Origin of the sequence: Bacillus sp. XF8, assembly GCF_017498755.1 — a bacterium.
Taxonomy (GTDB): Bacteria; Bacillota; Bacilli; order Bacillales; family Bacillaceae_G; genus Bacillus_A; species Bacillus_A bingmayongensis.
Genome location: NZ_JAGDQK010000002.1, coordinates 288358 through 403452, shown reverse-complemented (window position 1 = coordinate 403452; position 115095 = coordinate 288358). Strand labels below are relative to the sequence as shown.

Sequence of the window (115095 nt, the reverse complement as noted above, 5' to 3'; positions counted from 1 at the left end):
AAGAAGAAAAACAACGCCAAATGTTTTATTTATTTTTAACAAGATTTCTTCCTTTCTTACTCGATCGAAAAGATCGCATGAGTATGGCCGTTGGTTTTGAAGTCCGCGTCCCATTTTGTGATTATCGACTTGTAGAATATTTATGGAACGTCCCTTTTGATATTAAAAGTATTGATAATATTGAAAAAGGTATTTTACGTAGAGCATTGCAAAGTGCATTACCTGATGATGTCCGAAACAGAAGAAAAAGCGCCTATCCAACTTCACAAGACCCACACTATTTACAATCCATTCGCAATTTGACACTTGATATGTGTAGCAATAAAAACAATCCAATATTCTCACTCATCAACCATTCCGCATTGCTTGCAATCGCTAATAAAACAAACAAAGAAATTGATGATTTTGGGGCGAGAAGTGCAATGGAATATATGTTACAAACTAATGAATGGTTAAAAAACTATCACATTCATGTTAGCTAAAAAGAAAGGGAGTTCAGAACATATATGTTCTGAGCTCCCTTTCTTTTTGTATTAATTTGCACGCTTTTTATCTTCTGTATCAATAGACCACCCAATAATAGTAGCGCAGTCTCTTCCTTTCCATTCAAGCACATTGGCTAATACAGGCTCAATTTTCAGGAAATCTCCATCATGTAATGTCTCAAATAAAGACTGATCATCCTCAAACATTCGCTTATCACACTCTAAAATTCCGTCTGTGGCCATAACAATATGATTCATTCCACGTTCTAACCCGCGAACACCTGAAGTAAAGCAGGGTGTATTCGCCGCAAAAACATTTTTTCTCCCAATACATTCATAGTATTTCTGCTGATTTAGTCTCCCTTTTCCACTCTTTCCTCGTTCAGGATGAAATAAATAAGCAAAACAATCACCAACTGATAACCAATATAAGAACTCACCTTTTCGTAAACAAATTAAACACGCAAGTTCTTCATTCTCTTGTTCACATTTCTCAATAAACAACTCATCTGTAAACAATGCTAATAAATACATATGTGTATGATGAAACGCTAGATGAATGGGATATGAGAATAATTCTTGTAATTTCTCTTTTCTTTCAGAAATTGCTTCTATTATATAATGTATATTTTTCGTTTTATGATGAGCATCAAAGATCATAACAAATTCAAATTCTAATTGTGGGTCCCACCAAGCTAGTACTGCATCTCCTCTTTCATATGCATCACTCTCTTGATTCCCACCATATACGCCAACTGAAAGAGGACCACATTTTTCAACATGTATTTGGTCTAAATACATCTTTTCATGACTAATCCATTTAAATGTATGCACTTCAATCATCCTCTCTCTTGCTATTTGTATGCCTTTACACTAAGAGTACCTTATATTTTAAGAAAAATAAACTTTTTCAATATTTTTATACGAAATAGAAGGGATTTCAATCTAACTAAACGAATATATCGTATTATAAGATATAAATATGAATGGAGGAACTTAACTATGAAGAACATCAATACAAATTGGGAAACAATTTATTATCATTTAAGGTATGAATACGATGACAATCTTTCCCACCAAGCAGTTCGGATTCTACAAATCATTTCTCGAGAAGAGGAAACTACAATTGGAAAGCTTGCTTCTGAATTAACCCTATCTCATAATACAGCATCCGAACATATAAAACGCCTTATTCAAAAAGGGTTCGTTATGAAGGAGCGAAATAAACAAGATGAACGAGTCGTTAATCTAACATTAACTACAGAAGGTAAGAAAGCTTTAGCAAAACATACATTATTAGACGAAGAAAAATTAAAGATATTAGAAGCTCAGCTTTCAGAAGAAGAACTACAATTCATTCAAAAAGCATTTTCCTTATTAGCAAAGGAGGCAAAATATGCATTTCCTCGTTAAGGTTATCGTCTCCGCCCTCATCATCGGCGGTGTAACTGAGTTTGCTAAACATTATAGTACAGTTGGTGGATTTATCGCTGCTCTTCCACTTATCAGTTTGCTTAGCTTGTTTTGGATTTCTGTTGAAGGTGGGAGTAAACAAGACTTAAGTCAATTTGCTTTAGGGGTCTTATATGGATTTCCTGCATCAGCACTGCTATTATTTATCGTCTATATTGGATTAAAGAATTCCTTTTCGCTAAGTACATCTGTACTATTCGGTATAGGCATTTGGTGTATCGCATTCGCTTGTCAAAAAATATTTCAGTTCTAGAGGAGGATTACTATGAGCAATTTTATAGAAATTCTGGGAAGGAAAATGGAAGTTTACATAAAGGGCACTGGTTCTCAGACAATAGTCATTCAAACAGGAATGGGCTGTTCTTTTTATGATTGGATACCAATTACAGAAAAGCTTACTTCGAATTATAAAGTTGTTCTATTTCATCGTCCCGGTTATGGACAAAGTGAGCTCGGCGATGAGGCACGTACAACACTACAAGTGACTAAAGAGCTACACGAATTATTACATGTGTTAGATATTAGACAACCGATTATTTTAGTTGGTCATTCTTATGGAGGATTATGTGCGCAGCAGTTTGCTATGTTGCATTCTAATCAGTTAAAAGCTGTTGTTCTTATCGATTCTACTTCTATGAACTTACATCGATTAGATAATCTTGATTTACCTATCTCAGATAAAACAGATTCAGATGATATATGGCTCCAAAAATATAGGAGTTATTCCAGTATGGATTCAGACTCACTTCATGCAGAACTACAATCTATATTAATAAATCAATATGGTCACTTATCATCACGTAAACAAAAACAATATGTGGATTTCTCTACCTCACCATTATTATATAAAGCTACTGCTTCTGAACTTTCAGAGTGGAAAACTTGTGCAAAAAGAATGAAACGACTTGAAGTAACATTAAAAACTCCATTTGTTATCATCGGGAGGGATCCAAATTACTCCATCAAGCAAATGATTCAAGGTGAAATGCCTTATGAAGAAGCTACAAAGCTTGAAGAAGTTTGGCAAGAACTTATTCAAGAGCAACTTATGCTCTCCCAAAATAGCAGATATATCCTCGCCCAAAATGCTAGCCATGGAATCGAAAGTGATCGCCCTGATATCATAATTGATGCAATTCATTCCTTACAAGATGGTGACGTACATGACGTTAGAAACAATGAAAATTCCAGAGCTAAGTAAACATACAAAAAAAGAAAGCAGCCTTCACTGCTTTCCCTTTTCATCTATTCATAATCTTCCTCGTCTTCATCACCATCATAATACGAGTTTCCATTATTCACATATATAGGTCCGTTGGCAACATCAACACGAAGCACCCATGCCCAAGGTACAGCTAAGCGTTTATGTAACGCACGCCAAAATCTCATTGACTTTCTTTCATACTCCTGGAACTCCTGAAGTATATCTTTGTAGGAGGAACCGTCTAACTGAACATTTGCTTCTAGTAAACGAGAATAGGCATAGTGTTGTAATTCTAGTTCGGCAGCAACTTCCATCTCTTCTGGTGTTGCCATACCAATAATTGTTCCATCAGGTGGTACAATTTCATATACGTTTTGAACTTCAATGAGCCCTTCTGGATGATCTACTAACCCCTTCTCTTTCTCAAACATGTAAACAGCCTCCTTTATCACATTTTTTATGGTACAAAAGCATACTTCTCTAACGAATCTATTCTTTCCTGCTTTCTCGATAAAATTTTACAAATTATTCACAAGATGACTTGTTTCTATCCTTACAGCCGAAATTAATTTTTCTTCATTAAAGGTTAAATTATATATATCAGGCATTTCAAGTTCTTTCCAAAAGTGAAGATCATATTTAGAATCAAAATAATTCATAATGAGCACCATAATATTCCCATGAGTTCCTATTACAATATTTTTTCCTTCATGCTGTTTTAATATACTTTGGATACATGTAACACCACGCTTTTGTGCTACATTATTCGATTCCCCGCCCTCAAAAGAGAATACTGGATTCCCCCACACTTTCATAATTGCTTCCTCAAAATCTTCTACTGGTTCTTTACTTAGTAGTCTTTCACGCAAATCTTCTTCAATTTGCACTGGTAATTCAAATTGATCTGCAACTCCTTGAATCGTTTGGGTCGCCCGCTTATATGGACTAGAAATTACAACATCAATTTTTTCTCCCTTTAATAAATCTGTCACGGTTTGCGCATCATTCCGGCCTTTTTCAGATAATGGACGTTCTCTTTCTTCTGGTGTATATGTAGAATGAGCGTGACGGATAAAATATATGTGAGTCATGAAACCCCTCCTTCTATCCCCTCTACTATTCAATTGGTTCTATTAGAGATTAACTAATTCCTTTTAAGATTTTTCCATATATAATAAACAAAAGGCACTTCATGAAAAAAAGCACCTTTTTGTTTACATAATAAAATTATTTTGTTATAACTTTTTTCTGAATTCTTCGCTCGTTACTACGTTTCGAATGAAATAATCTATATTATTTTCAAGTTTTTTAAACTCTATCGAATTTAAGTCGTTAGACATAAAAACAATTTCAATCTTATTTCCTCCCCTAATGAAATACCAATCATCATTATATCTATTTTATAAAATATAGAAGAAGTTTTTATTTAAAGAAAAAATCCAGTAACCAATTCTATACAAGTAGAGTAGCCCTATTCAAATTGAACAAAGGCTACTCTACTTCACACGAAGTTACCTCTCCATTTAGTATAACCACTATATCGGACCGCTGTTCATCCATAGGACGCTTTAAATTAGGTGGCCCAATCACAACAGATTCTTTAATAGGTGCAAGATCCTTAGCTAAATGTTCAGCATTAACACCGTAAGCGACTTGGAATACTTCTGGTGGCGTCATTCTAAGTACATCTGATCCTTCAGCAGTTTCAAATTGATCATTGTTAAAAAATAGATGTAACTGGACTTCTTCCGTTACAGCGGTAATCCAGTGCCACCAGCCCATTGGAATGAAGACGGTTTGCCCAGCTTTTGCTCGATAATTTTGTAGCTGATTCGTTTCTGGATTTAAAATAGATGTAACTGCTTCACCTGAAACGACTACATCTAATTCCCAAGCATTTGGATGCCAGTGCGGTTCCCTCATATGACCTTTTGTCATATAAAGATCAACAAATGCCCCACCAATCATGGCTGGTAACTGGGTTGAAGTCACTTCATATGCAACGTTTTTATCATCTCTTTTAAAAAATACATTTTCCCGTGAGTCAAAGAAAAGATTTGGTGTCCCAGAACTTTTCTTTAAATTTTTATTATCTGGAACATATCCTGAATTTACCATTCGATCCCTCTTTTCTATTCCCAACATTTCATAATTAACATTGTATCGTATGGAAGAAATGAAACTGATGTGCCTATCTACTATCATTTTTACATAACAAAAAAACATGCTCCAAGACGCTAGCATGTTTTGTGATATTCTTCACATTATTTAGGTAAAAAGAAAACCTTATTACTTACTGTGATGTAACATTAAATCATTAAATTCTTCTTCAATATGATTTAACTTCGCAATCCCTTCTTTCCATTTGTGGATATAACGTGATACTCCAACAACAAATAAAGTGACAATAGTAGAAAGAATAATACCATATACAACAGCTACAGTATTCATAAGTTACACTTCCTTGTAATAAGTTATGATTTTATTATAATCCTTTTTCTTATGAAATGTCGGAAATTCAAGTTTTTGTAACAAAATTAAATTTTCTAATTATATTAAAAAATATTTTCTACACAAGCTTTAGTAGGAGAAGACTTTACTGATAACAAGGTTTCTCCTCTATTTAAATATTATTTTACACCAACAGAAACGGTTTCCGGCAACGTACTTCCTCCATCAATTACAATGTGTGTGCCTGTTATGTAACTTGATTCGTCAGATGCAAGAAAACCAGCTAACTGTCCTACCTCTTCAATTCTTCCTAAACGTCCTAGCGGAACACCTGAAGCGATGCCATCGATAACAGTATTTAGCTCATTTGCAATTTGCTCTGCCATTGGCGTCATAATATAACCTGGGCAAATCGCATTCACAGTAATATGATGCTTGGCTACTTCACGTGCTAGTGCTTTTGTAAATCCCCAAATAGCGGCCTTTGTTGTCGCATAAGCTGTTTCTCCTTCATCTGCAACTAGCGTCCCTGTTACAGATGACATATTCATGATTTTTCCGTAATTTTTCTCAATCATGTATGGCAGAAATTTGTCAAAAAACGTTCAAAAAGAAAAGCCGTCGTAACAAACGACAGCTCATACATCACTTTTCAATTATTATTTTATTGATTTTTCTTCGCTTCTATTTTTTCTTTTGCACTTTCAGCTTTATCCAATACTTCTCCGATTTTTTGCTGTTTTTCCTTTGCTTCATCAATGCTATCTACAGCTTTGATTACTTTATCAATGCCTTCTTCGTCCACTTTTCTCTGTTTCGTAACTCTTTCCTTTTCTTTTTCCTCAATATCTTTCGCCTTCTGAAGCATATTTTCTGCATTTGACTTTACAGCTTTCTCAAGAGAAGCATCCTTTTTCTTTTGTAATACTTGATCTGCATCGTCTTTTGCTTCTAAATATTTACCATCTTTTAACGCCGATGCACCGTGGTCCATCAGCTTGGCAACTTCCTTATAGGATTTTGTTTCTTCCGTAAATTTTTCCTCTTCAGCCTTTTCAAACCACATAACTGCATCACTATATTTTTCATCTTTTAATGCTTGCATACCTGTTTCAACTTGGATATCGTAATTACTGCTACATCCAGCCATTAGAAAAAACAAACAAAGCATAACAAAACTTATTTTTCTCATGATGTTTTTCTCCTCTTTCTTTGTTACACATCTTATCTCATATTATCGAATTTCATTCTCTGCATACTTTATTAAATGTAACACAGCTAAAAAATACTTTCAAAAAGAAAAAATCATCCAGTAAATAAAACTGGATGATATGTGCTTACATATAAATATAGTTAATTCTATAATTCAAGCTGAAACATCTGCTTGTTTTTTCATTCCCGACTGCTTCATTCCTAATAGTACAACTAAAAGTAGCCCAACACCTAACGTTAACATTACGATACTAGTTGGAAGCATATCTAATAAAAATCCATACAAAATCATTCCAAGCGGAGCAATTGCTGTAGCAATAGTTTCGAGAAGACCAAAAACACGCCCTAAATATCCTGGATCTGTTGTTTTTTGAATATGTACTTGCATTGGAATATTTACTGCTATCATTGATATACCGCTAAGAAGCATGAAAACAATATAATAAATAAAACTCGCTACCTTTGGAATCGTAACGATTAGCGGAAAGACGGTACATAAACTTAAACTTGCAAATAAAAACAAGCTAATATAAATAGCTCGAAACGGATTATTTATTTCCTTACGAACAGATAAAACAACCGCACCAATTAACATCCCAACCGCTAACATACCTTCTACAGTGCCAAGTTGCCTAGAAGTTAAATGTAAGTTTTGCACAATAATATAGGGAAGTGCAACAAAAAGTGCGCTAGAAAAAAAGTTTATCCAAAGAGCAACTTTCATAAGTCCATATATTTCATGTTGCCGTTTCACATATAAAAATCCCTCTTTTATACTCGTTAAAAAATGCCCCTTATCTTCTTCCACTTCTTTTTTATACAGATCAAATACGATAAATAATTGTACAATGGCCGCTAAGAAAAATGTAATACCATTTAAAAGAAAAAAAGATGTAATGGAAAATAACCCAAATATTATCCCACCAATTATCGGTGCTAAAATTCTCGATAATGAATCGGCCGTCTGGTTTAAAGCACTCGCTTTTTGAATACGTTCTACGTCTACTAAACTTGGAACAGAAGAAGTAAATGAAACAGAATAGAAACTCGCATAAATTGATAATAATGCTGCCGAAATATAAATAAATAGAAGTGATGCTCCAAATACAGTAGAAAGAATAAACATTGTAATCATTGTCAAACTACTTAATAAGTCCATACCAATAATAAGCCATCGTCGATTCACACGATCCGCTACCGCCCCAGCGATTGGACCACATACTACCCTTGGAATAGAGCCGCAAATAAGTGTAATCGCAAAACCTACTCCTGATCCTGTTGTTTTTAAAACATATAACCCCATTGCAAACGTATAAATGCCTGCTCCTAATAAAGAACTCACTTTTCCAATCATCATCAAAATGATATTTCTTGTTGCAATTTTAAGCCTTGGATCATTTTGACTTATACTTGCGTCAGTCATTATGTCACTCTCCCCTCAAAAGTTAAATTGTGTTAAACTTATTATATAATTACTTTTCAAATTTTGACAACAAAAAGTTTAATTGTATTTAACTTTTTGCAATAAAGGAGCAACTATATGGCTACTCTTGGTGAAAAAATTAAAGCATTGCGAAAAGAAAAGCGTCTTACGCAAACAGAATTAGCTGGCTCAGAGCTAACGAAAAGTATGCTGAGTCAAATTGAAAATGGGAAAGCAACTCCTTCCATGAAGACATTACAATATCTTGCTAGTAAGCTTGAATGTGAAGCAAGCTTTTTACTAGAGGAAGACAACGAAGAGGTGACAAAGCTTATTCCAAAGATGGAGCAAGCTATAAAAAATAATCAATTTGAAGAAGTGTATCGTACACTATTACCTATTGTTCAAAAAGAACTGCCACCTACTTTAAGTACAGCTCGTTTATATAAACAATTTATAAGTGTTGCATTTAACATGAAAGATTACAACATACATTCTTATATCGAAAAAGCCGTAGCGATTTTTCAAAAATATACTTTATATCGTGAAAGTACACAAACCAGTTTAAAGCTTTGCTATGTATTATTTATCGATAAAAAATATGAAGAATGCTTAGAACTTCTTGTATCTATTCGAAAAGAATATGAAGCAAAACAATTAGAAATGGACCTTATTATACAAATAGAACTTTTCTTATGTGAAGCGGTTGTTTTACTCGCATATGGTGATTATGAGGGATGCGAAGAAATTATCTTACAAGCTCTCGACTTCTCAAAAGAAAATCAAGTGTATTATAAAACAGACGAATTTTATCGAATTCTCTCTTACCAAAAGGTAATAGTAGCGGATGAAAATAAATATCTACACTATATAAAAAAATCCGAACAATTTGCCGTTTTCACAGAGAATATTTTATCTCTTGCTATTGTAGACATATTAAAAGCTTATTATTATAACACTATCACAAATGAATATACGTTAGCCTTACAACATCTGGAATTATTTAAGCAAAAACTCCAAGATGAACAACTCTTTCAAGAAGACGGGGCGTATTACGTAGAAAAGGGAAAAGCTTTATACGGCCTCAAACGATACGAAGATGCATTAGAAGCATTAGAACAAGCAACAATCCCAGATTACATGTTCCATCCACTAGATCAAGCATGGATTATAACTGGAGGAGCTTATCGTGCTCTTTGTTATATGGAACTTCAAAATAAACAAAAAGCGCTTCATGAAGCAACAGAAGCCTTTCATGCTATACAAGAATTTCCTGATTCGACATTTACTGTGTTTATTAAAGAAACATTACAAATAATACAAAAATTTTAAATCTATCTCAAAATGGTATATTATTCCTCTTTTTTAGCAAAAATAATAAAGATGGGAGGAATGTAAGAATGAATGTACAACGCGCAAAAGAAATTTCCGAGTCATCAGAACAAGCACATGTCAGTTTTCAAGGTATGCCTGTTATGATCCAACATGTTGATGAAAATAATGGGACCGCACGCATATACGATGCAACGAATCCAGATCGTGAATTAACAGTTCCAGTCAATAGCCTAGAGGAAATATAAGAAATCCCACTTCAGTTTTATTTGAAGTGGGATTTTTCTTATTTTTGTTTCGTTCCATATGAAATGCCACCAGTTTGCTTTTCCAAATATTTTTATCATCACCGATAGAAATAATGTCAACATCATAAAGGCATAAAGCAGTAAACCACATAATATTACAGTTGTTACTTCTAACATCGTTAATAACCTGATGGATATAATGCAGCAAATATTCCGCTTAAAATAATTACCGCTGATACGATAACCGTTCCCATATTTCGCATTGCTGTAATCATCGCTTCACATACCGATAGGATCTCGAAACTCATTAAAACGTGACATTAAGAAAATACGGTAGTCTCCACCGAAAGCAGTAAATGTAACAAATGAGAAAAACAGTACTGCCCAGCTGATTGCAGAATAACCAAGAAGCTTTACAAAAACAAACTCTGTAAATCCTTATTCATTTTTTTAATAATGCTTCAGCATACCGAGCTGAATAATTATCAAGAAATTTCATTTCCCCTTTCTCTCTCACTAAACGATTCATATCAGCAGCTGATACCGTTAGTACTGCTGCAACGAAAATCCAGAAAACAAAAATGAACCATTTTCATTCTTTATTCTCTTTCATCACTTTTGGTGTCACTCTTTTCTCCCCCTGTTTTAAATAAATAAAAAACGAGAGTGTTCTCGTTTTTTATTTAAGGGGTACCACCTCATCGCTATCAAGCTAAGGTTTTGAATTATCCTATAACGAAAACTTTATGCATCGTTGACACAACATGCTTATTGTATTTTCTTCACGATGAATTCTTTTAAACTGTGTTAGTTAATTTAAAGATAATTAAGAAAGCCACTCCATCAATTTTACTCATCCTTTTCTTTACTATGTGTAGAAGGATTTCTCCAAACATAAAAAACATTACACCACAAAAACTAATATAAGAATCATCCCCTAAGTATTATACATTCTATTTCTTCTGCTCTTAAATTACTTGTTTTTACTAATGTTTCAATTAGTACACCCAGTTCATGCATACCCTTAATCATTTGGATTTTCCCCTTAATTCATAGGCTTAAATGAAAGAATTATTTTAACTTATACATTCCTTTTTGTTCACTAGTTTTTAAAATTTATTTATTAAAATTTTATACATTATATGTTATACTTAATAATTAGATAGTCAGTAGTCGGCAATCTAATTAACCTGTAAGCCCTAGCCTTGCACCTAGCTAAGGCTTTTGGCTATTCATCAAGTACTATGTGATATACATCCACTATAATTATTTTTATCTATTCCTCATGATTTTGAATATCTATTATTGTAATATACTGTTTCCATCGTCATCTACCGTAAGGACTACTGGAAGCAACGCTCAGGAAGATGAAAGATTACTTTCATCTTGGAACTGAAAAGCTCCACCTCTAAGCCCTAGTGTAGGTAGCGAGTAGTACACAAATTTAAAATTGAAATATTATTGTTCCGACTATACTAGATGTATCAATATATCCCAGACCATTTCGACTATCTTTACTGTGGTAACGGTTATCCCCCATTACAAATAATTTATTTGGAGGTACTTCTCTTTCTTCAAAGTTAGCAAGATATTTAGATTTATTACTTAAATCTTTATAAATATAGTTTTCTTTTTTTTCCTTTCCATTAATATACAGAATATCATTTTCCATTTTTACTTTATCTTTTGGCAACCCAATTATCCTTTTCACATAATACTTAGGATCATTAGTTTTTTTTATAATAACAATTTCTCCATGACGTAATGGAAAAATTGCTGAACCTGCTCTATTAACTAGGATATATTCTTCGTTTTGTAAAGTAGGATACATAGATTTCCCTTCTATTTTACATAATAAAAAGTTTAAACTTATTATCACAAACATCACTGTAATCAATAAAAACAATGTTATATTACGCCAGTATTTTAGGTTCTTTTGCTTCATGTTTTTCCATTCCTTATTGATTATTTTCATGAAAAACGCCTCTACAAAATATTAATGTAGGGGCGTTTATATGCATTTACTAGTAGCATTCAAATGATTTGTTTATGATGAAACGTTATTTCCTTGATTATTTTTTAAAGCGAAATATGCATCTAAAATATCTTTACCAATCATTGAATTAATTCCGCCTTTATCATCATTTACCCATGGTACAACAACAGAGAATGCGACTTCTGGATTATCATATGGGGCATATCCTGCTAAAGTTAAATTGTAACAAGGAATACGATTCCCTTCTGAATCTCTACCAATTGGATCCTCGCCTCCATAAACTGTTTGTGCTGTTCCTGTTTTACCAGCTGGTTTATACGGCGCATTTTTGAATGTTTTTACACCAGTACCATCACCCTCTTGGAACACTTGCCTAAAGCCTTCTTGTATTCGGTCGATATATTCCTTCTTCATATCTACTCTGTTCAGCACAATTGGATCCATAGCTTGCACAACTTTACCAATATCTTCCTTCTTCATTGTCTGCTCCCGAATTTCGCTTACAATCTGTGGTTTCATTCGATACCCACCATTTGCAATGGTAGAAACATACTGTGCAAGTTGCAAAGGCGTATATGTATCAAACTGACCAATAGCTAGATCTAGTAAGAAACCTGGCTGATAATTTTGTTTTACTTTTTGTCCCAACGCTTCATTTGGTAAATCAATTCCAGTCGAAACTCCTAATCCAAATTGTCCAAAATAATATCTCATCTTATCAAAGGTAGCCGCTTTAATATCCAACGAACTGTTAGGTACATAATTGATGCCTGCAATTTTTAAAGCTGTATTAAACATGTATACGTTAGATGAAACCTGTAATGCCCTTACATCATCAATAGTTCCAAAGTCTTTCCAAGATTTCTTAGCTTTTGCTGTTCCTTTAAATTTCATTGGAGCATCAAAAAAATATGTTCCTGGTGTTATTGCACCTGTCTCATATCCTGTTAAAAGTGTTGCTCCTTTTACAGTGGATCCAAGCTCGTAAGTGCTTGTCATTGTACCTAAAGCATAATCTTCTACTTCTATATTCCCATCTTTTTTGACTAATTTTTTCCCTGCCATAGATAAAAGCTGTCCTGTTTTTGGATCCATCATAACAACAAATGCCCGGTCTAATAACCGTTCTGAACCTTTAAAAGCTTTTAAATGCTTTTCAATAATTTCTTCTACCTGTTTCTGTAATTTCATGTCTATTGTTAACGTTAAATTGTTTCCGCTTTTCCCTTTAGAAACGGTTTCCGTTCGAATAATGTTACCATCTTTATCAGTAATATTTTTAACTTCTGCTTTTGTTCCATGTAATACATCTTCATATCTTTGTTCAATATAACTTTTTCCTACGCGATCATTACGGCTGTAACCACGTACCATATAAAAGTCTAAGTGTTCTTTTGGCAGCCCTTCTTCAGAACTTGTTATATTACCTAATATCGAACGAAATAAATCACCATTTACATAATTACGTTCCCATTCAACTGTTGTATCTACACCTGGGTATCTAGCCAAATTTTCACTGATAATGGTGTATTCTTTCTCAGGCACATTTTTCATTATAATTTGAGGTGTCATTGAGTAGCCCGAACTCATTTTACTTTTAATAGCTAATACGTTTAAATCTTTTGGTGTTAATTCATTTAGTTCTTCACCTGTGATGCGTTCTCGTCTTAATTGCTCTATTTTTTTGTCAAGCTCTTTCCCTTCAATATTTTTGGCACGAAATTTTGCCTCATCTTGCTTCGTAATCTTTTTTTGAGCCTTTCCCTTATTTAACTGTACCCAAAAATCCTTTTTATCTGTTTCGGTTAACTTATTTATGTCTGCTTCTGGCATTACAAGTACATTTGCTAGATCTCTAGCTGTTTTTAGTATTCCTTCTGAATTTACACCCTTCATCCTTGTATATGTAATGGTACGAATAGCATTGTTGTTAACAACTTTTTCCCCTTCTCGATCAAAAATTTGACCACGTGGAACGGGAATGCTGATTGTGGAATCCCCTTGTTTCTCCGCTAGATTCTTATAACTCTCTCCCTCAACGATTTGTACTTTTCCCAGCTGAATAATAATAGCTGAAAATAGTAAAAATACGCAGAAAAACAATATATTCAACCTAAAGGGAATCTTACTTTTCTTAGTATTTTTTTTCTGTTTTTTCTTCATTTCATTCTCCTCTTAAATACAATATATTAAAATAATACATTTATAAATGTAATTAAAAATAATAAGTTTATTAAAGTTCTAATAAAAAATCATCAACTAATTATTATATTTTACGATTACCGATAATACAACTTTAAATACTCAAGTAAACTTATTAATATGTTATTAAAATGAACTTGGGGGACTTTTTGGAAGCGATTAACATTATTATCAATCAAGTAAAATAAAAAATAAAATTGCAATACCTAGATAAAATATTCATATTAATTTCCCTTTAGCGTAAAAAATCCCATCTTTTTTGTATTAAGCTTACAAGATGCCTAGATAAACTCATTTCTTAATTATACAAATGAAAATTTCCCTGTCAAACAAAATTAAAGAACACCTTCTCTAGTTAGAATCTTTAGAGATACCTTTAATGGCAAAAGACACTTATATCCATCATCATTCTGATTATTATTAAATTGGCGCCAACGATCACCAGGTAATGAAAGCATAGTAAGTACAATTTTTATTCCTTGTGATTGCGCTGCATCTAAGTCTGCTTTTAATTTCACAACATCCTCTTTTACTAATCCTTGATAGTTATCTGCATTACCTATAAGAAAATCTTTTCCTGAATTATCAGGTTTATCTTCAAACAAGAAATCTTTATTTTTTGCCCATTTATCAAGTGCTAGTCGAACATATTCAATATTAGCTTCCTTCGCACTTTTATAATTCTCAAGTAAAGAAGTACTATTCATAAAATTATTCTTTATTCTCTTCCATCATAGTCTTTGGAGTTAGTATAGTCATATGGACACAACTTAGTTAAGTCCTTACAATGGATTTTAAGGAGGAAGTGTCCGTATGGCAAACAAGAAATTTAATGAAGAATTTAAAAAGATGGTTGTTGAATTATATCATTCAGGCCGATCTGTGAAAGAACTAAGCAGCGAGTATGGTGTATCAGAAGTAACGATTTATAAATGGATAAAAAAATATTCTCCTATCACAACGATTGATGAGGAAGAAATGACGCTAGAAGACCTGAAACGAATGCAGAAAGAAATGCTTCGTCTGAAGGAGGAAAATGAGATTTTAAAAAAGGCTATGGCTATATTCGCGAAAAAATAAAAGATACAGACTTACATCGATTCATCGATTGTCAAAAAGATATACACTCTATTCATATGATGTGTCAAGCCCTTGGAATAGCGAGAAGTTCGTATTACCAATCTCAGCACAAAACAGAGTCAAAGCCTAGTCATGAAAATAAAGAATTAACCCAAAAAATTATACAAATTCATCAAAATAGTGGAAAGCGTTACGGTGCTCCAAAGATTTTATTATTTATCTTTTATCAATTTTACTTTTTGATAAATTAATTTTTTTGTTGATACATCATTACTACTTATATTAATATGTTTTTATTATTATATTTAAAAAATACGTATTTAATAAAAACAATAAGATTATTCTTGAGTAATAGGAGGTTTTATTATCAAAGGTAAACATCGTAAGATTGCCCTCACAATATTAGGATTCTATTCAATTTTAATTCTATATTTTATGTTTCTTGGTTTTGATAGGTTGGGATTAAAATATATTAATTATGAATACCAATATCAGCTAATTCCGACTAGTATTCCTTTAGGATTACCAAATATGACAGGCGAAGAAGACTTTAACCTATGGGTTTTTAATTTTGGAAATTTAACTGCGTTCATACCTTTTGGAGTACTGATTCCTTTGTCATACCGCTGTAGCTTCATTAGATTCATTACCTCATTTTGTATTTCTATCCTTATACTTGAAGTTTTACAAATGCTAACTTTTCTTGGAGGCTTTGACATTGATGATGTAATTGTGAATGCAATGGGTGCTACAATAGGATTTTTTTCATATAAAATAGGATTTCGTTCAAATACTATTTTAAAAAAACTTATTATTACTTGTGTGACAGCAGCTATCCTTACTTTAGGATTAGTGGTTACTGTAGGTGAAATTAACAAATCATTAGAAAAGCAACAACAATCTCTCAAAAACGGAACAATGATAGGACTAGATCAGCTGACAGAAACTAATGGATATACACCGAATGATAACAATTTCCGTAGCTTTGAAATTGCTCATAAAAAAATTGCACCTAAATTAAACATGTATAGTAGTAACAGAACTACTTTCCAGCAATTTAAATACTTGTTAAAGGGTAAATATGTAAAAATTTCAGGCTATCTTGGTATCCCAGATGATGCTAGCAAGCGTTCCGGAAAGATAATTATTTCTGTGGATGGAAAAGATGTACAAACAGTTCAATTTTCTGAAGAAAACATATCTACATCAAAAATCTCCTTTGAAATAGAGTTGGATAAAGCAAATGAACTTTGTATCAAGTTTATTGATACCGATGTATTACTATGGGATGTTACACTTACAGAATGGGAAAAATAATCCGCTAGTTTAGATATTGGCGGATTATTTTTCATCTGTATATATTTAACAGAAAATACAAGTCTTCTAATTAAGATATATATCGAACTCATAAATAATCTTAGAAGTGGATTGTTCATCCAGCAGTTCACAGCAGCATATATTTATTAATATAATGCTAACCCTAATTATAAGCAAAGGGAGAAGAATACGTATCACTCTTCTCCCTTTGCTTATGTTTAAGAACCTAATATTAATATTATAAAATGCCAAAGCAGGAATCTAATATATGCTTTTATGTTTTTTTGTGACTTTTTATGGTTCATTTGTGAACTACTCGCCACCTACGTTAGTCCTATCTATCAGCGGGATCGAAAGTACACCATAGATGGTTATCGAGTGTGATTCCTGTTTCTTTATAAACAACATTTGTAAAAAAGTTAATAAAAGAACATAGCAAATTTGAACATCAGTTTGTTAAGTGAAAAAACATAGGCTGTAATAGTAACAGCCTCGTTGGTATGGTTTGAATCACTATCTATTCCATGTTTAGCTAGTTTTTCTAATTTATAATGTTGAATATTCACTTTAATTTTGCAACCCCCTCAATATGATACTACTTGATAGATAAATAGGTCGAGAGAAGGGAGAACGTGAATTTATGAAAAAGAACATAAAAATTTTAGCTATGGCAGTTGGTCTAACAGTTATGGGATCAACTGCAGCTACTTACGCAAGCGCTGATACAGGTTGGCAGGAAATTAACGGCGCATGGTACTACTTCAATGGCAGTGGCGCAATGCAAACAGGCTCGATTCAAGATAACGGTAAAAAGTACTACTTCGAAAGTAACGGTGTTCGGAATCCAAATGCTGTAAATACAAATAATATTTCACAACCTGATGCAAAACTATTAGACGCATTTCAAAAAGAAATAAAGTTAGAAAAAAGCAAACTGCACCTTAGATATCATTTTATAATTATTAAAATTTATTCGAGAAGAAATCGAATTAACAAAAAAGAATCTCTTATTCCTGTGGGATTCTTTTTTAGTTTACTCACACAAATGATCTGCACATCAATTCACTTTTCATATACAGGCCATTTATTTGTATGATAATTCTTATAAATAATTGCTAAATAATAAACTTACATAAATGTTTTTAAAAGTTCTTGAACTAACAGAAAGTATTTTTACAAAACAGTATATATATTTTTTTATATTTAAAAAACAACAATTTCTTTTAGAAATACTTCAAAAATAGTATTTCTCACCTTTTGGTAAAGAAAATAATCTCAAAGGAAAAGTTTTCTGGATTAATTTTTAGATTTGAGAAGTTATATTTTTTCTACCTATAACGTCTTCTGGTAATTGGAGTTATGTTTAATACGATTGCTGGTTTCTTCTTTTAAAGAAAGAATATTGTTTCATTCATACTTTTTAAATGTGAAGCAGGTTGATTACATATTAACTATATTGAGAAATTATTCTATTATGTATATAATGTTTTATGAATTTATATCCGTTTTAGGAGTTAAGTGATACACCCTGCAGTGTAAAAAAAGTCTAAATGTGTACATGATAGCCTTTAATCTACTAAACAACTAATGTTAGAGCATTTTTTAAATGGAATATAATAAGGCTACTAGAGGAAGGTATTATGAATCAAAATAATGTATATCCATTTAACCAACAGGTTCGGCATCAACAACTAATACAAAGTAGAAATATAAAAGCAGCTAGAAGGAAAAAAGCATTAATTATATGTGTATCAATAATTTTTATTTTGGTATTATTTTTAAATTACTTTGGAAAAATTTCAATAATATCTGTAACTGGAAATGAAATAATTTCAAAAGCAGAAATTATAAGTCTATCCAATTTAAGCGACAAAGATAATTATTGGAATTTACATGAAGAAGATATAAAAAAAAGAATACAGAAAAATAATCTGATTAAAGAAGTCAATATTTCAAAGAGATTTCCAAGTCGAGTTACTATTAATGTTAAAGAAAATAGTACTGTTGCATATATGATTAAAGATAATGGGTATTATCTTCTACTTGAAAATGGTGCCATATTGGATAAAGTTGCAAATAATGAAATCTCCAAAAGTGTACCTGTAATAAAACAATTTACTAGAAATGATGAAAAACAACTTAGAAAACTTATTTCGGAGTTAAATAAATTACCGAGCGAAATACAAAATACAATATCTGAGATTAATTTTTTGCCAACTAAGAATGATAAGTTCCATATATTTTTATATGCAAAAGATGGGTTTACAGTGAGCACTTCAATCACTGATTTGTCTAAAAAAATGGAACTATATCCAGTCATAACTAAAAATTTAAATTCTAAACAATACCCTGTAATTCACTTAGAAGATTCTATATTTGCAAATGACAAATTATAAGTATTGAAATTACATTCGCTATTATAGGAAAATTGAACTCCTCCCACCTTCACTTTGTTTAGAGGAGGAGTCTTCTTGGTTAAAATGATATCTAAATATTTATTTATGTAGAATTACATTACATATTAATATATTATAATTATTATGTTATACTCCAATAGACGTCTGACTTTTTATACTAAGTTACAGCAGCTACTAAGCCTTTATCGAATAGATAACGGCTTTTATATATTTTATTATAAATAATAAATTTAAAAAGGTAAGTATTATGACACTTTAGAATTGACATGAAATGGAGAGAATAGTTATATGTATCCCAAATTTTTTAACAAAATGGCTTTTTCAAAAGAACATAAAGATTTACTGATTCAATTATATAATAAAGAAATTACACGAAGTGAATACAATAAATTATTGAACTCTTTATATGAACCAACACCTAAAACCATTAGTGATACGACTAAAAATAAAATTTTGTCTGTTTAATCTACACACTATCTTTGATATCATAGAAAAATCAATATTTTATAATTAAAGAAGTAAATTCTATAGTATTCTTAAATGTACAAACAAATTAATATCAAAGTCCGCGTAAATAAAAAAGTAGGGTAATAATCCCTACTTTTTCTTACATCTATCCACCAATTAGGACACCATTATCTTTAAATGTATACCACGTACCATCAATGAAATGTTCGCCTATTGCCATAGCACCGTTAGATTGTAAATAGTATCAATTTCCATTATCTTGTAACTAGTCTGTTTGCATTGCACCATCTGCATTCATGTAGTACCATACACCCTTAACTTCTATCCATCCTGTTGTCATAACATCAAGAAAGTAATACCAATTTCCATTATAACTAAGCCCATTCTCATTCATATAATTAAGTACGTCTAGTTTATACTGCATGGAATAAGATGTATAGAGTTTTCTAAATGCGTGTATGCCATGATATTCAGCTTGTTTAATCCACATTCGAACGACTTCATAATTCGCCCCAAATGCTTTCGCAACATCTTGTATACTTTCATTCCCACTTTGATAACGTATTACCGCATTCATTTTCTGTTCTGAAGTAAATTTAGTCATAAAAATGAACTGCACCCCAATTGTTAGACAAAAAAAGCTAACTATTGGGGTGTTTCTTTATGTCAAAATACACAACTGAGTTCAAATTAATGATAGTTGAACATTATTTACAAACGAATTGTAGTAAAAAAAGCCTCGCTAGGAAATTCAAGGTTTCTCGAAGTGATGTCCAAAAGTGGATTGCTTTATATGAAAATCAAGGTGAGGCAGGCTTGGTTTCTACCTATACAAACTATACTGAAGAGTTTAAACTAGACGTACTAAACTTTATGATTGAAACGGGTACTTCACTTATAGAAACGGCTGCGGTATTTAATATTCCGGTACCTTCAACTATTTTTAGATGGAAGAAACTTCTAGAAAAACAAGGAATACGAGCCCTTCAATCAAAAAAACGGGGGCGTCCAAAGATAAAAAAAGAAACAAAGAAATAACAGCCAGTAGAAGGATCACAAGAAGCATTGTTAGCGGAAATAGAGCGTTTACGTATGGAGAATGCATATTTAAAAAAGTTGAACGCCTTAGTTCAAGAGGAGAGAAAATCTCAGAACGTCAAAAAGCGCAAGTAATTTATGAATTAAGGCATGATTTTAAGGTAAGTAACTTAGTAAAAATAGCTGAGATTGCGCGTAGTACGTATTACTACTGGGTGAAACAATTCACTCGCCCTGACAAATACAAAGAAATAAAAGAAATCATTAAACAGATTTTCAATGAACATAAAGGAAGATATGGCTATCGACGTATCACGTTAGAGTTAAAAAATCGAAGTTACTCAATCAATCATAAAACGTTGCGTCGTTTAATGATTGAGCTAGGTTTAAAATGTCTTGTCCGTATGAAGAAGTATCGTTCTTATCGTGGAAATGTTGGAAGAATTTCTCCAAATGTTCTTCAACGGGATTTTAAGGCTTCTAAGCCTAATGAGAAATGGGTTACGGATGTGACAGAATTTCATTTATTCGGAAAGAAGCTCTATTTATCGCCAGTTTTAGATCTCTTTAACGGTGAAGTCATTGCTTATAATATAGAAACACGACCCATATTTCCACTCGTTACAAAGATGTTAGATCAAGCATTTGAGCGTTTAAACGAAGGTGATGCCCCTATCCTTCATTCGGATCAAGGGTGGCAATATCAAATGACTCGATACCAGCACTTACTTAAAGAACATCAAATTACGCAGAGTATGTCTCGTAAGGGTAACTGTTTAGATAACGCAGTCATTGAAAATTTCTTTGGCTTATTAAAATCCGAATTACTTTATCTACAAGAGTTCGAAAACATGGAACATTTTACTTTGGAATTAGAAAAATATATTTACTATTACAATCACAAACGTATTAAGGCAAAACTAAAAGGATTGAGCCCTGTACAATACAGGATCCAATCCTTATTAGCTGCTTAGAATATTTGTCTAACTTTTTGGGGTCACTTCAATTTTAACTAAAAAGTCACTACGCTCCAGCCAAACAGGAATGAATAGATATAGTGCATACGCAATAACCATCCAAATTGTGAAAGATAAAATTTGCTGTGATGAAAGTGTTGGAAAAATGCTAGAAGAATAATAGAGAAGGAAAGTATCTAAAAACAATCCGATTCCGGTGCCGAAAATTCCTAATTTTATGAGAGCATGTCGCGATGAATCTATTTTTCGATACAACCACATTACGATGTATAAAGATAATGCCGTACCGATTTCTAGAAGAAGGAGCCTATTCATAAATGAAGGTGCGGATATTTCTACTAAAACAGCTGCTCCAAATACGTAAAAAAATGTTGACGCTGCAAACCATATACCTACAGACAACAAAATAGTAATCCACAATTTATTCTTCACTATTTTCTTTCCCTCCCTGCAAGGGTATTACCTTTTCTATAAACAGCTCCAATTCACTGTACATTTCTGCCGCACTAAACGCTGGATTAAATAGTGCTTGCAATGCTAATCCATCAATTAATGCATTACACATAACACTCCAAGTTTTATTTGAGATTCCTTCAATTTGTGATTCTCCCCATATTTGTTGTAGTCCTCTTTGTAATTCTTGATTTTCATAGTTTAACAGTTCACCAATCTTCTCTTTCATCGCTTCATTTTGCAATCCACTTGCTACTAATTGAAAGAACAAATGATGGTACATAGAATCTTGTGTGCATCTACTTTTAGCGGAATGTAACGCGTTTTCTACATGAAACTCCTCTCCTATCTGTTCCCATGATGACTTACAAAACACCTCTGTTACCTCAAGTAACAGTTGTTCTTTCGTTTTAAAATGATAATAAACAGTCCCTTGTGTAACATAAGCTCTTTCAGCAACTGCTTTTAGCGTCAGTTTTGTCATACCTTGTTCGGCAATCAATTCTTTTGCAACGTGTAACAACCTTTGTTTATTTACAACATTAGGTTTTGCCACTTTATATCCTCCTTTTCTAAGTTAGTTAGATAACTAACTTAGATTATACAGAAAAATCAGAAATAAAAAAAGGAAGAAAAGCCTAAAATTAACTTTTCTTCCTTTTATTTTTACCTTTATGGGACTGCATTGTTACGGAGTCGCAAAGTGTGTAATATATTTGTGGGGTTGCTTTGTTGACAAGCATTGTAAAAGTAATCAAACCGATGATAAAGAAAATAAACAATGTAAACAGAATGAAACCTATTGTTAAAAAAATCATAACACCACCCCTATTATATTCATGATATTACACTTTTCGATATAATATGTGAGGAATCCTTGTTATAAAAACAAACGTAAGAAAATAATCACAATCACCCCAGTTAACACTGTTCCTAATAAGCTACGTGTATAGATAGCAACAAAGAATGTCGGAATTGCTGCAATTATATAATCCCATTGCATCGTTTTATTCATAAAGAGCACTTCAGCAAGAAGTGCTGCGAGTATTGCAATTGGTATATAGCTTAACCATTTTAAACCCCAATCTGAAATCTGTATTTTACTAAATACAATGAGCGGTAATAGGCGCGGAATTAAAGTAACTACACCTGCTCCAATTAAGAGTAATAACACATCTATTCTTACTTCCATTTTTCAATCACCACCCCTATTGTTGCTGCTGTAAGTGTTGCAATTATGACCGCTACGCTTGCCGGAACGAAAAAATGTATGCTATATGCGATTACCATTGCTACAATCGCAACACTGAGATGAATTGCTAATTTTGGATGACTACTCATTAACTGCAGCACAAATAATCCAATAAACATAGCTGGTAGTGCATAATCCATACCATACGTATGAGGATTTGGTATCCACTCGCCAAAAATACCACCGATGACATTTGCAATGATCCAGTTTAAATATGCTGTTACATTTAAACCAAGCATCCATCTCTCGCTTAAATATTTCTTTTTTGAAGCTTGCTGAACAGCAAGACCAAATGTTTCATCTGTAATTTGCGAACCGATTATCATATTTTTCAAGAAAGGTACTTTCATTAAATATGGGGCGAGTGCAGCACTCATTAACAGATGACGTAAATTGACAAAAAATACGGTGAAAATAATTGCAGAAGTAGGTGCTCCAGCCGCAAACATACCAGCGAGTATAAATTGTGAAGAACCAGCATAAATCAAAGTAGACATTAACGCTATTTCTGCTAACGAAAACCCTGCTGTTTTTTCAATTACACCAGCTGCGATACCAATACTTAAATACCCTAGTACAGTTGGTAAACAATCTTTCACTCCTTGCTGAAATGTTTCATTCTCGTTCATTGTCATCTGTACTTCAGCCCTTGCCATCACTCTTCCCCCTTCGTTTCTTGCATGAATCGTTTACCCGTTACAACATGAACTAAATCTGCATTCCCCCGCCATAATGCATCTAATTTATCAGAACCAAATTCCTGTGTAATTTCTTCAACCATAATGTCATGACGAACATATTCTGTTGCAACAAGCACTAGTGCTGGATCATATGTTGTAACAGCCCATGAGGTACCTTGGTCTGAGAAGTTAGCAATCAGTACTTCTTTTCCATCACGGGCAATTACCGTTAAGTGACCTCCCATTCGCTCCTTTACAACATCTGGCGTCATATAATTATGGTGAAACGTCGTTCCTATTTTTGTCTCTGGTGCGCCAAAAAGAATAGAAAATATATGTACCCCTTCCTGCTCTTTTCTCTGAATCAATGACTCTATTTCAGTCACTTGCTGTTCCCATACAGAAATCCACAATTCCTCTTCGGCTCGCTCAATAATATTACTAATTTCTTTTATAATGCGTTCATCCGTACGAATATGGGAGATAACATCTACTTGGCGTTCTTGCTCTAAACCATTTAACTTTTGATCAAGAAAATCAAATGACTTTTCAAAATCCTTTCTCATTCGGTCCATTAACTCTGTTGCCGATACGGGAACATACTTAACGGGTTCAGACGGTACTAAATGCACTGCCCCTTTATCCATCAATTTCCCAAGTACCTCATAAATCATAGAACGTGGTACACCCGTTTGTTTACTAATTTCATACCCCGTTGCTGGATAATGCTTTAATAATCCGATATATGCTTTACATTCATATTGAGAAAATCCTAGTTTCTGTAGTTCTTTCATGACTTCGTCCATTGCAATTCCTCACTTCACTATGACTCTATTATTTACGCTTCTTAAACAGCTCTTACTTCAAAACGACGGTTTTGTTTTCCTTTACTTTTTACTTTATCAATAACAAGGGAACCTATTTCATTTGTATGTTGGACATGTGTTCCCCCGCAAGCTTGCTCATCAATATCTTGAATGATTACAATACGAATTTCTTGGATAGTAGGTGGTAGAAGATTGATTGCTGTTTTAATCATTCCTGTGGAGTTCTCTGCTTCTTCACGGCTAATAAACCGAGTAGAAATTTCTTTATTTTGCTGGATCAATCGATTCGTCTCTATCTCAATTTCAGCAATTTGTTCCCTTGTTAACTCTTGTAATTCATTAAAGTCAATGCGCGCTTTGTCAGGATAAATTTGATTCCCTGTACATAATGCTCCGTATTTTTTATATACAACTGCACCAATAAGATGTAGTAAAGAATGATGACGCATTAAGTTATGACGGCGTTCCCAATCAATTTCTAACTGAACTGGCCCAACCTTGAGATGTGCCATATCCTTCACATAGTGAACAATTTCACCTTGCTCTTTCTTTACTTTTACAACTTCAAAAGTATGCTCCCCTTGTGTAAATACACCTGTATCGCATTCTTGGCCTCCGCCAGTTGGATAAAATATCGTTTCTTTTACAAATACCCTGTCTCCATCAACTCTTGTTACTTCTGTTTGACAGCTTTTTTTGTATGCATCATGTAAAAATAATGTCTCTGTCATGTCCCCACCCCTTTAGTAGTTATTGTTATACCTACTAATATAAAAAGAAAAAAATGGATAGTCAACAAAATTCTGAATTTTGTTTTAATTAATTTAAAAATAGGCTAACTTTAAACAAGATAACCTATTTCACTACTATATAAATCCATTTTGATTTTTCAACATAAAGTGAACCTTTAATCAGTGGGGGGCTTACTGCCTACGAATAGCGGGATAAAAATAATAGAGCTACTTCCTATCAGCTTCATAAAAACCAATAGAAAGTAACTCTCATTGTTTCATAGATATTATTTGTTCTTTTGTATCCATTTTGTCATGATAAAGTTTATTTTTCTCTAAATACTGTTTACACATATTCACAAAAGCTGGTAATGTTCGAATTTGATTAATATCAGAGCTCTCAATAAAACGATTCATTTGATTTGTCATTTCGTCCATACTAGAAATAAGCTCTTCTTTTTCATATCTCAATCTCTCATTTTCAGCACGAAGGTTTTGAAGCTCTTTCTGTATATCTTGTGTATTATCTTCTTTTATATGCCCAGCTGCCATGCTCGAAAGTTTATAAATTCCTTCCATAAATTGATATAGTTCTTGTTTCTTTCCCTCTACACCAATTGTTTCAAAATTATCGACAATCCCTGATAATATAGTAACCAGATTCTTCTCTGTCTTTTCACTTTGGACCACTATACTTTTTACTTCATTCTCCTTCTCATCAACATACTGTTCTGGCTCGTGTTTTTTCTTACGCCCCGGCTTACCCTTTTTTATATTTTCAAATGGAAGCTCTTGTTTTTTTAGTTTATAATACGTATTCTGCAGTTGACTTTCAGTTTTCGGAAATAATTGCAGATTCTCTTTACTAATTGCCTTAGAAGTATCTGAAATATTTAAATTGTAATGCTGACAAAATTGGTACGTAGCATATAAAAGTTCTAATTCAGATTTCAACCACATCATTTTGGATTGTTCGTATGCAAATAAACCGCCCACTTTTTCAATATCCCTTTGAAAGGTTACCATTTTATTATATAAGTCCATTAATTCTGTATACGTCACATGGAATTCTCTTTCTATTTTTCTACATTCCTCTTCCACTTTCTGAATATTTTCCATTCCATTCACAATATTTTTCAAAAGATCTAGTACATGAATTGCTGTCTGTTGGTACATTTTATATTCACTCCCACTCAGCATTTTTGCAATTTCAACTTCTTCTTTATCTTTTGTAAAAATAAAAAAATATTATAAAAATATTTTATAATATTTCCGAATTATTAGTCAAACAAGCGTAAAATTGACACATTCTATTTTTATATTAAGATTAGTTTATAGCAATATAAGGGGGATCCATATGGAACATAACATTTTAAAAGTCATTGCACTAGCAGAAAAATTAAAATATGAAATGAGGCATAGCTGGCTTTCAAATGGCCGTCAGGAAAGCGTCGCCGAACATACTTGGCGTATGTCGCTTATGGCTGTTTTGGTTCAGCCTTATTTAGATCAGAAAGTAAACATGGAAAAACTATTAAAAATGGTTATTATCCATGACCTTGTGGAAGCGGAAGCTGGTGATATTCCTGCTTTTGACACAATGAACAGCGAACAATTACAATTACAAAAACAAGAAAATGAACAGAAAGCCATTTTAAATATTAAACATACTTTAGAAGGGCCTCTTGGGGATGAACTGTATGATTTATGGATGGAATTTGAAGCAAAAGAAACGTACGAAGCGAAAGTGGCAAATGCTCTTGATAAACTAGAGGTTAAAATTCAGCATAATGAAGCCGACATCGATACGTGGCTTCCAATCGAACATAAAATGACATTCCAAGTTGCAAAACACACAGATTTTGATTCTTTCTTATCAAAACTACAAAAGATTATTGAACAAGAAGGCGAAAAGAAATTAATTGCTGCCGGCATTGATGTCGAGGCATGCAAACAGTAACAGCTCATCATTGATGAGCTGTTTTTTTTCATACTTTTGTATGAGATACCTCCACTCTTTTTGTCGATTAAACCTAAAAATATATAGATTACAATTTCAGATAAGAACTACATTTTAGTCAAAAGGAGGATTATTTTATGATTAAAGGTTTATATGAAGCACATCTGCCCGTTCGCAATCTAGACATATCCATACCATTCTATGAATTATTAGGTTTAAAACTATATAAAAAAGATGAAACTACCGCCTTCCTTTGGATTGTAGAAGAACAAAGTTGGTTAGGCCTTTGGGAAGGAGAAGAATATACAACTCCGTATCATCCGTCCCTGCGACATATTGCCTTCCAAGTAGATTTTCATCTTCTTCGTACATCTGTACAGTGGCTTCAAGAGAGGAATATTCAACCGGTACCATTTGATGATCGAAATACGTTTGAACCTTTCGTTCGTCCTAACCAAGGAAATGCTTCTGTTTATTTTAAAGACCCAGATCATAATAGTATTGAATTTATTAGTTTCGTTAAAGTTCCTGATGAATTAAAACATATTACAAAAAAAGACCTCAGCTTAAGCCAAAGTCTTTTCACATAATTATTTTTATTTCTAAAACACAGAAACGCTTCTTCTCCTTCTTAAATAAAAAGCAAATCCTCAACCTTCAGATTTGCTTTTCAAACTTTATCTTTTATTAAAACCTTTTTTACTCAAAAACTCCTTCATATGCATTCTTTTCTCTTTTGACATGAAAGCACTCATTGATCCTGTCCATGTTACATCCTTTTGATTTGTAGATCTTCCCTTATAATATTCATTAGTCGTACGATCATATTTCTCTAGTAATTCCTCATATTTATTTTCGTCATATACATTTTCATGTAAGATTGCTTCAACTGGTAAACGCGGTTTCACTGCATGACTCTCATCCGGCACTCCGACTGTCATTCCAAACACTGGATATACTTTATCTGGTAAATGAAGCAGTTCACTCACTTCTTCTGGATTGTTACGAATTCCTCCAATATAACAAATGCCGTATCCTAGTGACTCTGCAGCAAGCGCTAAGTTTTGAGCAAACAGTGATGCATCTACTGTGGCTACAATAAAGTCCTCTGCACCCTCATGTTTAATCTCTGTTCCGTGTTTCTCACATGCCTTTTCTAAGCGTTTTAAATCTGCACAACAAACAAAGAATGCCGCACAATCTTTTACATGGCGATTTCCAGATAGCTCTGCTAATTGTGCCTTTAATTTTTCATCTGTAACGTACATAACTGAATATGCCTGAACAAAATGTGATGATGCTGCATGCTGCGCTGCTTGTACCATTCTTTCTACTATATTCTTTGGAATTGGTTCTTGTTTATATTTTCGAACGGATGTGTGTTGCTCCATTTTATGTATCATTTCATTCATAATAATACCTCCTTTTTTCTTATTACTGAAAAATTAACATATTCTTTTCATTTATCACAACATTTATGCCCATCTAAAAATTTTTATATAATATGCTCTTTTTTCGTCTTAATCAAAGCATAACCCTTCAAACCTATACAAAAAGAGGACGAATTATTAACTATTCGTCCTCTTTCATTCTTAAAACACTCAGCCATTTAAGCTACTCTCAACACTCTAACACCTTTAATAATATTCCAAACGAAATAATAAATTCCTACAACTGCAAAGGTTACATATGTCACAACCATTCCGATTCCAACACTTGCTGATTCTCCAAAACTTAAACCGAATACACCCGAAAGTGCCAGACCACCAAATAAAATTGCATATGGGAATATGTGTGTCCACAATGCCTTTTTCGCATGATATTTCACATCATCTTCTGCAATAAAGTAGACGATAATTGGAAATAAAAATGGTGCGAAGAAAATACTAAAGTAACAAAGAGAAGATAAAATATTATTGCCTTTCATACGATTCACCTCTAAAGTTTCGTTGTTTTTGTTACCTTTATTATGTCATGCAACTACTTTAGAAACTATCGCTTTACCTTTCAACCAGCTTACATTTTTGTAAGATTCATCGCTATATGCGATTCATGAACCAATATTGAGTAATCGCAAAATATTCTCGAACATTAGACTGAATCATAATTGGCTTTGGCGTTTTTGCCGAAAGACCCTCTACCTTTAATCCTTGTTTTTCAGCAATTTTTTTGGACCTGAACATATGAAAGTCATTCGTAACAATAATCCCTTTTTTCTTATTTGCTGGAATAAGAGACTTTGAGAATTCAATATTTTCATTTGTATTTGTAGAACGATCTTCCATTATAATTCTTTGTTCTGCAATATTTTGCTTCATTAATCCTTTTTTCATAGCCAGCGCTTCCGAAATATCTTCACCTTTTCCTTTACCACCGGATACAATGACAATCGTTTGTTCATGTGCTTTTAAATATTCCGCCGCTTTATCAATGCGATATTGTAAAGAATAAGAAGGCTCCGTTCCTTTCACCTTTGCACCTAAAAGAATCATGTAATCTGCATCCTCTGGTGCTTTCATATGACCATGCTTATAAATGTTATATTGTAAAACACTCATATAACCTACTATGATCATAATTAAAATTAAGCTATACTTGATAATTTTTTTCTTCTTTAACATCTACACATACTCCTATTTTTCTCTATGTTCCCATCATAATATCCACTTGTTCATTTGTACATCTCAACTTTCCAATTATCCCTTGTTTATCCTCAAAAGGTAATGTTTATAATAAATATGGGAATATTGGATAACGTACACACAATTTTCAGCATGAATTTTATATAAGAGGTGCAGACATTGATTGCTTTTTTATGTAATGTAACATTCTTTTTTTTATTATTTATTATAGCGATTAAGCTATTAGGAAAATCAGCATTAGCACAGCTTACACCACATGATTTTGGTGCCATTATTTTTTTATCCTACCTAGCTTTTCAAGCTATACCAGTCGATGGCATATGGCAAGGTATTGTCGGTATGATTGTTATTACATGTCTTCACCTTTTCATTACGAAACTTAGTTTACTAAATAAACTCAATCGTTTTATCCTTGGTCAGCCAACGATTCTAATTAAACATGGAAATATCTTATTCGAGAACTTAAAGCAAAGCAGATATCCAATAGCAGAGTTACTTTCTAACCTTAGAGTAGCAGGATATCCTAGCGTAAATGAAATCGAATATGCGATTCTAGAAGCAAATGGCGCAATTAGCATTTTACCTAAAAGAGAGCTTGTTCCTCTTACTCCTAAAGATATACATATGAATGTGAAATATGCGGGTCTACCAATCGCCCTTATTGTTGATGCACATATCCAATATGATAATTTAAAATTAATCCATAAAAATGAGAAATGGCTCCGTAATGAGTTACTAAAAAAAGGAATTGAAGACATCAAAAACATTGCATTTGCTTCTGTTCAAGAAACAGATGGCTCTTTTACAATTAGCTTAAAAAATAAGAAATCCCCTTAGTTTATTAAGGGGATTTCTATCATATTACATGTTCTCTTTCTATATTCCGTACTGATACAGGATGAGAAACGCGATTCACCCCAAATACGATAATTGCTGTTAATAACTCTGCGGCTGGCATTACAAGCCAAATTCCGTTTACACCAAATAACTTTGGCATAATCCATAGTAATGGAATGATAAATAATAAACCACGGCTCAAAATAATAAAAACTGACTTCCTCGTTTGTCTTACTGACTGAAAATATTCTCCATACACGATGTTATAGCCTAAAAATACATATTGAATAAAGAAAAGACTAATTCCTGTTACAGTTAGCGTGAGTAATTCTGTCGACTGAACATCAAACAAACCGATAATATATTTCCCAAAGAATAACCCTATCACAATTGCTACACATCCAAGTGCAACAGCTGTTTTTACGGCAAATTGTAGTCCTTCTTTCAACCGTTCAGGTAAATTTGCTCCATAATGAAAGCTTGCAATTGGTTGCAAAGCTGCCCCAACACCAAAGAACAATAACAATGTCATGGAGTGAATACTATTAACCATTGCGTAAGATGCAACACCTAATTCCCCTGCATATTGAATAAAGGCTATATTAAATCCAATTGTTACAATGGCTACTGTTATTTCTGTTGTAAAGCTTGGAAAACCAATCACCATAATCTGTTTGACTGTCTCCCATTCAAAATGAAATTTAGTCCATTTTAAAATACTGCTCTTTCTAAAGAAATGGCTTAATAAAACTAGGAAACCAATTGCAGCTGATAGGATAGTCGCTGCCGCTGCCCCTGTTACACCCCAGCCAAATATAAAGATAAAAAGATAGTCAAATACGATATTTAATAATGCTGTTACAACGAGACCCGCCATTGCTAAATTTGGATTTCCATCGTTTCGTATAAATGTACTTAAAATATTTTCTAATACGTATATCATTCCAAATGTTAATAATACAGTTAGATAGTCTAATGCATACGGTAGAATTACTTCATTGGCTCCAAATAAATAGGCCAAATCTTCTATTCTCCATAAACAGGCGACCATTAAAGCACCAACAATTGCAACAGCTACTATCATAGACTGTGTAAAAATTGATCTTGCTCGCTCTATTTTATTTTCACCTAATGCAATGGAGTATAGTGTAGCCCCGCCCATTCCAATCCACAATGATATAGAGAAGAAAATGGAAAAAGCCGGGACAGCAACGTTTACTCCCGCTAAACCATCCGCTCCGACACCCCGGCTAATCATAACGGCATCGATTACAATATTCACCGACATTAATACCATTCCAAGAACTGCTGGTATTAAATACGATATAAATAAACTTTTTATTGGTTTCTCTCTTAATTTCTCAGTTGTCTCCATAACAAAATGCTCCTTTACAATTCTCTGTTCACATTTTAAACCTTCAAGTAACTTGAAGGTCAAGTGAGAATTAAAAATACATTTGTTATACAACCGCTTATTTTCTTTTGACTACTGGAATTTGGATCTCCGTTACTTGCTCTTTTGGATTTTCCGTCACTGACCAGTCAATTAAAGCAAGCTCAATTGCATCTCCTGACACTTCGTATCCTTTTTCTTCAATATTCATTAACAGTTTCTTATAAGTTTCATCCGTTTCTTCATACGACCCATGATGATAGGCGCAAGCAAACGTCCCCTCTTTAATGGCATCTGAAGTCTTCACCTGAAACGGCATATAATCAAGCAAAATAAAGACACGATTATATGCTTGGAATTCATTTTGAAACAATCCTTCTTTTGATACTGTTACACCAAGATCTCCTGAAAATAAACTATCATCTATTTGCTTCATATTTTTTTGAAGTGAATGTATATAATACTCAAACATATCGTCCGTTATTGTTGGTGCAATAGCTAGTGCCGTAATCTTTCTCTTTGGCAACTTTTTAAAGATTACATGATTCGCTTTTGAACCGGTAGCTTCTTTCATCATATCAATTTTGTGCTTCATTTTCGCCAATGCATATTCAATTTCTCTTTGTTTTTTCAACATCATTTCTTGTTGTTTTTCAAGCAAATTTAAAGCATAAGCTGGATTTCTTTCATCAATATATTTTTTTATTTCTTTTAGAGAAATATTTAACTGACGTAAAAACTTAATTGTATCTAAAAGTGAAAATTGATCGATTGTGTAGTATCGATAATTTGTTTGTGGATCAACAATTGATGGATGAAAAATCCCTTTTTCATCATAATAACGTAATGTTGATTCTGCAATATTGTGCATTTTTGCCATTTCTCCAATGGTAAAACGTTGATTAAATAACATATTTTCTATTTCCTTTCAATTTCTTTTATTCTTCATTATATAATCCTATATTCAGTATCCCAAATAAAAATGGATTCCCAAGTTTTTTCTTGAGAATCCATTTTTTATTTGGACAAAGTAAGCATAATATTCTTCTAGATACTCTCGCTACTTAACATATACGTAAGAGCATTTATTTTACACTTCAATTATGATAGGAAGAATCATTGGTTTTCTTTTTGTATGTGAGTATATAAATTGACCAAGTGTTTCTCTTATATCTCTTTTAAGAACGTTCCATTGACTAATGTTCTCTTTTTGTAAATTGGTAATGGTTGTTACAACTAATTGATTAATTCTCTTCAAGAAATCTTCCGAATCGCGAACATATACAAATCCACGAGAAATCGTGTCCGGACCAGAAATAATTTTCCCTTCTCGTTTACTAAGAGTGATAACTATAACAAGCATACCATCCTCAGAAAGTTGCTTACGATCACGTAAAAGAGCGTTTCCAACATCGCCAATACCTAGTCCATCTACATATATATTCCCTGCAGGTATTCGTCTAGATTGAAGAGCAATTTGATTGCTAATATCGACAACATCTCCATTACTAATAATATAAATGTTCTCTTTCTTAACACCAACGGACTCTGCTAATAGACTATGATGATGTAACATTCTAAATTCGCCATGAATAGGAATGAAATATTTAGGTTTCATTAAAGTAAGCATTAATTTTAATTCTTCTTGATAAGCATGACCAGAAACATGCATTCCTGTTGAACTTCCCGTTCCATAAATAACTTTTGCTCCTAATAGAAATAAATTATCTATAATTCGTGAAACATTTCGTTCATTTCCAGGTATAGGAGTGGCCGCTATAATGACAGTATCGTCAGGCAGGATATCTACCTGTCTGTAGTTTCCACTGGCTAAACGAGCTAAAGCAGCCATAGGCTCACCTTGACTTCCAGTACAGAGAATAGCTACTCTTTCTGGATCCATTCGATTAATTTCATCAGCTTCAATTAACGTTCCTTCAGGAATATCTAAATAACCTTGTTCCAGGGCAACAGACACTACATTTACCATGCTTCTTCCAAGTAAAGCAAGCTTCCTATTCGTTTTTAAACATGCATCTACGACTTGTTGTACACGATTAACGTTAGAAGCAAAGGTAGATATCACAACTTTTCTACGAGCTTTGATAAATGCCTCTTCAATACGCTCACCTACAGATCGTTCTGATGGACTAAATCCGGCACGTTCTGCATTCGTACTTTCAGAAAGTAGCGCTAAAACACCTTCATCCCCAATTTTGGCCATTTTATGAATATCCGGATATTGATTATTTATAGGTGTCAAATCAAATTTGAAATCACCCGTATGCACTACAATTCCTTCCGATGTATGAAAAGCAATACCAAGACAATCAGGAATGCTATGATTTGTTTTAAAAAAAGTAAGACGCATTGATTCAAATTCAATAACCGATTCAGAGTCAATCACAAACAATTGCGTTTGATCTTGAAGATTGTGTTCTTTTAATTTAATTCCAATTAAACCGAGCGTTAATTTGGTTGCATAAATTGGCATGTTCAATTGTTTTAATAAATACGGTATACCTCCAATATGATCTTCGTGTCCATGGGTAACAACTAGTCCTCGAATTTTATCCTTATTTTCTTGCAAGTATGTAATGTCAGGAATAATTAAATCGATTCCTAACAAACTTTCATCCGGAAACTTAGAACCACAATCAACTATCACAATATTGTTTGCGTATTGTATTGCATACATATTTTTCCCTATTTCATTTACTCCGCCTAAAGCAAAAATGGATAGGGTATTTTCTTTTGTGCCCAAAACCAATATCCTCCTTTTTTAAACCATTCTGGTATGATAAATCCACCTATCTAGGTGTCACCTACATATTATTATCTGTCATGAAAAGAACATCCATACTCATTAAGCTAAAGGACATGTAAAACAAAGGAGCTTAAAAAATTGAATATTAAATAAAGCAAAACTTCTACCATCAAGATTTCACTGCTTTACTCCATGAAAGTCTGCCAATTTAACATTGATTTTTTTAAAAATTTATTATATATTTATCACAGGTTCAAATTACAAGTTCAAAAGAACTTGCATAAAGACCTCTTGTTTAATGTGTTTTACATAGTATTGCATTAAGCAAATTCCGAGAAATCGTATGATACACACAAAAATGAAAAGGAGAGATGAGATGGAATTTTTCTTTCAAATTGCGTTAATTTTATTAAGTACAAAAATTGCTGGTGACATTAGCGTTAGACTAGGTCAACCTTCTGTACTCGGAAAATTAATCGTCGGTATTGTAATTGGTCCTGCCGTCTTAGGTTTGGTGAACAATTCAGATTTACTTACACATTTAAGTGAAGTTGGAGTTATTCTCCTTATGTTTATGGCCGGCTTAGAAACAGACTTAAAAGAACTAAATGAAAATCGTAATTCTTCGTTAGCAGTTGCTGTTGGTGGTATCGTTCTTCCATTTGTAGGTGGTTACGTTGCAGGTCTTGTAATGGGAATGGAACAAGCAAATGCGGTCTTTTTAGGATTACTTCTATGTGCAACAAGTGTTAGTATTTCTGTGCAAACACTGCGTGATTTAGGAAAAATGAAGACGCGTGAGAGTACAACGATGCTAGGCGCTGCTGTATTTGATGATATTCTAGTTGTTATTTTACTAGCCTTTGCTATGAGTTTCCTAGGATCAGCTGATGTAAGCTTAACTATAATCATCTTGAAAAAAGTTGTCTTCTTCGCAGCTATTATCTTAATTGGTTGGAAAGGCGTTCCAATGATTATGCGCTGGTTATCACCACTACGTGTATCAGAATCTATCATTAGTGCAGCTCTTATCATTTGTTTCGCTTTCGCATACTTTGGTGAAATACTAGGAATCGCTGGAATTATCGGTGCATTCGCAGCAGGTATTGCGATTTCTCAAACAGATTATAAACATGAAGTAGAAAAGAAAGTAGAACCAATTGCTTATGCAATGTTCGTTCCAATCTTCTTTGTAAGTATCGGTATGAACATTACGTTTGCAGGTATCGGAGATAAAGTATGGTTTATCTTAGCATTAACAATCATTGCTGTGTTAACAAAGCTAATTGGTTGCGGATTCGGAGCACGAATAACAGGATTTGATTTCCAATCATCTACAATCATTGGGTCTGGAATGGTTTCACGTGGTGAAGTTGCTCTTATCATTGCAGGACAGGGGCTTATTTCTGGACTACTAGCACAAGATTACTTTACAGCAATCGTAATCGTCGTGATTTTAACAACAATGATTACACCGCCAATGTTAAAATATTCTTTCGGTGTAAAAGATAAGCAATTAAAACAAAGTGCATAGTAACTATGTAGAGTACTAGTTTCATAATAAAAAACGAGATGATTCTCTTCAAAAGACAATCATCTCGTTTTTTTATTTATAAAGAAAATAGGAATATGCCTCTAAAAAAGCGAATGAAACATATATGTATCATTATAAATTCTTTTGGAGGTGTTTCATGAATCGTAAAGATATTTTTTTAGAGCAACTTCTTGCTTGTCATAATGAAAACAATTGGTTTGTCTCACTACAGAGTGCACTTGATGGTCTTACAGAAGAACAAGCTGCTTGGAAAGATACAGATAAGGCAAATTCTATTTGGGAAATCGTTAATCATTTGATTTTCTGGAACGATCGTATTCTAAAGCGATTTTACGGCTCCTCTGTTCAAGATCATATCGAAACGAATAATGATACATTTCAAAATTCAAGAAATTTAGATTGGAATTCTACAGTCTCCCAAATCGATACGATTATGGATAAGTGGGAAACCGCTTTACATACTTGTGATGAAACAAAACTCGATCTTTCGCAATCAGCTGAAGCTGAAGAAACATGGACCTCTGTTCTACTAAACTTTACAATTCATAACGCTTATCATATTGGACAAATTATCTCTATTCGTAAACAACAAGGAAATTGGAGTAGCGAACACGGTGTTCATTAACAAAGCCATACACAAAAAAGCGAGCCTCTATCCTCTTTGGCTCGCTTTTCTATTCTTTTATTAAATACGTTCCATCGCTGTCTTCAATGTCCCGACAACAAAAGCAATTTCTTCACTTGAAATAATAAGAGGCGGTGCTAACGTTAAAACATTGTTATAGCCCGCTGTTGTCATTCCATTACGTCCAATGATTAGTCCCTTTTCTTTACAAGCGTTCACTACATTTGTAATTTTAGTATTATCAATTGGGTCCTTTGTCACTTTATCCCTTACCATTTCAATGCCTACAAGCAATCCTTTCCCTCTAATATCTCCAACAAGTGGATGATCTCCAATCTCTTCTTTTAACTGTTCTAATAAAAGAGATCCCATTTGTGCAGAACGCTCAATTAAATTTTCATTTTCCATAATTTCTAAGTTTTTTAGCGCTAACGCACAAGCTGCTGGATTGCCACCAAACGTGTTAATATGACGGAAAAATTCATATTCTCCTGTCCCCTTGAACGCTTCATAAATTTCTTTTTTCACTGCTGTTGCCGATAATGGTAAGTATGCACTTGTAATCCCTTTCGCCATTGTAATAATATCAGGTTTCACATCGTAATTCATAAAACCAAACGCTTTTCCCGTGCGCCCAAAACCACAAATTACTTCATCACTAATTAGTAATGCGCCATGTTTTTGACACGTCTTATGAACGGCTTTCATATAATCTTGCGGTGGCATCAAAATACCTCCGCCTGTAATAATTGGCTCCATAATAAATCCAGCTATCGTTTCACTTAATTCCCACTTCATAACACGATCAATTTCTTTCACACACTCTACATCATAAATATTTTGTGACGCAATCTCTGGCATTCGGTAACAATCTGGCGGCGTCACATGTAAGAAGCCTGAAGCAAATGGCTCATATTGATGCCTCCGCTGCGCCTGTCCTGTCGCTGCCATCGCTGCCATTGTATTTCCATGATAACCACGATAACGTGATATAAATTTATAACGGTATGTCTCACCCCTATATGCATAATATTGACGGGCAATTTTAAATGCTGTTTCATTTGCTTCTGACCCACTATTAGAGAAGAAAATGACATATTCTCCTTCAAGCCATTCATTTAACTTTTCAGCAAGCTGAATTGCAGGTTCATGTGATTGCGACATTGGAAAATATGATAATTTTTGCAATTGCTCATACGCTGCTTCAGCAAGCTCTTTTCTTCCGTATCCACTATTCACACACCAAAGCCCACTCATCCCATCTAAGTACCGTTTACCTTCTATATCTTCCACCCAGCACCCTTCTGCTTTTGCCCCAACCATCGTACTATTTGGACTAAAGGGACGCATTCCATGCCACACATACTTTTCATCCTTTGCTAATAATGCATCTGTTTGTTTCGTTTTCATCATACATTCCACCTTCCAAAACAACTTATATTTCTCCAAGCTGTACTGGTGCCATGATGAGGTTAAACTTTTCCCTATTTATTTTCATTCCACGTGAACGAAACAAATCCTACCAACTTCAGAGTAATATTTTTAAGCAAAATTACAAAATAAAAGAGCTCTCCAATCAACTGGAAAGCTCTTTTTCTTCTTAATGTGCAGACACGTCACTAACCCCATGACCTGTGTTAGATTTAACAAGAATTTCATCAAATTTCGCTGCATCCTCTTTCTTACTTGAGAAAATTGTTCCTAAATATGCTGCTAAAAATCCAAGTGGAATAGAAATAATCCCAGGTGTTGTGTAAGGAAATAACGCTTCTCCAACAAAAATTGCTTTCCCAGCTTCAGGACTCCAAACATTCGGGCTTAGTGCCACTAATACGATAGCTGAAACTAAACCAACAACCATTCCGCAAATTGCTCCTGTTGTATTAAAACGTTTCCAATAAATTGTAAATAAAATAACTGGTAAGTTCGCACTTGCAGCGACTGCAAATGCTAACGATACTAGAAATGCAACATTTAATGTTTGAGCAAATAGCGCTAAAATAATCGATAATACTGCTACACCAATTGAAGCATAACGAGCCATCGATACTTGCTCTTTTTCTGTTGATTTCCCTCGGCGAATGATTTCATTATAAAAGTCATGTGCAAATGCTGAAGCCGCGGTTAAAACAAGACCTGCTACAACAGCTAAAATCGTAGCAAATGCAATTGCAGAAACGAATGCAAACAAGAAATCTCCACCGAGTTCTTTTGCTAATAAAGGTGCTGCCATATTGCCAGCTGGGTTTGCCTGAATAATTGCAGCATTCCCTACAAATGCAGCTGCACCAAAACCTAGGAAAATTGTCATAATATAAAAGGCTCCAATTAGCCACGTTGCATAGACTACAGACTGACGTGCTGTTTTCGCATCACGAACAGTGAAAAAGCGAACAAGAATATGAGGTAAACCAGCTGTCCCTAGAACAAGACCTAAGTTTAAAGAAATTGTATCTAATCCATCCTTATATTTTACACCTGGATTTAAAAACGCTTCTTTTAGAGGTGTTGCAGTTTTCATCTGTGCAAACATTTCAGTCACGCTAAAATTAAATTTTGCAAATACAATTACTGAAATAATAAATGTCCCTGCCATTAACAAGACAGCTTTTACAATTTGTACCCAACTTGTGGCTGTCATACCTCCAAAAATCACATACACCGTCATTAACGTTCCAACAATTAAAACAGATGTCGTATATTCAATTCCTAATAATAATTTAATAAGTGCTCCTGCTCCTACAAGTTGTGCGATCATATAGAAAATTGAAATTGTCATCGTATTTAAAGCTGCAACTCCGCGCACCTTTTTCGCATCAAAACGCGCTGCAATCATATCAGCTAATGTGTATTTCCCTAAGTTTCTAAGCGGTTCGGCAACGAGATACAATACAACTAAATAAGCAACAAGAAAGCCTATGCTATAAAAGAAACCATCAAATCCAGTTAATGCAATTGCTCCTGCAATCCCCAGAAAAGAAGCAGCTGACATATAATCTCCTGCAATGGCCAGACCATTTTGCCACCCAGTTAAACCTCCTCCTGCCGTATAAAACTCACTCGCATTTTTCGTTTTTTTCGATGCAAAATATGTAATAACGAGCGTACCAAGAACGATAATTAGAAACAGTGCAAACGCTGTTGTGTTCAAGTTTATCCCCTCCCTTTTTGTATATCTTGAAGAATTTTTTGTGAAGCCTTGTCGAACGATTCCGCTTTTTTGCTATACATCATACATAATGCCCACGTCATAACAAATTGTGCAAAAGCAAAAATCCATGCCCACGTTACATCACCAAATGCCGGCGTATTTAATACCTTTGAATAAGATGTCAAAAGTGGCAAAGCAATAAAAAAACTAAAAAAGAAAATACTCATTGGAACAATAAACTTCCGCTTCTTCTCTAGCAATAATTGAAATTCTTCTGATTGAACGACTTCTGTATAATTTATCTCACTTCGCAACTTACGTGCTGAACTATCATCTCGTTTCATTTCCCCAGTCCCCTCTCCCTCATTCTTTAAATCAAATTCCCCCTCGCATCTCCAAAAACTAAATTTTATAAATATTCAGAAACTTAAGTTTATTTTAGACAATCTTTGTTCTTCTGCAAAGATTTTTCGATAGACATTTTTCGTCATATTTCCTCGATTTTTTAATATATTTTTTTAAAATAAAAGGCAGTACTCATCGCATTGCCTCCTTTTCTTTCTCTTTTTCTAAATTACGCGCCGACCTACTTAATTCAACATCTTTTCCGTTTTTGTATGTGCCAAATAAAAAATCATACACTGGATTCGATACACCAAACCAATAATTTTCATTTTTATAATGATGCAAAATATGTTGTTTTTTTAACCATCTACCAAAACGAGTCAATGGCCGTATCGGTCTATGTGCGATATAATGTTTCCATTCATAAACAAGCAGCATAACAATCATTCCTATTCCAAATGAAAGTGTAATCGTTACATGATTTGTCACTCCATACAGAATGAACAAATAAATCGCAAACCCTGGCATGCTATACCAAACTGGTAAAAACAATAGTTTTAAATCATCTGGATATACATGATGATCATAATGTAATCTCTTTAACATTTTCAGTAACAATGGATTTTTAGGAGGCTTCATATGAAATAAAAATCGATGTGTTACATACTCATTGATCGTATAAAAAACGATGCCCGCAAGACATGATAAAATTGCTATCCCTGTAAATAATTTCATTTTCAAAATAATGATAAACAGTATAAATACGCCAAACATAATCACAATATCATGTTGAAAAAAGAACTCCTTCATCACCCTTTTCATTCATCCTATCCCCTTTCTTCGAAAAAACAGTCGTAACATATAGCTACGACCGTTTCTGTTCTATCTATGTTATTCTCTTTTAATCACAAATTTGCTCGCTGTTCTATTGTAGAGAAAAAATTCTGCGAACCAAATATATTTTGTTTCGGTATAATGTGTTCCACTGCAAAGACAGTTACTTCGCCTCTTTGTACCTCTCCAATAATAAGACCCAGTATTTCATGATTTACAGCAAATGTCGGTTGCTTTGTCTGAAGTAACCTTTCAGCAGTTTGAAGAACGGCCTCATATAAAGGATTCCTATCCGTTACTTCTTTTCGAATTTTTGGTGCTAATGTAACAATAATTTCTTTTCCATTAACTGTGGTTCGATACATAAAAATCTCCCCTTCAATCTTATATGAACAACTGTAAAGCTTTATACGCAAAATGAATTGAATACCCAACTAAAATGAAACCAGCTCCCGCTGTAATATAACCGAGTGCCTTTGGCTTAAGCAATGTTCGTCCAAAATGAACAGAAAAGGCAATATTTAAATTCCACAAAATAATACCACCAATGATACAAAGACTATATAAAAAAGCCTCTTGTTTTGTTACTTTCGTAAGCAGTGAACTAAGCGTACTCCCATATACACCAAACCAAAAGACAAGGTTTAATGGATTAGATACCGCAATTAAAAATCCTGCCATAAAGGATTGACGAAGTCCACCTATCTCTTCTTGTTTATATTCCATATTTGAATGTAAAATTCCTTGTTTTACACTTTGAAACCCTAAATAAAACAATAAGAAAAAACCTATGCAATACATAAATGCTTGTACATATGTATACATAAATACAGAAGACAATCCAAAGTAAATAAGAAGCATAAATAAAATGTCTGCACTCATCCCCCCTATTCCAACAAGCCAAGCATGCCAAAACCCACGTTCAATCCCTCTTTTTAACATTTCAATATTAATTGGTCCTACTGGTGCCGCTAATGAAATTCCTAGTATAAATTGCTGTATAATTGCTCCAAACATCGCTCTTTCCTTTCTATATCGTTTTACTATTAGCTAATGAGAATATTTTTAAAAATAGACTAGCTTTTATAAAAAATATACATATATAAAATGTCCTTTTTTATCCAAAATATACAAAAAAGCCGCTCCTTTATGGCGGCCTTCATTTCTTTACTTTATGATGAAATGGGCACTTTCCTTCAATTGGTTCAATGTCATCTCCAATAAAATATTGCTTCCACTCACGGTGATTTGGATCTCCATAGTGACTAATGTTTGGATGTTTCGGCAACTAATCCCACTTTTCCACTCGCTCTCTCACCATCTGTCTTGAGTATAATCCTTTCGGCCGGTCTCCTTCTAGTCCGTCAAATATGATTCGTGGCTGAAATCCTATAATGAGCGAGTTCCCTAAATGTCTCGTTTTTCTTTGTTTATAGGCAGGAGCATTCCCAAATGCAAACATCGGCTCCCCACCAAATGAAAATTCCCATAAATGATGATCTGGATTTTCTGGGATCTGTTTTGGCCATAATTGATCATCTTCTTCATGTAAGTATTGTAGAATTCTCCAAAAATACGCTCGGTAATGTTCAAGTGAGCATTCTGCACGTTCTGGCTCAACAAAAAGAAAAAAACCTCTTCTTACAACAGGTCGCTCGTTCATCAACTTTAAAAAAGAAAGCATTGTCTGTGGTAGATGACTCCAATCATCATGAGATAAGAATGAGTAGCGAAGTTCATTCTTCTTTAAAGCCGTTAAACCAAAATAGCAAGGAAAAGTTGGATCCAATACAACATTAGAAAAATTTTCAAATTCTTGCGAAACCCATATTGGTATATCTCTTCTCGTTTTCATTCCTTCATTATCTAATAAATAAGACTGATTCATTCTCTCACCTCATTATGTACAGCATTCACTTAAACATATTAAAAAGCGACCTTGTCCTATACCATTAAAAAAACTTGCGTAAAAAATTATTTAAAAATACAAAAAGATAAAACCGCTTACTTGACTAAAATCTACCATTTCGTGTATATTTAAAATATCATTTAGCAGAATATTCGAGAATATAGCATTTTCAGTTTTATGAATTTGCAAATGTTTCAAATGAACTTCACTAAATGAAAAAGTAATCGTTTTTTAGGAGGAATTGTAACATGCAAGGAAAAGTAAAATGGTTTAACAACGAAAAAGGTTTTGGATTTATCGAAATTGAAGGCGCTGACGATGTATTCGTACATTTCACAGCAATTCAAGGCGAAGGCTACAAAGCTTTAGAAGAAGGTCAAGAAGTATCTTTCGATATCGTTGAAGGAAACCGTGGACCTCAAGCTGCTAACGTAGTAAAACTTTAATCCAACATATAACAGGAGGTTACCTTACTTGGTAACCTCCTTTGTTATTCCTTTGTATATTTCCTTTTTGCAGAGTAAAAACTATGTGAAATGTGACAGAATATAAAGGAGGAATCGACAATGGGTTCACATGTAAATGACTTTGAAGAAGTAAAATTCCGCGTAGAAACAGCTCAAAAGATGGTAGGTTCTGCAACAATTACAATGGATCCAGAATCATTACAGCATGCGACAACTGCAGTTGAATCTGCACGTTCTCAGCTTGAAACAATGAAATCTGTTGCAACAGATTTAGATGAGCCTTTTTTAATGAATGAAGAAAAAAAATTAAGTCTATGCGAACACCAATTGAAAGAGGCTAAACATTAAAAACATCCAGAGTTACCTCTGGATGTTTTTTTACGATAATTGATCTCCATATTCTTTTAATTTCTCTCCCACAGTACATTGCCGAATACAAAAAGAGTGAGCATGGTATTTACTATGTGTTTTTCTATAGTGTTCCTGCAAAAAACATCCTTCACAGTATGTTTCTAATAGATCATTTACCTCTGTAATGAGCTGCTTTTTATTCACCACTGCACCTCTCTATTCCGTTATTTCTTTATGGCTGTCGATTACTGTCCCTTCCAATGCTTGTGTTGCCAATTGATGTGCTTCTTTATTTTGTTTCCTTGCTACCGGCTCACAAACAAGCTTCAATTTCATTTGATTTGCTTTTTGTTCAATCTGATTTAAGTAATGATTTAAATGTTCATCGTAGCACGGCCATTCTCCAGCCAGTTGCTGAAGTACAACTTGAGAATCACCATGTAGTGTAACCGGTTCATATTTGATCCCTAATTCCTCTAAGACATTCATTCCATATAATAACGCTGCATATTCCGCTTCATTATTATCATAAATGCCATCTATATAAGCATTTCGACGAACTCGATAATCAGCGTTTCCTTTTTTATAGTAAACACATATACCAACACCCGCTTCTTTCGTTTCCAGATCATAGCCTCCATCAAAGTAAATACGAATGTCTTGCGGTTCTTCTTCTACTTGCTTACTGAGCTTTTTCATTTCTTTTAGCGTCCATTCCGCTCCCATTTCATCATAAAATAATAGTTCCTTTACTCTTCCAGTTTTCTCAAAATCTTCTGCAAATCGAAGTGATTCTTCTATGTTCATATAATCTGTTGTTAGTTCTGTTTGAAGACCATGTTTTGTTTTATATACCCAGTTTATTTTGTATTTCATACTCTTTTCCCCTTATATGAGACTTCATACTTTTTATTTTACTTATATTTTACCAAGAGTCACAATATTATATTCGAATTGAAATGAACTAGCCACAAATTATGAAAACAAAAAAGAGCTGCTACAGATTGTAAGCAACTCTCTCTATACACTTTACATAAACTTCTTAAATTGCACTCGTTTATTAATCCCATACATAACCGGCATACCAATTGCCATCACGACAAATTCACCAGCTGCACATGTAAGCCATGTAAATAAAAATGGCAGATCAAATGCAAGGTGAAGTTCAATCGCTATCATAAACATTGTAACTGTAAAGATAACTGTATTAAAAATCATACGAGCCCAAACACCCTTAATAAAACGCATGGAAATAATCGTAGCGAGAAGCGCAAGAATGGATTGCCCCACTCCAAATACTAAATCATACGCAATCATAGGTGAGAAAAAGAGATTTGTTAAAAATACTCCTAATACAATTCCATAAATGGATTTCTTATTAAATACAACGAGATGATTAAACATCTCCGAAATACGAAACTGTACATTTGTAAAGCCAAACGGCTGAATAAGTGCTGAAACAGCAATATATAATGCTGCTAAAATACCATTACCAACTAATGTTTTTATATTCATGACAAAATCTCCTTAGTTTTTTTACGTGGGATGGTTTCGAACCACGTGATTCGTTTTTAAACAACAATTTTATATTGTACGCAATAGCTAATCATTCGTCAATAGATTCCTACCATTCACTACCCTTTTTCTCATAGACAACGTATAATAAAAAATATGAAAGATTTAGGAGGTTTCGCTTCATGACAGCAACAATTCAAAATGAAAAAGTGATCGTTTCCATCTCTGAAAAAGGTGCAGAGTTACAAAGCGTTCGCTTAAAAGAAGACGACACAGAATATATGTGGCAAGGAGACCCTAAATATTGGGGACGCCGCGCACCCATTTTATTCCCAATTGTCGGTAGATTAGTGGACAATACATATTATGTAGATGGTAAACCGTATTCATTAACACAACACGGCTTTGCTCGCGACCTTATATTTTCGGTAAAAGAGCAAAGTGAGACAAAAATTACTTATGCAGTCACTAGTAATCAAGAAACTTTACAAAAATATCCGTATGAATTTGAGTTGTACGTTTCTTATGAACTAGACGAGCAAAATATACATGTTACTTATGAAGTTAACAACCCTACTTCTAAAGAAATGTTCTTTTCTATCGGAGCACATCCAGGCTTCAATTGCCCTTTAGTAGAAGGTGAATCATTTACAGACTACCATTTATCATTTAATGGGCCTGAACATCTAAAAACAAGCGTTCTAGAAGGACCATTTCTTTCAAAAGAAAAACAACTAATTGTTAAAAATAAGGCAGAATTACCACTTACATACGATTTATTCAAAAATGATGCCCTTATTTTTGAAAATATGAATACAAATGAAATTTCTATTCGCTCTCATAAGCATAATAAGTTTGTAAAAGTAGCATTTGAAGGTTTCCCATTCGTTGGTGTATGGACACCAGGAAATGACGCTCCTTTCTTATGTATCGAACCTTGGTATGGAATTGCTGATGAAGTAGAACCAGCTAAAGATTTCAAAGAGAAAAAAGGCGTACAATCATTACAAGCAAATGAAACATTTACATGTCGCTACAGCATTACAATTGGATAAAGTGGATTTTTCATATTCAATCCCCCGCCTCTAGAAGTTTTTCGGCGGGGTGATTCCTATCAGCTAACGCTATATAATAATGGAGGTATTCAATTTTGATTGAAGTATATATTGATGGTGCATCAAAAGGAAATCCAGGTCCTTCTGGTGCTGGGGTTTTTATTAAAGGTGTGCAGCCACCTGTGCAATTATCACTACCACTTGGAATCATGTCCAACCATGAAGCTGAATATCATGCATTACTCGCCGCATTAAAATATTGCATAGAACATAATTATAACATTGTATCTTTTCGTACAGATTCACAGCTTGTTGAACGTGCTGTAGAAAAAGAATATGCAAAAAACAAAACATATGCACCACTTTTGCAAGAAGCACTAGCGTACATCAAAAGATTTGATCTTTTCTTTATAAAGTGGATTCCAAGTAGTCAAAACAAAGTTGCCGATGAATTAGCAAGAAAAGCCATTTTACAAAATGAATGGGGGTCTTAGCGTGAAAAAAGGATGGATTGCTCCTCTTGCTTTATTATTTGTCTCCTTTATTTGGGGATCAACGTTTGTTGTCGTTCAAAATGCAATGTCATTTGTTGGACCATTTACTTTTAATGCGGTTCGCTTTTTATTTGCTGGAATCATTTTATTATTTGTCCAATTTATGTTCTCGAAACAAACTTCAAAACAAGAAGTTCAGCATAGTAGCATCGCTGGGATAATTGTCGGATTTTTCTTATTTATCGGTTATTTATTACAAACATTTGGATTACTCTATACCACTTCTTCTAAAGCTGGATTTTTAACTGGACTCAGCATTGTTATGGTTCCAATTCTTTCATTTATCTTCTTAAAACAAAGAGCTACACCTTTTATCATACTTGGCATTACCGCTGCAACAGCAGGCTTATATTTACTAACCGCTGGTGATTCTTTTCAATTGAATATTGGTGATATACTTGTTCTCGGCTGTGCAATTGCTTTTGCAGCACATATTCTCATTAACGGGGTCTTTTCCAAAAAGATATCACCTTTACTATTAAGCACATCTCAAGTATTGTCTGTTGGAATCTTCTCTTCCATTTGTGCTTTTTTATTTGAGGATTGGGGGAAATTATTTTCAATCTCTTTATGGACGAATTCTGCTTTTTTATTTGCTCTACTTGCAACATCTGTTTTCGCGACATCAATCGCTTTTTTTATTCAAACAGCTGCGCAAAAGCATACATCTCCAACAAGAGTTGCTATTATTTTTGCAATGGAACCTGTCTTTGCTGCATTAACAGGTGTTCTTATCGCAAATGAACAGCTTTCCATTTCCGCAGTGCTTGGTTGCCTTTGTATTTTCTTAGGCATGATCTTCGTTGAGCTTCCTTCCAAAACAAAAAAAGAAGCGCAGGCTGCGTGATGTTACGCTTGTAACGTCCGCATAAAAGCCTTTGCGCTTTTTTTATCTGTAATTTTCTCTTCCTTCAATCGCTCTAATAATGCGATAAAATAACTACCATCAAACTGTAATTGATGTTTAATTGTTGCTTCAATCGCTGCATTCACAAGCCCATCAGATGCACCTGTATATCCTTGACCAAACATAATAAACCCTTGTGCATCCTCTGATAATTTAAATCCTTTTGTGTGTAAGAATGAAAGATAATCTTGTACTGTTTGCATGCTGTTTTCACCTACCAAAAAATTTTCCACTTCCTATCATACATGTTTTTAGTCTTTATGAGAATGAATTTTGTTTGACAATCTCCCTTAAATCTCTTGATTTCCTAAAAGTTAAAAACAACTTTACTATCGCAAAAAATTCAAATATAGCTCCTGTATACCCTAAATAGATAATTGAACTGTTTTTTAAAATAAATCCACCAACAATAGCCCCCGTAGCGATACCTATATAACGCTGAAGCGCTTAAAGATGAAATAACAACAGGCGCTTTGGTTGATAAGGAAATAAGATAACTATTGAGTAGTGCATTAAACGTCCATGCAGCAATTCTCCATATCATTCCCATTAGAAAAAGTCATCACAATAGATAAAACTAGCATAGATAGACCAAAGCATATGAAACTAATTTGAATCGTCTTTATGTTACCAAATTTATTACCACTGTATCCGCCAATAAAATTCCTTATATAAAAAGGATTTACTTACAACATCCAGAAATAGATACAGTGTAACTTGAATCAACAGCGCCTTTCTTCATACCTCATCTATCTTCCTTACTCTGTTGGAAATATTGTACTGAGGAGATGTTTACCCACAAATAACGGAATTAAAAGAGAGTCATACATTTTAATTAAAAAGGGGATATTTAATGAAACAAGCACTATTAATTATTGATGCTCAACAAGAACTTATTGACGGAAACGAACAAGAAGCTGCAGTATTTCATAAAGACCAATTGTTAACAACTATAAATATAGCAATTCAAAAAGCAATTCAATCAAATGCTCTTATTATTTTTGTAAGGGATACTGATGTTGCTTCTGGCGAAGAGAAAGGATTTCAAATACACGAAGAAATTAAAGTACCTCATGTGGCTCTAATCATAGATAAAGAGGCAACCAATTCATTTTATAACACTTCTTTACATGCTATTTTAAAAGAAAAAGAAATTAATCATCTTGTTATAGGAGGTTGTAAAACGGAGCACTGTGTTGATACTGCCGTTAGAACAGCAACGATAGAGGGATTTGATGTCACTTTAATACAAAATGGACATTCAACGACCGATTCTACCATTCTATCAGCGCAGCAAATTATTGAGCATCATAATAAAACATTACATGGTCATTATAATGTCGATCATTTTTCTATTGTTAGAGATGTCGAAGAAGATCTGTTTCACCCTATTCACGACCAATATCGTGAATGATACAATGTCATTTATAAAGTAAAAAGATTCCTTTCTCAAAAAGGAATCTTTTTACTTTATCCGAAAGTCTGTGCTGCTATTCCATACAATTCACCATTTCGTTTCAAAAGTTGATTGCTGTTTTTCATCATAATTGGTGGTTGATTCACCTTTTGAAAGCCAACTTTTTCGAGTACTTTCATAAAAATTTCTTTTCCTTCTGGTACATCAATTCTAAGTTTTCCATTATAATCTTTTATCAAATGATAAACAATGCCACTTGCGATATTATCGGTTAGTGCAACGATTGGTCCTATAATTCTATTTTCTGGAGTTTGCACGCTCATTCCATAACCCACAATATAATTTTCTTTGTCTTTTACAACTACACATTGTTCACACTGTTCGATTCTTCTCTGTATAAAATTACGTCTATTTACACCGAAAGCTGCTTCATCTAACTTCACAATTCTATTACTATCTTCCTCATCATAATCCATAAAAATGTGTTGCTCATTTCTATCGTAACCTCTAGGAGTTACATACTGATTACATATATACTTTGAAACATGACTAACCACTTGAAAACCTAATCTCTCATATAAAGGTCTTCCTTCTTCTGTAGCAATAAGCATAATCGATGTCTTTTCTGAAACACTTCTTATACAAGCCTCTGTAATTTTTCTGCCAATCCCTTTTCCTTTATACTGAGAATGTACAATAACCATGCCAATAGATGCTAATTTCTCTCCATATAGGATGATAGCTGCACTGGCAATAAATTTACCTTGCATATTCTTTCCACCATATACAATTCCTGATTGAAAAATTGTTTTGATTTCTTCTAAACTATAATCCCATCCAACTGATTCAGATAGACTAATAAAATGCGGTATATCTTTTTCCTCAACTCTCTCTATTGCAATCACTATCTATCCTCCTTCTATATTTCATAAATGAATGTCTCAATACAACTCCCTTTAAAATTCGAGTTAGAAAATTGCTTATTTTTCACGAAGATAGGAATTAATTAATTCTGCATCTCCTACAATACTCTGATAACGTTATTTCTTCGGTCCTAGTTACCTTCTGTTGCCTACCATGGCTCATCTACATGGAACACCAAAGTAGTATCGCTCGCTCAATAAATAGGGAAGAACTCTATTATTCTTGCTTATTGATAATTTGTGCTAAATCCATGAAAAAGCTTAATGATTCGGGGTTGGCCATGGAACCTTGATTGACTACCTTATCTACTGGAAATCCTAATAGAATTTTGCGAATTGGAACTTCTAATTTCTTTCCGCTCAATGTTTTTGGAATTTGCTCTACTACATAAACTTCATCAGGAACAAACCGAGGTGAAACCTTTTGTTTTATTTCAGATTTTATCGTTTCTTTTAGACCACCACTCATATTTACCCCAGGTTTTAACACAACAAAAAGTGGCATAAATGATTTACGTCCAAGGAGCTCTAAATCCACTACTAAACTCTCTATAATGTCGTTTAGAGACTCAACCACACGATAGATTTCACTCGTCCCTAGACGTACCCCCAACCGATTGATGGTGGAGTCTGACCGCCCGAAAATGATACAGCTGCCTTTATCATCAAATTTAATCCAATCACCATGTCGCCAAATTCCTGGATACATCTCAAAATAACTTTCAAGATAACGTTTATTATTGTGATCTCCCCAGAAATAAACGGGCATAGATGGCATCGGTGCCGTTATAACCAATTCTCCAACTTTATTAATAACTGAATTTCCCTCATCATCAAATGCTTGTACGTGTGCTCCTAAAGAACGAGCTTGTATTTCTCCTGCGTAAACAGGTAATATAGGAGAGCCACCAACAAATGCAGTACATACATCAGTCCCTCCACTAGTTGAAACAAGCCATACATCTTTTTTCACATTCTCATATACCCATAAGAATCCTTCTACAGGTAGAGGTGAACCAGTTGAACAAATAGATCTTAACTTCGAAAAACTGTGTCTTTCTTTTGGCTTAGCCCCAAATTTCATACATGCACTTAAGAAACCGGCACTTGTACCAAAGAACGTAACACCGACTTCTTCTGCAAGGTCCCATAATATATGTATACTTGGATAAGATGGGCTACCGTCATATAAAACAATCGTGCCTCCAGTCAAAAGACCGCCCACTAAAAGGTTCCACATCATCCAGCCTGTCGTTGTAAACCAAAAAAACACGTCATCTTGATTAACACCCTGTTCAACTAATAATGTCTTAAGCTGTTCTAATAGTATTCCACCTTGACTTTGTACGATCGGTTTTGGTAATCCTGTTGTTCCGGAAGAAAATAAAATCCAAAGAGGATGATCAAATGGTACCTTCTCGAAGACAAGCTCACAATCCCCCTGTAAGATGTCATTCCAATACATTGTATGATTATTCAACTTAGAATCACTACTGTTGACATACGGGATTAAAATTGTCTTTTTTAAAGTAGGCAGGCTTGATTGAAGCTCCGAAACATTTATTATTCTATTCTGAATTTTACCATTATAGACATATCCGTCAACCGCAAATAAAATTGTCGGTTCGATTTGCTTAAATCGATCAATAACAGTATCTGTTCCGAAATCGGGAGAACAACTGGACCAAATGGCTCCAATACTAGCACACGCTAAAAAAGCAATTACGGTTTCAGGAATATTAGGCATATAAGCCACAACACGATCCCCTGATTTAACTCCAAATTCTTTTAAGGAATTCGCAACCATTGCTGTCTTTTCCTGAAGTTCTTTCCAGCTTATTTCTGTTCTCGGAGTGGTTTCTGATTGAAAGATTAATGCTGGTTTATTTCCCCTACTACCTCGAAAAATATGTTCCGCATAATTTAAAGTAGAACCTGTAAACCATTTTGCCCCAGGCATCTTCCTTGATTCTAAAACTTGATTATAAGGTGTAGTAGAGCTGATTTGACAATAATTCCAAATACTTTCCCAGAATGATTCAAGTTCTTCAACAGACCATTTCCATAATTCCTTTTGATTTTCAAAAGATAAATCCTTTTCTTGTTTAAGCCACTTCATAAAGAGACTGACACCTGATTTTTCTATCTGTTGCTGTGATGGTTCCCATAGCAACACACTATCAGTAATCGTTTTCATTATTATTCCTCCTAAACTTTCAATTTTTTATGAAGTAAATAATAACTATATACAGCATGCGCTCTTGAAAAACCTTTTTTCAAAAAGCTGAAGCTAATTATTTCATAAAAATTCCCGCTAACACAGAAATAGAAAAAGGTTCTCCTATAAAAAAGAACCTTTTTACTGCCAGATTAATAAGCTTATGTCTAAAGAAATCTGAAATTGAAATATACCGTTTATTTTCATCCTTCCAAGCTCTTCACTATACTTATATATTACATATAAATGGACTTTTTCTACATCTCTCACTTTACAACCAACGTACCTGATTTCCTCAAAAACAAAAAGATTTCATCTATACAAACAAAATATTTCTTTGCGCTCCTTCAAGAACGCCCTCCTGAATTTGTTGTACAAACCGATAAATGTTTTGTTCTTTTTGCAAAGATGATATTTCCTGTTCATTCATATAAGCCCCGTAGTAATATTTCCACAATAATACAATCATCTCAAATTTATTTTTCTTTTTCAGTAGCAGGTCTTTTTGGATATAATCTACAAACATATTAGCACCCTCTACATATTCGACTTTTACTTGTGTAACAATAAATGAGAAGATCTTTTTAGGTCGGTATCGAACGGTACCTTCTTGTTCCATCTCTTTTACTACACTCATAAATATTTCATCTGTTACTTTACTCTTTTCACCAAAATAGCATATCCATTCTTTACATGTACGTCTTTTATAATTTTGTATACATAACATAAGTTGATTCACGTGTACATGATTTGTATCTTGATTATCTCTTATTTCTATTTCATCATTTTGATTTAACTGTATATAGCCCTTTTCAAGTAATTCCATGAATAATATTCCCATCGTATACAGTGGTAAACTAAATGTATAACGACTATTTATTATCATTGGTCCCTCTGCAAGGTAGTTACTAATAAAACCTTTTGTCATCTTCCCCATTTCTTGCATATATAACCCCTCCTCTATATAACTATCCCTTAATCCAATTGTGTTAATATAGAATCAAGCGATTACTTCCGTCCTACAGTTTTTATTATAAATGTAGTATGATTCCGCGAGAAGAATGCACTTTTTTGATAGAAAGTATCCTCTAGGATACTAAAGGGAAGGTGAAGAGCATGGAGCAAGATTTACGTCATGAAGTATTACATAAAATACAAAGTAAAGAATTTAATTGTGCGAAAGAATTAACTTTATCTATCATTAGCGGAAAATGGAAAATTGTGATTTTATATCGATTAGGTATAAATGGTCCAATGCGCTTTAGTGCCATTCAACATTTATTCCCGAAAATCACACATAAAGTATTAACCAAACAATTACGTGAATTAGAAGATGATGGTGTAATCACAAGAAAAATTTATCCGGAAATCCCACCTAAAGTAGAGTATTCTTTAACGGAGCTCGGTGAAAGCTTACAGCCTATCTTACAAATGATGTACGACTGGGGAGAAAAGAGGATTCAGCAATTACAACAAGAATCATAATTAAATACCTTTACAAAACATAAGGAGATGCGTATCAACCACGTCATCTCCTGCTCATTCCTATTATTTATTTCAGCTTTCCTACCATAATATATTATTGCTTTAATATTTTATTCAGCTCTCTCTGAAATATCATAATGTCTAAATCATTTTTCAACATTTTTTCGATATCATAACCTAAAACAAACTCTCTTACCCTTGATTGAAACATAACAACGGAACCGTAGCTCTCTTGAAATCATTTCTGTTGTCTTAGTAACTTGAACTTTTTGTTCATTATTCTTTTCTTTTTTGTTGGCACACAAAGAATGAACTGTACTGCTATCTCTCCTATTAATTCACTCAAATTTTCTCCTTCTTTCTATAATTACAAGCCTGTTTTAAAACCATTTTCAAATAAAACCCCTTCAGATTATAAATGAAGGGGTTTTATTTGAAATGTTATCTTATTCAATTACCGGATACACGATACGAGACATGTCTTTTTTCAATTTTTTCTTCTATTTCCCTTATGTTCTCTTTATCGTTCAGTAACAATTGTTTATTCTCTATCAATAATTGTTTAAAGGATTTTCTTATTTTTTTTCGCATGTTTCTTTTCCTCCTTCATTATTACAAATAACTTATCAAAGGATTATTTATATGAAAGATAAGTAATTATCTGTGTAGTCTTATAATAAAAGATTCGTGTGAAATCTATTTGAATTCTAAATGAAAACTAAGTATTTTTTCTGATAACTTTTTCACTCAAAAGAAATTACATAAAAAAATAACGTCAAATCAAAATATATTTGATCAGACGTTATCTGTAATATGAAGTAATCTCTTTTTGTTTTTATAGCATATTTATAAATATTTCAGGTCTTCCCCAGTTCATTTGACCGCAAACAAATCGTACTTTCTCTTCATCAATTGTATGCAGACCTTCTTCTAGCGAACATGAAATCGGAACTTCACAATGAATTTGTGCTAATTGTAATGATATATTTAAGTTCTCTAAATCACTTTCAATTTTTGTGCGCTGCGCTTTTGTTAATGCCGCTATATTTTCTAGCACTGCCGCTACTGTTCCGTGTTCTTGAATTAGTTTATATGCCGTCTTTTCACCAATTCCTTTTACACCTGGATAGTTATCACTCGTATCACCCATAAATGCTTTTGCATGAACGATTTGCCAAGGCTCTACGCCTTTTTCTTCCATAATCTTCTCTGGCGTATAATACTCATAGTTTCCAATTCCCTTACGAAGAAGCATCACAGTAACGTTTGTATCAACAAGTTGTAGTAAATCTGTATCACCTGTTAAGATATATACTTCCGCTTCATTACAATATTCTTTCGCTAACGTACCAATGCAGTCATCAGCCTCATAGCCTTTCAGTCCAATTACAGGAATAGATAATTGTGAAGTCATCTCTTGCACAAGATCAAATTGTGGAATCAACTCTTCTGGTGGTGCTGCACGGTTTGCTTTATAGTTCGAGAACGATTCCGTTCTGAAAGTTGTACTTCCCATATCCCAGCACGTTACAATATGCGTCGGTTCAATCGCTTGCGCTGCTGTTAATAAATGTTTCATATAACCATGAATCCCGTTTGTTGGGGTACCATCTTGTCGTTTCATAAATTGGCCGTAAACACTTGTTGCGTAAAAAGCACGAAATAATAGTGCCATACCATCAACTAACAATACTTTTTTCATAATTCCTCTCCTACTAACAAAAAATAATAACCTCACGTCATCACGTAAGGTTATATGAATAGATTACCATTCTACGTTTCTGTTCAACTCTATCTATTATACAATGTTTTTATATATTTAGCATCATTAACGGTTTAAGATGTTTGGCTACAGCATGTATGGAGCAATCCAGAATACGTATTTTTACCTGTTGAAACGACCACAGCCTTCGCAGTTCCATTTACAATATGCGTGCCTTTAAAACATACATTTTCAAGTTGAAGTGGATTGTAGTCTTTCATGCGTTTTAATGGAATAAAACGTTTGCGTTCAAGATGATAACAGCTTTCAAATTTTTCTACGTTCGTTTCTTTCCCTGTTAGCATCGATTCATTTACTAACAAATCTTCTGCATAAATAATACGTACATCAGCCGGAACTGTATCACCTGCTGAAAGAAAAACCATATCTCCTGGAACTAGCTCTTCGACTGGTAATTTCATTATTTTCGAATCACTATTCATCCCCGCAGTTATACATCCTTCTACTCTAGAAACAGTAACCGTTACAATCTCACACTGATTTTCATTATAAACACGTTGCTTTGTAAATACAGGGAACATTTCGCTTAATTTCATCATTACATCAGAAAGAATTGCTCGCTTTGAAGATAATTCATTTTTTCCGTACACATGAATACGTTTCTGTGCTTCTTTAATAGAAAGACCATCTCTTGTTGTTTTAAAATAAGCAAATACAGATTTCACATCTCTTGTTGCAATTTCAATTAACAAATCTTTATTTTGTTTTAACATAGATTGTTCTTTCATCATTCTTTTACTTTGTTTTTGAGACATGTTACCCACAAGTTTATTAACATATAACATATTATCGTCTCCTCCTTTACAACATAGGAAGAAACGCTTTGTTTCTCAATTTATCTCACTTTAACAATTCATGTATTTATACACTCTGTTAAAGTGTTCTACGTTCCACGTTCAACTTACAACGATAAAGCGGAACGTTACCTTATGATAAATATAGAGGGAGGAACAAGTCGTTTCCTGCCTACATCATATATTTTTGTTTCGAAGTATATGGGTAACGGAACCGAGTCAGAATTTGACATGCTCCTCACCTCCTCTTTCGTTTTTTTAGTCAGTATTTATACTATGAAGCTTCTCATAGCTTGTTAATAAAAAGACCTCTACTCATAAACGAGTAAAGGTCATTACATACATAAATAAGCGATTCCTAATCAACATAGAAATCTGCGAACCTCTCCCTCGCCGAGTTTTAGCACTGTATAGCATAGGTACATTACCAGCTACGTTAAGAAAAACCTTAATTCGATCATTCCTGTTGACCCATTGGCGTCTCTCGACATTTTTGGGCAGTAGCATTTCTCTATACAGGAGCCTCACCTAACAGAGACTTATTTTTTTATTATATAGAAAATGTTACTCCTATTTAAAATAGATGTCAACACTTTGAATTCAAACTTTTTCCTTATTACGACAAGTATTTCCTAGAAAATGATTCAGATCAGGAACACTCTTATTCTAATACTAATTGTTTAAGATTTTGTATACTCCTCTTCTCAAGGTGACAAGCTTGAAGAAGATATGCTTCCACATTTCCATACTTTTCTACAATTTTATAATACACTTCATCTAAATATTCAGGACGTACTTCTAACATAGGCTTTATCCGCTCTGGTGATGCTTGAAATAAACTCATCCACCGAATAAATTTTTCAACCTTCTTCATCCGTGGACCGATTAACTCATTAGAAAACAAGTAATCATCACGTACCACTTCATATGGTATTCCAACAAGTAGTTGAATTAAGGCAGCAATGTAACCCGTTCGATCCTTCCCACCAGTACAGTGAATCAGTGCTGGTACATTCTTTTGCTCTGAAAGTAACTGAATGACCTGCTTAATTTCATGACAACTTGAGAAAGCTATATTTTGATACATTTCCTTCATGATTTTTTCAAAATCAATTGTATGAGATTTTCCTACTAAAAACTTAAAAAATTCAAAGTGCGTAAACTCTTGGCTCTTATCATGAATTGATATATTAACTAACTCTACTCCGTGCTTCTGCTTTATTCGACTCGGTTTTGATTTTTGTTCACTTGGCGTTCTTAAATCGCAAATTAATTTTATTTGTAAATGTTTCATGTTTTCAATATCTTGCTGTGATAAGCGCGACAATTCATCCGAACGAAATAAAACCCCTTTTTTCATTCTTCTGCCATCTTTTGTTTCTTGTCCTCCGATATCACGAAAATTATATAATCCGTCAAACTGATTTACTCTTTCTTTTTGTACAATCCCCATAGCTCTTCCCCATTTTTTTATTTATTATTTAACTGTATGAATGGAACAATTGCATCTAAAACGGCAGCTTTATCTTCAATATGCAACGTATGTCCGGCATTCTCCAGTTTTACATGCTTGGCATTAGGTAACAGTCCTAAAGCTTTTTTTACATCTGGCTCTCTTACTACTCCATTACGCTCAGGGTTTCCTTGTAACAGTAGAACAGGACATTGAATTTTAGGAAACAACGTATTCATATCATATCCCATATACGTTTCATCACAATGGTCAATCATTGCATCTAATACTTGAGGATCTGTTAGCATGACACTTTCTATCATAAAATCTAACAGTGGATTCTCTCTTTTTTTAGCCATCATATTCTGATTCGTCGCTGCACCTTTTTGTGCTATCCCTCTCCATTTCATCAATTTCTCAGAACCCTCTTTTAATACTTCTAGAGACATCGGAGAATCACCAATGATTAACCCTTTTACTAATTCTGGATACTCTGCAGCCACTTGAATCCCAATCATTCCACCAAGTGAATGACCAAATATAATTGGTGGTTGTGTCATACACTCTTCAATAAAACTGATAATATCCTGAACATAGTCTTTCACACGATAGCCGTTCGTAACTCTTCCTGATTTTCCATGTCCTCTTAAATCTATTGCGTAGACATGCCCTTCATTTTCTAATTCTGGAATAATGGTTTGAAATGCTTCCCATCTTGAGATTCCACCATGAAGCAATAATATTGGTACACCTTTTGAATTACTTTTTACATAATGTAACCGTACATCCCCTGTATGAAAAGAACATTCTAACATTTCATCACCCACTTCATTTATTTTGTAAAACCTAATTCGATATTTCTCAATATGAAAGCATGCTCTTTTATGTTGGAAATTTGTCTGCTAAGTACAGCAATTTCCAATTTAAATTTTGAATAAGAATTAATTTCATCTTCTTCATCCCCTTTTTTAAAATCCGCTATTTTATTCATATGACTAAAATAGTTTTTATAGTCATATAAAAGTTAAAAGAAAAAACTGTTTCTCTAACAGCCTGCCGTTTACTTTATGTACTATAGCGGTTATGATAAGTATAAAACATGATGTGACTAAAAGTCTATAAAAAGTCACATAATTTTTAATATAGGAGTTTTACTATGCCTAAATTTACAGAACAAGAAAAAGAACAAATTCACCAATCCCTTTTAGAAAAAGGCCGGGAATTATTCATTCAATACGGTTTAGCAAAAACAAGCATCGATGATATTGTACTTGCATGCGGGATTGCAAAAGGATCCTTTTATAAGTTCTTCTCCTCAAAAGAAGAACTCTATTTCGAAATTTTAAAAAATGAAGAAGAGGTTCGAGAAACTGTACTAAATCAGTTGTTTCAAGAAAAGCTATCTTCAAAAGAACTACTCTCTTCCTTCTTCCACACATCATTTCAATTTGTTGAAGATAATCCTTTTCTACAACGTGTGTTTCAAAATGGTGAACATGAGCGTCTTATGAGAAAACTACCAAATGAAATGATGGAGTTCTCACAATATAATATAGAAAGGGGAACACTTGCTATCAATACTCTCATTGAGCGCGGCGTATTGCCTAAAGATGACCCCCAAGTAATTACAGGCATTATACAGGCTATCATGATGCTGCGGTTACATAAAGAAGAAATAGGCACGGAGCTATTCCCTAAAGTAATGGATAAACTTATTGATTATGTCTCAGAAGGATTAACGAATGAAAAATAAAAACCTTACGTATAAAACGTAAGGTTTTTCAATATGTTAAACACCCAGCAATCACGATTCCAATGGAAATTGATAAAAACATAAGGAAAAGTCCGACAGCCTGATTATCTTCTTCGATGCTTTGGTTGATATTAAAGCGCGGTGTACACCATTCAGCTAAATAAAACACAATAATTTGCGCTAATATTCCAATTGCTCCCCATAAAACCATATCCATTAGTGAAACAGAATGGGCAGCAGTTGAATACAAGACGATAGCAAGGCCAAGAAGTCTTCCTCCAAGCGCATAGCTTGCTGCTTTATTCCCTTTTGCCATTAACGAAAATTCCTTCACTTTTGTTGTCACTTCCATAAGAAAAAGACCGATACATAAAAGACCAATTGAGACTGCTAAATAAAGTAAGAAATTTATCATTTCTAATCCCCCTTTTTAATTCCTACAGGCAAATAATAAGATTCATTCCCTGTAATTTTTTCACCAGCACGTATACCAATACTACTTGGCTTCCCAGCAATTAAAAATGATCCAAACACATATGACAGCTCCTCGTTCCCCTTTTCAGTCTCAAGAGAAACAACTGGAAGCTTTATATATTTCTGAAATACAGGAAGCTCTTTCTTATACGTTTCATATGAATTTTGATTAACAATATTAGTGTCTTTATCACGAATTGTAATCGTGTCACCTTCTCTACCGAACGACGGTTTTTGAACAAAAGAACTTTTCCCTAAAAACAAATCTGCTTCTAAGTAAGTAGGAAGCATGTATTGTTTAATCCATTGGTGTTCCTCATTTGTATAAAAAGCACCTTCCTCTGCTAATCCCCAAATGAGACATTGAACCGATTTCGGCTGCAGTAGAAAAGATGAAATCGGATTTATAATAAAAAGCTTTTCTTCCTTTACAAGTTGTAGTAATTCGATCCCTACAAGATCTCCAGTATTAGGATCCAGGTCCTCAACTAAGTATTCAATAGGATATGTCTGGCGATACAAAACATCAATTGGCACACCATCTGCATCAAGTAAAGCATCTTCAGTTATTCTGAGTTCTGACATTGACACCACTTTGTTGCTAACTTGACATAGCTGACTCAAATACCGAGTCGTATTCCAATCTTCTATATGTTCATGATGGGCTGTAAAGACAACGTTTGGTCTTTCTATCCCTTTAGAAGCCTCCATCACAGCTTTGGTGATGCCAGAAGAGAGGAGACGTTCCTGATTCTCATTTGGATCCTGATAATCTAATTCTTCGCAAATCTCCCCATTCATTTGAAAGCATTCCATGATAAAAGTCGGAGTATCACTATTAAACTCAAGCATTTTGACGCCACTATCTGTAATCGCAAAATCAAATCGTGAAATAACAGATTCAGGAAACAGAGATTTCATTCTAATAAAAGGCAGACTTGAAGATGGAAAACCAAATTCAAGAAGCTGAGCGTCAGATAAAGTCCGAAGAAGCCTAGCAGTCTTAAAAAATACTTTTCCCATTCGTTTTGTTGCTAACTGCAAATCTTGGATTGTTTGTTCTGTTATTTCAAAGATATGAAAAAGGCTATACTCACTCCCGTATAAGTCGGACCAAAAGTGAGGGAATCTTGAATAAAATTCACTTCGTTTCTTTATGTAAAGTGACATAATTTAACCTCCGAATCCACCCTTTGAACCGCTTCCAATTCCCCCTTTAAAATTAGAAGAAGCTTGATATGACTTAAATTCAGAAGAACTTTTGAAGGTTGATTTATTTTGATAGTATCTACCACCGTAATAATAACTACCATGATAACTTGAATGGCTGTCATCGCATCGCCACACGCCAAGTTCATCATCCCAATCCCAATCAGAACAACTCTTATCTTTTGGTTTTGGAGGAAGATCTTCTGTACAGCCAGATAAAGTACCGGCCACTAAAGATGTAAGAACACCTGTTACTAACCATTTGGTTTTTGTCACTTTCCAACGCCCCTTTGTATATTATATTTTTATTATAAAAGAATTCATGATAAAGTAGAAGAAAAAGAAAGAGGGATTACAATTGCGGTTAGAATATCGACTCAATGATGAAACGAAACAATACCCTGCCCTATGGAACTATGCCGATATTTCTGTGTCCGAAGCCGTCGCAAGGATGACTTGTGAGTACTTTATTAAAGAAGGGGATACATATGTCGTAACAGCGACCGCGATGGATCCCGACGGAACAGCAGTATTATATGCCCAAAAAGAAACGTTCTTCGATGATCCTTCAGAATCTACATATTCCCATATAGGCTTTGAGATTAGGGAGCTACAAGGAGCAAATTCGATTTTAATAGAAAGTAAAGATGTATGGAACCATGACGAAATCTTAACGTACCTTCATTCAGATATTTTGTACGTTCAAAAAGACGGAATATTTATGGAATTCGCCTTAGATTCCAGAGAAATTGATGAAGACCGAAAGTGCTATGTTTATTATGGAAATTTTACAGGTGAGCACAGATAAAGTGAAGGCTAATAATCAGTGGGGATTTTCTTCATCCCCCACTGATTATTAGCCTTCACCAATCGGGCTTTTACGGACCGTTAATCTCCCAACTAACTTCTTTGTTTTTGCAGAATTTTGAGGTGGGAGTCTTACTGTCCGCAAATAGCGGGGTAACAATCAAATGAAACTCCCAATAATGGGAGTTTCATTTGATTTCTAATATTTTTATGCTTTCCACACAATGAAATTCCCATTATTTCTAGCGTACCGAAAAATGGGACCTACAACAAAAAAACCTTACGTATAAAACGTAAGGTTTTTATATAGCCCCACACATGCCGTTCTCTCTAGATGTCCATAAACCTGCTCTCACAGGTGGATGTTCTCATAAATGCTTTCAGTTTCCTTCTTAAAAAGATGGCATGCTGTTTACATCTAGATATTGAACTTCCGTATTATACTCATTGGTTTAAGACATACATAAGCTACGTACACCGTAGGAATTTTATATACTGTTAGTTGAAATAAGACCCCCGCACGTGCCGTCCCTTGTAAATGTCCAAAAACCCGCTACTCGCAGGTGGATGCCCTCACAGCTACCGTACATCTTCCTCCACAAGGAAGGCTTGATGATGGTCGCTAAATGTTGAGCTTCCGTATAACTAACATCGGTTTTAGACATAAATAAGTTACGTACACCGCAGGATGTTTTATTTACTTGTCGTTATTTTATCACATTGCATGCAATGTGTAAAATGTAATGTTTTGAAGCAATTTCTTGCTTGTGACCTTATTTTAATACAAAATATTTTTGCATGCAAGAGGTTAATGTCCTTCTTTTGCAATTTGGTTTTCTGGATAAGAAATCCAATCACTCCAGCTCCCAGCATATAACTTCACGTTACGAAAACCAGCTGTTTGTAACGCTAATACATTCGGACATGCTGTTACACCAGATCCGCAATAGACGATTGTTTCTTTCTCTTTATTAAGGAGACGGAAACGTTCCTCTTGTTCCTCTTTACCTTTGAACTGACCTACCGCTGTGATTCCATCTTTCCAGAAATAGTTTTCTGCCGTTGGAATGTGACCAGCCTGAGGATCAACAAGTTCTTCGGCGCCAGCATAACGCTTCGGCTCTCTCGAATCAATTAACGTAATATCTGCATTTGTACGAATTCTTTCTTTCACACCTTCCATCGTTACAAGCATGTTGTCTTGTACATTGGGTATGAATTTTTTTCGTTCAATTGTTGGAACTTCCGCTGTTGTAGATAAATTTTGTTCTTTCCAAGCAGGAAATCCACCATTTAATACACATACTTTTTGATGCCCTACATATGTTAGTAGCCACCATAGACGCGAAGCCATTGCACCAGCTTGACTGTCGTATGCAACAACTGTCGTATGTTCATCAATACCAGCTTGAGAAAGCTTTTCAGCAAAATCTTGAATAGCTGGAAGTGGATGACGGCCACCATGCTCCGTAACAGGGCTTGATAAATCCAGATTCAAATCAAAATATAGCGCATGAGGAATATGGTCTTTTTCATACTGTTCTCTTCCCCAATTTGGATTAGCTAAGTCAAAACGACAATCGATGATGCGGACATGTTCATCTTCTATGTGATCACGTAACCATTCGACTGTAACAATCATACTTAACGACCTTCTTTCTCTTGCAGACGACCTACATACTCCATAACCATATCTTCTGTTACAATTTTACGCTGCGGTGCAACCCCCCGCTTAGCAAGATCATTGATTTGCTTCGTTACCATGTTAATTGCATCTACTGAGAAATGTTTTCCATTTGCTGCAAGTGCTACTGCCGCTTCAATTGCTGCTTCACGCTGCGCTTCTAACTGTAAAAATGTTGTCACAATTTCATTTTGTTTACGAGAATGTGCTGTAATTGCTTTATGTACTTCCATCTTCTCTTCCCCCTAAATAATTTATACTTTCTTGCCAAGTAGCCTCATAAGAAAATGATTAGATTTCCATTGTAAGCCGAACCATATCACGACATACAATTCCATTTTCAATAATCTCTTCTTCATAATGCTTCGAAAAGTAATCAAAATCAATAGAAAAAATACGAAAACCACATTTTTGATACAATGCAAGCTGTGAAACACTAGAATTTCCTGTCCCTATTTCAAGTGTATGCATATGATATTCCTTCGCGGTTTGAATTGCATGTTGTAACAACTGCTTGCCGATTCCTTTTCCTTGCAGCTCTTCTAAAACAGCAAGATTCATAATTTCCATTGTCTGCGGTCTTGTCTCAAGTAATACATACACTCCTATTACGTTTTCTTCCTTTTTCGCAGCATAGATATGACCACGACGTAAATATGAATTGATTTGACGTTCACTTGGATCAGCAAGCAACAATAATGACATCGGCGCCTTATCTTGTGAAATACGCTCTATTATAATTCCCATAAAATTTCCCCTTTCTCTCTTGTTCTAAACCCTCCTTGTCTACCATAAGTAATACAAAGGAGGGATTCACCATGGACAACAATGAGAAAAAGTGCAACGTCATCTCGATTGATGGAAAGAAAAAGAAAAATGGAACATATTCCTATCCAAAATTAGTTGTAGAAGGAAAAACATACGAATTTTCCTCGTTCGTCTTATGCGGTGAAACACCAGATGGCAGACGGTTAGTTCTGACTCATATGATTTCGACAGATGAATTTGCAGGATTTGTAAAATCACTGGATGCTGTACTGCAAAAGAAAATTGAACGAATCTTTTTTTCATAGAGATTATCAAATATGAATTTCTTGTTCGATTGCTGCCAACTGTTTCTGTAATTGTTCCTTACTTTGTTCATATAGCGACACATTAATTGTTTCTGCTAAAGCAAATAAGACACTTTCATAATACTGCCCAATATCTTGCTGCATCACTGTTCGGAACAAGTCCCATTTTACTTCCCATTCTTCTTTATAATGATGAATAAATAACTTTTCTTCATCAGCTACATATTGAGATACGAAAGGCTCGAGTGATTCCTTCGTATCTTCCTGCATTGCTGCTTTATCATTTTTTTCAAAAAAGCTTTTCTCATTTTTAAAATGAGACAATGCCTTTTTAAAATGCTTTATTTCTATAGAAGGAAACGGCTCTTTATGCGTAATAACCTGGTATTCATAATCAGCTGTCCCATTCATAGAAATAGATTCATTTTCCAACTTACATTTTACTGTAATTTCATCCCTTGCTCTTTGCATCGCTTCATCGATCCATTTTTCAAGACGCAGTGACGTTGCTCGCATTTCTTGTAATAAATCATGCTGAATGAAGGAGACAAGTTCCATAAGACATTCTTGCAGCTTGATTTTTACATTCCCATCTGTTCGAAGGGATGCTGGGTTAATAAATTCAGTAAACACATCGTTATAACGTAAAAATAGACGTTGCTCTACATAATACAACAGTTCTTTCACTTCATTTTGCATCGCTTGCTCTTCTGCAAGTACACTATATGATGAAATAATATGAAGTAGCTGCTCACGTTCTGCTTCATATTTTTTTATTTGCTTTTCTTTTTCATCATTCCCTTGCTTCGCTCCCTGTATCATATTTGTAAGAAGCTTATCTGCGCTTTGCAGTGCGCTATATAAAGAATGAACAGATACAAGCATTAAATCGCGCATCATAAAGGATGTAAATGATTCCTCAAACTTTGCAATCCCCGAATTTTGCAAGATACCATACTTTTCTTTTGCTATACTCTTTCCTTGTTTCTCCTCAAGTGCACATAAACTTGAAATTGCAAAGAGACGTGGATTTCGGATACCGTATTGCAGGAGCTGGTCTGCAATATATCCTTTTACCATTTCAAGCTCATCCTCGGACTGTGCTAAGTCTGCCGCATTAATTAAGAAGAACATTTTATCAAGCGCAAATGTATCTTTCACGCGGCCAAGCTGAATTAAAAACTCCCGATCTGCTCTTGAAAAAACATGGTTGTAATACGTTACGAATAAAATTGCATCCGCATTTTTAATATATTGGAATGCAACGTCCGTATGACGAGCATTAATAGAATCTGCTCCCGGTGTATCAACAAGAGCGACTCCTTGTCTTGTTAGAGCACAATCATAGTACAATTCCATATATTCAACAAAACATGATTTCTCTTCATTCGCTACATAATCAGAGAATTCTTCTAACGTAACTTGCATTTGCTCTCCCAAATGATTTGCGACTGCCTGATACCCTCTCTGTACCGCGCGTAAAAAACTAAATGTTGTTTTCTGTTTTCCACTTGGTGATGGATATTGCAGAATTGTATCTATTTGTGATAATGCTTCTTCAAATGTCTCTATTTCATAATGAAACAATTTATAAACTGCTTTCATATCTTCTAATAGCGCTTGCTTTGATTTAAACTGAACAACTACTGTACCGTGAGGCTTTTCTTCTGTAATCGGTAAAATCTGATTAATCGTCGCCGTTGTTGGATTTGGTGATACTGGGAGCACATTTTCGCCAAGCAATGCATTTGCAAATGATGATTTACCCGCACTAAAAGCTCCAAATAGCGCCACTGTAAATTGCTTCGTTTCAACACGTTTTCTTTTCCCTACAACTTCTTGATGTAAATGTTTAAGTGTAGGAAGAGGTTCTAATATCTTTTCCGCACCTTTTACTTGTTCTAATATACGATACATATTTAATGTTGCTGTTGTTTTTATATTTTCTTCATTATAAGGAATACTATCGCTTTGTATCTCTTGTTCTTGTAATATAAACTTTTCATTTACAACCTGCTTCTTACCTTGTAACACTTTTTCTACTTGTAATCCATCTGGTACAGGTACATGATCACCCCAAATACCTTGTAAATAATTCTCGTATTTATCATACGCCTCAATATATTGTAATTTTGTTTCTTTCGCTGTTTGTAAAACAGTGTATTGCTCAATTTCTTGATCGATATGAGCAATCTCTTTCTGCACCTTTTTCTTTAAAACGCTCGTACTTTGCTCAAAAATTTGCTGCGCCCTCATAAAGTATCGTTTCTTCAGCTCATTCGCAACATCCGCTGTATAAAGGAGCAAATAATCTCCTGTAAATCCTGCCCCTTGTTTAATGGCTTCTGCTAATAATTCAGGACCAAAAGAAATTTGCAGTGCGTATATGTCTTTTCCGACTTCTTCTGTAAACATCCCTTTATCTTTTAAGAAAGCCACAATAAACTCTTTCACATGAAAATCAAGCTGCGTTTCAACAGTCTTCCCTAGCGCTGAATAAAATGCATCTAAACGCCGCTGTTTTTCTTGCTCTGTTTTTCCTTTTGCAAATAGCAAACCAACTTTAAACTTTGTTAGTTTCGTTTCTAAATATTGGTTTGCTAGCTCTCTCATTTCAAACGGCATTAAGTAAGCGTTATCTAATATCGCTTGCAAACCCTTTATAAACTCATTTTTCACATCGGATTCTTTATTAGCCACACGTCGTTTATTTCCAATCAGCTCTTCCTTCTTTTCAACTACGTCTGCAAGCGATAACGATGATGCTAATTCTTTTTGATAAGGCATTAATTGTTTTTCGTTTTCTGAAAGAACAAATGAAAAGTGTTCTTGTAATAAATATGCCGCTTCTCTTTCCATACCATTTTTCACATACTGCTCTCGCTCTTTCATAATAGAAGAAAGCAATATCTCTAATCTTTGGATTTCATTATGCGGATGGTTCATCATTCGTAAAGAAGTATAAAAAATGCCATCTACTTCAATATCCCAGTTAGAAAACGATTGACTCACACTTTTCCTATAATCTTCAAATGATAGCTCATTTTCTTTATGCTTATCAATTTGATTGACAACAAGATAAACCGTTTTATTACGCTGTTTTAATTCTTTCACAAATTGCAAGTTTACTTCTGATTGAACGTGATTATAATCCATCATATAAAAAATAACATCTGCAAGATGGAGTGTTGATTCTGTCGCTAATTGATGCGCATCATCTGTTGAATCAATTCCAGGTGTATCAACGAGCATAACGCCATCAGGAATTGGCGCATCATTTCGATAAATATGAACGCCGATTATTTCCTCACCATTTTTACAAAGCTGCTTCAATTCTTCAGCTGAGTATGTACCATCATACTTATACTGCTCTCCAGATTTCACCATCACAACAACACGGTCCGGGCCCTTTTCAATTTTAACAACGTTCGCGCTTGTCGGAATCGGACTTGTTGGTAATAATTGTGCTTTATATAAGTGATTCATCATTGTCGATTTTCCAGCAGAAAAGTGACCACAAAAAGCAATCATAAGCTGTTCTTTCTTATATTTTTGAATCACTTCAAACAACTTCAAACTATTCTCCACGTCACCATGCTTCTGCCATTCTTCATAAAAACAAACAAGTTTTTTCATACTGTTTGTCTGTACTATGTTCGTCATCCCCTTGTTCCCCTTTATCCCAAGATGTATATACCCTATTATCATACTAAATTTTCAGGATATTCTCATTAAAAATAAAAAATCCCTTTCATTCTTTTGACAGATGAAAGGGATTCTATGTAAGTTTGTTCATTTTGTTGCTCCGACTCCATTTAACACATATTTTGTAACGACAGCATACACAGCAACCGTTCCTGCAACTAATGCATATACCATATTTATCACACCAACCTTTTTGATAATGATTATCACTTTTGCATATAGTTTATCATTAAAGAGAATCATTATCAATATTAATTTCTAAAAAAGAAGCTCCTTGAAAATAAAGAGCTTCTTTACTACCTGTTTTAAAGGAGTGAAAAACTTGCTGTGCATCCTTATTATATCTCATAACAAACATCTTAACAGTTTCAAAAATTGGAAATACCCTTATCTCCTTTTCTTTACATTACTGTATAATAAAAGATATTTACTTAAAGGAGGAAACCAATGACACAAAACATTTCACAAGGCGAGAGGATTCATTCTATTGATATTATTAGGGGAATTGCTGTATTCGGTATTTTTCTTGTTAACTGGCCCATTATTGCTGGTGTTGATTCTCGCGACATTACAGGAAGTTATGAAGGAATAGATAGTTATATTCGTCTATTTTATGACATGTTTATTCAAACAAAATTTTATACTATTTTTTCATTTTTGTTTGGATTAGGCTTTTTCATTTTCATGCAGCGTGCTGAGGCGAAAACAGATCATCCAAAAACATTATTTGTTCGTCGCCTACTTATTTTATTGTTATTCGGCTTCTTGCATTACGTCCTTTTGTGGGATGGGGATATTTTACATAGTTATGCAATCGCAGGATTTTTTTTATTGTTATTTTATAAAAGACAAACACACACCATTTTAGTATGTTCATTAATTCTATTAGTCCTTTTCCAACTTTTCATATTATTAAGCAGTGTCATAATTGCTTTTGTACCAATAGAAGAATTAATATCATCGCTACCTATTTTGCCGTTGGAAAACTGGGGATTACAAGTGCAAGATCGCTTTCATGCCTTTTATTCTGAATCAGTTTGGTTAAACATTTCAATGCTCCCAGAAACAGTTGGATTGTTCTTACTCGGCTTGTATGCTGGCAAAAAAGACATTTTCCGCCGTACAAAAGAATTAGATGCAAAACTAAAAAAATGGCAAATTATTATGTTTATCTTAACACTTCCAATGTGGTTCTTTATGATTCGTTACTTTGTAACAAAACAACCTTATGAGCCAATCTACATGAGTGGTTTTACAATGTTTAGTGGTAAAACTTTATTTATCTTTTACATTTTCACCCTCATGCGTTTGTTACAGAAAGAAAGATGGCAAAAAATATTACAACCATTCCAATTTGTAGGACGTATGGCTCTAACAAATTACATTTCACACACAATTATCACACTGGTCGTATTTGGTCTATTTTTCAAAAATTTCTTACCAGTACCGTTATGGGTAGGTCCACTGTTTTGCATCGGCTTTTATACACTACAAATCTTTATTAGCCGCTGGTGGCTTTCTCATTATCAATACGGTCCACTTGAATATATTTGGCGCCTAGGTACGTATGGAAAATTGATGCCATTAAAAAAGAAAAGCAAGGTCTCTCAATGAGAACCTTGCTTTTCTACTTACGCTTCCGATGCAACACTTTGCATTGGAACCTGTTCTTCTTTTGTTTTCGTTTTGCGCTGCGGCACCATATTAAATACGATATTCAGGAGCACCGCTGACGCACTTCCAAGCACAATTCCGTTATCTGTTAAAATACGAATGCTTTCTGGAAGCTGAGAGAATAATGTTGGAACGACTGTTACACCAAGACCGATGCCAACAGAACATGCTACGATTAATAAATTTTCTTGTTTTGCAAAGTCTACACTGCTTAACATTTTAATACCATATGCCATAACCATCCCAAACATTGCTAACATGGCACCGCCAAGTACTGGCTTTGGAATAATCGTTGTGATAGCAGCAATTTTAGGAATAAAACCAAGTACGATTAACATACCACCACACGTATAAATGATCACACGATTTCGTACACCTGTTAATTGAATAAGACCTACGTTTTGAGAATACGTCGTATATGGAAATGCATTAAAAATCCCGCCTAAGATCATCGCTAATCCTTCGGCACGGTAACCTTTTGTTAACTCTTTTTCACCAATCTTTTTATTACAAATATCAGATAAGGCGAAATACACACCAGTCGCTTCCACAATTCCAACACAAGCAACAAGAATCATTGTAATAACCGGCGTTAACTCAAATGTTGGTGTACCGAAGTAAAACGGCTGAATCCCATGGAACCAATCCGCCTCCCCAACAGCTTGCAAGCTCACTTTCCCCATAAATGCCGCCATAATTGTACCAAATAATAGACCAAGTAAAATAGAAATAGAACGGATAAAACCATCAAAGAAACGATACATAATTATAATAAATAATAATACGCCAAATGCTAACGCTAAGTTTTCAAGACTACCAAAATCTTTACTACCTACGCCCCCAGCCATATCATTTATTGCTGCCGGAACTAATGTAACGCCAATAACTGTAACAACAGAACCCGTTACAACAGGCGGGAATAGTTTCACAAGCCTTCCAAATAGTTTCGCAAAAATAACAACGAACAGTCCTGCAGCAATAATTGCTCCATATATGGAAGAAACACCGTACTGTTTACCGATGGCAATCATCGGTCCAACTGCTGTAAACGTACAACCGAGTACAACGGGAAGACCAATTCCAAAAAACCGATTCGATAAAGCTTGTAAAATCGTCGCGACACCACACATTAATAAATCGATGGATACTAAGTATGTTAATTCTCGTTGATTTAAGCCAAGTCCCCCGCCAACGATAAGCGGAACAATTATTGCTCCTGCATACATCGCAAGCATATGCTGCACGCCAAGAGATGCGATTTTAAATGGGTGTTGCTTCATGACTATTTCACCTCCGCAGTCTCATGCTGAACAAATGTAACAATACCGTTATCAAGTGATGCAATTTCTGCAAGTGATTCTACACGAACACCGCTCTCACGTAGTTTCTTTCCTCCATCTTGAAATGCTTTTTCAATTACAATACCAATTCCTGCAATACTTGCTCCAGCTTGCTCTACTAAACTCATTAAACCTAAAGCAGCCTGACCATTTGCTAAAAAGTCATCAATGATTAATACACGATCGTTTTCATGGATATGATTTCTAGATAATGAAATTTCATTCGTTTCTTGTTTTGTAAATGAGTATACTTTCGCTACATACATATTATCTTGTAACGTTAACGATTTACGCTTTCTTGCAAAAATTACTTTTACACCAAGCTCTAAAGCTGCCATAACTGCTGGTGCAATACCCGAAGATTCAATCGTCACGATTTTTGTAATGTTCTCTTCTTTAAAACGCTGTGCAAACTCTTTTCCGATTTCTTGCATAAGTACTGGATCAATTTGATGATTTAAAAAGGCATCTACCTTTAATACATCACCAGATAAAACCTTTCCTTCATTTAAAATCTTTTCTTGTAATACTTTCATGTTTGTTCCTCCTCTTATGCAAATAAAAAACTCCAAAAGCAGCCACCACTCGTTACAAGTGAGAGACGTGCTTTTGGAGTTTCGCAAAAAAGAATGCTAAACCAGCAATATATTCGTCCTCACTCATAGTCAAAGTATTTACGGTACTTCGGTAGAAACTTGCAGGCCATATCCCCGCGATTATATGAGTGTAGCTAACCTATTTATTTATAGAAGGATTATAACGCACTTTTTTTATTTTGAAAAGTATTTCTAGAAAAAACACGTACAAATTTCATAAAAACATCGTTTTCGTTCGCATTTTGAAAACTCTTACATTTTGTATTTTTCTACTAAAGGCTCGTTAAAATAACTGGTCCACCCTTTGTGATTGCTATCGTATGCTCGTATTGCGCTGACAGCTTTCCATCCATTGTTCTTGCAGTCCATCCGTTTAAATCCACTTTTGAATATCTCATACCTCCATTTACAATCGGTTCAATCGTTATTACCATTCCTTCTTGTAGTTCTGGTCCTTGGCCCGGTTTTCCAAAATGAAAAATGGCTGGTTCCTCATGGATTACTTTACCAATCCCATGCCCCGTAAAATCCCTTGCGACAGAAAATCCTTCAGAAGCTACATAACTTTCAATTGCATGCCCAATATCTCCAACATGATTTCCTGTTATCGCTTGCTCAACCCCTTTATACAAAGCCTTTTCCGTTACTACTAATAATTGTTCTGCCTCATGAGAAATATCTCCTACTTTATAACTCCATGCAGAGTCAGAGAGCGCACCATTTAAGTTCACTACCATATCAATCGTAACAATATCACCTTCATTTAACGGTTGATTAGTTGGAAAACCATGACACATTTCATCATTCACTGATGCACATATTGCATATGGAAAATCGTTATATCCTTTTTGTTCAGGTGTCGCACCATGCTTTTCTAAATATGCTTCAACAAATGTATCAATTTCCAGCGTAGTGATACCCGGCTTTATCATTTTTTCAATTTCTTGATGACACAAAGCTAGTAACTTTCCGGCTTCACGCATCAAATCTATTTCTTGTTTGCTTTTTATCATAATCATGAAATCTCTCCTCGTTTATATCAAATTCAATGATACACATCTCTCTCAAAAATTTCAAAACAGCGATCATTTCACATTTTTTTCACAATTTCACATTCCAAAACTTGTAACAAGTCGTAATTTTACAAGTTCTCATCATAGACATAGTTTTTATTGTATCAATGAACACTTTTTGAAAGCATATTCGGATGCGATAAAATTATCTAAATTTTTTGTATTATAAAAATGTAAGATTTCATTTATCCAAGGAGGGTTATTATGGGCGAACATAAATTACATCAGCAAGAGACCGAAAGTAATGAAAAAAGTTCGTTAAAAGGAACTTTAATCTCTGTTTTTTTTGTTGGTTTTTTCATTATTTTCACGTGGTTTAGCGTCTATCAAATTTTTGTCAATCGGCTATAATATATAGTTCTGAAAAGGGAGATGGGGATATGCACTTACATAAATACGAAAAAATTTGGCTTATTTTCGGTGTCGGCTCACTGTTCGTATTTTTAGCTATTTTAGGAATTAGTGCTTTTTATATGGGAAACAAACCACCGAGTTGTTTAACGACAATTGACCCAGAAAAAGTTCAGGCAACCGCACCATTTGATCAACCTGGCGTTAAACAAGTTGGAAAAAATCATTATCAAGTGACGGTTGTCTCACAAGCTTTTTCTTTTATACCAAATACAATTAAAGTACCAAAAGGTGCAAAAGTAGATTTTGTCGTTGCGACAAAAGATGTTGTACATGGTTTTGAAATCGCAGGAACAAACGTCAATATGATGGTTGAACCTGGATATGTAAGCACTGCTTCACAAGTTTTTCAAAAAGCTGGAGAGTATTTAATTGTCTGTAATGAATATTGTGGTACTGGCCATCATATGATGAGCGCGAAAGTAGAGGTGACCGAAAAATGATTGCACTCCAAGATAAAATAAGTAAACGAGATGCAAAATTAGCAATGGCTCATATTCACATCGCATTTATTGCCCTATTTTTAGGTGGGTTATGCGGATTACTACAAGTTCTTGTTCGTTCAGGAAAATTCAATTTACCTGCTGGTATTGGCTATTATCAGGTGTTAACAACACATGGTGTTTTACTCGGACTTGTATTAACAACGTTCTTTATTATCGGTTTCTTATTTGCTTGTATGAGTAAAACAACTGGTGTCCTCTCAAATGGTGTCCGAAAAACAGGCTGGATTGGTTTTTGGCTTATGACAATTGGAACAACAATTACTGCTATCTTTATTCTACTCAATAAAGCAACTGTACTCTATACGTTCTATGCTCCATTAAAAGCACATCCTGGATTTTACATTGGGCTTACCCTTGTTATTGTTGGAAGTTGGTTCAGCGGATTTGCAATGTTTGCTCAGTATCGTACATGGAAAAAACATAACAAAGGAAAAATAGGTCCTCTGTTAAGCTTTATGGCTGTTGTAACAATGGCACTATGGCTGGTTGCAACACTTGGCGTTGCAGCTGCAGCACTTATTCAATTTATCCCGTGGAGCTTGGGGCTTACTGACAAAATCGATGTCTTAGTCAGCCGAACATTATTTTGGTACTTCGGTCATCCGCTCGTTTATTTTTGGCTCCTCCCTGCTTATATGGCTTGGTATGTCATTATACCGAAAATCATTGGAGGAAAAATTTTCAGTGACTCACTAGCTCGTTTATCATTCATCTTATTTTTATTATTTTCTATGCCGGTAGGGTTTCATCATCAACTAACCGAACCAGGAATTGATCCAGGCTGGAAATACTTGCAAGTTGTCTTAACATTCATGGTTGTCATTCCATCTTTAATGACTGCCTTCTCCTTATTTGCAACCTTTGAACAGTTTGGCCGTTCAAAAGGTGCTACCGGCCTATTCGGGTGGCTTCGAATGCTCCCATGGGGAGATGCTAGATTTTTTGCTCCATTCGTCGGTATGCTAATGTTTATTCCAGCTGGTGCTGGTGGACTTGTTAATGCAAGTAACCAACTAAACCAGGTCGTTCATAATACTGTATGGGTAACTGGGCATTTCCATTTAACATTGGCAACATCTGTTGTGTTAACCTTCTTCGGAATTGCCTATTGGTTAATTCCACACTTAACTGGCCGCGTCATGACAAAAGAAATGAACCGCCTTGCCATAATTCAAACTTTCATATGGGCGATTGGCATGTTCTTTATGTCTGCTGGCATGCACTTTGCCGGTTTACTCGGAGCACCTCGTCGTTCTTCTTTTTCCACATATGGCAATTCACAGCAAGCGCTCGAATGGATTCCATATCAAATCGCGCAAGCAGTCGGAGGAACGATTTTATTTGTCGGAATTATCATCGCAATCATTATCTATGTAGATCTTGTCTTCTTTGCACCAAAAGGACAAACAGAATTTCCAATTGGCGAAGTAGCTAATGCCTCTGAGCGTACACCAATGGTTTTTGATAATTGGAAACTATGGATTGGTATTACAGCTTTACTTATCTTATTCGCCTATACAATTCCTTTTATCGATATGATACAAAATGCCCCACCTGGTTCGAAAGGCTTTAAATTGTGGTAAATAAAAAGTAGAGGGAAGCCCCTCTGCTTTTTATTATGCTAAAATCCTTTAGCTCATCACGCACTAAACAAATTTATCCTGCAATATCAGCCGAATTAAAAGTCCCATTAATATTTCCATCTACAATAATGCAATGTCCCCAAAACATATCTCCATCCGAAAAATATATCGTAAAATCACCGTCTGAATACACACTTATGCTTTCTAACTTCATCAAATCAATGAACATTTCCTGTGTAATCTCATCTATCTCTGCCTCATCATCATCCTGTAACCATTCATTTGCTAACTCCACTAACTCTGCTGCTGCATACAGTTTCATTTTTCTGCTCCATTCATCTTGCCCCTTGAAAAGTGTATATGCCGTTTCTAAGGCCGATGTCATAATCTGTTCGTCTTTATTCCAATCAAAATACAAACTACATTCTTCACCAGCCCAAGAAATTTGCTTTTCAAATAGTTCCACTCTCTTATCAAGTAAAAATTCACCCAATATCTTATCCTGATAATAGATTGGCTTCATTGATTCTTGTAATATCTTTTCTAATTCATCATCTCTATTTGTTTCATCCAAAACCTTAACAAGCATCATCGCATTTTCTGCCCTACGTACCTGCAACCTTACAACTGTATTTTCTTTTAAAATTTCTCTTGGCTGTCTCAATTCTGCATCATCAGCTAACCATTCAAGTCTGAGCTTTTCTTCTATAATAATTTCATTGTTACACAAATCTTTCCATGCAATCAAAGGAATTGACGCATTCCACAAAATAGCGTCACCTGCTCTTCCCGCACCAACACCCGATGCCCCTGTAACAGCTGTTACCTCAATAATATCTTCTGTAAATCTATTTTCAAACCTACTTATTTCACTTAACTTGCTCACTTTAATTTCGCTCCCCTTTATATTGCTTAAGTACAAATATGATTAAAGGACCTTTTATTTCCCTTCACCAATCACGCTTTTACAGTTAGCCAGTACCCATCTAACTTCTTTCCTTTTATCAGATTTCAAGTTAGGTGTTTTATTGCCTACAAACAGTGGGATAAATCATTTTTAAAAACTCAAATTGACTCCCATTTGTTCGTTGAATAAATGTTCCAACTCCATCAAACCCTGCCTTTTTATAAACTTTAATTGCCCTTTCATTAAATGTGGCCACTGATAATGTTATATACCGCGGTTTGTATTTTTCCTTACAAAACACTAAGCCAGCCTGTACAAAATCTGCTCCTAACCCATTTCCTGTCATACTCGGTTTCATTCCAAGGCCAATATCTACTGTATGTATATCTATTTTATGAAAACTAAAAAAACCAACCATTTCATTATTATGCCAAACAGTAAATGTAGTTTCTCCACGTTCTTTAGGATCTAAAAACTCCGCTAAATCCTCTTTATCGGCTTCCATATTATAAAAATAATACTGACCATTATAGTGCCAATTATACGCAATTTCTTCTGCTTGCTCTTGTGTCATCACTTCAAAAGTATAATTCATCCTTACTCCCCCCCTTACCCAAAGCGCATATATAGTCAAACTTTTATTGATAAAAAGGAGCCACATATTGCAGCTCCTTTTCTTTCTTATAATGCATAAATCTCTTTATATTTTACTTCTAAATAATCAGCTAAATAATTCGCATTTAACCCTTCACCTGTTACATCTTCTAAGATTTGTAATGGCTTTTTCGTTTTACCATATTGATGAACATTGTTTGTTAACCATTCACGAATTGGTATCACATTTCCTTCTTCAAGCAATGCATCGAAGTTTGGAATTTCTTCTAGCATCTTATGTTTAAATTGCGCTGCGTACATATAACCAAGTGCATAAGATGGGAAGTAGCCAAACGATCCATCTGACCAATGTACATCTTGCAGTACACCCTGCGCATCCGTTTCTGGACGTATACCTAAATAACTCTCCATTTTATCATTCCACGCTGTTGGCAAATCTTTCACTTCCAATGTTCCATCAAACAATTCTTTCTCCAGTTCATAACGGACCATAACATGAAGAGGGTATGTAAGTTCGTCTGCTTCAATACGTATAAAGGAAGGCTTTGATTCATTAATAGCATCATAAAATTCATCTACAGACACATTTTCAAACTGCCCATTACTAAATTGTTTCAATACATCATAATTTTTCTTCCAAAATGATTTATTACGTCCAATAAAGTTTTCAAAGAATAGTGATTGCGATTCATGAATTCCCATCGATGTACCACTGCAAAGCGGCGTTCCTTCTAATTCTTCTGAAATATTTTGTTCGTATACAGCATGTCCACATTCATGAATTGTTCCGAAAACTGCCATCCGGAAGTCATTCTCATCATAACGAGTTGTAATACGAACATCCCCTCTATTTAATGTAATTTCAAATGGATGTATAGTTTCATCAAGACGGCCAGCCTCGAAATTATAATTTAATTGTTTTAGTAACTCTAAGGTGAAATTCTTTTGTTGTTCTTTTGAAAAATGTTCAAATAAAACATTTGTTTTTAATTCTTTATTGGACTTCGAAATTTCTTTTACAAGCGGAACAATGCGCTCACGTAGTTGTCCAAATACATGATCTAACACCTCTACCGTAATACCCGGCTCATACAGATCTAAAAGCGTATTATATTTATAAGTGTCATAACCCCAATATGCAATAAATTTCTTCTTATATTCTACAATTTTTTCTAAGTATGGTCGGAACATCTCAAAATCAGATTTTTCACGTGCTTCTCCCCAAACACTTTCTGATTTTGCTTGTAATTTGACAAACTCTTCATACTCAGCCTGTGGAATTTTTTTATTTCGATCATACTCTTTGCGGCACTCTTCTACAATTTTCTTCGTTGTTTCAGAAATTTTATTATCTGCAATTAACTGTTCTAATTCTTTTAAATATCTTCCCATCTCGTCAGAAGTCGATAATGAAAACACTTCTGATGAAAGCATTCCTATTACTTCAGAGCGTTGATCCACACCTTGCTTCGGCGCTCCTGTTCGTAAATCCCAAAATATAAGGCTCAATGCTTCCCCATAATTTTCTATCTTTTTCACATGAGTTAAAAACTCTTTTTCTACTTTATATGTAGCCATTGTCATATTCATATAACCTCCTTTTTCTACCTCACCTATATTTCGACATAAAGATATAAACTCCTTTTCCAATAGAAAGAAAAAAAGCTTAGCAAACGCCAAGCTTTTACAATACCTTACCTTCTACTGGAAGTACTTTCTTTACAGCTTCTATAACCTTTTCATTTTCATTTTCTGATAAGAATAACGAAATAGCACCTTTATCTTCACTTGTACGAATTAATCGTCCAATTCCTTGACGAAGACGTAAAATCATATACGGCACATCTACATCCCAAAACGGGTCATTTACGTGTTTACGTTTCGCTTCAAACACAGGATCGTTTGGAGGGAATGGAAGTGACCAAATAATAACATGTGACAGTGAAGAGCCTGGGATATCTAAACCTTCCCATAAATGGACAGCGCAAAGCACAGTCTCTTCTTCATTTTGGAAACGTGAAACAAGCTGACTAATCTCTTGGTCCCCTTCATATAAAAACGGAACAGACATTTGTTCTTTATTCACATATTCTTTGAACGCCGCAAGCTCTTGCATTGTACGGAATAATACAAGCGTACGTCCATTTGTTTTTTGAATGTTCTCAAGTGTATACTGACATTTTCGTTCCCATTCATTTTCTTGGTTATACGATGGCAAGTACACTTTCATTTGCTCTTCATAATCAAATGGAGAAGCTACTGAGAATGATAAATAATCTTTTACACCTAGACTATTTGCTGTAAATGCAAACGAGTCATTTTCAGATAGTGTAGCAGAAGAGAAAATATACGGGATTTTTTTCGAGAATACTTTCTCTTGTAATACCTCTTCTACTGCACGTGGCATAATAACTAATGTGAAGGCACCATCACCTTCTTCTCCCCATGTAATTACATTTTTCTCATGCATGAAAAGACGAAGTGAATGTTCCAATACATCTAAATGCTCGTCAACGATATTTAAATCGTATGTGTTTACTGTATACATTTCACTTTCAAATACTAATGCGTCACCGACTTCCGCAATTTTCGCATACAGTCGTTTCGCCTCAGCAGTTACCTTTTCTGTCACAGTAATTTCTAAACGATCTGAACCAGCAATTTCTTTTTTATTCTCTTGTAGAACATCAAAGAATCTCTCGGTTTGCCAAATCGTTTCTTCAACTAAATGAGCAAACTCTTCACGAATATCATTTTGTAATAATCTTGTTAATAATTGTTCCATCATTGTTTGCTTTAATCGATACGTTAGCGCTTTTTGTGCCGCATACTCAACAAGATGACCTTCATCAAAAACAACACAGCTACTTTCTGGTAAAAGTGGCATCTGTCCTTCACGTTTACGAGCATCATATGTCCAAATATGATCCATATAAAAATCTTGAGAGCAAATAATTAAATCTGCTGCTTTACGGTAATGTTCACGAGAAAGTGTTTGACCACAACGGTGACGAGAATCACATGTAAAGCAGTCTTGGAAATAATCCCAAGATACCTTTGACCATTCTTTATCATTTAATAATGGAAACTCTTTTCGATCACCATAATGCGTAAAGTTTTGCATTGTTCCATGATCAAATACAAATTGAGGTAATTCGTAATATAAATCTTCAATTACTTCTGGAGCTCGTCCACTCATTACGTCTTCAAGTTTACGTAAACATAAATAATTATCCATTGATTTCGCTAGACGTACATCAACAGATAACCCTAATGCTTCTGATAATTTAGCAATGTCCCCTTCTTCTTTCACAAGCTGCTCGATTAATGTTTCATCTGCACAAGCAATAATAGCTGGTTTTCCGGTATAACGTGCGTAGCAAATTGCATATAAAAGATACACAATCGTTTTCCCTGTTCCTACGCCTGCCTCTGCGAACATAACTTTCTTCTCTTGAAACGCTCGTTCTAATTGGAACGCCATAAAAATTTGTTCATCACGTTCTTCAAAACCTTTTTCTGGGAGGATATCGTAAAACACATCTCCAATCCACTCATTCAACTTATCATAAAAATTATCTTGTTTCCCTACTTCAAATGGTAATCTCTTCTCAGTAAACATCCTCAGCCTCCAACCAAAAAGTTTTTCTATAAAAAGATATAGCAACTGCTATTTCTAAATAGCAGTTGCTTTCCCCTGTTGTAATGCATAGAAATGCGCGAAAAAAGTTTTCCTTTATATAAAGGAAAACTTTTTTACTCTATTAATGACTTTAAGTAACGCTTATCAATTAATGTTTCATGTGATAATGCAGATAAATATTCTTCCTGTGCCTTTTGAATCTCATCTATCGCTACACCTTGAAGATCAATTTCTTTTCCAAGCTCATCATACGTACGATGAATGGCCTTTTGAATCATTGACAATTGGAAACCATCCATATTGAGTCCTCCTTTTGCACATTACATAATAGCCAGTATATGCGCGTAAAGGAGGTTTTATACTATGAATTGCGTGGTGGGCGCTTTCCAAAGTATTGGTAGTAGTCTGTACGAATAAAGCCGTTAAATAGTTTACGCTTTTTCGATGCTTCTTTTCCATAACATTTTTCAAACGCTTCATAGCTAGTTAATAAATACAGAGACCACGTATCTAATGGACGGAATACTTCTCCCATTTCTTTATATAACTTTTCAACAAGTGCTTTTTCACTTAAACGTTCTCCGTATGGAGGATTCGTTACAACATAACCATATTCCTCTTTTGTTGTGAAATCTTTTACTTGCATTTGTTTAAATGAAATTAAGTCCCCAAGTCCAACTTCATCCGCATTATCTTGCGCAACTCTTATCATGCGGTGGTCAATATCTGATCCGATAATTTGTAATGGTTGATCATAATTCGCTAAATCTTCTACTTCTTGACGTGCTTCTTTCCAATTTTGCTTACCAACCCAACCCCAGTCATCAGATGCAAACTCACGGTTAAAACCTGGAGCAATATTTTGTCCAATTAGTGCCGCTTCAATCGGAATTGTTCCCGAACCACAAAATGGATCAACAAACGGACGATCTGGCTTCCAATTTGTAAGTTTAATTAAAGATGCAGCTAGTGTTTCTTTCAAAGGTGCTTCCCCTTGATCGACGCGGTATCCACGTTTATGAAGTCCAACGCCACTTGCATCAATTGTTAATGTTGCAATATCTTTTAACATTGCAATCTCAATGCGGAATAAAGGACCGTTTTCTTCAAACCAAGTTGTACGTTTATACGTTGATTTTAATTTTTCAACAACAGCCTTTTTTACAATACGTTGACAATCTGGAACACTAAATAATGTCGACTTTATCGATTTTCCGATAACAGGAAACTCACCATTTTCAGGAATATAATCTCCCCAATTTAACGCCTTTGTCTTTTCAAATAGCTCATCAAATGTTGTTGCCTTGAATTCGCCAACTTTAATTTTCACACGATCTGCAGTACGTAACCATAAATTGGTACGACAAATCGCTTTTGCATCCGCTTCAAACGTTACTTTTCCGTTTTCTACTTGGCATTCATAACCAAGATCGCGAACTTCTCTTGCAACTAAAGCTTCAATTCCCATTGCCGCTGTTGCAATTAAAGTAACTTTTCCCATTTGCATTCACCTCTTATGTATAATCAAACAATAATTAATAGCTTTTCCTTCTATTAATTATTAAATATTACGAAGAATTTTCTTATTTACCATTTTAACTCACAAGTTATAACTTCATACAAATAAAAAGCCCTCCTCTTACAAAGGAGAGCTGAGTCATTCCATAATTGGTTCATAACGTTCTGTAAGCCATGTTCTGTTCCTTTGTACTGCAAACGGCCCACGCCTCGTACTCCGGTGGTAATCATCTATCTACAGGGCAAAATGCCCGTCCTTTTCCATCGTTCATTTCCTTGGAAAAGATTCCCCTACCATTATTTGGGTTTCTCGCTCGTGGGGTTTACCTCGTTCCACTCCTATCATTTCTTCAAGGACTTCGTCACTGTGGCACTTTAAAGGTAGTCAAACCATATCCAAAAGGACTTAGGTTTTTTCCCTGCCGTTAATCCAGCCTTACAGCCAGAATACCCTAGCTTATGAATTGGCTAGGCACGAACACTACAACCATCTCAGGTCGTGCGAGCATGGACTTTCCTCTACAACGTTGGCGTTGCAGCGATTACCCAAACGTTATGACAAACATTAGTATAGTGGAAACAAAAAGATTTTGCAATGCTTTTTTATATGTAAAATGCTTCAATCTTTTTCTATCCCTAAATTACTCGTATAACTTACTTCCAAATACAGCTTTTTCTAGATTAGATAAACGTTTTAAAATATCTGTATTCGTATTGTTATATACAGGTTGTGCAACCGGTGTTGGAGCTGGTTGCTGCGGAGCTTGTGCTTTAACTAATTTCTGTTCTTCTAATTCACGTTTCAAACGAGCGTTTTGTTGTTGTAATTGCTCAAGTTCCTTATGAAATGCTTCATAATCTTTAATAATCATGTCAAGAAACTTATCTACTTCTTCTTGTTGATAACCTCTCATACCCGTTTTAAATTCTTTTTCCAAAATATCTTTCGCTGTTAATTTAATTTTATCCGAAATCATTTTCTTCACCTCAAATTTTTACCAAAACTTTCATTAACTAAATTTTTTCAGAAACATTGTCTTTTGTCAATCATATATACGTGAGCTATATTACATATTACTCAGCATTATTCCACTGTTCCTCTTCTATTATATCTTGTAAATCAGAAAAAAGAATGAAATAACTGTGATAATTTTCTATTTCTCCTCTTTTCTTTGCTACTTCTACTATGTATTTAGGACTTCCTGGTTTTTCTTCATCATATACAGCTAAAAGTGCATCACTTTTTTCAATAAAAAATTGATTTTTTAATCGAAACTGTTCTGGACTTTCATATTTTCTTTTTGTAATGCTATCAACATGATCTGCTTGTCCTAGAATAAACTCATACAGTTCTCGATTTCCTTCTTTCCAATTTTCCTCTTGTTCTAGAAAAGGAGTAAACACAGCAAGTTTTAAATCAGGGTATTCTAGCTGCAAGTCAAAAACAACTTCAGCAGCCCAAAGTTCTACACCTAATTGTCCACTTATTATGACCCACTCTAACCCTTCCTCTACAAAAGCAAGTAATTTACGACGTACTGCTTTTTTTATACAAGAAACACCTGGATGATCATTTTTAAAAATTCCAAGTTCAAATGGTTTATATCCTGTTACAGCTACAACTTTCATATCAACACTCCATTTTCAAAAAGAAAAGAACTAGCATTTTGCTAGTTCTAACATAACATTTACTTTTTAAATATTCCACCTACGTTTGGTCCTACATTTGGTCCTACATTTGGTCCGAATGGGCTCACGTTTGGCCCTGGTCCGAATGGAGATACTTGCGGGCCATGGCCACATGGTCCACAAGCTCCACCGAATCCACCAGGTCCGCCAGGTCCACCGAATCCACCAGGTCCACCAGGTCCGCCGAATCCACCAACTCCACCGACTCCGCCAGGTCCGCCGAATCCACCAACTCCACCAGGTCCGCCGAATCCACCAACTCCGCCGAATCCACCAGGTCCGCCGAATCCTGGATCAACAGGGTCCACAACATTCACATTTGAATTCGTTTGTGGGAATAAATGTTGATTTTTAATTTGTTGATGGTGAACATGCGTTGTATGAGTTGGGTGAATATGCGGTACCACCGTTGTGGAAAAAGTATGTGTTACACATTGCTTTGTCGGATGAACGACAGGAGGCGTTGTGCAAACAGGTCCAACAGGCTTATGTCCCCCAAAACAAGGATGACAATGATGCATAGTTTTTTCTCTCCTCTCTCATAAAAAAATCTGACTACACTTTACAATATGAGAAAAGAAGAGAAGTCGCTTGTTATATATACCCATTTATTTAATGGAAATTCGTCTATATGATAGCCATTTAAATGTGATAACTTGGACACACAACTATCATCCTTTAGCAAAAAAGCCTCCAACTTGTTTTACAATCCCAGTGACTTGATTCATCGCATTCATCATTTGACCAGCTGTATTCATCATTTTATTCACATCGTAGTTACCATCTGCCGTCTTAAATTGAGATACGAAACTAGAAAATTGACTTGGCTGTTGCTTTTGTTTGTTCATCGTTGGATACGGTTGAAAAGGCTGTTTCGGTGGGTAAAACATTGACGGCTGATTCATAAAGGATTGTGGTTGCTGTGGTGCATAAGATTGTTGATTCATATAAGACTGTGGTTGCTGATTCATAAAAGATACTTCAAATGGCTGATGATAATTCATTTGATTTCCGTAATAAGGAGCGAATGGATACATATTGTAACGTAAATATGTATCCTCATTATATTGATAAGCATTTGATTGTGTATAGGCATTTGCCTGTGTATAGGCATTTGATTGTGTATAGGCATTTGGCTGTGTATAGGCATTTGGCTGTGTATAGGCATTTGGCTGTGTATAGGCATTCGGCTGTGTATAGGCATTCGGCTGTTGAAACATGTATTTCCCCCCTCTAATTAAGTTTCTACACATAGAATATGTACCTATAAAATAAAATGTGTAACCTTATAAATGTCTGTTTTTGTCGGAAGTTTAAATTTTTAAAAAAATAAGAAAGTAAGCCTTTTCATGTTACGATAGTAGAGAAGAAGATTCTCATGGGGGAGGAATCAACATGATATTAGGGGATTTAAAACAAGCTTTCGCTCAAAAAAAGGGTTACTCTACAAAGGATATGAATGAGTTGCTTGATTTTGCTAGACATCACTATTTAGAAGGGAAAATCTGCATTTCAGAATATCGAGTATTAATACGTGAATTAGAAATAAATGGGGCAAAACCCACACATACAACTGTAGAATCATAAAAACAAGAGGGTTTCCCCTCTTGTCACTTACATTGTTCTACTATATTTTGCAACGTATATAAAATCGCCTGATGTGTTTCATAAAATCGCTTACCTTTTCCCTTATTTACAAAACATTGCAGTGCATTATTTTGTAAATTTTCATATACTTGGTCAATTTGTTGCACATGTATATACTTAGGTTTCTCATGCTTTATCCATTGATAAGCTAATTCTTTCCACACTTCTAACTCCTGATCAACCATATCCACAAAAGGCTTCATATCTTGATAAAAATCAAACTCTTTCTCTTCTCTTTTTTTTATAATTGTTTCATCATTGTACTGTATTAATTTTATTGAAGACTGCATTAATGTTCCATAATCCAATTTATTTCCACCCTCTTATGCGCTTACTATGACGTTTTGAAACGTTTGGAGCCAACTTCCTTTTTCTTCGTGATGTAATAATTTATCCTCCATATGTTGAATGTACATTTCTGTTATTTCTACTTTATTGCATATATTTTCACGTTTATCTTTTAAAGAATGATTAACTCTAAGTGAAACATTCATTTCCAGCAAATCAAGAGCACTTAACATTTGATCCATTTTTTTCATTACATTTTCCTTCTGAACCATCGCCATTTATAAAACGCCTCCTTCTTTGCTTTTCCTTTGTCATGTTATTTCGACGATTCACTTATCACTCCTGCATGACTGACAAAACTAGTTGATATTCGGCAAAGAAATCGGTTTGTATGAGCTTTATAGAAATGGTAACAATACAAAAGGGAGGTGTTTACCATGGCTAAAAATAAAAACGAGAAGAAGAAAAAACAAAACAAACAACAAAATAAACCTGAAACTGGAAATCCGAAGCTAGATGGTCCGAATTTTCCTGCTACATAAAGTGAAACTTTAATCGGTGGGGGTCTTCTCACCTAGCTTCCTTAATTTCTCTTACATTTCAATTGAAACTGTATAAAAAACGTCGATTCATTCATGTAATCAATTAGTCCCGCCTTCCTATAAAAGGGCGGGACTTTTTCTTATTATATCATGAAGTCATTACTCTTTTGAAAAAAGCGATTCAATGTGGAAAAAATATGCACTTGATGTTGTTTTTGTAGAAACCATTCTGTAATATCAACTTCTTCTTTCGGTTCCTCGAACAAAAACAACGCCTCAGTATCCACTTTTTGATGGAACCAATCTTTCTCTAAGCTATTTTGATGCAGAACAATTGAAAAAGCATCCCTTAACCGCGGTGTATCTTTCTCTTTTGGAATTGTAAAATACTGCTCGTAATCCATTCTTGACCCTGTAGGGAATGTTCGCAAGGAAAAATCATAAAATAACCCTTCATATTCAGGATGAAATAATAACCACGCCAAATTTTTCCCCAGTTCTATACGTTTTTGTAGCTTTTCAAATTGATAAACCGAAAAGCCATACAGGTTCCCTTTTCTTGTCGGGAAAATTACAGCATTAAAATGAAAGAGTTCTTGAAATTTAAACGGTAAAGTTTGAAATACGTGTTTTTGAAAATATGTGTGTTCAATAATCGGTTTTTGAATCTTATTTTGTTCATTAATAATAAGTGCTGTAATAAGACGTGTGAGATCTCTTTTATTCCAAAAATCTTTCCATTCCTTCTCCATAAAAATAGATACGTTAAAAAACTGTAATAAATGAAAAAGGGGTCTAGTCATTTTCTTACTGTACTCGTATAACAACAATTGTGGGTATGCATCTGAAAAAATAAGCCAATTTGCACTTTCATAAGTAAGGAAGAGTTGCTTTCTCATTCTTTCAGATAAAATATTCTGATAGTATCTTCCTGCTAAATCTGTCATATTCCACCCAGAATTTCTCGAAACCATACTCGCCAAAAATGACCACTGGATTTCTTTATTTCTCAAGTAATATTCTTGATAAGTATGTGTACGTGAAATATTATCTATATTTGCTAGAGCTGTCTGTTGTTTAATATGCGCTATTAAGTGTTTCTCTTCTATTGTACAAGAAACCCCACTGCGCTCTCTATTTATTTCCTCGTACTCATTCTGCATAAGCATACATGAATCACCACATCTCTCTTGAAAAAAATCGCATCTTTTTTGTTTTTTTTGATATAATCACCTTTGTAAGTAATTCTAGGTAAGTTGGAGTGGACAAACTATGACCATTCGTTATCCAAACGGAAAAAGGTATAATCAAGCATTACAACCTCAAAAAACACAATTTAAAAAACATACTTATGGCAATAGAGGTATGTCTCTTGAAGAGGAACTAAATGAAACAAATCAATATTATTTAGCCCATAATATTGCATGCGTACATAAAAAACCCACCCCTCTTCAAATTGTAAAAGTGGATTACCCCGCTCGAAGTGCTGCAGTTGTGAAAGAAGCTTATTTTAAACAGCCTTCTACAACGGACTACAACGGTGTATACAAAGGAAAATACATTGACTTCGAAGCGAAAGAAACAAAAAATAAAACAAGTTTTCCACTGCAAAATTTTCATCTTCATCAAATTAAGCATATGGAACAAGTAATAGCTCATAATGGAATTGCATTTGTTATTATTAAATTTACGCTTTATGATGAATTTTATTTACTCGATGCAAAACATGTCATTTCATTTTGGAATCGCCAAGATGCTGGTGGACGCAAATCGATTAAGAAACAAGAAATTGAAGAGCATGGATACTTGTTATCATGCGGTTATCACCCTCGAATTGATTATATTCGTGTACTAGACATGGCTTATTTTTCGTGATAGAGTCAACAATAAGGCTCTTTTTTCGACTTTTGGGGAGAAAATGAAAGGTAGGAGAAAGTATAATGTCAGAAAATTATCGTTCTCGTACAGAACGAAAACATGCACAACATCAACAACAAGAAAAAAAACAAACGGAGAAACCAAAGAAAAAAGGTTCCTTTTTCAAGAAATTTTTAATTGGTTGCCTACTTCTTGGCACTGTTGGTCTTATAGCTGGAGTTTCCGCTTTTTTTGTAATGGTAAAAGATGCTCCAAAGCTAGATAAAGCAAAACTTGTCAATCCGCTATCAACTAAATTTTATGATAAAGACAAGAACTTCTTTTATGAATATGGTGCCGAAAAGCGAACGAATATCACTTACGATCAAGTTCCAAAAGTGGTAGAAAGTGCATTCCTAGCGACCGAAGATGCTCGATTCTATCAACATAATGGAATCGACTTTAAACGTACAGGAAAAGCAATTCTTGAAAATGTTACAGATGGTTTTGGTTCTCAAGGTGGTAGTACAATTACCCAACAGGTAATTAAAAACTATTTTCTAACGATGGAAAAAACATCAAAACGTAAAGTACAGGAATGGTATTTAGCTTATAAATTGGAGCAACAATATTCCAAACATGAAATTTTAGAAATGTACTTAAACAAAATCAACCTTGGTAATCGCTCTTATGGAGTTGCAACAGCAGCAAGCAACTATTATGGAAAAGAGTTAAAGGATCTAAAATTACACGAAGCAGCAATGCTCGCGGGCTTACCACAAGGTCCAAATATTTACGATCCGACAAAAAAAGAAAATATTGATCGAGCAACAAAACGTCGTAACGTTGTATTAACATTAATGAATCGACATGGCTTTATTTCAAAACAAGAAATGGATGAAGCAATAAAAATCCCTGTAACAGAAGGACTTCTTCCATCTAAAGAAGTAACCGAAATGCCTTATCAAGCCTTTTTAGACGCAGTTGTAAAAGAAATCGAGAAAGAAATGCCCGATGTAAATATTGGATCTGACGGATTACAGATTTATACAACACTTGATACAAAAGCGCAAGAATATGCTGAAAATATAATGGATGGTGACATTATTAGCTATCCAAACGATCAATTCCAAGGCTCTTTCGTATTTATGGATACAACAAATGGTGAAGTCCGTGCAATTGGTGCAGGACGTAAAGAAAGCAAAACAACATTTAAAGGACATAATATGGCCATTGATTTAAAACGACAAGTTGGTTCTACAATGAAACCAATTTTTGATTACGGTCCAGCTATTGAGTATATGCAGTGGTCAACATATCATCAGTTAAACGACTCAGAATATACATACTCAAACGGTAAAAAGATTCGAAACGCTACAAACAGTTATAAAGGTGACGTTTCCATGCGTGAAGCATTGAAGAAATCTTTAAATATTCCTGCTTTAAAAACCGCTCAAGCAGTCGGCTTAAATAAATCAAAAGAATTTGCCGAAGGACTTGGTATGACATTCAAGAATGGTGAAGTATATGAGTCAACTGCAATTGGTAGTAATGACAGTTCTCCATTAGATGTAGCCGGCGCATATGCAGCATTTGGTAATGATGGTGTTTACAATAAACCTCATTTCGTAACAAAAGTTGTCTTTCCTGATGGAAAAGAGAAAGACTTTAAACCAAAAGAAAAGCGAGTAATGAAAGATTACACAGCATACATGATTACTGATATCCTTCGTGATGTTGTAAAACCAGGTTCTGGTGGAACAGGTCCAACAGCATATGTTCCAGGATTCGATGTTGCTGGTAAAACAGGAACCCAAAACTACGATGCGTCAGTAATAAAAAAATACGGTATCCCAGCGGATGCCAACAGAGATAGTTGGTTTGCAGGATATACACCACAATATACAATGGCTGTATGGACAGGTTATGAAAAAGATAGCTCCGAAAACTATATAGGCGATAAATCAACAAGAATCGCTCAACAAATGTTTAAAGTAATGATGAATAAATTTGCTACAGATAGATCTCGTTTTGAACAGCCTTCTTCTGTAGAACGTTTAAATGAAGAACTCTATGTAAAAGGTACGAAAAAGGATGCTGTTAAGCAAATCAAAGTAGATCCACCAACTGGTGTAACACCATCCTATGATGCGGCCTCTAATACGATTACACTAAGCTGGTCTGGTCCTTCAGATGCTTCCGCCTACACCGCAAGTTATAAAGCAAACGATGGTTCTAGTGGTAGCCTATCCGTAAGCGGCACAAGTGCCTCACTTGGCGGAGTGAAACCAGGTGTAACTTACAGCTTCTCAGTAGTAGCGAAAAAAGGAACAGGCACAAGTAATGCGGCTGGCGTATCCTTTACTGTTCCTGGAGAGAGCGATGAAGCCAAGAAAAAGGCTGAGGGAGAAGCTAAGAAAAAAGCTGAAGAAGAAGCCAAGAAAAAGGCTGAGGAAGAAGCCAAGAAAAAGGCTGAGGAAGAAGCCAAGAATAAGACTGAGGAAGAAGCCAAGAAAAAGACTGAGGAAGAAGCCAAGAAAAAGGCTGAAGAAGAAGCCAAGAAAAAGGCTGAGGAAGAAGCCAAGAAAAAAGCTGAGGAAGAGGCTAAGAAAAAGGCTGAGGAAGAAGCTAATAAAAAACCAGAGCAACCTAGTCAGCCTGAGCAACCTGAGCAACCTGAGCAACCTGAGCAACCTGAGCAACCTGAGCAGCCAGAGCAACCTGAGCAGCCAGAGCAACCAACAACAGGTGGTGGAGAGATTCATCCACCAGGAAACGGTAATACAACACCATAATACAAAAAAGAAGTCGCCTTCCTCTAACGAGATGGTGACTTCTTTTTTTGTATGGTTCTTTTTGCATACAGCTTTTCTATTTCTACATACAACTGTGCCAATTGAATATAGGAATGATAATGATTTGGTTGCTCTGTAATAAATGAATAACGTTCCATAAAGTTAATCGGTTTTATCTGTAGCTCATCAATATTGTTTTTAATATCCTTTAACCCTGATACTGGTTGTCCATTTAACCAATATAAAATCGATAATAAATGAGCTGCAAAGTGAATCATTGGCTTTCTTGCTTCTTTTCGCTTTCGATTCCGAAAAAATATCGAGATATCCTCTTTTTTGTCTTTCCATATATCTAACACTGCTGGAATACTCATTTCTATTTCATTCCATGGCTCATATTGTTTTTCTATATCAAATAAGAAATAATGGCCTTCTAACAATTGTACAAAAGATTGATCTGTATGATATATAATCTTGTCTATATCCCCTTCAAAAAAGGGAATACATCGAAACTCATCCGGTATTTGTACGACTTGTTCCATCTTTTTTACTTCCCCTTCATTCTCTTCTTGCCTTCGCGGCACACTTCTAGTAGCCGACATTCTTCACATTGCGGCCGCTGTGCTTTACAATGATAACGTCCAAAGAAAATCATCCGGTGATGCGTAACTCCCCACTCTTCCATTGGCACTTTCTTCATTAATGTTTTCTCTACCTCTAGAACGGAATCTTTCCAACGGCAAATAGCCAAGCGTTTACTTACCCGTTCCACATGTGTATCAACAGCGATAGCTGGGATGCCAAATGCTACAGAAACAACTACATTTGCAGTTTTTCTACCGACTCCTGGTAGTTTCGTTAATTCATCACGATCTTGTGGTACCTCTCCATTATAGTCTTCAAGCAACATTCGACATAACTTTTGAATATTTTTCGCTTTGTTTCGGTACAACCCAATTGAACGAATATCTTGTTGCAACTCTTCTAAAGACACATTTAAATAATCTTCAGGTGTCTTATATTTTTGAAATAAACTTTTCGTTACTTTATTTACAAGGACATCTGTACATTGTGCAGATAATGCAACCGCAATTACAAGTTCAAATGGATTATCATGATTTAATTCACAATGTGCTTCTGGATACATTTCTGCCATTGTATCTAAACAATAACGAATTTGTGTCTTGTTTAACATACCTTTCCTCCTATATCACTGCTCTAACCAATTATAAAAGGGCACTTTCCCTGTATATTTTGTCTCTTGTTTTGTTATCTGCTGCGAGCGTTGTTGATTTTCCCTAAATTTCCGCCCTTGATCTTGCGCTTGATCAACCGTCTTAATCCCATTCTTTTTCCACTCAAAGAGAATACGATCAATATATCGAAAATTAAGTTTCCCACTCATTACAGATTCTCGAAGAGCTGCTTGAATTAAATTCGGATGATGTTGATCTTGATCTTGCCACATCGCTAATGTTTCACATTCAAAAGGCGATAATGGTCTCCCAAATTCCCGTTCAAAAATTGTATATAAATTTACTTGAAGTTTCTTTTGTTCTTCTTTCTCTTCTTCTATTGTTTCATTCATTAAAAAATGCAAGATTTTTTCCCAAAGTGGTTGTAATGAATAACTTTCGCACATCATCGCTTCAGATTTTTGACTACCTTCTAATGCTAAAAAGCCTTTTTGAATTAAAACTTGAATGATCTCCATACATTTCATTTCTGATATTGTCATTCGTTCTGCAATTTCTGAAGGAGTTGGAAAAGAATTGCCCGATTCTAGAAAAGTATGCACATGGAGTACAACCATAAATTCCATCTCATTTAAGCCTAATTTTTTATAATGCATCATAAGCAATTTTGGAATTGCGATGCTGCCTTGTTCAAACCATTGTAACATCATTTTTTTCTTCATGACCATACACCTCGCTCTCTAGTATAACATACCTACTATGATTTCCTTTTACCACAATTCGTCAAAAAACCTCCCTATAGATAGGGAGGTCATCTTCATTTGTTCAAAGTAACTTACGTGGTAAAAATGAAAGCAATTAGCTTTTTAAGCCTGTACTTTACTTCTCATAAACGTATTAATTCGCTCTAACGCTTTCTCTAATTGTTCAAGAGATGTCGCATAGGATAAACGAGCATTGTTTGGAGCACCAAATCCTGTTCCTGGAACAAGAGCTACTTTCTCTTCTTCTAACAACGCTTTTGCCCATTCATCAACTGTTTCGTATCCGGCTAATGCTACAGCTTCTTTTACGTTCGGGAATAAATAAAACGCACCTTGTGGTTTAATACAAGTGAAACCAGGAATTTGAATTAATTTATCATAAATAATGTTTAACCGTTCTTCGAATGCTTGACGCATCATTTCTACAGGCTCTTGTGACCCCGCATATGCAGCAATTGCACCGTATTGAGCAATTGAAGTAGGGTTTGACGTACTATGACTCGCTAAGTTCGTCATCGCTTTAATAAGCTGCTTATTTCCTGCTGCATAGCCAATGCGCCATCCTGTCATAGAATGTGATTTAGATACACCATTAATAATAAGAGTTTGTTCTTTTAATGCATTAGAAAGCTGAGCAATTGAAGTATATTCCACGCCACCATAAACTAATTTCTCATAAATTTCATCAGAAACGATTAAAATATCGTGTTCTAGACATACTTCCCCAAGCTGTTGTAATTCTTCTTTGCTGTAAATCATCCCTGTTGGATTGCTCGGTGAATTAATAATAACAGCTTTCGTGTTCTCCGTAATTGCTCCGCGTAGCTGCTCTGGCGTAATTTTATACTGGTTGTCTTCTAAGCCTTCTACATAAACTGGCTTACCACCAGCAAGCTTTACTTGCTCAGGATAACTTACCCAATAAGGAGTTGGAATAATAACTTCATCTCCTTCATCAAGTAACACTTGGAATAATGTATAAAGTGCATGCTTCGCACCATTACATACAATAATTTCAGTTGAATCATACGCTAATCCTTGATCGCGAGTAAATTTCTTCGCAATTTCTTGTTTTAATGTTGCTAATCCACCAGTTGGTGTATATTTCGTATGTCCTTCTAACATTGCTTGATGTGCAGCATCCATAATATGCTCTGGCGTATTAAAGTCAGGTTCTCCTGCCCCTAATCCAATTACATCATGGCCTTCAGCTTTTAATGCTTGTGCCTTTGCTGTAATTTCTAAAGTTGAAGACGGTGTTAAAGCAGCTACTCGCTTTGCTAATTTCATTTGTGGTTTCCCCCTGTATCTATTTTTCAATGCTGTAATATCCAGCATATTTCCCATCTTGAAATTCTAGATAATAATACGTATAACGACCTTCTTGATCAATATATGTAATTTCCCACAACGGAACATCGTTTTCAGCACCTAATTTTACCTTTACCAATTCTTTTGGCTTGCGTTCCCCAGCCACAATTTGTAAGGCTTTCTTTTCAGAAATGCCCTCGTTCTTTTTACGTACTAGAACATTCCCTTTTTTCTCAGGTACCCAAACAATGGTTTGTTCTCCTTTTTCATCTACACCTTGTACGACTGCATATGAAGATTTTCCGTTATAATAATCAACAGTTTTTACCTTTGTAAGCTTTGCTTTTTCTTTTGCAATTTCTACAACTTTTGACTCTTTCGGAATTTTCTTTTCCATTGTCGCATTATAAACATGCACCCCATATAATACAATGGCAACGATAACGATAATGATGGCAAAGATCCACTTTTTCATTGTATCACTACGTTCTGTATATCGTAAATACTGCTGTTTCTTTTTCGTTTTCGTCTAATGCCAACCCGAACATGAGGTCCTGTTCTTTTAAAGTGCGGTTCAAACTATCAACAATTTTATATAAGTCAGACGAATATTTAATACGCGTCGTTGATAGCACTTCGATTTTCTTCTCCATGAAAACTCCTCCGTTACACAAAAATTTCTAATTATAGAAGAACGCAATGCGGTTACAATAAGAGTACATTCTTTACAACCCCTGCTTCATCACCCATCTATTATAGCAGGACATGTTCAGCAAAAAAAGGTTTCAAATTGAAAACCGAAACATTTGTATACAAGAAGTAAGAAAAAATAAATTTCCTCCTACCCACATTTCATGCCTGAAGTACGTCGTACTTCAGGCATATTTTTTTCTCACTCACTTTTTCCGTTTTATTCTTCTAAATGATCCAACAGTTCTTCTAACGGTCCTTCATAAAGAGGAACATTTGGAATAGACTGCATAAATCTTTTTCCGTAGAAAGAGTTGGTTAAACGACGATCTAACACAAACACCGTTCCAGTATCCGTCATTGTACGAATTAATCGACCAAACCCTTGCTTAAAGCGAAGAATCGCTTGCGGAAGTGCCAGCTTTGTAAATACATCTTCTCCTTTATTTTTCAGCCATTCACTTTTGGCTTCCAGCATCGGCTGATGAGGCGGTGTAAATGGTAACCGAACAATAACGAGACAACTTAATGCATCTCCAGGAATATCAATACCTTCCCAGAAACTACTGGTTCCTAACAAAATAGCTTTATCAAACTCTTGAAATTTCCGAACTAAACGACTCCGACTACGATTATGAACACTTTGTGTTAGTAATACAAATCCCTCTAATTCATCTGCTTGTTTTAAGTGTGTATATGTTTCCTTTAACATTTCATAGGATGTAAATAAAACGAGCATTCGCCCATTTGTTGCTTTAGCAATCTTCATAATATGATGTGATATTTCCCTTATATACACATCCTCGCTTACTTGCTTAATAAGCGGAACATCAGTAGGAACCATTAACTTTACTTGTTCCTCATAACGAAACGGCGATGGAACTGTTAATGTATCTGGTGCGAAGTCATGTAATCCAAGTTGTTCCTGCATATAATCAAATGTATTATTAACAGTTAACGTCGCCGAAGTAAAAATAACGCTTCGCTTTTTTGTTAAAAACTCATCCGCAAATCTTTCTCCTATATGGACAGGTTGTGCATATAGCACAGTAGAATGAATTGTACCTTTCGTTTCCGTTTCCATCCATGTCACATACGCTATTTTTTCTAATATAAGCAGCTGCAATGAGTCGACCATTTTGCGCAATAATTCAATCACATGCAAAAATTCACCTGTAACAACATGCATCTCCCATTCGATTTTACTTTGTAATAAATCCCCCTGTTGCTCTAGCACAGTAAGTATTTTTCTCAATTCGTATACAAAGCGATTTGTTAACTCGGCTATACTTCTCCATAGCTTTCCATCCTCTTGATCCGCGTTATATCGATAAATAAGCGGCATATTATTTGCCCCTTGTTCTTGCTTTGTTTGCTGAAATATAAATGTACGTAACATTTGAAATAATTCATCCGCATCGAATTTGATTTCCTTCAGCCTATGACTCACCATTCGAAAAGTTGAACGCGATGAAATTTGTGATTTTTTCATTAATTCATACACCTTCGATAGCAGATCATCCGTTTCTAACGTACCAAAGCGCGATAAAATCAATTGAAAGTACATGCATGAAAACTGCTCTCCAAGTGTCCTAGTCGCTGTTTCTTCAATGTGATGAGCTTCATCAAAAATAATATGCTCACATGATGCTAAAAGTGGATCTTCACTAACAAAGTCTTGAAATAGTAATGCATGATTTGTAATAACAATATCTGCAAATAACGCTTTATTTTTTGCCCGTTGATAAAAACAGCGGCTAAACCAATTGCTTTGCATGCCACCTGGGCTATATGTATCACTACAAATACGATCCCACAGTAACTTCCCGCCTTCTGGAATATTCAGCTCGTCACGATCGCCAGTCTCCGTTTGCAGTAACCATACTAAAATTTTTGCTTTCGTAAGCGCAGCATCATAGTTCTTCTCTTCTTCTTGCAATGCATATTCAAATTTATGTAAGCAAAGGTAGTGTTTTCTTCCTTTTAAGAGAGCCACTTCGAATGGAAATGGTAATATACTTTGCAATAAAGGAATTTCATTTTCAATCATTTGTTGTTGTAGCTGTACTGTTTGCGTACTAATAACAACCGTCTCTTCTTTTTTCTTTGCAAAATAAATACTTGGAAGCAAATAAGCCAATGTCTTCCCTGTACCTGTTCCTGCTTCAATTAATGAAAAACGAGAATCTCTTAACGCTGTATATATTTCCTTCATCATTCGCTGTTGACTTTCTCTTTTTTCAAAAGTTGGCATCTTTAGCTCAAGTTGCTCCATTGACTTGTGTAAAAATGCATCAAATTTAGATGAACAATCATCACCAATTACTAATGAATAATTTCGTTTTCGAAGCGCAATATTTCGATATACTTCATATTCCTTTGCATCTTCTGTACCAAGCATCACTTTATTTAAAATATTTTCTGAAATGATATTCGCTATATTACTTTGGAATACATCGCTTAGCTCATATAAAGATTGTAATGTGACAAGCGGTAGTTTTTCTAATTGATTTAGAAATTGTAAAAATAATTCTGCTGTCACAAGAGCATCGCTATCCGCACGATGCGGTTGATCATGTTCCAATTCATGTTTTTTTGCTAAATCACGCAATTTATAGCTATCAGCTGTCGGCAATAAAATTTGTGCCAATTCAACCGTATCAATTTTTGGGCAGTTTACTTCTCCATATCCAGCCTGTTTTAATTCTTCTTTCAAAAAATTCCAATCAAAGTGAACATTATGTGCAACAAAATAAGCACCATGTAATAGTTCGGCTACCATCGGCGCTACATCGCAAAATAGCGGGGCTTGTTTCACGAGATTTTCATCAATCCCTGTTAGTTCTGTAATAAATGGGGGAATCTCTCTCTTCGGGTTAACAAAAGACGAAAAAATTTCCAATATCTCTCCATCTTCTACTACAACAGCTGCAATTTGTGTAATTCTGTCCTTCCCATCTTTCCAGGAGTTCCCTGTCGTCTCTAAATCAACAACGACATAACGCTTACTCATATGTAACACCTCAATTTCTTACCCTTTCAAACAACAAAAATTCATATATTGTTACTATACCACGTTTTATATCATCTTAATGAAAAGATGTACAAAATGAAATGATTTCGTTTCAAAATAAAAAAGCTATCCCATAAGGAATAGCCTTTCTGCTTATAAAACTGTACCTGCTTTTTCAGCACCTAACATTTCAATAATTTGATTGTTATCATCTAACACCGCAATTTTTGGTACTTGTTGATATACTTCTTCTGCCGCTACGAGACCGTAACAAATAATAATCACTTTATCTCCAGGTTGCACAAGCCTTGCAGCTGCACCATTTAAACAAACAACGCCGCTACCACGTTCTCCTTTAATCACGTACGTCTCTAAGCGTGCTCCATTATTATTATTTACAATTTGTACTTTTTCATTTTCTACAATCTCCACTGCGTCCATTAAATCTTCATCAATAGTAATACTACCTACATAATTTAAATTTGCTTCCGTTACGGTCGCGCGGTGTAACTTTGCTCTCATCATTGTGCGAAACATAGATGTCTCCCCCTTATTTAACCGTTAATGTTATATTGTCAATTAATCGCGCATTCTCAAATTTAACCGCAATCGCAAGAATAATTCTCCCTTGAATTGTTTCTAATTCTGTTAAAGTTGGATACGCATATATGTCTGCATAGTCAACAATGCCATTTGTATGTTTTTCAATGTATTCTTTCACTAGGCTTGTAACAACTTGTGGATTACGTTCTCCCTCTTCAATTTGTTCTTTCGCTATACATAAACTACGATATAAATGCGGCGCTTCCTCACGTTCTTGTTCTGACAAGTATACATTGCGAGAGCTTCTTGCTAATCCATCCTCTTCCCTTACGATATCGACGGGTACAATTGTAATCGGTATATTAAAATCACTTACAAATCCTTCTATAACAGCTACCTGCTGTGCATCTTTCATACCAAAATAAGCACGAGTTGGCATTGTAATATTAAATAGCTTCATCAATACAGTCGCAACACCTGCAAAATGAACTGGTCGTTGCTTGCCGCATAATACGTCTGTACGCTTTACAACTTCAACCTTTGTTGTCTGCTCTGCAGGATACATTTCTTCTACGCTCGGATAAAATAAATAATCAACACCGGCTTCTTTTGCTACTTTCTCATCCCTCTCAATGTCTCGGGGATAGCGATCTAAATCTTCATTTGGTCCAAATTGTAATGGATTTACAAATACGCTTAAAATAACGACTTCATTTTCTTCCCTTGCTTGACGTAATAAAGTTGCATGCCCCTCATGTAAGTATCCCATCGTTGGAACAAAACCGATTTTTTTATCACTTGCACGAATTTCTTTAGCAATTTGCTGCATCTCTTGCACTGTTGTTACAATTTTCATCACTGTTTCCCTCCGTATAATGCGAGGCACTCTTCTTCTTTCATTGTGAATGAATGTTTCTCTTCCGGAAATTGTCCTGCTTTTACTTCAGCAACATATTGTGAAATTCCGCGTACAATTTCTTCTTGAACTGACGTATATTGTTTCACAAATTTTGGAACACGCTTCACTCCATACGAAATGAGATCATGATAAACAAGTACTTGACCATCTACTTTACGACCTGCACCAATACCGATTGTAGGAATTGTCAGCTGCTGTGATACAAGCTCTGCTAGTTGCATTGGTACGCATTCTAAAACGATTGCCATTGCACCAGCCTCTTCACATTTCTTAGCATCTTCTAACAGTTTCTTTGCACTTTCAGCATCTTTTCCTTGCACTTTATAGCCACCTAATACGCCTACAGATTGAGGTGTTAAACCAAGATGGGATACAACAGGAATTCCTGCATTCGTTAAGAAGTGAATGATTGATACTACCCCATCCGCTCCTTCTACTTTCACTGCGTGCGCTCCGCTCTCTTGTACAATGCGGCGTGCATTATGCATCGTCTCTGACAGTGATACATGATAAGACATAAACGGCATATCTGTTACAATAAAAGTTTCCTTCGCTCCGCGGCGCACTGCTTTCGTATGATGAATCATATCCTCTACCGTTACAGGAACTGTGGAATCATATCCAAGTACAACCATTCCAAGAGAATCCCCAACTAAAATCATATCGACTTCAGCTTCTTCTGCTAACTTAGCAGATGGATAATCATACGCAGTAAGCATCGTAATTGGCTCACCTTTCTCTTTCATTTTCAAAAAATCTGTTGTCGTTTTCAAAAACTACTCCTCCTTTATTCAGGAGAGAGGAGATGGCCGAAATCATATAAAAAACCCATCTGACCAAAAAAGGGCAGATGGGTTGTGTTAGTCGGCAAAATTCATCCCTCTGTCCCAGTCCGTTGTTGGATCAAGGCAGAATCCAAATTATTTTTCTTCATTGCTTGAAATGATGGTGCAGTTCGCTCTGATACTGCCCATATTCGAACTAATTATAGCAAACTAAGAAATAAAATTGCTACATTTTTTTGAAAAAATAATTTTCTATCCCATTACAGTATGTGAAATTTTAAATATAGCAACGAATATAACTCTGTAATATCAATATTTCTATTCTAGCTATCATCCAATGTACAAATAAAAAGAAGCTCCCAAATAGGAACTTCCCTTTACTTAATTTCTATATCAGCAGAATGAATATGATGAATCTGGCCTTTATGGTCTTCTAACATAAGTACACCATCTGCTGTAATTCCTTTTGCTATACCTGTAATCGTATCTTTCATCGTTCGAGCTGTAATTTCTTTCCCGATACTTATCGCATAACTTTCCCATAAAAGCTTAATAACTGAAAAGCCATTCTTTACATATTCTTGATATAGCTTTTCCATTTGTAAAAAGATCTGTTGCATAAGCTCCGCTCGAACAATTGGTTTTCCTGATTCAATTGCTAAAGATGTAGCAATTTGTTTAATCTCATCCGCAAAATGTTCTTGTCCTTGGTTAGCGTTAATTCCAATTCCCATAATAACAGCGTTAATTTTATCAGGATCAGCCTGCATCTCCGTTAAAATACCAACAGCCTTTTTCCCCTCAATTAAAATATCATTGGGCCATTTAATTCCAACGTTTACACCTGTACATTTCTCAATTGCTTGCGCTACACTAACAGCTGCTAATAATGTAAGCTGAGGTGCATGATGAACTGGAATAGATGGACGTAAAATAATACTCATCCAAATTCCTGTCCCTTTTGGCGAATGCCATTTTCTACTTAAACGCCCGCGCCCCGCTGTTTGTTCTTCTGCAACTACAATTGTTCCTTCAGCTGCCCCTTCATACGCAAGTTTTGCCGCAATATGCTGCGTAGATTCAACAGATTCCTCAAAATACACAGTTCTTCCTATAAATTCTGTTTGTAAGCCTAACTGAATTTCATTCGCCGTTACTTTATCTGGCTTACTCGCAATCCGGTACCCTAGGCGACGCACAGCTTCAAGTTCGTATCCTTCACTCCGCAGGTCTTCCATATGCTTCCAGACGGCTGTTCTTGAACAGCCGAGCTTATCACTAATTATTTGACCAGATACAAATTCGCCATCTGCTTCAGAAAAAACTTGTAATAATTGTTTTCTTATAGTAGATTGCATCCCTGTAGCCACTCCCTTATTTTCTCTTTCTCATTTTCTAATTGTTCTTGTAAAATTTCTTCTTCAATCCTTTGCAACACTTCTGCCACCCACGGTCCTGGCGTTTTTTCTGTCCAACTTAATAAATCATTACCGCTTACATTCATTTCTTGACGATTCTGAATGGGTAATGAGTGAAATAACGTCTGCACTTGATCTACTGAAGACATATTATAATTCTCTATAATTGTTTGATATACTCTTTCTGCCATTAGGGCAACTTGAATACCTGCTTTATATAGAAAAACTGCATCCCATGACTTTGTTTTTCTAGAACGAATTGCTAATATAACAGCGACAATATCTTTTATTTTTTTATTTGAAAATTTCCATTGGCGTAAGAAAACTGATGGATGTTCTTCTCCGATACAATATAGGAAAAATGCCCATGCCTCGATATCCGTTTCAAAATAATCCCAGTTATATTGCGCAGCTTTTAAAATTCTCTCTTCCGACATTTGTAAATATGGTAAGTGCGTAAATAGTTTCGTCTCTACTAACTTTTGAAGCCCCTTTACACAATATGTACCTGTTAACAGCTTTTCAAACTCAACTGTAATTCTTTCAATCGCTATATGTTCTAGTAAATGTCCATATTTTCCTATCGCACACTTCGTTTTTTCCTCTAAAGAAAATCCTAATGTGCTAACAAAGCGAATACCACGCATCATACGTAATGCATCTTCTTGAAAGCGATCCGCGGCATTCCCAACTGTTGCAATTTCTTGTTTACGAATTGCCTCTTGCCCCGCAAATAAATCAATGATTTCTCCTTCTTCATTCATCGCAATCGCATTCATAGTAAAATCTCGTCGTTTTAAATCTTCCTCTAATGAACGAACAAACTGAACACTACTTGGTCTGCGAAAATCTTCATAATCACTCTCTGTTCGAAATGTTGTCACTTCATATGGAACGCCTTCTTGGACAACAATAACCGTACCGTGTTCAAGACCAACAGGGACATGTCTTGGGAATAAATGCATCACCTCTTCTGGAAGAGCTGATGTTGCAATATCAATATCACCAATTGGTCTCTTAATAATGAAATCACGCACACTTCCGCCAACAAAATATGCCTCATGCCCATGTTGTTTTAACGTCTCAATAATTGCTCCAGCTTGTTTAAATCGTTTCATTTTTGTCATCCCTTAGTATGTCATAATAAATCGCCTCATATTGCGAAACGATTTTTTCTGAACGAAATTGCTCATATACAGCTTCCATCGCTTGCTCTGCCATATTTCGATGAATCTCTTCATTCTTAAGCAGTTGTATCGCTTGTTTTGCTATCCCTAGCGTATCACCGACTTCGCATATATAGCCTGTTTCACCATGCTTAATAACCTCTGGAATGCCCCCAACCCGTGTTCCAATGCATGGCACACCACAAGCCATTGCTTCTAGTAAAACAAGACCAAAGCTTTCTTTTTCTGATAAAAGCAACATTAAATCACTCATGGCAAGAAGCTCTGCAACATTATCCTGTTTTCCTAAAAACAAAACATGTTCTTCAATATGTAAACCCTTCACCAGTTGTAAAATTGTACAGAACTCTGGCCCATCACCAACAAGTAGTAATTTCGCATCAACTTCCTTTACAATTTTAGAAAATGCCTGGACAACATCCTGTACACGCTTGACCTTGCGGAAGTTCGAAATATGAATCAGTATTTTTTCATTTTCACGTATGCCATATTCTTTCTTTAGTTGTGACATATCTCTCTTAAAATAGACACGCTCATCGATAAAATTATATACTGTCTGAATTTCTTTATTTGGCTTTACAAGTTCATTCGTTTCTTGAATTAACGAATGAGATACAGCCGTAACAACATCTGATTGTTCAATACCAAATCGTATTAAATTATTTAGAGAAGGATCTGATCCAAGTACAGTAATGTCCGTTCCATGTAACGTTGTAACTATCTTAATATTGTCTCCAATCATTTGTTTCGCTAAATATGCACAAATTGCATGCGGTATTGCATAATGCACATGTAAAATATCAAGGTTTTCTCTCTGTGCCACCTCTGCCATTTTACTTGCTAATGCTAAATCGTAAGGTGGATATTGAAAGACAGAATATTGATTTACTGTTACTTCATGAAAATAAATGTTTGGATATACTTTATTTAATCGGAATGGAACGCCCGATGTAATAAAGTGGATTTCATGACCTCGTTCAGCTAGTTGCTTTCCAAGTTCCGTTCCCACAACTCCAGAACCACCCACAGAAGGATAACATGTAATACCTATTTTCAATTTCATTTACATCCTCCTATTAAATCAGCATGTAATAAAACTGGCTTCTTACTCATAAATCCTTCGGCATACGTAACCCCAACTTCTTTTCCAAACATTTTCTCACGAGCGATTACCGTTTCAACATACCCTTCCGTTAAAGGTGTCTTCACGCCATCACTTCCAGTTGTAAACTGACTTTCATACGCTTCTAGTGCTGCCACCTTTTCAGAAAGCTGTTCACTAATATCTATACAGAAATTCGGTTTATGAAAACCATTAATCATATAATAATAAAAAGATTGTACACGATGCGGCGGAATTTCTGGCATATATTTACGAACACCCGCTGAAAATATAGCTTCTTCCACAAGTTTTGCACAATTCGCATGATCTGGGTGACGATCTTCATAATATGGTGCAAAAATTAGCGTTGGCTTATATGTACGAATAATCTTTACGATTTCACGTATATATTCTTCTTTCATATACAAACCACGGTCCGGCATTGCTAAATTAATTCGCTTTTCAACTCCCATAATACGAGCAGCTTCCTGCGCTTCTTCTTTTCTTAATTCCACCGTTCCGTTTGAAGATAAATCAGCTTCTGTCAAATCACAAATGCTAACTTTATATCCTTGTTTCGTATATTTTACGATGGTGCCTGCCATGCCGATTTCAACATCATCGGCATGAGCACCAAACGCTAATATATGTAATCCGCTCATAATTGTTCCCCTCATTTTCTTAACTTTCGGTAGTCTAAATCTCCCCGATTTAATGCATGCATTAACATTTCAGCACTTGCCATGTTCGTTGCAAGCGGAATCGCATACACATCACATAAACGAAGCAATGCATTTACATCTGGTTCATGCGGTTGTGCTGTTAACGGATCCCGGAAGAAAATTACCATGTCTAAATCATTTTTTGCAATCATTGCACCAATCTCTTGGTCACCACCAAGAGGACCAGATTGATATCTTGTAACCGCTAAACCTGTCGCTTCCATAATACGAAGCCCTGTTGTTCCCGTTGCAAAAAGTTCATGTTGTTCAAAAATTGGTTTATATGCGTATGCAAACGAAACCATATCATCTTTCTTTTTGTCATGTGCGATTAAGGCAATTTTCATCCGTTGTCTCTCCCTTAGTCAATGATATTCTCTAAACCGTATACAAGATGATCAAGATTCATTACTGTTTCGATAGATAATTTTACTCCAGACATAAATGAAGCTCGATTGAATGAGTCATGACGAACTGTTAACATTTGTCCATCTCCGCCAAACAATACTTCTTGATGTGCGATAAGCCCTGGTAAACGCACACTATGAATATGAATACCATCTACATTTGCACCACGTGCTCCTTTTAATTGTTCCGTTTCGTTCGGATGGCCTTGTTGTTTTGGTTCACGGTTTTGACGAATTAAATCTACTGTTTTTACAGCTGTACCTGATGGTGCATCTAATTTTTGATCGTGATGTAATTCGATCACTTCAACATCTTGGAAATATTTCGCTGCCATTTGAGAAAACTTCATCATAAGTACTGCACCAATTGCAAAGTTTGGAGCAATAATGGTACCTACCTGTTTATTTTTCGCAGTGTCTGTTAAATGCTGAAGTTCTTCTTCTGTAAACCCTGTCGTACCAATAACAGAACGAAGACCATGTTCAACAGCAAGTGTAACATGTTTTTTTCCGATTTCTGGTGTCGTTAAATCTAACAATACATCCGCATCTACTTCATTTAAACAAGTATGTAAATCCGCATAGATTGGAGCATCTAATGCAGGCATTCCAGGAAGATTGGAAATTTTTTCACCACCATGCTTATAATCAACTGCTGCTACTAATTGAAAATGTGGTGTTCTTTCCATAAGAAGGACTGCCTCGTGCCCCATACGTCCTCTTGGCCCTGCAATAATTACTTTAATATTTTTCATTATTTTTTCTCTCCCTCGTCAATACGTGTCCAGCGATCTTTATCACGTGTATTAAATTTATTCATCACAATGTTATGTGCTGTTTCTAAATCAATATGTAAGCTATTTGCCATGCAAATCATAACAAATAATACATCTCCAAGTTCTTCTTCAATTGTTCGTTCTTTTTCAGTCGTTTTCTTCGGCTTCTCACCATAGTAGTGATTCACTTCCCTTGCAAGTTCACCCATCTCTTCTGTTAAACGAGCCATCATTGCAAGTGGACTGAAATAACCTTCTTTAAATTGACTAATATATGCATCTACTTCTTTCTGCATATCTTTCATCGTTTTTTGTTCCATGTTGTTCACCTCTAATCCTTCCTCTTTCATGTTAGCCAATTCATCGCGATTTGACAAATATTATTCCACTTTCATCCCTATTTGCCACGTTTTTTTGGATAGACTATAATAAAGTGAAACTTTCTTTTGCAAACGTTCTTCCTGTAAAAGGTTACTTCTCACCAATTACAACCATACAAGTGACTTACTATTCTTATTGTGTTTCTTCCTCATGAGCCATTTCAACGGAGCGAAGTAACAATTACATATTAGGAGGCTTGCTACATGAAAATCAACTTAAAGATTCAAAACATTATATTTATTTTGATTGGTTCCGCTATCTTCTCTTTTGGAATCGTTAATATTAATATTGAAAACCACTTGGCAGAAGGCGGATTTACAGGCATTACGCTATTATTATATTTTCTATTTTCACTCGATCCTTCTTATACAAACTTGATTTTAAACATCCCTCTCTTTTTCGTCGGCTGGAAATTACTTGGTCGAACAACTTTCCTATATACATTAATTGGAACTTTTAGCGTCTCCTTATTTCTATGGATTTTCCAGCGTTACGAATCACTAAATCTACATTTGAACTTACAAAATGATATGACATTAGCAGCGTTGTTCGCCGGAGCATTTATTGGAATTGGGCTCGGAATTATATTCAAGTATGGGGGGACAACTGGTGGTGTCGATATTATCGCACGATTAGCACATAAGTATATTGGCTGGAGTATGGGAAAAACAATGTTTATGTTTGATGCTGTTGTCATTGTCGTTTCAATTCTTACATACTTATCGTATCGCGAAGGCATGTATACGTTAGTTGCTGTCTTTATTGGCGCAAAAGTAATTGACTTTATGCAAGAGGGAGCATATGCAGCAAAAGGCGCAACCATTATTTCTGACAAAAATGACGAAATTGCAGCCAAAATTTTATCCGAAATGGAGCGCGGAGCTACTTTTTTAAAAGCAGTTGGTTCCTATACAAAGATTGAACGAAATGTGCTTTATTGTGTTGTGGCAAAAAATGAAATCGTAAAACTAAAAAACATTATTACTTCTGTAGATCCCCATGCATTTGTTGCAGTGAGTGATGTACATGATGTCGTTGGTGAAGGATTCACGTTAGATGAGAATAAGAATCCGTTGCATAATTAAAAAAGTATTAACTGCACAAAACTAGAAAAGCGATTGTACCTGATAACCTTTTCTAGTTTTTTACATAATTCCAGAAAGAGGCCTACTACATAAATCTATTTTGATTTTTCGACATATAATTCGCTGCTCCGAAGAACAAAAAGTAACTTGCACTCGTTTTCTCTATCTATTTTAACTTAGCATGCATGAGACAGGAAGAGGATTTGACCGCTTCTATGCATGACCAGATGTTCTCTCTCGCCTAAAAAGAAAAGATTTATCCCGAATGTTGAGGGTTAATAATCAGCGGAGAATGGAGTCCCCACTGATTAAAGTTTCACTTTATATCGTATTTTAATTTTGGTTTATATATATGTACTTCCTCAACTGTTCTAAATCCTCATGAATCAAATCCAACAAACTTCTATTATAAAAAATAGAAGCCGGATGAAATGTTGGAAAAATATTATACACTTTCTCAGTCCATATAAAATCTGTACTTTGATTATTTTTCAATTTCCGCACCGATTGCTGTAATAATTGGCCGTGAACATCCGTAATTTTTTTATCATTTCCTGTCAAACGTTTTAATGCGATGTTTCCAAGAGTTACAATAACCGGTGTCTGAATCTGTTCCAGTTCATAATCTAGCAGAGGAGCATGCACAAGTATTTCTCCTTGGTTTGGTGTTCGGTTATATTTCTTCTGAACAACTTGTCCGCTCCGCTCTGTTTTCTCTCTCCATTTATAAGGCCGGCTACGGACAGCGCTCGTAATATATACTTCTTCTCTTGTAAGACCGATACGTTCTAAAAACCCCATCAACTGCTTCCCTGCTCTCCCGCTAAACGGAATTCCATTATGAATTTCAGTTTCTCCAGGTGCTTCTCCAACAAGCATCAGTTTCGGTTTTTCGGGACCTTGCCCACATAAAAAACCCTCTAATGCATAGTTAGCACTACGCTCTTTCACATGCTTCACTAATGAATCTGGATATTGCATTTTCATCACCTTCACTCATAGTCACTTTACCTATACTTTTTATTATAACTTTCTCCCTAAAATTCATTACGCTCTCTTTCCTCATTTACAATCCTAAATAGATTCCAAAACAAAAAGACATATTATTTATTTCAAAAAGAGCACGAGTTCGTATTTTTATAAGCAAAAAAGACTATCAGAATCGATAGTCTTTAGTCATCGCTACGCTGCATGCCTGTGTAAACTAATACAAGACGAAGCAATTCAAATACTGCTACGGCTGCAGCTGCAACATATGTTAAAGCCGCTGCATTCAATACTTTACGAGCTTGCCCATATTCATCTGTCGATACAATTCCAAGTGCTTCAATTTGCTGCATCGCGCGTTTTGAAGCATCAAACTCAACCGGTAATGTAACGAGTTGAAAAAGTACTCCCGCTGCCATTAAAACAATTCCTAATAACAACAATTTTGACATCGTTGCAAATATACCAATCATAATAAACACCCATGACATATTCGATCCGAAGTTTGCAACAGGCACTAATGAATGACGAACGCGCATAAATTTATAATCTTTCGCATCCTGAATCGCATGCCCTACTTCATGAGCTGCTACAGCTGTTCCAGCAACTGAATGACCATAATAGTTATCAGTTGACAAGCGAACCGTTTTTGCTGTTGGATCATAGTGATCTGACAAATGCCCTGGCGTTTCTTCTACAGCTACGTTATATAAGCCATTTTCATCTAAAATTTTCCGAGCTACTTCCGCTCCTGTCATACCCGATGTTGAATACACTTGTGAATACTTACTATAAGCACTGCGTACTTTTGACTGTGCATACAACGGTATGATCATAATGATCGCGAAATATACTAAATAAAAAGCCATCATGAACCTCCATTGAAGTCTTAATCGTAGTACTATACATTCTATTTTCTTCTTTATATATTGTCAATAAAGAAACCTTACAATCCTTGTCTGTATTAGGAAACTTATCGATTTTTAGAATGTATCCCGCTAGTACGTTTTGCTTTCTCTCCCTTATATTTTCTCCAACCGACGTATGTTAATGTGAACAAAATGAGCCCACCTGTAATTGTCATAAACCATATGAGGGAAGAGTCCACTTCATCTTTCTTTGCTGTTTGAAATATTTTTTGTAAATCTCCTTTTATAATACTTAATTGCGTTTGCCCACTTTTATTTTTTAACATAACATTACGAAATTCATCTAAATACGATAAATGAGCATTTACACGCTGTGATTGACTTTCTGGCAATGCAATCATTAAACTTGGATAAATCACATCAAATTCATGTAAAAATGTATTTAACGATTGTTGGAAGCTTTCATCATCTTCTATTTGAAGTGCCTTTTCAACTTTAGCAAAAGCCCCCATAACACGACCTTCTCGTTCTACCCAAAGCGGTTGATACTTAGACACCTCCGCATCTACCACCAGTTGTAATGCCAATACATCATCTATTTTTATTTGCCGATCTACACTTTCTTCCCCAAGTGATTGCTGTGCCCTATCATATGCTAAAGAAATTACCCGAAAATGCATAGGTGCTAGTTTATTCTCTTTTTCATTCTCCCGTAATACAAATTGCTCTGAGAAATGCTGTAATACTTGCGTTGCTTTCTCATATTCTTCTTGTTTTACAAGTTGCAATGAATCATCTAATAGCCCCGTTAACTCATTCCATTTTTCAGCATATATACGTACTGGAAACAATATAATTAGAAATGCTATCATTCCAATTAAGACTCTCTTCATTCCGGTCCCCCCTATAACTACTAGTACAAAATATGTTAAGGTGGACAAGAATAGAACAGAACGAAGCTGAAAAATATTTTATCCCGCATTAACGGGCAGTAAGACCCCGCCTCAAGGTTCAGAGAGCAACGCGGAAAATAGATAGGGGATAACTGCCCGTAAAAGCCCGATTCGTTCAACTAACCATCAGCGGGGAATGAAGTCCCCACTGATGGAAGTTTCACTTTATCCCGATTGGCGAAGGCTCATAATTAGTTCAGATGAAGACTCCCCACTAATTAAAGTTTCTCTTTATGAACTAAGATTGTTCGTGGAAGCTCTTCTCTTTTTTCGTAAATAGCGATATATAAAATAACAAACCGCACTACCACATAAAATGAATAACAAAATTGCACATGCTGCATGCATGAAAAATTGTTCTGGTAACATGAGAATAACAGGGTCTTTTTCGCTATCAAATTGCCAATAATCATTGCTAAAAAGAAGTTTATGAAATAGAACAAAACTCTTTTCAAAATCAATTACAATTGGTAAAGTAAGCACAATCGGGAATATAATGGTCAAAATTGCACCATGTAATAAAAACTTCACCTTTCGTTTACGTAATAAATACCACCCGCCCAATAAAGCAATCCCAAGCACTATACACATTCCGTATTGAATGTTCACTAAAATATTTTTCACATCAACAAAATGAATTCTTCCGTTTGTTGACATATCCAATGAAGGAAATTGTAATGATCCATGATAAAAAGGAGAAAGGTATGTAATTAGTACATCATAGTTCTTCTTAATTTCTGACTCTGTCATATTCGCTAAATCTGGTATATTTAAAAAATGTATATCTGCATAGTATAGCCATTTTCCATATACAACAATTGTAGTTGCAATAGCAAAAATAGAAAATGCTATACAGTATGAGACAATAACAGTGATCAAGCGATCCAAGACTCTTACACCAATCTTATTTTCATTCATTTACTTTCCCCAATTCTTCATTTAATTTTATAACGAAAACTGCTTTCGATTCTTGCTCAAACAATAATAATACGTAATAGCTAGTACAGCTATACTTAACCAAAATGTAAAGTAACCAATCTGTTCTACAAACAAATGCATAATACCATATCTCGGCATTTGCCAAAACAAATAGTCGATTACATCATTATGTAACGTCCATATAGCCGCTACAATAAAATGCCACTTTTTTATACGGTAAAACGGGGCATACAATAAACCTTGTGCTGCCATTGCAAAATGAGAAAACACCAACATATAACTAATAAATCCAAGATCGCCCTTAACCATAAACATAATTCCATTTACAACAACAGCCCAAATACCGTATTTCATTAAGGAAACGATTGCTAAAGTTTCTATTAGCCCCCAATTTTTATTGCGCAAAAAGGCCAGTAATACAAAAACAAAAAAGAAACTTGCAATAGGACTATCAGGAACAAATGGCCAGAATATCACTGAAGTTTCCATCAGTTGCTCTCCATACCAAATAAAACCATATATTGTTCCTAAAATGTTAATGATGAGCAAAAATAATAAAACTGAACGCTGTCTTAATAACGCATACAAATAAGCCAATCTATATGTACAACACCTTTCAAATATAGTCATTCTTTATTACATCAACATACAAATTAAAAAACGAATATAAAACCTTTCTTTCTAGGTGGGAGAGAAAAAACGAATGCAGATCACCTTTTGTTCTTCGTAGCAGCCAATTATATGTTGAAAAATCAAAATGTATTTATATATTATAACAAACTTCTTCTTCCAAATAGAAAAGCTGACTACAAAATTGCAGTCAGCTCTCTCTTATTTTTTATTATATTTCGCAATGAACTCTGAAAGTTTTTTTAGTTCTTCATCCGTACCTTTAAATATCCCTTTAGGCATTGCACCTTTTCCATCTTTCGCAATCTTTGCAATTTCCTCTGGTTTTAACGTTAAGTTTTGCAACGCTGGTGCTGCTGCACCACCTTGTAAGTTATCACCATGACATGTTAAACATGTACTTTTTTCCATCAATTTATAACCTTCATCATTTTTATCAACCGGTGTCGTTTTTACGATTGCCCCTTGTTTTTTAGCGGCTTCCCAGTCATGATGTGCCACAGATTCCCATGTTAAAAAGATGATAGACGCAATTGCTAAAAGCATAAATCCAGTTGCAACTGGACGTTTCAATGGACGCCTTTCAGGACCTCGATCGAGAAATGGAGCCAATAACAATGCTCCAAATGCAATCCCAGGCATAATAAACGCGCCGATTACAGTAAATGAGCCTGATGCATATGAGTACTTTAAAAGCTGATACAGAAATAAGAAATACCAGTCTGGAAGTGGTATATATCCTGCATCTGTAGGATCCGCCATTCTCTCAAGTGGTGACGGGTGCGCCACCGTTAAACATAAATAACCGATTAAAAAAACCGCACCAACCATCCATTCTTTTAATAAGAAGTTCGGCCAAAACGCTTCTGTTTTCCCTGGGTATTCAGAATAATCTTTCGGGATATTCGGTTTACGTGCTACAGGTACTCGTGAATCTCCCACAAACTTCATCCCTTTGCCTCGATGCATAATCTCCCTCCTTCAATTCAGTTTTTCTCCTATTCTTTCAAATTAGCAATCTCTTATAGCGGACCAGAAATACCTTGTTTGCGAATCATGATGAAGTGGAAGGCCATTAAGCCTAGAAGTGCTGCTGGTAAGAAGAAGACGTGAATAGCAAAGAAGCGAGTTAATGTTTGAGCCCCGACAATTTCGGAGTGACCAGCAAGTAATGTTTTAATATAAGGGCCGATAAGCGGCGTTTGTTCCGCGATTTGAATCCCTACTTTTGTTGCAAATAATGCTTTCATATCCCATGGTAATAAATATCCGGTAAAACCAAGACCTAGCATAACAAAGAAAATAAGAACACCAACAATCCAGTTTAATTCACGAGGTTTCTTATATGCACCTTGGAAGAAAACCCTAAGTGTATGTAAAAACATCATTACAATTACAAGACTAGCACCCCAATGATGCATGCCACGAACAATTTGTCCATACGCAACTTCATTTTGTAAATAATAAACCGATTCCCAAGCGTTTTTAATATCGGGTACATAATACATTGTTAAAAACATTCCTGACAAAATTTGAATGACAGTAACAAAAAACGTAAGTCCTCCAAAGCAGTAGACGAATGCAGAAAAATGATGCGCTGGGTTTACATGTTCGGGTACTTCATGGTCGGCAATATCTCTCCATATCGGTGTAATATCTAACCGTTCGTCCACCCAATCATAAATTTTATTTAACATCTATTTCGCACCCCCTCTTGGCTTTGCTTTTCCTAAATAAAGCGTTCCATCCTTCACTTTAGATTCGTACACATCAAGTGGAGCAAGCGGCGGAGTTCCCTTTACATTCGTACCATCCTTCGTATAACGTCCCGCATGACAAGGGCAAAAGAATTGATTTGGATGAGCCTTGTCCGAATTCCAGTTTACTGTACACCCTAAGTGCTTGCACACTGGAGATAAGGCTATAATGTCGCCGCTTTCATTTTTATATACCCACGCTGATTTTGGCTCTTCTGACTTATACCAACCGTCGACTTGCTTCACTTTAAAGTCAAAGCGTTTCGGTTCCTGTGTAACATCTTTTACTTGTGCAACAGCAACCATATCTCCCCCTGCTTCTTTCTTTAAAACTGGATCAAGTGCAAAGCGCGTCATTGGCATTAAAACTCCAGCTGCCATAAAACCTCCTACACCTGTAAGCGTGTAGTTTAAAAATTGTCTTCTTGACACACGATGTTCTTTCTCGCTCACGAAAATTTCCCCCCTCTATCAGAAATTGTCCCCTCGTGACAAAACAGTATAAAAAAATAAAAACTAGGACACTATCATGATATAATACCCACATGCGCAGGTCAATATCATACTACTCATAATCATAAGAACTATCTGCTTATTTTTTATTTTCCCATTTTTCTGTTAATGACATCATTATATTTTTTACATGCGCATGAATCACTTCTCTTTTTGCTTGATCGCTAAATTCCTCTAACGATAAAGCGGGTAACCAAAATAAATGACCTGGTAACGTATCCACACCCTCTTTCCATGCGAAATCACTTGTAACATAAGCAATATGTTTCAACCCTTGCTCTTGCAAGTGGCTTGTCCAATCTTGCAAACGCCCTTGCTCCCCCTTTTGTTGTTCAGCTAAATAAGTAAACGGAGGTAGTAGAAACACCCTTCCTTTATATTCTCTTTCTAACTCCATACTTAAAGTTTCAATAAATTCCCCTTGTGCTACAATACTCTTCATTTCTTTTGCTACGGAAATAGAAAGAAGGGGTATAATACCAGTATCCACATACTCTCTAGCCTGTTCAAATTGCTCCGCATCTTTTACAACCCATTTCACCATAATTCCCTC

At 35.0% G+C, this 115095-nt stretch carries 125 protein-coding genes, 3 other RNA genes, 9 pseudogenes and 3 riboswitches (1 of these 140 only partly in view); of the genes and pseudogenes, 35 read left to right on the top strand and 102 right to left on the bottom strand.

What is annotated here, in order from left to right; all coding sequences use genetic code 11:
• Positions 1-482, top strand: partial view of an asparagine synthase (glutamine-hydrolyzing) gene (gene asnB / locus J4P91_RS02600; protein WP_207992826.1) — the end only. The gene continues 1342 nt to the left of window position 1, outside the view; the window shows 482 of its 1824 coding nt (coding positions 1343-1824); the start codon falls outside the window, past its left edge; it ends in the stop codon at positions 480-482.
• A gap of 51 nt (positions 483-533) precedes the next feature.
• Here the strand turns inward: asnB and J4P91_RS02595 are convergent, their stop codons facing one another.
• Positions 534-1328 carry a PP2C family serine/threonine-protein phosphatase gene (locus tag J4P91_RS02595; protein ID WP_207992825.1) on the bottom strand — a complete coding sequence of 265 codons (795 nt, stop codon included), beginning with the start codon at positions 1326-1328 and terminating at the stop codon, positions 534-536.
• A 159-nt stretch (positions 1329-1487) separates the two neighbouring features.
• Between J4P91_RS02595 and J4P91_RS02590 the strand changes: the two genes are divergently transcribed.
• Genes J4P91_RS02590 through J4P91_RS02580 form a run of 3 tightly spaced genes read left to right on the top strand, consistent with a single transcriptional unit; the run spans position 1488 to position 3159 of the window.
• Entirely contained in the window at positions 1488-1898 is a 411-nt protein-coding gene (locus J4P91_RS02590) for a MarR family winged helix-turn-helix transcriptional regulator (protein ID WP_207992824.1), read from the top strand.
• Entirely contained in the window at positions 1882-2211 is a 330-nt protein-coding gene (locus J4P91_RS02585) for a DUF3147 family protein (protein ID WP_207992823.1), read from the top strand. Before J4P91_RS02590 ends, J4P91_RS02585 begins: the two co-directional genes overlap by 17 nt.
• Positions 2212-2223: 12 nt before the next feature.
• A complete protein-coding gene (locus J4P91_RS02580) occupies positions 2224-3159 on the top strand; it encodes an alpha/beta hydrolase (RefSeq protein WP_207992822.1) in 936 nt (311 codons plus the stop codon).
• A 44-nt stretch (positions 3160-3203) separates the two neighbouring features.
• Here J4P91_RS02580 and J4P91_RS02575 read toward each other — a convergent pair whose 3' ends face one another.
• From J4P91_RS02575 to J4P91_RS02545, 8 genes and pseudogenes are all read right to left on the bottom strand, one after another.
• On the bottom strand, positions 3204-3593 hold the full coding sequence (locus J4P91_RS02575) for a hypothetical protein (protein WP_207992821.1): 390 nt from the start codon (positions 3591-3593) through the stop codon (positions 3204-3206).
• An 87-nt stretch (positions 3594-3680) separates the two neighbouring features.
• A complete protein-coding gene (locus J4P91_RS02570) occupies positions 3681-4253 on the bottom strand; it encodes a histidine phosphatase family protein (RefSeq protein WP_207992820.1) in 573 nt (190 codons plus the stop codon).
• Positions 4254-4397: 144 nt separating this feature from the next.
• A pseudogene (locus J4P91_RS28730) lies at positions 4398-4526 on the bottom strand (serine hydrolase); the annotation flags it as partial.
• A 127-nt stretch (positions 4527-4653) separates the two neighbouring features.
• Positions 4654-5307, bottom strand: a complete 654-nt coding sequence (locus tag J4P91_RS02565; protein ID WP_207992818.1) for a cupin domain-containing protein — start codon at positions 5305-5307, stop codon at positions 4654-4656.
• Between the two features lie 144 nt (positions 5308-5451).
• Positions 5452-5613, bottom strand: a complete 162-nt coding sequence (locus J4P91_RS02560) for a hypothetical protein (protein WP_017152392.1) — start codon at positions 5611-5613, stop codon at positions 5452-5454.
• A 179-nt stretch (positions 5614-5792) separates the two neighbouring features.
• A pseudogene (locus J4P91_RS02555) lies at positions 5793-6215 on the bottom strand (SDR family oxidoreductase); the annotation flags it as partial.
• A 62-nt stretch (positions 6216-6277) separates the two neighbouring features.
• The gene (locus tag J4P91_RS02550) at positions 6278-6805 is read right to left on the bottom strand and encodes a hypothetical protein (RefSeq protein WP_207992816.1); all 528 of its coding nucleotides are present in this window, start codon (positions 6803-6805) and stop codon (positions 6278-6280) included.
• A 174-nt stretch (positions 6806-6979) separates the two neighbouring features.
• Complete coding sequence (locus J4P91_RS02545) at positions 6980-8248, bottom strand: MFS transporter (protein ID WP_017152395.1); 1269 nt, start codon at positions 8246-8248, stop codon at positions 6980-6982.
• A gap of 117 nt (positions 8249-8365) precedes the next feature.
• On the opposite strand from J4P91_RS02545, the gene J4P91_RS02540 reads away from it, so the two are divergent.
• Both J4P91_RS02540 and J4P91_RS02535 read left to right on the top strand, forming a co-directional pair.
• Positions 8366-9580 (top strand): helix-turn-helix domain-containing protein, encoded by a 1215-nt coding sequence (locus J4P91_RS02540; protein ID WP_207992814.1) that lies wholly within the window; start codon positions 8366-8368, stop codon positions 9578-9580.
• Positions 9581-9648: 68 nt separating this feature from the next.
• The gene (locus tag J4P91_RS02535; protein ID WP_017152400.1) at positions 9649-9828 is read left to right on the top strand and encodes an H-type small acid-soluble spore protein; all 180 of its coding nucleotides are present in this window, start codon (positions 9649-9651) and stop codon (positions 9826-9828) included.
• On the opposite strand, the pseudogene J4P91_RS02530 reads toward J4P91_RS02535, so the two are convergent.
• From J4P91_RS02530 to J4P91_RS02515, 5 genes and pseudogenes are all read right to left on the bottom strand, one after another.
• Positions 9814-10260, bottom strand: a pseudogene (locus J4P91_RS02530) (MMPL family transporter); the annotation flags it as partial. The gene J4P91_RS02535 and the pseudogene J4P91_RS02530 sit on opposite strands and share 15 nt — an antisense overlap.
• A 498-nt stretch (positions 10261-10758) precedes the next feature.
• A pseudogene (locus J4P91_RS29885) lies at positions 10759-10875 on the bottom strand (Rpn family recombination-promoting nuclease/putative transposase); the annotation flags it as partial.
• Between the two features lie 397 nt (positions 10876-11272).
• A complete protein-coding gene (gene lepB / locus J4P91_RS02525; RefSeq protein ID WP_243763670.1) occupies positions 11273-11803 on the bottom strand; it encodes a signal peptidase I in 531 nt (176 codons plus the stop codon).
• A 72-nt stretch (positions 11804-11875) separates the two neighbouring features.
• Positions 11876-13987: a peptidoglycan D,D-transpeptidase FtsI family protein gene (locus tag J4P91_RS02520; RefSeq protein WP_207992812.1), complete on the bottom strand. Its 2112-nt coding sequence runs from the start codon at positions 13985-13987 to the stop codon at positions 11876-11878.
• A gap of 440 nt (positions 13988-14427) precedes the next feature.
• Positions 14428-14754: pseudogene (locus J4P91_RS02515) on the bottom strand (glycoside hydrolase family 5 protein); the annotation flags it as partial.
• A gap of 85 nt (positions 14755-14839) precedes the next feature.
• Here J4P91_RS02515 and J4P91_RS02510 point away from each other — a divergent pair.
• From J4P91_RS02510 to J4P91_RS02495, 4 genes and pseudogenes are all read left to right on the top strand, one after another.
• Positions 14840-15315, top strand: a pseudogene (locus J4P91_RS02510) (transposase); the annotation flags it as partial.
• A 226-nt stretch (positions 15316-15541) separates the two neighbouring features.
• On the top strand, positions 15542-16423 hold the full coding sequence (locus J4P91_RS02505; RefSeq protein WP_207992811.1) for a VanZ family protein: 882 nt from the start codon (positions 15542-15544) through the stop codon (positions 16421-16423).
• 640 nt (positions 16424-17063) lie between these two features.
• Positions 17064-17519, top strand: a complete 456-nt coding sequence (locus tag J4P91_RS29365; RefSeq protein WP_279538532.1) for a hypothetical protein — start codon at positions 17064-17066, stop codon at positions 17517-17519.
• Positions 17520-18063: 544 nt separating this feature from the next.
• Positions 18064-18819 (top strand): cell division protein FtsQ/DivIB, encoded by a 756-nt coding sequence (locus tag J4P91_RS02495; protein WP_207992810.1) that lies wholly within the window; start codon positions 18064-18066, stop codon positions 18817-18819.
• Between the two features lie 634 nt (positions 18820-19453).
• On the opposite strand, the pseudogene J4P91_RS02490 reads toward J4P91_RS02495, so the two are convergent.
• Together J4P91_RS02490 and J4P91_RS29360 are read right to left on the bottom strand one after the other, a co-directional pair.
• Positions 19454-19699 (bottom strand): annotated as a pseudogene (locus tag J4P91_RS02490) (hypothetical protein); the annotation flags it as partial.
• A 72-nt stretch (positions 19700-19771) separates the two neighbouring features.
• Positions 19772-19912: pseudogene (locus tag J4P91_RS29360) on the bottom strand (transposase); the annotation flags it as partial.
• A 59-nt stretch (positions 19913-19971) separates the two neighbouring features.
• On the opposite strand from J4P91_RS29360, the gene J4P91_RS28720 reads away from it, so the two are divergent.
• Both J4P91_RS28720 and J4P91_RS02480 read left to right on the top strand, forming a co-directional pair.
• Entirely contained in the window at positions 19972-20346 is a 375-nt protein-coding gene (locus tag J4P91_RS28720) for a helix-turn-helix domain-containing protein (RefSeq protein WP_243763669.1), read from the top strand.
• Positions 20256-21320: an IS3 family transposase gene (locus J4P91_RS02480; RefSeq protein ID WP_243763668.1), complete on the top strand. Its 1065-nt coding sequence runs from the start codon at positions 20256-20258 to the stop codon at positions 21318-21320. The genes J4P91_RS28720 and J4P91_RS02480 overlap by 91 nt, the downstream gene beginning before the upstream one ends.
• A gap of 9 nt (positions 21321-21329) precedes the next feature.
• Here the strand turns inward: J4P91_RS02480 and J4P91_RS02475 are convergent, their stop codons facing one another.
• The 8 genes from J4P91_RS02475 to J4P91_RS02440 all read right to left on the bottom strand — a co-directional run bounded on the left by J4P91_RS02475 (position 21330) and on the right by J4P91_RS02440 (position 26442).
• On the bottom strand, positions 21330-21755 hold the full coding sequence (locus J4P91_RS02475) for a DUF5367 family protein (protein WP_207992809.1): 426 nt from the start codon (positions 21753-21755) through the stop codon (positions 21330-21332).
• Positions 21745-22332 carry a TetR/AcrR family transcriptional regulator gene (locus J4P91_RS02470; RefSeq protein WP_207992808.1) on the bottom strand — a complete coding sequence of 196 codons (588 nt, stop codon included), beginning with the start codon at positions 22330-22332 and terminating at the stop codon, positions 21745-21747. Before J4P91_RS02470 ends, J4P91_RS02475 begins: the two co-directional genes overlap by 11 nt.
• Positions 22333-22420: 88 nt before the next feature.
• The gene (locus J4P91_RS02465; RefSeq protein WP_207992807.1) at positions 22421-22594 is read right to left on the bottom strand and encodes a DUF3951 domain-containing protein; all 174 of its coding nucleotides are present in this window, start codon (positions 22592-22594) and stop codon (positions 22421-22423) included.
• A 62-nt stretch (positions 22595-22656) separates the two neighbouring features.
• Positions 22657-22968, bottom strand: coding sequence for an AzlD domain-containing protein (locus tag J4P91_RS02460; RefSeq protein WP_207992806.1), 312 nt, complete (start codon positions 22966-22968; stop codon positions 22657-22659).
• Positions 22959-23684 (bottom strand): AzlC family ABC transporter permease, encoded by a 726-nt coding sequence (locus J4P91_RS02455; RefSeq protein WP_017152408.1) that lies wholly within the window; start codon positions 23682-23684, stop codon positions 22959-22961. Before J4P91_RS02455 ends, J4P91_RS02460 begins: the two co-directional genes overlap by 10 nt.
• The gene (locus J4P91_RS02450; protein WP_207992805.1) at positions 23684-24514 is read right to left on the bottom strand and encodes a TrmB family transcriptional regulator; all 831 of its coding nucleotides are present in this window, start codon (positions 24512-24514) and stop codon (positions 23684-23686) included. Before J4P91_RS02450 ends, J4P91_RS02455 begins: the two co-directional genes overlap by 1 nt.
• Before the next feature lie 41 nt (positions 24515-24555).
• Positions 24556-25266, bottom strand: coding sequence for an alanyl-tRNA editing protein (locus J4P91_RS02445; protein WP_207992803.1), 711 nt, complete (start codon positions 25264-25266; stop codon positions 24556-24558).
• 270 nt (positions 25267-25536) lie between these two features.
• Entirely contained in the window at positions 25537-26442 is a 906-nt protein-coding gene (locus tag J4P91_RS02440; RefSeq protein ID WP_207992801.1) for a DNA-binding domain-containing protein, read from the bottom strand.
• Positions 26443-26623: 181 nt separating this feature from the next.
• On the opposite strand from J4P91_RS02440, the gene J4P91_RS02435 reads away from it, so the two are divergent.
• Both J4P91_RS02435 and J4P91_RS02430 read left to right on the top strand, forming a co-directional pair.
• A complete protein-coding gene (locus J4P91_RS02435) occupies positions 26624-27226 on the top strand; it encodes an HD domain-containing protein (RefSeq protein ID WP_207992799.1) in 603 nt (200 codons plus the stop codon).
• A 137-nt stretch (positions 27227-27363) separates the two neighbouring features.
• Positions 27364-27816 carry a VOC family protein gene (locus tag J4P91_RS02430; protein WP_207992797.1) on the top strand — a complete coding sequence of 151 codons (453 nt, stop codon included), beginning with the start codon at positions 27364-27366 and terminating at the stop codon, positions 27814-27816.
• An 87-nt stretch (positions 27817-27903) separates the two neighbouring features.
• On the opposite strand, the gene nfsA is transcribed toward J4P91_RS02430, so the two are convergent.
• The 3 genes from nfsA to J4P91_RS02415 form a co-directional block, all read right to left on the bottom strand.
• On the bottom strand, positions 27904-28638 hold the full coding sequence (gene nfsA, locus J4P91_RS02425; RefSeq protein ID WP_207992795.1) for an oxygen-insensitive NADPH nitroreductase: 735 nt from the start codon (positions 28636-28638) through the stop codon (positions 27904-27906).
• A 197-nt stretch (positions 28639-28835) separates the two neighbouring features.
• Positions 28836-29153: a magnetosome magnetite crystal formation protein family gene (locus tag J4P91_RS02420; protein WP_207992793.1), complete on the bottom strand. Its 318-nt coding sequence runs from the start codon at positions 29151-29153 to the stop codon at positions 28836-28838.
• 112 nt (positions 29154-29265) lie between these two features.
• Positions 29266-29847, bottom strand: a complete 582-nt coding sequence (locus J4P91_RS02415; protein ID WP_207992791.1) for a YdcF family protein — start codon at positions 29845-29847, stop codon at positions 29266-29268.
• 180 nt (positions 29848-30027) lie between these two features.
• On the opposite strand from J4P91_RS02415, the gene J4P91_RS02410 reads away from it, so the two are divergent.
• On the top strand, positions 30028-30705 hold the full coding sequence (locus tag J4P91_RS02410) for a DUF421 domain-containing protein (protein ID WP_207992789.1): 678 nt from the start codon (positions 30028-30030) through the stop codon (positions 30703-30705).
• Positions 30706-30724: 19 nt separating this feature from the next.
• On the opposite strand, the gene J4P91_RS02405 is transcribed toward J4P91_RS02410, so the two are convergent.
• From J4P91_RS02405 to J4P91_RS02395, 3 genes are all read right to left on the bottom strand, one after another.
• Positions 30725-32080 (bottom strand): MATE family efflux transporter, encoded by a 1356-nt coding sequence (locus J4P91_RS02405; protein WP_207992787.1) that lies wholly within the window; start codon positions 32078-32080, stop codon positions 30725-30727.
• A gap of 97 nt (positions 32081-32177) precedes the next feature.
• Entirely contained in the window at positions 32178-33011 is an 834-nt protein-coding gene (locus J4P91_RS02400) for a MerR family transcriptional regulator (RefSeq protein WP_207992782.1), read from the bottom strand.
• Between the two features lie 177 nt (positions 33012-33188).
• Entirely contained in the window at positions 33189-34862 is a 1674-nt protein-coding gene (locus J4P91_RS02395; protein ID WP_207992781.1) for a ribonuclease J, read from the bottom strand.
• Positions 34863-35241: 379 nt separating this feature from the next.
• Here J4P91_RS02395 and J4P91_RS02390 point away from each other — a divergent pair, with 379 nt between their 5' ends.
• Entirely contained in the window at positions 35242-36399 is a 1158-nt protein-coding gene (locus J4P91_RS02390; RefSeq protein WP_207992780.1) for a cation:proton antiporter, read from the top strand.
• 157 nt (positions 36400-36556) lie between these two features.
• Positions 36557-37045 carry a DinB family protein gene (locus J4P91_RS02385; RefSeq protein WP_207992779.1) on the top strand — a complete coding sequence of 163 codons (489 nt, stop codon included), beginning with the start codon at positions 36557-36559 and terminating at the stop codon, positions 37043-37045.
• Positions 37046-37105: 60 nt separating this feature from the next.
• Here J4P91_RS02385 and J4P91_RS02380 read toward each other — a convergent pair whose 3' ends face one another.
• From J4P91_RS02380 to J4P91_RS02350, 7 genes and pseudogenes are all read right to left on the bottom strand, one after another.
• Positions 37106-38458, bottom strand: coding sequence for an aspartate aminotransferase family protein (locus J4P91_RS02380; RefSeq protein WP_207992778.1), 1353 nt, complete (start codon positions 38456-38458; stop codon positions 37106-37108).
• Between the two features lie 187 nt (positions 38459-38645).
• Positions 38646-40196 (bottom strand): solute symporter family protein, encoded by a 1551-nt coding sequence (locus J4P91_RS02375; RefSeq protein WP_017152424.1) that lies wholly within the window; start codon positions 40194-40196, stop codon positions 38646-38648.
• Between the two features lie 2 nt (positions 40197-40198).
• Complete coding sequence (locus J4P91_RS02370) at positions 40199-40540, bottom strand: DUF485 domain-containing protein (RefSeq protein ID WP_017152425.1); 342 nt, start codon at positions 40538-40540, stop codon at positions 40199-40201.
• Between the two features lie 193 nt (positions 40541-40733).
• Positions 40734-41363, bottom strand: a complete 630-nt coding sequence (locus J4P91_RS02365) for a sterol desaturase family protein (protein ID WP_207992777.1) — start codon at positions 41361-41363, stop codon at positions 40734-40736.
• Positions 41364-41446: 83 nt separating this feature from the next.
• Positions 41447-41740: a cytoplasmic protein gene (locus tag J4P91_RS02360; RefSeq protein WP_207992776.1), complete on the bottom strand. Its 294-nt coding sequence runs from the start codon at positions 41738-41740 to the stop codon at positions 41447-41449.
• 19 nt (positions 41741-41759) lie between these two features.
• The gene (locus J4P91_RS02355) at positions 41760-42392 is read right to left on the bottom strand and encodes a LysE family transporter (RefSeq protein ID WP_207992775.1); all 633 of its coding nucleotides are present in this window, start codon (positions 42390-42392) and stop codon (positions 41760-41762) included.
• Positions 42393-42534: 142 nt separating this feature from the next.
• Positions 42535-43263, bottom strand: a pseudogene (locus J4P91_RS02350) (YqcI/YcgG family protein).
• Between the two features lie 269 nt (positions 43264-43532).
• On the opposite strand from J4P91_RS02350, the gene cspB reads away from it, so the two are divergent.
• Positions 43533-43730 (top strand): cold shock-like protein CspB, encoded by a 198-nt coding sequence (cspB, locus tag J4P91_RS02345; RefSeq protein ID WP_003196492.1) that lies wholly within the window; start codon positions 43533-43535, stop codon positions 43728-43730.
• A gap of 120 nt (positions 43731-43850) precedes the next feature.
• The gene (locus J4P91_RS02340; RefSeq protein ID WP_003206638.1) at positions 43851-44099 is read left to right on the top strand and encodes a DUF2564 family protein; all 249 of its coding nucleotides are present in this window, start codon (positions 43851-43853) and stop codon (positions 44097-44099) included.
• A 30-nt stretch (positions 44100-44129) separates the two neighbouring features.
• On the opposite strand, the gene J4P91_RS02335 is transcribed toward J4P91_RS02340, so the two are convergent.
• From J4P91_RS02335 to J4P91_RS02325, 3 genes are all read right to left on the bottom strand, one after another.
• Complete coding sequence (locus J4P91_RS02335; RefSeq protein WP_017152429.1) at positions 44130-44306, bottom strand: zinc-finger domain-containing protein; 177 nt, start codon at positions 44304-44306, stop codon at positions 44130-44132.
• A 12-nt stretch (positions 44307-44318) separates the two neighbouring features.
• Positions 44319-44978 (bottom strand): ribonuclease H family protein, encoded by a 660-nt coding sequence (locus J4P91_RS02330; protein WP_207992774.1) that lies wholly within the window; start codon positions 44976-44978, stop codon positions 44319-44321.
• Between the two features lie 153 nt (positions 44979-45131).
• A complete protein-coding gene (locus J4P91_RS02325; RefSeq protein ID WP_207992773.1) occupies positions 45132-45617 on the bottom strand; it encodes a QueT transporter family protein in 486 nt (161 codons plus the stop codon).
• Between the two features lie 6 nt (positions 45618-45623).
• A riboswitch (PreQ1 riboswitch) is annotated at positions 45624-45668 on the bottom strand.
• A 131-nt stretch (positions 45669-45799) separates the two neighbouring features.
• On the opposite strand from J4P91_RS02325, the gene J4P91_RS02320 reads away from it, so the two are divergent.
• The 3 genes from J4P91_RS02320 to J4P91_RS02310 all read left to right on the top strand — a co-directional run bounded on the left by J4P91_RS02320 (position 45800) and on the right by J4P91_RS02310 (position 48073).
• The gene (locus J4P91_RS02320; RefSeq protein ID WP_207992772.1) at positions 45800-46672 is read left to right on the top strand and encodes an aldose 1-epimerase family protein; all 873 of its coding nucleotides are present in this window, start codon (positions 45800-45802) and stop codon (positions 46670-46672) included.
• Positions 46673-46767: 95 nt separating this feature from the next.
• Positions 46768-47166, top strand: a complete 399-nt coding sequence (locus J4P91_RS02315; protein ID WP_207992771.1) for a reverse transcriptase-like protein — start codon at positions 46768-46770, stop codon at positions 47164-47166.
• Position 47167: 1 nt separating this feature from the next.
• Positions 47168-48073: a DMT family transporter gene (locus tag J4P91_RS02310; RefSeq protein WP_207992770.1), complete on the top strand. Its 906-nt coding sequence runs from the start codon at positions 47168-47170 to the stop codon at positions 48071-48073.
• A gap of 2 nt (positions 48074-48075) precedes the next feature.
• Here the strand turns inward: J4P91_RS02310 and J4P91_RS02305 are convergent, their stop codons facing one another.
• Positions 48076-48336: a DUF6123 family protein gene (locus tag J4P91_RS02305; RefSeq protein ID WP_017152435.1), complete on the bottom strand. Its 261-nt coding sequence runs from the start codon at positions 48334-48336 to the stop codon at positions 48076-48078.
• 650 nt (positions 48337-48986) lie between these two features.
• Here J4P91_RS02305 and J4P91_RS02300 point away from each other — a divergent pair.
• Complete coding sequence (locus tag J4P91_RS02300) at positions 48987-49547, top strand: cysteine hydrolase family protein (RefSeq protein WP_207992769.1); 561 nt, start codon at positions 48987-48989, stop codon at positions 49545-49547.
• Between the two features lie 56 nt (positions 49548-49603).
• Here the strand turns inward: J4P91_RS02300 and J4P91_RS02295 are convergent, their stop codons facing one another.
• From J4P91_RS02295 to J4P91_RS02285, 3 genes are all read right to left on the bottom strand, one after another.
• On the bottom strand, positions 49604-50458 hold the full coding sequence (locus J4P91_RS02295; protein WP_207992932.1) for a GNAT family N-acetyltransferase: 855 nt from the start codon (positions 50456-50458) through the stop codon (positions 49604-49606).
• Positions 50459-50690: 232 nt separating this feature from the next.
• A complete protein-coding gene (locus tag J4P91_RS02290) occupies positions 50691-52670 on the bottom strand; it encodes an acetoacetate--CoA ligase (protein WP_207992768.1) in 1980 nt (659 codons plus the stop codon).
• Positions 52671-53007: 337 nt separating this feature from the next.
• A complete protein-coding gene (locus tag J4P91_RS02285) occupies positions 53008-53637 on the bottom strand; it encodes a hypothetical protein (RefSeq protein ID WP_207992767.1) in 630 nt (209 codons plus the stop codon).
• A 170-nt stretch (positions 53638-53807) separates the two neighbouring features.
• Between J4P91_RS02285 and J4P91_RS02280 the strand changes: the two genes are divergently transcribed.
• The gene (locus J4P91_RS02280) at positions 53808-54176 is read left to right on the top strand and encodes a winged helix-turn-helix transcriptional regulator (RefSeq protein WP_017152441.1); all 369 of its coding nucleotides are present in this window, start codon (positions 53808-53810) and stop codon (positions 54174-54176) included.
• A 450-nt stretch (positions 54177-54626) separates the two neighbouring features.
• Here J4P91_RS02280 and J4P91_RS02275 read toward each other — a convergent pair whose 3' ends face one another.
• The 5 genes from J4P91_RS02275 to J4P91_RS02255 all read right to left on the bottom strand — a co-directional run bounded on the left by J4P91_RS02275 (position 54627) and on the right by J4P91_RS02255 (position 59021).
• A complete protein-coding gene (locus J4P91_RS02275; protein WP_017152443.1) occupies positions 54627-54767 on the bottom strand; it encodes an FbpB family small basic protein in 141 nt (46 codons plus the stop codon).
• A gap of 244 nt (positions 54768-55011) precedes the next feature.
• Positions 55012-55878, bottom strand: a complete 867-nt coding sequence (locus J4P91_RS02270; protein ID WP_017152444.1) for a 5'-3' exonuclease — start codon at positions 55876-55878, stop codon at positions 55012-55014.
• 134 nt (positions 55879-56012) lie between these two features.
• Positions 56013-56744 carry a P-type ATPase actuator domain-containing protein gene (locus J4P91_RS02265; RefSeq protein ID WP_207992766.1) on the bottom strand — a complete coding sequence of 244 codons (732 nt, stop codon included), beginning with the start codon at positions 56742-56744 and terminating at the stop codon, positions 56013-56015.
• Between the two features lie 388 nt (positions 56745-57132).
• Positions 57133-57296, bottom strand: a riboswitch (M-box (ykoK) riboswitch).
• A 118-nt stretch (positions 57297-57414) separates the two neighbouring features.
• Positions 57415-58206 carry a tyrosine-protein phosphatase gene (locus tag J4P91_RS02260; RefSeq protein ID WP_207992765.1) on the bottom strand — a complete coding sequence of 264 codons (792 nt, stop codon included), beginning with the start codon at positions 58204-58206 and terminating at the stop codon, positions 57415-57417.
• A 17-nt stretch (positions 58207-58223) separates the two neighbouring features.
• Positions 58224-59021 carry an alpha/beta fold hydrolase gene (locus tag J4P91_RS02255; protein WP_207992764.1) on the bottom strand — a complete coding sequence of 266 codons (798 nt, stop codon included), beginning with the start codon at positions 59019-59021 and terminating at the stop codon, positions 58224-58226.
• 341 nt (positions 59022-59362) lie between these two features.
• On the opposite strand from J4P91_RS02255, the gene J4P91_RS02250 reads away from it, so the two are divergent.
• Entirely contained in the window at positions 59363-59959 is a 597-nt protein-coding gene (locus J4P91_RS02250; RefSeq protein WP_207992763.1) for a TetR/AcrR family transcriptional regulator, read from the top strand.
• Positions 59960-59987: 28 nt separating this feature from the next.
• On the opposite strand, the gene J4P91_RS02245 is transcribed toward J4P91_RS02250, so the two are convergent.
• The 3 genes from J4P91_RS02245 to J4P91_RS02235 are packed head-to-tail and all read right to left on the bottom strand — an operon-like array spanning position 59988 to position 61918.
• Positions 59988-60374: a DUF350 domain-containing protein gene (locus tag J4P91_RS02245; protein WP_207992762.1), complete on the bottom strand. Its 387-nt coding sequence runs from the start codon at positions 60372-60374 to the stop codon at positions 59988-59990.
• Between the two features lie 2 nt (positions 60375-60376).
• On the bottom strand, positions 60377-61603 hold the full coding sequence (locus J4P91_RS02240; RefSeq protein WP_207992761.1) for a glutathionylspermidine synthase family protein: 1227 nt from the start codon (positions 61601-61603) through the stop codon (positions 60377-60379).
• Between the two features lie 3 nt (positions 61604-61606).
• The gene (locus J4P91_RS02235; protein ID WP_017152451.1) at positions 61607-61918 is read right to left on the bottom strand and encodes a hypothetical protein; all 312 of its coding nucleotides are present in this window, start codon (positions 61916-61918) and stop codon (positions 61607-61609) included.
• A gap of 82 nt (positions 61919-62000) precedes the next feature.
• On the opposite strand from J4P91_RS02235, the gene J4P91_RS02230 reads away from it, so the two are divergent.
• On the top strand, positions 62001-62450 hold the full coding sequence (locus tag J4P91_RS02230) for a hypothetical protein (protein WP_207992760.1): 450 nt from the start codon (positions 62001-62003) through the stop codon (positions 62448-62450).
• 304 nt (positions 62451-62754) lie between these two features.
• Here J4P91_RS02230 and ssrS (J4P91_RS02225) read toward each other — a convergent pair.
• From ssrS (J4P91_RS02225) to J4P91_RS02205, 5 genes are all read right to left on the bottom strand, one after another.
• Positions 62755-62938, bottom strand: a non-coding RNA gene (ssrS, locus tag J4P91_RS02225) — 6S RNA.
• A 21-nt stretch (positions 62939-62959) separates the two neighbouring features.
• Positions 62960-63142: non-coding RNA, 6S RNA (gene ssrS, locus J4P91_RS02220), on the bottom strand.
• Between the two features lie 115 nt (positions 63143-63257).
• A complete protein-coding gene (locus J4P91_RS02215; RefSeq protein WP_207992759.1) occupies positions 63258-64091 on the bottom strand; it encodes a sulfurtransferase in 834 nt (277 codons plus the stop codon).
• Positions 64092-64093: 2 nt separating this feature from the next.
• Positions 64094-64366, bottom strand: coding sequence for a DUF2533 family protein (locus tag J4P91_RS02210; protein ID WP_017152454.1), 273 nt, complete (start codon positions 64364-64366; stop codon positions 64094-64096).
• Between the two features lie 58 nt (positions 64367-64424).
• Positions 64425-64880, bottom strand: a complete 456-nt coding sequence (locus J4P91_RS02205; RefSeq protein ID WP_207992758.1) for a GNAT family N-acetyltransferase — start codon at positions 64878-64880, stop codon at positions 64425-64427.
• A gap of 71 nt (positions 64881-64951) precedes the next feature.
• Here J4P91_RS02205 and J4P91_RS02200 point away from each other — a divergent pair, with 71 nt between their 5' ends.
• Entirely contained in the window at positions 64952-65206 is a 255-nt protein-coding gene (locus tag J4P91_RS02200; RefSeq protein ID WP_017152456.1) for a DUF3931 domain-containing protein, read from the top strand.
• A gap of 6 nt (positions 65207-65212) precedes the next feature.
• Here J4P91_RS02200 and J4P91_RS02195 read toward each other — a convergent pair whose 3' ends face one another.
• Positions 65213-68869, bottom strand: a complete 3657-nt coding sequence (locus J4P91_RS02195) for a dynamin family protein (protein ID WP_207992757.1) — start codon at positions 68867-68869, stop codon at positions 65213-65215.
• A gap of 129 nt (positions 68870-68998) precedes the next feature.
• Complete coding sequence (locus tag J4P91_RS02190) at positions 68999-69154, bottom strand: hypothetical protein (protein ID WP_207992756.1); 156 nt, start codon at positions 69152-69154, stop codon at positions 68999-69001.
• Between the two features lie 204 nt (positions 69155-69358).
• Between J4P91_RS02190 and J4P91_RS02185 the strand changes: the two genes are divergently transcribed.
• Positions 69359-70525, top strand: coding sequence for a DUF418 domain-containing protein (locus tag J4P91_RS02185; protein WP_207992755.1), 1167 nt, complete (start codon positions 69359-69361; stop codon positions 70523-70525).
• Positions 70526-70542: 17 nt separating this feature from the next.
• Here the strand turns inward: J4P91_RS02185 and pbuX are convergent, their stop codons facing one another.
• The 3 genes from pbuX to J4P91_RS02170 all read right to left on the bottom strand — a co-directional run bounded on the left by pbuX (position 70543) and on the right by J4P91_RS02170 (position 73540).
• Positions 70543-71865: a xanthine permease PbuX gene (gene pbuX / locus J4P91_RS02180; protein ID WP_207992754.1), complete on the bottom strand. Its 1323-nt coding sequence runs from the start codon at positions 71863-71865 to the stop codon at positions 70543-70545.
• A 2-nt stretch (positions 71866-71867) separates the two neighbouring features.
• On the bottom strand, positions 71868-72461 hold the full coding sequence (locus tag J4P91_RS02175) for a xanthine phosphoribosyltransferase (RefSeq protein WP_017152462.1): 594 nt from the start codon (positions 72459-72461) through the stop codon (positions 71868-71870).
• Between the two features lie 106 nt (positions 72462-72567).
• Positions 72568-72669, bottom strand: a riboswitch (purine riboswitch).
• A gap of 124 nt (positions 72670-72793) precedes the next feature.
• On the bottom strand, positions 72794-73540 hold the full coding sequence (locus tag J4P91_RS02170; RefSeq protein ID WP_207992753.1) for a type I methionyl aminopeptidase: 747 nt from the start codon (positions 73538-73540) through the stop codon (positions 72794-72796).
• A 258-nt stretch (positions 73541-73798) separates the two neighbouring features.
• Here J4P91_RS02170 and J4P91_RS02165 point away from each other — a divergent pair, with 258 nt between their 5' ends.
• The 3 genes from J4P91_RS02165 to J4P91_RS02155 are packed head-to-tail and all read left to right on the top strand — an operon-like array spanning position 73799 to position 76094.
• Positions 73799-73945 (top strand): hypothetical protein, encoded by a 147-nt coding sequence (locus J4P91_RS02165; protein ID WP_017152464.1) that lies wholly within the window; start codon positions 73799-73801, stop codon positions 73943-73945.
• A gap of 29 nt (positions 73946-73974) precedes the next feature.
• Positions 73975-74448: a cytochrome c oxidase subunit II gene (locus tag J4P91_RS02160; protein WP_207992752.1), complete on the top strand. Its 474-nt coding sequence runs from the start codon at positions 73975-73977 to the stop codon at positions 74446-74448.
• Positions 74445-76094 (top strand): b(o/a)3-type cytochrome-c oxidase subunit 1, encoded by a 1650-nt coding sequence (locus tag J4P91_RS02155; protein ID WP_207992751.1) that lies wholly within the window; start codon positions 74445-74447, stop codon positions 76092-76094. Before J4P91_RS02160 ends, J4P91_RS02155 begins: the two co-directional genes overlap by 4 nt.
• 73 nt (positions 76095-76167) lie before the next feature.
• Here the strand turns inward: J4P91_RS02155 and J4P91_RS02150 are convergent, their stop codons facing one another.
• From J4P91_RS02150 to J4P91_RS02100, 11 genes are all read right to left on the bottom strand, one after another.
• Positions 76168-76980: a DUF2262 domain-containing protein gene (locus tag J4P91_RS02150; protein WP_207992750.1), complete on the bottom strand. Its 813-nt coding sequence runs from the start codon at positions 76978-76980 to the stop codon at positions 76168-76170.
• 139 nt (positions 76981-77119) lie between these two features.
• Positions 77120-77596 (bottom strand): GNAT family N-acetyltransferase, encoded by a 477-nt coding sequence (locus J4P91_RS02145; protein ID WP_207992749.1) that lies wholly within the window; start codon positions 77594-77596, stop codon positions 77120-77122.
• A gap of 86 nt (positions 77597-77682) precedes the next feature.
• On the bottom strand, positions 77683-79200 hold the full coding sequence (locus J4P91_RS02140; RefSeq protein ID WP_207992748.1) for a carboxypeptidase M32: 1518 nt from the start codon (positions 79198-79200) through the stop codon (positions 77683-77685).
• Positions 79201-79300: 100 nt separating this feature from the next.
• Complete coding sequence (locus J4P91_RS02135; protein WP_207992747.1) at positions 79301-81238, bottom strand: ATP-dependent DNA helicase; 1938 nt, start codon at positions 81236-81238, stop codon at positions 79301-79303.
• Between the two features lie 134 nt (positions 81239-81372).
• On the bottom strand, positions 81373-81558 hold the full coding sequence (locus tag J4P91_RS02130) for a DUF3921 family protein (RefSeq protein WP_017152471.1): 186 nt from the start codon (positions 81556-81558) through the stop codon (positions 81373-81375).
• Between the two features lie 62 nt (positions 81559-81620).
• Entirely contained in the window at positions 81621-82760 is a 1140-nt protein-coding gene (locus J4P91_RS02125) for a THUMP domain-containing class I SAM-dependent RNA methyltransferase (protein WP_017152472.1), read from the bottom strand.
• A gap of 180 nt (positions 82761-82940) precedes the next feature.
• Positions 82941-83331: RNase P RNA component class B (gene rnpB / locus J4P91_RS02120), an RNA gene on the bottom strand.
• 87 nt (positions 83332-83418) lie between these two features.
• Positions 83419-83754 carry a cell division regulator GpsB gene (gene gpsB, locus J4P91_RS02115; RefSeq protein ID WP_207992746.1) on the bottom strand — a complete coding sequence of 112 codons (336 nt, stop codon included), beginning with the start codon at positions 83752-83754 and terminating at the stop codon, positions 83419-83421.
• A 97-nt stretch (positions 83755-83851) separates the two neighbouring features.
• Positions 83852-84406 carry an SLOG family protein gene (locus J4P91_RS02110; protein WP_207992745.1) on the bottom strand — a complete coding sequence of 185 codons (555 nt, stop codon included), beginning with the start codon at positions 84404-84406 and terminating at the stop codon, positions 83852-83854.
• Between the two features lie 59 nt (positions 84407-84465).
• Entirely contained in the window at positions 84466-84987 is a 522-nt protein-coding gene (locus tag J4P91_RS02105; RefSeq protein WP_207992744.1) for a CotD family spore coat protein, read from the bottom strand.
• 150 nt (positions 84988-85137) lie between these two features.
• Positions 85138-85686: a YppG family protein gene (locus tag J4P91_RS02100; RefSeq protein WP_207992743.1), complete on the bottom strand. Its 549-nt coding sequence runs from the start codon at positions 85684-85686 to the stop codon at positions 85138-85140.
• A 175-nt stretch (positions 85687-85861) separates the two neighbouring features.
• Here J4P91_RS02100 and J4P91_RS02095 point away from each other — a divergent pair, with 175 nt between their 5' ends.
• Entirely contained in the window at positions 85862-86053 is a 192-nt protein-coding gene (locus J4P91_RS02095; RefSeq protein ID WP_207992742.1) for a YppF family protein, read from the top strand.
• A 23-nt stretch (positions 86054-86076) separates the two neighbouring features.
• Here the strand turns inward: J4P91_RS02095 and J4P91_RS02090 are convergent, their stop codons facing one another.
• From J4P91_RS02090 to J4P91_RS02080, 3 genes are all read right to left on the bottom strand, one after another.
• Positions 86077-86403, bottom strand: coding sequence for a YppE family protein (locus J4P91_RS02090; protein WP_371388868.1), 327 nt, complete (start codon positions 86401-86403; stop codon positions 86077-86079).
• 33 nt (positions 86404-86436) lie between these two features.
• The gene (locus J4P91_RS02085; RefSeq protein WP_017152479.1) at positions 86437-86679 is read right to left on the bottom strand and encodes a hypothetical protein; all 243 of its coding nucleotides are present in this window, start codon (positions 86677-86679) and stop codon (positions 86437-86439) included.
• A 407-nt stretch (positions 86680-87086) separates the two neighbouring features.
• Positions 87087-88112: a DUF2515 domain-containing protein gene (locus tag J4P91_RS02080; protein WP_207992741.1), complete on the bottom strand. Its 1026-nt coding sequence runs from the start codon at positions 88110-88112 to the stop codon at positions 87087-87089.
• A 103-nt stretch (positions 88113-88215) separates the two neighbouring features.
• On the opposite strand from J4P91_RS02080, the gene recU reads away from it, so the two are divergent.
• The gene (gene recU, locus J4P91_RS02075; RefSeq protein ID WP_017152481.1) at positions 88216-88818 is read left to right on the top strand and encodes a Holliday junction resolvase RecU; all 603 of its coding nucleotides are present in this window, start codon (positions 88216-88218) and stop codon (positions 88816-88818) included.
• 65 nt (positions 88819-88883) lie between these two features.
• Entirely contained in the window at positions 88884-91595 is a 2712-nt protein-coding gene (locus tag J4P91_RS02070) for a PBP1A family penicillin-binding protein (protein ID WP_207992740.1), read from the top strand.
• A gap of 23 nt (positions 91596-91618) precedes the next feature.
• Here the strand turns inward: J4P91_RS02070 and J4P91_RS02065 are convergent, their stop codons facing one another.
• The 17 genes from J4P91_RS02065 to J4P91_RS01985 all read right to left on the bottom strand — a co-directional run bounded on the left by J4P91_RS02065 (position 91619) and on the right by J4P91_RS01985 (position 106748).
• Positions 91619-92137, bottom strand: coding sequence for a YpoC family protein (locus J4P91_RS02065; RefSeq protein WP_207992739.1), 519 nt, complete (start codon positions 92135-92137; stop codon positions 91619-91621).
• A 5-nt stretch (positions 92138-92142) separates the two neighbouring features.
• Positions 92143-92790 carry an endonuclease III gene (gene nth, locus J4P91_RS02060; protein ID WP_006094317.1) on the bottom strand — a complete coding sequence of 216 codons (648 nt, stop codon included), beginning with the start codon at positions 92788-92790 and terminating at the stop codon, positions 92143-92145.
• Between the two features lie 15 nt (positions 92791-92805).
• Positions 92806-93513: a DNA replication protein DnaD gene (gene dnaD, locus J4P91_RS02055; RefSeq protein WP_207992738.1), complete on the bottom strand. Its 708-nt coding sequence runs from the start codon at positions 93511-93513 to the stop codon at positions 92806-92808.
• A gap of 144 nt (positions 93514-93657) precedes the next feature.
• A complete protein-coding gene (gene aspB, locus J4P91_RS02050) occupies positions 93658-94845 on the bottom strand; it encodes an aspartate transaminase AspB (protein WP_207992737.1) in 1188 nt (395 codons plus the stop codon).
• Between the two features lie 19 nt (positions 94846-94864).
• Positions 94865-95341, bottom strand: a complete 477-nt coding sequence (locus J4P91_RS02045) for a cell wall elongation regulator TseB-like domain-containing protein (RefSeq protein WP_207992736.1) — start codon at positions 95339-95341, stop codon at positions 94865-94867.
• Positions 95342-95348: 7 nt separating this feature from the next.
• Positions 95349-95519: a YpmA family protein gene (locus J4P91_RS02040; RefSeq protein ID WP_000412180.1), complete on the bottom strand. Its 171-nt coding sequence runs from the start codon at positions 95517-95519 to the stop codon at positions 95349-95351.
• Positions 95520-95776: 257 nt separating this feature from the next.
• Positions 95777-98569 (bottom strand): ATP-dependent DNA helicase DinG, encoded by a 2793-nt coding sequence (gene dinG, locus J4P91_RS02035; protein WP_207992735.1) that lies wholly within the window; start codon positions 98567-98569, stop codon positions 95777-95779.
• A gap of 153 nt (positions 98570-98722) precedes the next feature.
• The gene (gene panD / locus J4P91_RS02030; RefSeq protein WP_207992734.1) at positions 98723-99106 is read right to left on the bottom strand and encodes an aspartate 1-decarboxylase; all 384 of its coding nucleotides are present in this window, start codon (positions 99104-99106) and stop codon (positions 98723-98725) included.
• Between the two features lie 13 nt (positions 99107-99119).
• A complete protein-coding gene (gene panC / locus J4P91_RS02025) occupies positions 99120-99968 on the bottom strand; it encodes a pantoate--beta-alanine ligase (protein WP_207992733.1) in 849 nt (282 codons plus the stop codon).
• Positions 99968-100804: a 3-methyl-2-oxobutanoate hydroxymethyltransferase gene (panB, locus tag J4P91_RS02020; protein ID WP_207992732.1), complete on the bottom strand. Its 837-nt coding sequence runs from the start codon at positions 100802-100804 to the stop codon at positions 99968-99970. Before panB ends, panC begins: the two co-directional genes overlap by 1 nt.
• A gap of 389 nt (positions 100805-101193) precedes the next feature.
• Complete coding sequence (locus J4P91_RS02015; RefSeq protein WP_017152492.1) at positions 101194-102174, bottom strand: biotin--[acetyl-CoA-carboxylase] ligase; 981 nt, start codon at positions 102172-102174, stop codon at positions 101194-101196.
• On the bottom strand, positions 102159-103352 hold the full coding sequence (locus J4P91_RS02010) for a CCA tRNA nucleotidyltransferase (RefSeq protein WP_207992731.1): 1194 nt from the start codon (positions 103350-103352) through the stop codon (positions 102159-102161). The genes J4P91_RS02015 and J4P91_RS02010 overlap by 16 nt, the downstream gene beginning before the upstream one ends.
• Complete coding sequence (bshA, locus tag J4P91_RS02005) at positions 103339-104484, bottom strand: N-acetyl-alpha-D-glucosaminyl L-malate synthase BshA (protein WP_207992730.1); 1146 nt, start codon at positions 104482-104484, stop codon at positions 103339-103341. Before bshA ends, J4P91_RS02010 begins: the two co-directional genes overlap by 14 nt.
• Positions 104481-105185: a bacillithiol biosynthesis deacetylase BshB1 gene (bshB1, locus tag J4P91_RS02000; protein ID WP_207992729.1), complete on the bottom strand. Its 705-nt coding sequence runs from the start codon at positions 105183-105185 to the stop codon at positions 104481-104483. The genes bshA and bshB1 overlap by 4 nt, the downstream gene beginning before the upstream one ends.
• An 11-nt stretch (positions 105186-105196) precedes the next feature.
• Positions 105197-105592, bottom strand: a complete 396-nt coding sequence (gene mgsA, locus J4P91_RS01995) for a methylglyoxal synthase (protein WP_017152496.1) — start codon at positions 105590-105592, stop codon at positions 105197-105199.
• A gap of 14 nt (positions 105593-105606) precedes the next feature.
• Entirely contained in the window at positions 105607-106407 is an 801-nt protein-coding gene (dapB, locus tag J4P91_RS01990; protein WP_207992728.1) for a 4-hydroxy-tetrahydrodipicolinate reductase, read from the bottom strand.
• Positions 106407-106748, bottom strand: coding sequence for a nucleotide pyrophosphohydrolase (locus J4P91_RS01985; RefSeq protein ID WP_051128673.1), 342 nt, complete (start codon positions 106746-106748; stop codon positions 106407-106409). Before J4P91_RS01985 ends, dapB begins: the two co-directional genes overlap by 1 nt.
• Before the next feature lie 264 nt (positions 106749-107012).
• Here J4P91_RS01985 and J4P91_RS01980 point away from each other — a divergent pair, with 264 nt between their 5' ends.
• Complete coding sequence (locus tag J4P91_RS01980) at positions 107013-107894, top strand: YitT family protein (RefSeq protein ID WP_017152499.1); 882 nt, start codon at positions 107013-107015, stop codon at positions 107892-107894.
• Positions 107895-108227: 333 nt separating this feature from the next.
• Here J4P91_RS01980 and J4P91_RS01975 read toward each other — a convergent pair whose 3' ends face one another.
• The 9 genes from J4P91_RS01975 to J4P91_RS01935 form a co-directional block, all read right to left on the bottom strand.
• Complete coding sequence (locus J4P91_RS01975) at positions 108228-108881, bottom strand: uracil-DNA glycosylase (RefSeq protein WP_207992727.1); 654 nt, start codon at positions 108879-108881, stop codon at positions 108228-108230.
• Positions 108882-109066: 185 nt separating this feature from the next.
• On the bottom strand, positions 109067-109750 hold the full coding sequence (locus J4P91_RS01970; protein ID WP_017152501.1) for a zinc metallopeptidase: 684 nt from the start codon (positions 109748-109750) through the stop codon (positions 109067-109069).
• A gap of 104 nt (positions 109751-109854) precedes the next feature.
• Entirely contained in the window at positions 109855-110643 is a 789-nt protein-coding gene (ypjB, locus tag J4P91_RS01965) for a sporulation protein YpjB (RefSeq protein ID WP_017152502.1), read from the bottom strand.
• Positions 110644-110934: 291 nt separating this feature from the next.
• Positions 110935-111621 (bottom strand): lipoprotein intramolecular transacylase Lit, encoded by a 687-nt coding sequence (gene lit, locus J4P91_RS01960; RefSeq protein WP_207992726.1) that lies wholly within the window; start codon positions 111619-111621, stop codon positions 110935-110937.
• A 27-nt stretch (positions 111622-111648) separates the two neighbouring features.
• Positions 111649-112239 (bottom strand): lipoprotein heptaprenylglyceryl N-acetyltransferase LhaT, encoded by a 591-nt coding sequence (gene lhaT, locus J4P91_RS01955; protein WP_207992725.1) that lies wholly within the window; start codon positions 112237-112239, stop codon positions 111649-111651.
• Between the two features lie 234 nt (positions 112240-112473).
• Complete coding sequence (qcrC, locus tag J4P91_RS01950) at positions 112474-113241, bottom strand: menaquinol-cytochrome c reductase cytochrome b/c subunit (RefSeq protein ID WP_017152505.1); 768 nt, start codon at positions 113239-113241, stop codon at positions 112474-112476.
• Between the two features lie 53 nt (positions 113242-113294).
• Entirely contained in the window at positions 113295-113969 is a 675-nt protein-coding gene (gene qcrB / locus J4P91_RS01945) for a menaquinol-cytochrome c reductase cytochrome b subunit (protein ID WP_000932700.1), read from the bottom strand.
• Positions 113970-114482 (bottom strand): QcrA and Rieske domain-containing protein, encoded by a 513-nt coding sequence (locus J4P91_RS01940; RefSeq protein WP_017152506.1) that lies wholly within the window; start codon positions 114480-114482, stop codon positions 113970-113972.
• A gap of 139 nt (positions 114483-114621) precedes the next feature.
• The gene (locus tag J4P91_RS01935; RefSeq protein WP_207992724.1) at positions 114622-115086 is read right to left on the bottom strand and encodes a YpiF family protein; all 465 of its coding nucleotides are present in this window, start codon (positions 115084-115086) and stop codon (positions 114622-114624) included.
• Positions 115087-115095 lie beyond the last annotated feature (9 nt).

Bases quoted from the DNA above. Each gene is read 5' to 3' on its own strand.
- panD (WP_207992734.1), bottom strand. From the start codon at position 99,106: ATGTTTCGCACAATGATGAGAGCAAAGTTACACCGCGCGACCGTAACG.
- J4P91_RS02125 (WP_017152472.1), bottom strand. From the start codon at position 82,760: ATGGGAAAAGTTACTTTAATTGCAACAGCGGCAATGGGAATTGAAGCT.
- J4P91_RS02280 (WP_017152441.1), top strand. From the start codon at position 53,808: ATGGAGCAAGATTTACGTCATGAAGTATTACATAAAATACAAAGTAAA.
- bshA (WP_207992730.1), bottom strand. From the start codon at position 104,484: ATGAAATTGAAAATAGGTATTACATGTTATCCTTCTGTGGGTGGTTCT.
- J4P91_RS02240 (WP_207992761.1), bottom strand. From the start codon at position 61,603: ATGTCACTTTACATAAAGAAACGAAGTGAATTTTATTCAAGATTCCCT.
- J4P91_RS02450 (WP_207992805.1), bottom strand. From the start codon at position 24,514: ATGGACGAAGTCATGAAAGAACTACAGAAACTAGGATTTTCTCAATAT.
- J4P91_RS02135 (WP_207992747.1), bottom strand. From the start codon at position 81,238: ATGTTTACTGAGAAGAGATTACCATTTGAAGTAGGGAAACAAGATAAT.
- J4P91_RS02110 (WP_207992745.1), bottom strand. From the start codon at position 84,406: ATGAAAGTTGTAGCTGTAACAGGATATAAACCATTTGAACTTGGAATT.
- panC (WP_207992733.1), bottom strand. From the start codon at position 99,968: ATGAAAATTGTAACAACAGTGCAAGAGATGCAGCAAATTGCTAAAGAA.
- J4P91_RS02100 (WP_207992743.1), bottom strand. From the start codon at position 85,686: ATGTTTCAACAGCCGAATGCCTATACACAGCCGAATGCCTATACACAG.
- J4P91_RS02585 (WP_207992823.1), top strand. From the start codon at position 1,882: ATGCATTTCCTCGTTAAGGTTATCGTCTCCGCCCTCATCATCGGCGGT.
- pbuX (WP_207992754.1), bottom strand. From the start codon at position 71,865: ATGAAGCAACACCCATTTAAAATCGCATCTCTTGGCGTGCAGCATATG.
- J4P91_RS02330 (WP_207992774.1), bottom strand. From the start codon at position 44,978: ATGAAATACAAAATAAACTGGGTATATAAAACAAAACATGGTCTTCAA.
- J4P91_RS02405 (WP_207992787.1), bottom strand. From the start codon at position 32,080: ATGGAGACAACTGAGAAATTAAGAGAGAAACCAATAAAAAGTTTATTT.
- J4P91_RS01970 (WP_017152501.1), bottom strand. From the start codon at position 109,750: ATGGCTTTTTATTTAGTATATTTCGCGATCATTATGATCATACCGTTG.
- J4P91_RS02300 (WP_207992769.1), top strand. From the start codon at position 48,987: ATGAAACAAGCACTATTAATTATTGATGCTCAACAAGAACTTATTGAC.
- J4P91_RS02290 (WP_207992768.1), bottom strand. From the start codon at position 52,670: ATGAAAACGATTACTGATAGTGTGTTGCTATGGGAACCATCACAGCAA.
- J4P91_RS02140 (WP_207992748.1), bottom strand. From the start codon at position 79,200: ATGACAATGGCTACATATAAAGTAGAAAAAGAGTTTTTAACTCATGTG.
- J4P91_RS02320 (WP_207992772.1), top strand. From the start codon at position 45,800: ATGACAGCAACAATTCAAAATGAAAAAGTGATCGTTTCCATCTCTGAA.
- qcrB (WP_000932700.1), bottom strand. From the start codon at position 113,969: ATGTTAAATAAAATTTATGATTGGGTGGACGAACGGTTAGATATTACA.
- J4P91_RS01980 (WP_017152499.1), top strand. From the start codon at position 107,013: ATGAAAATCAACTTAAAGATTCAAAACATTATATTTATTTTGATTGGT.
- J4P91_RS02590 (WP_207992824.1), top strand. From the start codon at position 1,488: ATGAAGAACATCAATACAAATTGGGAAACAATTTATTATCATTTAAGG.
- J4P91_RS02560 (WP_017152392.1), bottom strand. From the start codon at position 5,613: ATGAATACTGTAGCTGTTGTATATGGTATTATTCTTTCTACTATTGTC.
- J4P91_RS02455 (WP_017152408.1), bottom strand. From the start codon at position 23,684: ATGGCAAGGGCTGAAGTACAGATGACAATGAACGAGAATGAAACATTT.
- J4P91_RS02070 (WP_207992740.1), top strand. From the start codon at position 88,884: ATGTCAGAAAATTATCGTTCTCGTACAGAACGAAAACATGCACAACAT.
- bshB1 (WP_207992729.1), bottom strand. From the start codon at position 105,185: ATGAGCGGATTACATATATTAGCGTTTGGTGCTCATGCCGATGATGTT.
- J4P91_RS02205 (WP_207992758.1), bottom strand. From the start codon at position 64,880: ATGGGAATTATAATAGAGCGTATTTCACAAGATAAGGCGCCGATGTCA.
- J4P91_RS02080 (WP_207992741.1), bottom strand. From the start codon at position 88,112: ATGCTTATGCAGAATGAGTACGAGGAAATAAATAGAGAGCGCAGTGGG.
- J4P91_RS02045 (WP_207992736.1), bottom strand. From the start codon at position 95,341: ATGAAAAAGTGGATCTTTGCCATCATTATCGTTATCGTTGCCATTGTA.
- lepB (WP_243763670.1), bottom strand. From the start codon at position 11,803: ATGAAAATAATCAATAAGGAATGGAAAAACATGAAGCAAAAGAACCTA.
- J4P91_RS02170 (WP_207992753.1), bottom strand. From the start codon at position 73,540: ATGATTATGATAAAAAGCAAACAAGAAATAGATTTGATGCGTGAAGCC.
- J4P91_RS02040 (WP_000412180.1), bottom strand. From the start codon at position 95,519: ATGGAGAAGAAAATCGAAGTGCTATCAACGACGCGTATTAAATATTCG.
- J4P91_RS02130 (WP_017152471.1), bottom strand. From the start codon at position 81,558: ATGGATGGTTTCCAATTGTCAATGATTCAAAAGGCCATTCATCGTACG.
- cspB (WP_003196492.1), top strand. From the start codon at position 43,533: ATGCAAGGAAAAGTAAAATGGTTTAACAACGAAAAAGGTTTTGGATTT.
- J4P91_RS02090 (WP_371388868.1), bottom strand. From the start codon at position 86,403: ATGCAGTCTTCAATAAAATTAATACAGTACAATGATGAAACAATTATA.
- J4P91_RS02390 (WP_207992780.1), top strand. From the start codon at position 35,242: ATGGAATTTTTCTTTCAAATTGCGTTAATTTTATTAAGTACAAAAATT.
- J4P91_RS02160 (WP_207992752.1), top strand. From the start codon at position 73,975: ATGCACTTACATAAATACGAAAAAATTTGGCTTATTTTCGGTGTCGGC.
- J4P91_RS02435 (WP_207992799.1), top strand. From the start codon at position 26,624: ATGGAACATAACATTTTAAAAGTCATTGCACTAGCAGAAAAATTAAAA.
- J4P91_RS02250 (WP_207992763.1), top strand. From the start codon at position 59,363: ATGCCTAAATTTACAGAACAAGAAAAAGAACAAATTCACCAATCCCTT.
- J4P91_RS02465 (WP_207992807.1), bottom strand. From the start codon at position 22,594: ATGATTTTTTTAACAATAGGTTTCATTCTGTTTACATTGTTTATTTTC.
- J4P91_RS02380 (WP_207992778.1), bottom strand. From the start codon at position 38,458: ATGATGAAAACGAAACAAACAGATGCATTATTAGCAAAGGATGAAAAG.
- dapB (WP_207992728.1), bottom strand. From the start codon at position 106,407: ATGAAAAATATTAAAGTAATTATTGCAGGGCCAAGAGGACGTATGGGG.
- J4P91_RS02550 (WP_207992816.1), bottom strand. From the start codon at position 6,805: ATGAGAAAAATAAGTTTTGTTATGCTTTGTTTGTTTTTTCTAATGGCT.
- recU (WP_017152481.1), top strand. From the start codon at position 88,216: ATGACCATTCGTTATCCAAACGGAAAAAGGTATAATCAAGCATTACAA.
- J4P91_RS29365 (WP_279538532.1), top strand. From the start codon at position 17,064: ATGAAAAAGAACATAAAAATTTTAGCTATGGCAGTTGGTCTAACAGTT.
- J4P91_RS02265 (WP_207992766.1), bottom strand. From the start codon at position 56,744: ATGTTATATGTTAATAAACTTGTGGGTAACATGTCTCAAAAACAAAGT.
- J4P91_RS02595 (WP_207992825.1), bottom strand. From the start codon at position 1,328: ATGATTGAAGTGCATACATTTAAATGGATTAGTCATGAAAAGATGTAT.
- J4P91_RS02385 (WP_207992779.1), top strand. From the start codon at position 36,557: ATGAATCGTAAAGATATTTTTTTAGAGCAACTTCTTGCTTGTCATAAT.
- J4P91_RS02430 (WP_207992797.1), top strand. From the start codon at position 27,364: ATGATTAAAGGTTTATATGAAGCACATCTGCCCGTTCGCAATCTAGAC.
- J4P91_RS02460 (WP_207992806.1), bottom strand. From the start codon at position 22,968: ATGGAAGTAAGAATAGATGTGTTATTACTCTTAATTGGAGCAGGTGTA.
- J4P91_RS02495 (WP_207992810.1), top strand. From the start codon at position 18,064: ATGAATCAAAATAATGTATATCCATTTAACCAACAGGTTCGGCATCAA.
- J4P91_RS02155 (WP_207992751.1), top strand. From the start codon at position 74,445: ATGATTGCACTCCAAGATAAAATAAGTAAACGAGATGCAAAATTAGCA.
- J4P91_RS02480 (WP_243763668.1), top strand. From the start codon at position 20,256: ATGGAAGAAACTTCTAGAAAAACAAGGAATACGAGCCCTTCAATCAAA.
- J4P91_RS02420 (WP_207992793.1), bottom strand. From the start codon at position 29,153: ATGAAAGGCAATAATATTTTATCTTCTCTTTGTTACTTTAGTATTTTC.
- J4P91_RS02400 (WP_207992782.1), bottom strand. From the start codon at position 33,011: ATGTTATTTAATCAACGTTTTACCATTGGAGAAATGGCAAAAATGCAC.
- J4P91_RS02570 (WP_207992820.1), bottom strand. From the start codon at position 4,253: ATGACTCACATATATTTTATCCGTCACGCTCATTCTACATATACACCA.
- J4P91_RS02360 (WP_207992776.1), bottom strand. From the start codon at position 41,740: ATGTATCGAACCACAGTTAATGGAAAAGAAATTATTGTTACATTAGCA.
- J4P91_RS02105 (WP_207992744.1), bottom strand. From the start codon at position 84,987: ATGCATCATTGTCATCCTTGTTTTGGGGGACATAAGCCTGTTGGACCT.
- J4P91_RS02210 (WP_017152454.1), bottom strand. From the start codon at position 64,366: ATGGAAGTACATAAAGCAATTACAGCACATTCTCGTAAACAAAATGAA.
- J4P91_RS02260 (WP_207992765.1), bottom strand. From the start codon at position 58,206: ATGGGGATTGTACAAAAAGAAAGAGTAAATCAGTTTGACGGATTATAT.
- J4P91_RS01985 (WP_051128673.1), bottom strand. From the start codon at position 106,748: ATGGAACAAAAAACGATGAAAGATATGCAGAAAGAAGTAGATGCATAT.
- J4P91_RS02285 (WP_207992767.1), bottom strand. From the start codon at position 53,637: ATGCAAGAAATGGGGAAGATGACAAAAGGTTTTATTAGTAACTACCTT.
- qcrC (WP_017152505.1), bottom strand. From the start codon at position 113,241: ATGCATCGAGGCAAAGGGATGAAGTTTGTGGGAGATTCACGAGTACCT.
- J4P91_RS28720 (WP_243763669.1), top strand. From the start codon at position 19,972: ATGTCAAAATACACAACTGAGTTCAAATTAATGATAGTTGAACATTAT.
- J4P91_RS02275 (WP_017152443.1), bottom strand. From the start codon at position 54,767: ATGCGAAAAAAAATAAGAAAATCCTTTAAACAATTATTGATAGAGAAT.
- J4P91_RS02270 (WP_017152444.1), bottom strand. From the start codon at position 55,878: ATGAAAAAAGTATTGTTAGTTGATGGTATGGCACTATTATTTCGTGCT.
- dinG (WP_207992735.1), bottom strand. From the start codon at position 98,569: ATGAGTAAGCGTTATGTCGTTGTTGATTTAGAGACGACAGGGAACTCC.
- J4P91_RS02145 (WP_207992749.1), bottom strand. From the start codon at position 77,596: ATGAATTATACTTTTGAAGTGATGACACAAGAGCAAGCAGAAGAAATT.
- J4P91_RS02010 (WP_207992731.1), bottom strand. From the start codon at position 103,352: ATGAAACGATTTAAACAAGCTGGAGCAATTATTGAGACGTTAAAACAA.
- nfsA (WP_207992795.1), bottom strand. From the start codon at position 28,638: ATGAATGAAATGATACATAAAATGGAGCAACACACATCCGTTCGAAAA.
- mgsA (WP_017152496.1), bottom strand. From the start codon at position 105,592: ATGAAAATTGCCTTAATCGCACATGACAAAAAGAAAGATGATATGGTT.
- J4P91_RS02545 (WP_017152395.1), bottom strand. From the start codon at position 8,248: ATGACTGACGCAAGTATAAGTCAAAATGATCCAAGGCTTAAAATTGCA.
- J4P91_RS02355 (WP_207992775.1), bottom strand. From the start codon at position 42,392: ATGTTTGGAGCAATTATACAGCAATTTATACTAGGAATTTCATTAGCG.
- J4P91_RS02370 (WP_017152425.1), bottom strand. From the start codon at position 40,540: ATGAAACGAGATGATAGTTCAGCACGTAAGTTGCGAAGTGAGATAAAT.
- J4P91_RS02575 (WP_207992821.1), bottom strand. From the start codon at position 3,593: ATGTTTGAGAAAGAGAAGGGGTTAGTAGATCATCCAGAAGGGCTCATT.
- J4P91_RS02015 (WP_017152492.1), bottom strand. From the start codon at position 102,174: ATGCAATCTACTATAAGAAAACAATTATTACAAGTTTTTTCTGAAGCA.
- J4P91_RS02415 (WP_207992791.1), bottom strand. From the start codon at position 29,847: ATGTTAAAGAAGAAAAAAATTATCAAGTATAGCTTAATTTTAATTATG.
- gpsB (WP_207992746.1), bottom strand. From the start codon at position 83,754: ATGATTTCGGATAAAATTAAATTAACAGCGAAAGATATTTTGGAAAAA.
- nth (WP_006094317.1), bottom strand. From the start codon at position 92,790: ATGTTAAACAAGACACAAATTCGTTATTGTTTAGATACAATGGCAGAA.
- J4P91_RS02190 (WP_207992756.1), bottom strand. From the start codon at position 69,154: ATGATTCTCTTTAATGATAAACTATATGCAAAAGTGATAATCATTATC.
- ypjB (WP_017152502.1), bottom strand. From the start codon at position 110,643: ATGAAGAGAGTCTTAATTGGAATGATAGCATTTCTAATTATATTGTTT.
- J4P91_RS02365 (WP_207992777.1), bottom strand. From the start codon at position 41,363: ATGAAAAGGGTGATGAAGGAGTTCTTTTTTCAACATGATATTGTGATT.
- lit (WP_207992726.1), bottom strand. From the start codon at position 111,621: ATGAATGAAAATAAGATTGGTGTAAGAGTCTTGGATCGCTTGATCACT.
- J4P91_RS02085 (WP_017152479.1), bottom strand. From the start codon at position 86,679: ATGGCGATGGTTCAGAAGGAAAATGTAATGAAAAAAATGGATCAAATG.
- J4P91_RS02200 (WP_017152456.1), top strand. From the start codon at position 64,952: ATGGACAACAATGAGAAAAAGTGCAACGTCATCTCGATTGATGGAAAG.
- J4P91_RS02440 (WP_207992801.1), bottom strand. From the start codon at position 26,442: ATGTACCAACAGACAGCAATTCATGTACTAGATCTTTTGAAAAATATT.
- dnaD (WP_207992738.1), bottom strand. From the start codon at position 93,513: ATGAAGAAAAAAATGATGTTACAATGGTTTGAACAAGGCAGCATCGCA.
- J4P91_RS02165 (WP_017152464.1), top strand. From the start codon at position 73,799: ATGGGCGAACATAAATTACATCAGCAAGAGACCGAAAGTAATGAAAAA.
- J4P91_RS02175 (WP_017152462.1), bottom strand. From the start codon at position 72,461: ATGAAAGTATTACAAGAAAAGATTTTAAATGAAGGAAAGGTTTTATCT.
- J4P91_RS02540 (WP_207992814.1), top strand. From the start codon at position 8,366: ATGGCTACTCTTGGTGAAAAAATTAAAGCATTGCGAAAAGAAAAGCGT.
- J4P91_RS02325 (WP_207992773.1), bottom strand. From the start codon at position 45,617: ATGAATATAAAAACATTAGTTGGTAATGGTATTTTAGCAGCATTATAT.
- J4P91_RS02505 (WP_207992811.1), top strand. From the start codon at position 15,542: ATGTTTCTTGGTTTTGATAGGTTGGGATTAAAATATATTAATTATGAA.
- J4P91_RS02580 (WP_207992822.1), top strand. From the start codon at position 2,224: ATGAGCAATTTTATAGAAATTCTGGGAAGGAAAATGGAAGTTTACATA.
- J4P91_RS02245 (WP_207992762.1), bottom strand. From the start codon at position 60,374: ATGATAAATTTCTTACTTTATTTAGCAGTCTCAATTGGTCTTTTATGT.
- J4P91_RS02195 (WP_207992757.1), bottom strand. From the start codon at position 68,869: ATGACGAACATAGTACAGACAAACAGTATGAAAAAACTTGTTTGTTTT.
- J4P91_RS02535 (WP_017152400.1), top strand. From the start codon at position 9,649: ATGAATGTACAACGCGCAAAAGAAATTTCCGAGTCATCAGAACAAGCA.
- J4P91_RS02065 (WP_207992739.1), bottom strand. From the start codon at position 92,137: ATGGAACAAGTCGTACAAATACCGGATGAGTTTCGATGTATTCCCTTT.
- J4P91_RS02255 (WP_207992764.1), bottom strand. From the start codon at position 59,021: ATGTTAGAATGTTCTTTTCATACAGGGGATGTACGGTTACATTATGTA.
- J4P91_RS02095 (WP_207992742.1), top strand. From the start codon at position 85,862: ATGATATTAGGGGATTTAAAACAAGCTTTCGCTCAAAAAAAGGGTTAC.
- J4P91_RS02185 (WP_207992755.1), top strand. From the start codon at position 69,359: ATGACACAAAACATTTCACAAGGCGAGAGGATTCATTCTATTGATATT.
- J4P91_RS02445 (WP_207992803.1), bottom strand. From the start codon at position 25,266: ATGACAGAGACATTATTTTTACATGATGCATACAAAAAAAGCTGTCAA.
- aspB (WP_207992737.1), bottom strand. From the start codon at position 94,845: ATGAAATTAGCAAAGCGAGTAGCTGCTTTAACACCGTCTTCAACTTTA.
- J4P91_RS02305 (WP_017152435.1), bottom strand. From the start codon at position 48,336: ATGCAAACAGTACAAGATTATCTTTCATTCTTACACACAAAAGGATTT.
- J4P91_RS02340 (WP_003206638.1), top strand. From the start codon at position 43,851: ATGGGTTCACATGTAAATGACTTTGAAGAAGTAAAATTCCGCGTAGAA.
- J4P91_RS02520 (WP_207992812.1), bottom strand. From the start codon at position 13,987: ATGAAGAAAAAACAGAAAAAAAATACTAAGAAAAGTAAGATTCCCTTT.
- J4P91_RS02565 (WP_207992818.1), bottom strand. From the start codon at position 5,307: ATGTTGGGAATAGAAAAGAGGGATCGAATGGTAAATTCAGGATATGTT.
- J4P91_RS01975 (WP_207992727.1), bottom strand. From the start codon at position 108,881: ATGAAAATGCAATATCCAGATTCATTAGTGAAGCATGTGAAAGAGCGT.
- J4P91_RS01935 (WP_207992724.1), bottom strand. From the start codon at position 115,086: ATGGTGAAATGGGTTGTAAAAGATGCGGAGCAATTTGAACAGGCTAGA.
- J4P91_RS02215 (WP_207992759.1), bottom strand. From the start codon at position 64,091: ATGATTGTTACAGTCGAATGGTTACGTGATCACATAGAAGATGAACAT.